Origin of the sequence: Cytobacillus sp. NJ13 (assembly GCA_030348385.1) — a bacterium.
Taxonomy (GTDB): Bacteria; Bacillota; Bacilli; order Bacillales; family Cytobacillaceae; genus Cytobacillus.
Genome location: JAUCFP010000006.1, coordinates 2,248,382 through 2,350,000, shown reverse-complemented (window position 1 = coordinate 2,350,000; position 101,619 = coordinate 2,248,382). Strand labels below are relative to the sequence as shown.

At 40.9% G+C, this 101,619-nt stretch carries 102 protein-coding genes, 17 tRNA genes, 2 rRNA genes and 2 riboswitches (2 of these 123 only partly in view); of the genes, 87 read left to right on the top strand and 34 right to left on the bottom strand.

Annotated elements, in window-relative coordinates; genetic code table 11:
• The 19 genes from QUF73_11515 to ltrA all read left to right on the top strand — a co-directional run.
• Positions 1 to 1,599 (top strand): 23S ribosomal RNA (locus tag QUF73_11515); it begins 1,337 nt to the left of the window's first position.
• Positions 1,600 to 1,726: 127 nt separating this feature from the next.
• Positions 1,727 to 1,843: ribosomal RNA gene (gene rrf, locus QUF73_11510) — 5S ribosomal RNA — on the top strand.
• Positions 1,844 to 1,863: 20 nt separating this feature from the next.
• Positions 1,864 to 1,938: transfer RNA gene (locus QUF73_11505), tRNA-Asn, on the top strand.
• 3 nt (positions 1,939 to 1,941) lie between these two features.
• Positions 1,942 to 2,032 (top strand) — tRNA-Ser (locus QUF73_11500).
• 15 nt (positions 2,033 to 2,047) lie between these two features.
• Positions 2,048 to 2,122, top strand: a tRNA-Glu gene (locus QUF73_11495).
• Positions 2,123 to 2,126: 4 nt separating this feature from the next.
• Positions 2,127 to 2,202: transfer RNA gene (locus tag QUF73_11490), tRNA-Val, on the top strand.
• A 9-nt stretch (positions 2,203 to 2,211) separates the two neighbouring features.
• Positions 2,212 to 2,285: transfer RNA gene (locus tag QUF73_11485), tRNA-Met, on the top strand.
• A 3-nt stretch (positions 2,286 to 2,288) separates the two neighbouring features.
• Positions 2,289 to 2,365: transfer RNA gene (locus QUF73_11480), tRNA-Asp, on the top strand.
• A 170-nt stretch (positions 2,366 to 2,535) separates the two neighbouring features.
• Positions 2,536 to 2,608, top strand: a tRNA-Phe gene (locus QUF73_11475).
• Between the two features lie 18 nt (positions 2,609 to 2,626).
• A tRNA-Thr gene (locus QUF73_11470) sits at positions 2,627 to 2,702 on the top strand.
• 17 nt (positions 2,703 to 2,719) lie between these two features.
• A tRNA-Tyr gene (locus tag QUF73_11465) sits at positions 2,720 to 2,803 on the top strand.
• A gap of 7 nt (positions 2,804 to 2,810) precedes the next feature.
• Positions 2,811 to 2,884 (top strand) — tRNA-Trp (locus QUF73_11460).
• Positions 2,885 to 2,895: 11 nt separating this feature from the next.
• Positions 2,896 to 2,971, top strand: a tRNA-His gene (locus tag QUF73_11455).
• A 58-nt stretch (positions 2,972 to 3,029) separates the two neighbouring features.
• Positions 3,030 to 3,104 (top strand) — tRNA-Gln (locus QUF73_11450).
• A 4-nt stretch (positions 3,105 to 3,108) separates the two neighbouring features.
• Positions 3,109 to 3,183: transfer RNA gene (locus tag QUF73_11445), tRNA-Gly, on the top strand.
• 18 nt (positions 3,184 to 3,201) lie between these two features.
• Positions 3,202 to 3,275 (top strand) — tRNA-Cys (locus tag QUF73_11440).
• A 27-nt stretch (positions 3,276 to 3,302) separates the two neighbouring features.
• A tRNA-Leu gene (locus tag QUF73_11435) sits at positions 3,303 to 3,391 on the top strand.
• 24 nt (positions 3,392 to 3,415) lie between these two features.
• Positions 3,416 to 3,496, top strand: a tRNA-Leu gene (locus QUF73_11430).
• Between the two features lie 592 nt (positions 3,497 to 4,088).
• Positions 4,089 to 5,348 carry a group II intron reverse transcriptase/maturase gene (gene ltrA, locus QUF73_11425; protein ID MDM5226833.1) on the top strand — a complete coding sequence of 420 codons (1,260 nt, stop codon included), beginning with the start codon at positions 4,089 to 4,091 and terminating at the stop codon, positions 5,346 to 5,348.
• A 541-nt stretch (positions 5,349 to 5,889) separates the two neighbouring features.
• Here ltrA and QUF73_11420 read toward each other — a convergent pair.
• The gene (locus QUF73_11420; GenBank protein ID MDM5226832.1) at positions 5,890 to 6,795 is read right to left on the bottom strand and encodes a nuclease-related domain-containing protein; all 906 of its coding nucleotides are present in this window, start codon (positions 6,793 to 6,795) and stop codon (positions 5,890 to 5,892) included.
• 489 nt (positions 6,796 to 7,284) lie between these two features.
• Here QUF73_11420 and QUF73_11415 point away from each other — a divergent pair, with 489 nt between their 5' ends.
• The 10 genes from QUF73_11415 (at position 7,285) to QUF73_11370 (ending at position 17,486) form a co-directional block, all read left to right on the top strand.
• On the top strand, positions 7,285 to 8,226 hold the full coding sequence (locus QUF73_11415; protein MDM5226831.1) for a sugar ABC transporter permease: 942 nt from the start codon (positions 7,285 to 7,287) through the stop codon (positions 8,224 to 8,226).
• Positions 8,226 to 9,053 (top strand): carbohydrate ABC transporter permease, encoded by an 828-nt coding sequence (locus tag QUF73_11410; protein ID MDM5226830.1) that lies wholly within the window; start codon positions 8,226 to 8,228, stop codon positions 9,051 to 9,053. The genes QUF73_11415 and QUF73_11410 overlap by 1 nt, the downstream gene beginning before the upstream one ends.
• A 69-nt stretch (positions 9,054 to 9,122) precedes the next feature.
• Entirely contained in the window at positions 9,123 to 10,409 is a 1,287-nt protein-coding gene (locus QUF73_11405) for an ABC transporter substrate-binding protein (GenBank protein ID MDM5226829.1), read from the top strand.
• 147 nt (positions 10,410 to 10,556) lie between these two features.
• Positions 10,557 to 12,356 carry a sensor histidine kinase gene (locus QUF73_11400; GenBank protein MDM5226828.1) on the top strand — a complete coding sequence of 600 codons (1,800 nt, stop codon included), beginning with the start codon at positions 10,557 to 10,559 and terminating at the stop codon, positions 12,354 to 12,356.
• Position 12,357: 1 nt separating this feature from the next.
• The gene (locus tag QUF73_11395) at positions 12,358 to 13,086 is read left to right on the top strand and encodes a response regulator (protein MDM5226827.1); all 729 of its coding nucleotides are present in this window, start codon (positions 12,358 to 12,360) and stop codon (positions 13,084 to 13,086) included.
• Positions 13,087 to 13,102: 16 nt separating this feature from the next.
• On the top strand, positions 13,103 to 13,843 hold the full coding sequence (locus QUF73_11390) for a ThuA domain-containing protein (protein ID MDM5226826.1): 741 nt from the start codon (positions 13,103 to 13,105) through the stop codon (positions 13,841 to 13,843).
• A 1-nt stretch (position 13,844) separates the two neighbouring features.
• Positions 13,845 to 14,873, top strand: a complete 1,029-nt coding sequence (locus QUF73_11385) for a Gfo/Idh/MocA family oxidoreductase (GenBank protein MDM5226825.1) — start codon at positions 13,845 to 13,847, stop codon at positions 14,871 to 14,873.
• A gap of 9 nt (positions 14,874 to 14,882) precedes the next feature.
• The gene (locus tag QUF73_11380; protein ID MDM5226824.1) at positions 14,883 to 15,920 is read left to right on the top strand and encodes a Gfo/Idh/MocA family oxidoreductase; all 1,038 of its coding nucleotides are present in this window, start codon (positions 14,883 to 14,885) and stop codon (positions 15,918 to 15,920) included.
• 18 nt (positions 15,921 to 15,938) lie between these two features.
• Positions 15,939 to 16,907 carry a sugar phosphate isomerase/epimerase gene (locus QUF73_11375; GenBank protein MDM5226823.1) on the top strand — a complete coding sequence of 323 codons (969 nt, stop codon included), beginning with the start codon at positions 15,939 to 15,941 and terminating at the stop codon, positions 16,905 to 16,907.
• Between the two features lie 505 nt (positions 16,908 to 17,412).
• Positions 17,413 to 17,486, top strand: a tRNA-Gly gene (locus QUF73_11370).
• A gap of 122 nt (positions 17,487 to 17,608) precedes the next feature.
• Here QUF73_11370 and QUF73_11365 read toward each other — a convergent pair.
• On the bottom strand, positions 17,609 to 18,277 hold the full coding sequence (locus QUF73_11365; GenBank protein MDM5226822.1) for a phenylalanine--tRNA ligase beta subunit-related protein: 669 nt from the start codon (positions 18,275 to 18,277) through the stop codon (positions 17,609 to 17,611).
• A 108-nt stretch (positions 18,278 to 18,385) separates the two neighbouring features.
• Here QUF73_11365 and queG point away from each other — a divergent pair, with 108 nt between their 5' ends.
• From queG to QUF73_11340, 5 genes are all read left to right on the top strand, one after another.
• Positions 18,386 to 19,519 carry a tRNA epoxyqueuosine(34) reductase QueG gene (queG, locus tag QUF73_11360; GenBank protein ID MDM5226821.1) on the top strand — a complete coding sequence of 378 codons (1,134 nt, stop codon included), beginning with the start codon at positions 18,386 to 18,388 and terminating at the stop codon, positions 19,517 to 19,519.
• A 133-nt stretch (positions 19,520 to 19,652) separates the two neighbouring features.
• Positions 19,653 to 20,531, top strand: coding sequence for an amidase domain-containing protein (locus QUF73_11355; protein MDM5226820.1), 879 nt, complete (start codon positions 19,653 to 19,655; stop codon positions 20,529 to 20,531).
• Positions 20,532 to 20,593: 62 nt separating this feature from the next.
• The gene (gene trmL, locus QUF73_11350) at positions 20,594 to 21,067 is read left to right on the top strand and encodes a tRNA (uridine(34)/cytosine(34)/5-carboxymethylaminomethyluridine(34)-2'-O)-methyltransferase TrmL (protein ID MDM5226819.1); all 474 of its coding nucleotides are present in this window, start codon (positions 20,594 to 20,596) and stop codon (positions 21,065 to 21,067) included.
• A 98-nt stretch (positions 21,068 to 21,165) separates the two neighbouring features.
• Positions 21,166 to 21,915, top strand: a complete 750-nt coding sequence (nfsA, locus tag QUF73_11345; protein MDM5226818.1) for an oxygen-insensitive NADPH nitroreductase — start codon at positions 21,166 to 21,168, stop codon at positions 21,913 to 21,915.
• A 416-nt stretch (positions 21,916 to 22,331) separates the two neighbouring features.
• Positions 22,332 to 24,227, top strand: coding sequence for a PrkA family serine protein kinase (locus tag QUF73_11340; protein MDM5226817.1), 1,896 nt, complete (start codon positions 22,332 to 22,334; stop codon positions 24,225 to 24,227).
• 235 nt (positions 24,228 to 24,462) lie between these two features.
• Here the strand turns inward: QUF73_11340 and QUF73_11335 are convergent, their stop codons facing one another.
• On the bottom strand, positions 24,463 to 24,600 hold the full coding sequence (locus QUF73_11335) for a hypothetical protein (protein ID MDM5226816.1): 138 nt from the start codon (positions 24,598 to 24,600) through the stop codon (positions 24,463 to 24,465).
• 116 nt (positions 24,601 to 24,716) lie between these two features.
• Here QUF73_11335 and QUF73_11330 point away from each other — a divergent pair, with 116 nt between their 5' ends.
• Together QUF73_11330 and yhbH are read left to right on the top strand one after the other, a co-directional pair.
• Entirely contained in the window at positions 24,717 to 24,902 is a 186-nt protein-coding gene (locus QUF73_11330) for a hypothetical protein (GenBank protein ID MDM5226815.1), read from the top strand.
• Positions 24,903 to 25,206: 304 nt separating this feature from the next.
• Positions 25,207 to 26,379, top strand: coding sequence for a sporulation protein YhbH (yhbH, locus tag QUF73_11325; protein MDM5226814.1), 1,173 nt, complete (start codon positions 25,207 to 25,209; stop codon positions 26,377 to 26,379).
• 58 nt (positions 26,380 to 26,437) lie between these two features.
• Here the strand turns inward: yhbH and QUF73_11320 are convergent, their stop codons facing one another.
• Positions 26,438 to 27,052, bottom strand: coding sequence for a general stress protein (locus QUF73_11320; GenBank protein ID MDM5226813.1), 615 nt, complete (start codon positions 27,050 to 27,052; stop codon positions 26,438 to 26,440).
• Between the two features lie 208 nt (positions 27,053 to 27,260).
• Between QUF73_11320 and QUF73_11315 the strand changes: the two genes are divergently transcribed.
• On the top strand, positions 27,261 to 27,899 hold the full coding sequence (locus QUF73_11315; GenBank protein ID MDM5226812.1) for a CoA pyrophosphatase: 639 nt from the start codon (positions 27,261 to 27,263) through the stop codon (positions 27,897 to 27,899).
• 76 nt (positions 27,900 to 27,975) lie between these two features.
• A riboswitch (SAM riboswitch) is annotated at positions 27,976 to 28,077 on the top strand.
• A gap of 111 nt (positions 28,078 to 28,188) precedes the next feature.
• A complete protein-coding gene (locus tag QUF73_11310; protein MDM5226811.1) occupies positions 28,189 to 29,406 on the top strand; it encodes a homoserine dehydrogenase in 1,218 nt (405 codons plus the stop codon).
• A gap of 291 nt (positions 29,407 to 29,697) precedes the next feature.
• Here QUF73_11310 and QUF73_11305 read toward each other — a convergent pair whose 3' ends face one another.
• Positions 29,698 to 29,892 (bottom strand): hypothetical protein, encoded by a 195-nt coding sequence (locus QUF73_11305; protein ID MDM5226810.1) that lies wholly within the window; start codon positions 29,890 to 29,892, stop codon positions 29,698 to 29,700.
• A gap of 187 nt (positions 29,893 to 30,079) precedes the next feature.
• Between QUF73_11305 and QUF73_11300 the strand changes: the two genes are divergently transcribed.
• On the top strand, positions 30,080 to 30,592 hold the full coding sequence (locus QUF73_11300; GenBank protein ID MDM5226809.1) for a cation:proton antiporter: 513 nt from the start codon (positions 30,080 to 30,082) through the stop codon (positions 30,590 to 30,592).
• Here the strand turns inward: QUF73_11300 and QUF73_11295 are convergent.
• The gene (locus tag QUF73_11295; GenBank protein MDM5226808.1) at positions 30,486 to 31,091 is read right to left on the bottom strand and encodes a DNA-3-methyladenine glycosylase; all 606 of its coding nucleotides are present in this window, start codon (positions 31,089 to 31,091) and stop codon (positions 30,486 to 30,488) included. The genes QUF73_11300 and QUF73_11295 overlap by 107 nt on opposite strands.
• Positions 31,092 to 31,223: 132 nt before the next feature.
• Between QUF73_11295 and proC the strand changes: the two genes are divergently transcribed.
• Both proC and QUF73_11285 read left to right on the top strand, forming a co-directional pair.
• A complete protein-coding gene (gene proC / locus QUF73_11290) occupies positions 31,224 to 32,039 on the top strand; it encodes a pyrroline-5-carboxylate reductase (protein MDM5226807.1) in 816 nt (271 codons plus the stop codon).
• A 219-nt stretch (positions 32,040 to 32,258) separates the two neighbouring features.
• Entirely contained in the window at positions 32,259 to 33,647 is a 1,389-nt protein-coding gene (locus tag QUF73_11285) for an L-cystine transporter (protein MDM5226806.1), read from the top strand.
• A gap of 53 nt (positions 33,648 to 33,700) precedes the next feature.
• Here the strand turns inward: QUF73_11285 and QUF73_11280 are convergent, their stop codons facing one another.
• Both QUF73_11280 and QUF73_11275 read right to left on the bottom strand, forming a co-directional pair.
• On the bottom strand, positions 33,701 to 34,282 hold the full coding sequence (locus tag QUF73_11280) for a YitT family protein (protein MDM5226805.1): 582 nt from the start codon (positions 34,280 to 34,282) through the stop codon (positions 33,701 to 33,703).
• Between the two features lie 135 nt (positions 34,283 to 34,417).
• Positions 34,418 to 35,719 carry an NCS2 family permease gene (locus QUF73_11275; GenBank protein ID MDM5226804.1) on the bottom strand — a complete coding sequence of 434 codons (1,302 nt, stop codon included), beginning with the start codon at positions 35,717 to 35,719 and terminating at the stop codon, positions 34,418 to 34,420.
• Between the two features lie 279 nt (positions 35,720 to 35,998).
• On the opposite strand from QUF73_11275, the gene QUF73_11270 reads away from it, so the two are divergent.
• Both QUF73_11270 and QUF73_11265 read left to right on the top strand, forming a co-directional pair.
• Positions 35,999 to 37,669 carry a M20 family metallopeptidase gene (locus QUF73_11270; protein ID MDM5226803.1) on the top strand — a complete coding sequence of 557 codons (1,671 nt, stop codon included), beginning with the start codon at positions 35,999 to 36,001 and terminating at the stop codon, positions 37,667 to 37,669.
• Positions 37,670 to 37,752: 83 nt separating this feature from the next.
• On the top strand, positions 37,753 to 38,400 hold the full coding sequence (locus QUF73_11265) for an HAD-IA family hydrolase (GenBank protein MDM5226802.1): 648 nt from the start codon (positions 37,753 to 37,755) through the stop codon (positions 38,398 to 38,400).
• Positions 38,401 to 38,453: 53 nt separating this feature from the next.
• Here the strand turns inward: QUF73_11265 and QUF73_11260 are convergent, their stop codons facing one another.
• The 4 genes from QUF73_11260 to QUF73_11245 form a co-directional block, all read right to left on the bottom strand.
• Complete coding sequence (locus QUF73_11260) at positions 38,454 to 39,452, bottom strand: inorganic phosphate transporter (protein MDM5226801.1); 999 nt, start codon at positions 39,450 to 39,452, stop codon at positions 38,454 to 38,456.
• A 12-nt stretch (positions 39,453 to 39,464) separates the two neighbouring features.
• Positions 39,465 to 40,082 carry a DUF47 domain-containing protein gene (locus QUF73_11255; GenBank protein ID MDM5226800.1) on the bottom strand — a complete coding sequence of 206 codons (618 nt, stop codon included), beginning with the start codon at positions 40,080 to 40,082 and terminating at the stop codon, positions 39,465 to 39,467.
• 193 nt (positions 40,083 to 40,275) lie between these two features.
• Entirely contained in the window at positions 40,276 to 40,914 is a 639-nt protein-coding gene (locus tag QUF73_11250; protein MDM5226799.1) for a FusB/FusC family EF-G-binding protein, read from the bottom strand.
• Positions 40,915 to 41,054: 140 nt separating this feature from the next.
• Positions 41,055 to 41,318 carry a CD3324 family protein gene (locus QUF73_11245; GenBank protein ID MDM5226798.1) on the bottom strand — a complete coding sequence of 88 codons (264 nt, stop codon included), beginning with the start codon at positions 41,316 to 41,318 and terminating at the stop codon, positions 41,055 to 41,057.
• Between the two features lie 383 nt (positions 41,319 to 41,701).
• Between QUF73_11245 and helD the strand changes: the two genes are divergently transcribed.
• The 3 genes from helD (at position 41,702) to QUF73_11230 (ending at position 45,565) form a co-directional block, all read left to right on the top strand.
• Positions 41,702 to 43,969, top strand: coding sequence for an RNA polymerase recycling motor HelD (helD, locus tag QUF73_11240; GenBank protein ID MDM5226797.1), 2,268 nt, complete (start codon positions 41,702 to 41,704; stop codon positions 43,967 to 43,969).
• Positions 43,970 to 44,266: 297 nt separating this feature from the next.
• Positions 44,267 to 45,094 (top strand): aldo/keto reductase, encoded by an 828-nt coding sequence (locus QUF73_11235; GenBank protein ID MDM5226796.1) that lies wholly within the window; start codon positions 44,267 to 44,269, stop codon positions 45,092 to 45,094.
• 210 nt (positions 45,095 to 45,304) lie between these two features.
• Positions 45,305 to 45,565, top strand: a complete 261-nt coding sequence (locus QUF73_11230; GenBank protein MDM5226795.1) for a GlsB/YeaQ/YmgE family stress response membrane protein — start codon at positions 45,305 to 45,307, stop codon at positions 45,563 to 45,565.
• Positions 45,566 to 45,679: 114 nt separating this feature from the next.
• On the opposite strand, the gene QUF73_11225 is transcribed toward QUF73_11230, so the two are convergent.
• Entirely contained in the window at positions 45,680 to 46,600 is a 921-nt protein-coding gene (locus tag QUF73_11225) for an RluA family pseudouridine synthase (protein ID MDM5226794.1), read from the bottom strand.
• 343 nt (positions 46,601 to 46,943) lie between these two features.
• Between QUF73_11225 and QUF73_11220 the strand changes: the two genes are divergently transcribed.
• Positions 46,944 to 47,342 carry a YhcU family protein gene (locus QUF73_11220; protein ID MDM5226793.1) on the top strand — a complete coding sequence of 133 codons (399 nt, stop codon included), beginning with the start codon at positions 46,944 to 46,946 and terminating at the stop codon, positions 47,340 to 47,342.
• Positions 47,343 to 47,372: 30 nt separating this feature from the next.
• Here QUF73_11220 and QUF73_11215 read toward each other — a convergent pair whose 3' ends face one another.
• Both QUF73_11215 and QUF73_11210 read right to left on the bottom strand, forming a co-directional pair.
• Complete coding sequence (locus QUF73_11215; GenBank protein MDM5226792.1) at positions 47,373 to 47,843, bottom strand: thioredoxin family protein; 471 nt, start codon at positions 47,841 to 47,843, stop codon at positions 47,373 to 47,375.
• Positions 47,843 to 48,283, bottom strand: a complete 441-nt coding sequence (locus QUF73_11210; GenBank protein MDM5226791.1) for a disulfide oxidoreductase — start codon at positions 48,281 to 48,283, stop codon at positions 47,843 to 47,845. Before QUF73_11210 ends, QUF73_11215 begins: the two co-directional genes overlap by 1 nt.
• A 362-nt stretch (positions 48,284 to 48,645) precedes the next feature.
• Here QUF73_11210 and QUF73_11205 point away from each other — a divergent pair, with 362 nt between their 5' ends.
• From QUF73_11205 to QUF73_11185, 5 genes are all read left to right on the top strand, one after another.
• Positions 48,646 to 50,148, top strand: coding sequence for a GNAT family N-acetyltransferase (locus QUF73_11205; GenBank protein MDM5226790.1), 1,503 nt, complete (start codon positions 48,646 to 48,648; stop codon positions 50,146 to 50,148).
• 166 nt (positions 50,149 to 50,314) lie between these two features.
• Positions 50,315 to 52,060 (top strand): phospho-sugar mutase, encoded by a 1,746-nt coding sequence (locus tag QUF73_11200; protein ID MDM5226789.1) that lies wholly within the window; start codon positions 50,315 to 50,317, stop codon positions 52,058 to 52,060.
• Between the two features lie 216 nt (positions 52,061 to 52,276).
• Positions 52,277 to 53,407, top strand: coding sequence for a GAF domain-containing sensor histidine kinase (locus tag QUF73_11195; protein ID MDM5226788.1), 1,131 nt, complete (start codon positions 52,277 to 52,279; stop codon positions 53,405 to 53,407).
• Positions 53,408 to 54,055 (top strand): response regulator transcription factor, encoded by a 648-nt coding sequence (locus tag QUF73_11190; GenBank protein MDM5226787.1) that lies wholly within the window; start codon positions 53,408 to 53,410, stop codon positions 54,053 to 54,055.
• Between the two features lie 139 nt (positions 54,056 to 54,194).
• Positions 54,195 to 54,731, top strand: a complete 537-nt coding sequence (locus tag QUF73_11185) for an NADPH-dependent FMN reductase (protein MDM5226786.1) — start codon at positions 54,195 to 54,197, stop codon at positions 54,729 to 54,731.
• A 60-nt stretch (positions 54,732 to 54,791) separates the two neighbouring features.
• On the opposite strand, the gene QUF73_11180 is transcribed toward QUF73_11185, so the two are convergent.
• Positions 54,792 to 55,046 (bottom strand): YhdB family protein, encoded by a 255-nt coding sequence (locus tag QUF73_11180; protein ID MDM5226785.1) that lies wholly within the window; start codon positions 55,044 to 55,046, stop codon positions 54,792 to 54,794.
• Between the two features lie 205 nt (positions 55,047 to 55,251).
• On the opposite strand from QUF73_11180, the gene QUF73_11175 reads away from it, so the two are divergent.
• The 15 genes from QUF73_11175 to QUF73_11105 all read left to right on the top strand — a co-directional run bounded on the left by QUF73_11175 (position 55,252) and on the right by QUF73_11105 (position 65,970).
• Positions 55,252 to 55,569: a DUF3889 domain-containing protein gene (locus tag QUF73_11175; protein ID MDM5226784.1), complete on the top strand. Its 318-nt coding sequence runs from the start codon at positions 55,252 to 55,254 to the stop codon at positions 55,567 to 55,569.
• Positions 55,570 to 55,695: 126 nt separating this feature from the next.
• The gene (locus QUF73_11170; GenBank protein MDM5226783.1) at positions 55,696 to 56,391 is read left to right on the top strand and encodes a response regulator transcription factor; all 696 of its coding nucleotides are present in this window, start codon (positions 55,696 to 55,698) and stop codon (positions 56,389 to 56,391) included.
• Positions 56,388 to 57,740, top strand: coding sequence for a HAMP domain-containing histidine kinase (locus QUF73_11165; protein MDM5226782.1), 1,353 nt, complete (start codon positions 56,388 to 56,390; stop codon positions 57,738 to 57,740). The genes QUF73_11170 and QUF73_11165 overlap by 4 nt, the downstream gene beginning before the upstream one ends.
• A 70-nt stretch (positions 57,741 to 57,810) precedes the next feature.
• Positions 57,811 to 58,503, top strand: a complete 693-nt coding sequence (locus QUF73_11160; protein MDM5226781.1) for a PepSY domain-containing protein — start codon at positions 57,811 to 57,813, stop codon at positions 58,501 to 58,503.
• A 95-nt stretch (positions 58,504 to 58,598) separates the two neighbouring features.
• Positions 58,599 to 59,153: a PepSY domain-containing protein gene (locus QUF73_11155; GenBank protein ID MDM5226780.1), complete on the top strand. Its 555-nt coding sequence runs from the start codon at positions 58,599 to 58,601 to the stop codon at positions 59,151 to 59,153.
• A 128-nt stretch (positions 59,154 to 59,281) separates the two neighbouring features.
• The gene (locus QUF73_11150) at positions 59,282 to 60,694 is read left to right on the top strand and encodes a SpoVR family protein (GenBank protein MDM5226779.1); all 1,413 of its coding nucleotides are present in this window, start codon (positions 59,282 to 59,284) and stop codon (positions 60,692 to 60,694) included.
• Positions 60,695 to 61,081: 387 nt separating this feature from the next.
• Positions 61,082 to 61,207: a hypothetical protein gene (locus QUF73_11145; protein ID MDM5226778.1), complete on the top strand. Its 126-nt coding sequence runs from the start codon at positions 61,082 to 61,084 to the stop codon at positions 61,205 to 61,207.
• A gap of 221 nt (positions 61,208 to 61,428) precedes the next feature.
• Entirely contained in the window at positions 61,429 to 61,689 is a 261-nt protein-coding gene (locus tag QUF73_11140) for a metal-sensitive transcriptional regulator (GenBank protein ID MDM5226777.1), read from the top strand.
• Between the two features lie 68 nt (positions 61,690 to 61,757).
• Positions 61,758 to 62,117 carry a rhodanese-like domain-containing protein gene (locus QUF73_11135; protein MDM5226776.1) on the top strand — a complete coding sequence of 120 codons (360 nt, stop codon included), beginning with the start codon at positions 61,758 to 61,760 and terminating at the stop codon, positions 62,115 to 62,117.
• 15 nt (positions 62,118 to 62,132) lie between these two features.
• Positions 62,133 to 62,429: a rhodanese-like domain-containing protein gene (locus QUF73_11130; GenBank protein ID MDM5226775.1), complete on the top strand. Its 297-nt coding sequence runs from the start codon at positions 62,133 to 62,135 to the stop codon at positions 62,427 to 62,429.
• A gap of 168 nt (positions 62,430 to 62,597) precedes the next feature.
• Complete coding sequence (locus QUF73_11125) at positions 62,598 to 63,074, top strand: DsrE/DsrF/DrsH-like family protein (GenBank protein MDM5226774.1); 477 nt, start codon at positions 62,598 to 62,600, stop codon at positions 63,072 to 63,074.
• 30 nt (positions 63,075 to 63,104) lie between these two features.
• Positions 63,105 to 63,683, top strand: coding sequence for a sulfurtransferase TusA family protein (locus QUF73_11120; protein ID MDM5226773.1), 579 nt, complete (start codon positions 63,105 to 63,107; stop codon positions 63,681 to 63,683).
• A 41-nt stretch (positions 63,684 to 63,724) separates the two neighbouring features.
• Positions 63,725 to 64,846, top strand: coding sequence for an MBL fold metallo-hydrolase (locus QUF73_11115; protein MDM5226772.1), 1,122 nt, complete (start codon positions 63,725 to 63,727; stop codon positions 64,844 to 64,846).
• A 57-nt stretch (positions 64,847 to 64,903) separates the two neighbouring features.
• Positions 64,904 to 65,131 carry a sulfurtransferase TusA family protein gene (locus QUF73_11110; GenBank protein MDM5226771.1) on the top strand — a complete coding sequence of 76 codons (228 nt, stop codon included), beginning with the start codon at positions 64,904 to 64,906 and terminating at the stop codon, positions 65,129 to 65,131.
• A gap of 62 nt (positions 65,132 to 65,193) precedes the next feature.
• The gene (locus QUF73_11105; GenBank protein MDM5226770.1) at positions 65,194 to 65,970 is read left to right on the top strand and encodes a sulfite exporter TauE/SafE family protein; all 777 of its coding nucleotides are present in this window, start codon (positions 65,194 to 65,196) and stop codon (positions 65,968 to 65,970) included.
• Positions 65,971 to 66,014: 44 nt separating this feature from the next.
• Here the strand turns inward: QUF73_11105 and QUF73_11100 are convergent, their stop codons facing one another.
• Entirely contained in the window at positions 66,015 to 66,908 is an 894-nt protein-coding gene (locus QUF73_11100) for a YitT family protein (GenBank protein MDM5226769.1), read from the bottom strand.
• A gap of 362 nt (positions 66,909 to 67,270) precedes the next feature.
• On the opposite strand from QUF73_11100, the gene QUF73_11095 reads away from it, so the two are divergent.
• A complete protein-coding gene (locus tag QUF73_11095) occupies positions 67,271 to 68,173 on the top strand; it encodes a YihY/virulence factor BrkB family protein (protein MDM5226768.1) in 903 nt (300 codons plus the stop codon).
• A 31-nt stretch (positions 68,174 to 68,204) separates the two neighbouring features.
• Here QUF73_11095 and QUF73_11090 read toward each other — a convergent pair whose 3' ends face one another.
• Complete coding sequence (locus tag QUF73_11090; protein ID MDM5226767.1) at positions 68,205 to 68,519, bottom strand: DUF948 domain-containing protein; 315 nt, start codon at positions 68,517 to 68,519, stop codon at positions 68,205 to 68,207.
• Between the two features lie 305 nt (positions 68,520 to 68,824).
• Positions 68,825 to 68,926: riboswitch (purine riboswitch) on the top strand.
• Positions 68,927 to 69,017: 91 nt separating this feature from the next.
• Between QUF73_11090 and QUF73_11085 the strand changes: the two genes are divergently transcribed.
• Positions 69,018 to 70,313, top strand: a complete 1,296-nt coding sequence (locus QUF73_11085; protein ID MDM5226766.1) for an NCS2 family permease — start codon at positions 69,018 to 69,020, stop codon at positions 70,311 to 70,313.
• A gap of 209 nt (positions 70,314 to 70,522) precedes the next feature.
• Positions 70,523 to 71,446 carry a cation diffusion facilitator family transporter gene (locus tag QUF73_11080; GenBank protein MDM5226765.1) on the top strand — a complete coding sequence of 308 codons (924 nt, stop codon included), beginning with the start codon at positions 70,523 to 70,525 and terminating at the stop codon, positions 71,444 to 71,446.
• Between the two features lie 244 nt (positions 71,447 to 71,690).
• Here the strand turns inward: QUF73_11080 and QUF73_11075 are convergent, their stop codons facing one another.
• Positions 71,691 to 72,008 carry a metalloregulator ArsR/SmtB family transcription factor gene (locus QUF73_11075; GenBank protein ID MDM5226764.1) on the bottom strand — a complete coding sequence of 106 codons (318 nt, stop codon included), beginning with the start codon at positions 72,006 to 72,008 and terminating at the stop codon, positions 71,691 to 71,693.
• An 80-nt stretch (positions 72,009 to 72,088) separates the two neighbouring features.
• Complete coding sequence (locus QUF73_11070; GenBank protein MDM5226763.1) at positions 72,089 to 72,727, bottom strand: hypothetical protein; 639 nt, start codon at positions 72,725 to 72,727, stop codon at positions 72,089 to 72,091.
• Positions 72,728 to 72,909: 182 nt separating this feature from the next.
• On the opposite strand from QUF73_11070, the gene QUF73_11065 reads away from it, so the two are divergent.
• A complete protein-coding gene (locus tag QUF73_11065; protein ID MDM5226762.1) occupies positions 72,910 to 73,611 on the top strand; it encodes a response regulator transcription factor in 702 nt (233 codons plus the stop codon).
• Positions 73,601 to 75,022 (top strand): HAMP domain-containing sensor histidine kinase, encoded by a 1,422-nt coding sequence (locus tag QUF73_11060; GenBank protein MDM5226761.1) that lies wholly within the window; start codon positions 73,601 to 73,603, stop codon positions 75,020 to 75,022. Before QUF73_11065 ends, QUF73_11060 begins: the two co-directional genes overlap by 11 nt.
• Before the next feature lie 47 nt (positions 75,023 to 75,069).
• Here QUF73_11060 and QUF73_11055 read toward each other — a convergent pair whose 3' ends face one another.
• The 5 genes from QUF73_11055 to QUF73_11035 all read right to left on the bottom strand — a co-directional run bounded on the left by QUF73_11055 (position 75,070) and on the right by QUF73_11035 (position 80,635).
• Positions 75,070 to 76,425 (bottom strand): hemolysin family protein, encoded by a 1,356-nt coding sequence (locus tag QUF73_11055; protein MDM5226760.1) that lies wholly within the window; start codon positions 76,423 to 76,425, stop codon positions 75,070 to 75,072.
• 64 nt (positions 76,426 to 76,489) lie between these two features.
• On the bottom strand, positions 76,490 to 76,891 hold the full coding sequence (locus QUF73_11050; GenBank protein ID MDM5226759.1) for a MerR family transcriptional regulator: 402 nt from the start codon (positions 76,889 to 76,891) through the stop codon (positions 76,490 to 76,492).
• Positions 76,892 to 77,247: 356 nt separating this feature from the next.
• On the bottom strand, positions 77,248 to 78,540 hold the full coding sequence (locus tag QUF73_11045; protein ID MDM5226758.1) for a hemolysin family protein: 1,293 nt from the start codon (positions 78,538 to 78,540) through the stop codon (positions 77,248 to 77,250).
• Between the two features lie 281 nt (positions 78,541 to 78,821).
• On the bottom strand, positions 78,822 to 79,364 hold the full coding sequence (locus QUF73_11040) for a GNAT family protein (GenBank protein ID MDM5226757.1): 543 nt from the start codon (positions 79,362 to 79,364) through the stop codon (positions 78,822 to 78,824).
• A 131-nt stretch (positions 79,365 to 79,495) separates the two neighbouring features.
• Positions 79,496 to 80,635: a histidine kinase N-terminal domain-containing protein gene (locus QUF73_11035; protein ID MDM5226756.1), complete on the bottom strand. Its 1,140-nt coding sequence runs from the start codon at positions 80,633 to 80,635 to the stop codon at positions 79,496 to 79,498.
• Positions 80,636 to 80,905: 270 nt separating this feature from the next.
• Here QUF73_11035 and QUF73_11030 point away from each other — a divergent pair, with 270 nt between their 5' ends.
• The gene (locus QUF73_11030; protein ID MDM5226755.1) at positions 80,906 to 81,373 is read left to right on the top strand and encodes a helix-turn-helix domain-containing protein; all 468 of its coding nucleotides are present in this window, start codon (positions 80,906 to 80,908) and stop codon (positions 81,371 to 81,373) included.
• A gap of 56 nt (positions 81,374 to 81,429) precedes the next feature.
• On the opposite strand, the gene QUF73_11025 is transcribed toward QUF73_11030, so the two are convergent.
• Positions 81,430 to 81,966, bottom strand: coding sequence for a universal stress protein (locus QUF73_11025; protein MDM5226754.1), 537 nt, complete (start codon positions 81,964 to 81,966; stop codon positions 81,430 to 81,432).
• A 521-nt stretch (positions 81,967 to 82,487) separates the two neighbouring features.
• Here QUF73_11025 and QUF73_11020 point away from each other — a divergent pair.
• On the top strand, positions 82,488 to 84,560 hold the full coding sequence (locus tag QUF73_11020) for a penicillin-binding protein 1A (protein MDM5226753.1): 2,073 nt from the start codon (positions 82,488 to 82,490) through the stop codon (positions 84,558 to 84,560).
• A 201-nt stretch (positions 84,561 to 84,761) separates the two neighbouring features.
• On the opposite strand, the gene QUF73_11015 is transcribed toward QUF73_11020, so the two are convergent.
• Positions 84,762 to 85,085, bottom strand: a complete 324-nt coding sequence (locus QUF73_11015) for an HPr family phosphocarrier protein (GenBank protein MDM5226752.1) — start codon at positions 85,083 to 85,085, stop codon at positions 84,762 to 84,764.
• Between the two features lie 263 nt (positions 85,086 to 85,348).
• On the opposite strand from QUF73_11015, the gene QUF73_11010 reads away from it, so the two are divergent.
• The 10 genes from QUF73_11010 to fumC all read left to right on the top strand — a co-directional run bounded on the left by QUF73_11010 (position 85,349) and on the right by fumC (position 95,613).
• The gene (locus QUF73_11010; GenBank protein ID MDM5226751.1) at positions 85,349 to 86,635 is read left to right on the top strand and encodes an MFS transporter; all 1,287 of its coding nucleotides are present in this window, start codon (positions 85,349 to 85,351) and stop codon (positions 86,633 to 86,635) included.
• Between the two features lie 123 nt (positions 86,636 to 86,758).
• Entirely contained in the window at positions 86,759 to 87,349 is a 591-nt protein-coding gene (gene sigY, locus QUF73_11005; protein MDM5226750.1) for an RNA polymerase sigma factor SigY, read from the top strand.
• Complete coding sequence (locus QUF73_11000) at positions 87,303 to 87,653, top strand: YxlC family protein (protein ID MDM5226749.1); 351 nt, start codon at positions 87,303 to 87,305, stop codon at positions 87,651 to 87,653. The genes sigY and QUF73_11000 overlap by 47 nt, the downstream gene beginning before the upstream one ends.
• A complete protein-coding gene (locus QUF73_10995; protein ID MDM5226748.1) occupies positions 87,650 to 87,850 on the top strand; it encodes a sigma-Y antisigma factor component in 201 nt (66 codons plus the stop codon). Before QUF73_11000 ends, QUF73_10995 begins: the two co-directional genes overlap by 4 nt.
• Positions 87,851 to 87,865: 15 nt before the next feature.
• Positions 87,866 to 88,069: a hypothetical protein gene (locus QUF73_10990; GenBank protein ID MDM5226747.1), complete on the top strand. Its 204-nt coding sequence runs from the start codon at positions 87,866 to 87,868 to the stop codon at positions 88,067 to 88,069.
• A complete protein-coding gene (locus tag QUF73_10985; protein ID MDM5226746.1) occupies positions 88,050 to 88,367 on the top strand; it encodes a YbjQ family protein in 318 nt (105 codons plus the stop codon). Before QUF73_10990 ends, QUF73_10985 begins: the two co-directional genes overlap by 20 nt.
• Before the next feature lie 242 nt (positions 88,368 to 88,609).
• Positions 88,610 to 89,398: an alpha/beta hydrolase gene (locus QUF73_10980; GenBank protein ID MDM5226745.1), complete on the top strand. Its 789-nt coding sequence runs from the start codon at positions 88,610 to 88,612 to the stop codon at positions 89,396 to 89,398.
• 568 nt (positions 89,399 to 89,966) lie between these two features.
• Complete coding sequence (locus QUF73_10975; protein MDM5226744.1) at positions 89,967 to 91,724, top strand: ABC transporter transmembrane domain-containing protein; 1,758 nt, start codon at positions 89,967 to 89,969, stop codon at positions 91,722 to 91,724.
• Positions 91,721 to 93,733, top strand: coding sequence for an ABC transporter ATP-binding protein (locus tag QUF73_10970; GenBank protein MDM5226743.1), 2,013 nt, complete (start codon positions 91,721 to 91,723; stop codon positions 93,731 to 93,733). The genes QUF73_10975 and QUF73_10970 overlap by 4 nt, the downstream gene beginning before the upstream one ends.
• 497 nt (positions 93,734 to 94,230) lie before the next feature.
• Entirely contained in the window at positions 94,231 to 95,613 is a 1,383-nt protein-coding gene (gene fumC, locus QUF73_10965; GenBank protein MDM5226742.1) for a class II fumarate hydratase, read from the top strand.
• A gap of 66 nt (positions 95,614 to 95,679) precedes the next feature.
• On the opposite strand, the gene QUF73_10960 is transcribed toward fumC, so the two are convergent.
• The gene (locus QUF73_10960) at positions 95,680 to 95,898 is read right to left on the bottom strand and encodes an alpha/beta-type small acid-soluble spore protein (protein ID MDM5226741.1); all 219 of its coding nucleotides are present in this window, start codon (positions 95,896 to 95,898) and stop codon (positions 95,680 to 95,682) included.
• A gap of 296 nt (positions 95,899 to 96,194) precedes the next feature.
• Here QUF73_10960 and QUF73_10955 point away from each other — a divergent pair, with 296 nt between their 5' ends.
• On the top strand, positions 96,195 to 96,437 hold the full coding sequence (locus QUF73_10955) for a hypothetical protein (protein ID MDM5226740.1): 243 nt from the start codon (positions 96,195 to 96,197) through the stop codon (positions 96,435 to 96,437).
• Between the two features lie 169 nt (positions 96,438 to 96,606).
• Here the strand turns inward: QUF73_10955 and ugpC are convergent, their stop codons facing one another.
• Together ugpC and QUF73_10945 are read right to left on the bottom strand one after the other, a co-directional pair.
• The gene (gene ugpC, locus QUF73_10950) at positions 96,607 to 97,716 is read right to left on the bottom strand and encodes a sn-glycerol-3-phosphate ABC transporter ATP-binding protein UgpC (GenBank protein ID MDM5226739.1); all 1,110 of its coding nucleotides are present in this window, start codon (positions 97,714 to 97,716) and stop codon (positions 96,607 to 96,609) included.
• Between the two features lie 117 nt (positions 97,717 to 97,833).
• The gene (locus QUF73_10945; GenBank protein MDM5226738.1) at positions 97,834 to 98,724 is read right to left on the bottom strand and encodes a helix-turn-helix domain-containing protein; all 891 of its coding nucleotides are present in this window, start codon (positions 98,722 to 98,724) and stop codon (positions 97,834 to 97,836) included.
• Between the two features lie 129 nt (positions 98,725 to 98,853).
• On the opposite strand from QUF73_10945, the gene QUF73_10940 reads away from it, so the two are divergent.
• Complete coding sequence (locus QUF73_10940) at positions 98,854 to 99,114, top strand: metal-sensitive transcriptional regulator (GenBank protein MDM5226737.1); 261 nt, start codon at positions 98,854 to 98,856, stop codon at positions 99,112 to 99,114.
• Positions 99,115 to 99,162: 48 nt separating this feature from the next.
• Here the strand turns inward: QUF73_10940 and QUF73_10935 are convergent, their stop codons facing one another.
• Positions 99,163 to 99,348: a hypothetical protein gene (locus QUF73_10935; protein MDM5226736.1), complete on the bottom strand. Its 186-nt coding sequence runs from the start codon at positions 99,346 to 99,348 to the stop codon at positions 99,163 to 99,165.
• 89 nt (positions 99,349 to 99,437) lie between these two features.
• Entirely contained in the window at positions 99,438 to 99,644 is a 207-nt protein-coding gene (locus tag QUF73_10930) for a YheE family protein (protein ID MDM5226735.1), read from the bottom strand.
• A gap of 96 nt (positions 99,645 to 99,740) precedes the next feature.
• Here QUF73_10930 and QUF73_10925 point away from each other — a divergent pair, with 96 nt between their 5' ends.
• Complete coding sequence (locus QUF73_10925; GenBank protein ID MDM5226734.1) at positions 99,741 to 99,914, top strand: hypothetical protein; 174 nt, start codon at positions 99,741 to 99,743, stop codon at positions 99,912 to 99,914.
• 90 nt (positions 99,915 to 100,004) lie between these two features.
• On the opposite strand, the gene QUF73_10920 is transcribed toward QUF73_10925, so the two are convergent.
• The gene (locus tag QUF73_10920) at positions 100,005 to 101,174 is read right to left on the bottom strand and encodes a YheC/YheD family protein (GenBank protein MDM5226733.1); all 1,170 of its coding nucleotides are present in this window, start codon (positions 101,172 to 101,174) and stop codon (positions 100,005 to 100,007) included.
• On the bottom strand, positions 101,171 to 101,619 hold the end of the coding sequence (locus QUF73_10915; GenBank protein MDM5226732.1) for a YheC/YheD family protein. Its footprint extends 916 nt past the window's final position; the window shows 449 of its 1,365 coding nt (coding positions 917-1,365); its start codon lies beyond the right edge, outside the window; the stop codon is at positions 101,171 to 101,173. The genes QUF73_10920 and QUF73_10915 overlap by 4 nt, the downstream gene beginning before the upstream one ends.

Genomic DNA, 101,619 nt, shown 5'->3' with positions numbered 1-101,619 from the left:
TCCACCGAATGCCTAAGGTTTCCTGAGGAAGGCTCGTCCGCTCAGGGTTAGTCGGGACCTAAGCCGAGGCTGAAAAGCGTAGGCGATGGACAACAGGTTGATATTCCTGTACCACCTCTTTACCGTTTGAGCAATGGGGGGACGCAGGAGGATAGGGTAAGCGCGCTGCTGGATTAGCGCGTCCAAGCAGTTAGGCCGGTAACGAGGCAAATCCCGTTACCACACAGGCTGAGCTGTGACGGCGAGGGAAATTTAGTACCGAAGTTCCTGATTCCACACTGCCAAGAAAAGCCTCTAGCGAGGGAAAAGGTGCCCGTACCGCAAACCGACACAGGTAGGCGAGGAGAGAATCCTAAGGTGAGCGAGAGAACTCTCGTTAAGGAACTCGGCAAAATGACCCCGTAACTTCGGGAGAAGGGGTGCTCATTAGGGTGCATAGCCCTGATGAGCCGCAGTGAATAGGCCCAGGCGACTGTTTAGCAAAAACACAGGTCTCTGCGAAGCCGCAAGGCGAAGTATAGGGGCTGACGCCTGCCCGGTGCTGGAAGGTTAAGAGGAGAGGTTAGCGCAAGCGAAGCTTTGAATCGAAGCCCCAGTAAACGGCGGCCGTAACTATAACGGTCCTAAGGTAGCGAAATTCCTTGTCGGGTAAGTTCCGACCCGCACGAAAGGCGTAACGATCTGGGCACTGTCTCAACGAGAGACTCGGTGAAATTATAGTACCTGTGAAGATGCAGGTTACCCGCGACAGGACGGAAAGACCCCGTGGAGCTTTACTGTAGCCTGATATTGAATTTTGGTACAGCTTGTACAGGATAGGTAGGAGCCTGAGAAGCCGGAGCGCCAGCTTCGGTGGAGGCGTCGGTGGGATACTACCCTGGCTGTATTGAAATTCTAACCCGCGCCCCTGATCGGGGCGGGAGACAGTGTCAGGTGGGCAGTTTGACTGGGGCGGTCGCCTCCTAAAAAGTAACGGAGGCGCCCAAAGGTTCCCTCAGAATGGTTGGAAATCATTCGCAGAGTGTAAAGGCACAAGGGAGCTTGACTGCGAGACCTACAAGTCGAGCAGGGACGAAAGTCGGGCTTAGTGATCCGGTGGTTCCGCATGGAAGGGCCATCGCTCAACGGATAAAAGCTACCCCGGGGATAACAGGCTTATCTCCCCCAAGAGTCCACATCGACGGGGAGGTTTGGCACCTCGATGTCGGCTCATCGCATCCTGGGGCTGTAGTCGGTCCCAAGGGTTGGGCTGTTCGCCCATTAAAGCGGTACGCGAGCTGGGTTCAGAACGTCGTGAGACAGTTCGGTCCCTATCCGTCGTGGGCGCAGGAAATTTGAGAGGAGCTGTCCTTAGTACGAGAGGACCGGGATGGACGCACCGCTGGTGTACCAGTTGTCTTGCCAAAGGCATCGCTGGGTAGCTATGTGCGGAAGGGATAAGTGCTGAAAGCATCTAAGCATGAAGCCCCCCTCGAGATGAGATTTCCCATAGCGTCAAGCTAGTAAGATCCCTGAAAGATGATCAGGTTGATAGGTCAGAGGTGGAAGCGTGGCGACATGTGGAGCTGACTGATACTAATCGATCGAGGACTTAACCAAGTCATTGGTGAATACTCGGCAAACACTTCTTCATGCATTATCTAGTTTTGAGGGAACGAAAAAAAGTAAATTTCCTCTTGAAAAATGATAAAAAGACGGTATAATAATACTTGTCTTTGAAAAATAGTCTGGTGGCGATGGCGAGAAGGTCACACCCGTTCCCATACCGAACACGGAAGTTAAGCTTCTCAGCGCCAATGGTAGTTAGGGGCTGTCCCCTTGTGAGAGTAGGACGCTGCCGGGCTGTTTTACAAATATCATTATTCCGCAGTAGCTCAGTGGTAGAGCATTCGGCTGTTAACCGAACGGTCGTAGGTTCGAATCCTACCTGCGGAGCCAAATGGAGAGCTGTCCGAGTGGCCGAAGGAGCACGATTGGAAATCGTGTATACGCTAACCGCGTATCAAGGGTTCAAATCCCTTGCTCTCCGCCATTATAATTTCACATTGGCCCCTTGGTCAAGCGGTTAAGACACCGCCCTTTCACGGCGGTAACACGGGTTCGAATCCCGTAGGGGTCACCATTTTGGAGGATTAGCTCAGCTGGGAGAGCATCTGCCTTACAAGCAGAGGGTCGGCGGTTCGATCCCGTCATCCTCCACCATATTATTGCCGCGGGGTGGAGCAGTCCGGTAGCTCGTCGGGCTCATAACCCGAAGGTCGCAGGTTCAAATCCTGCCCCCGCAATCTGGTCCGGTAGTTCAGTTGGTTAGAATGCCTGCCTGTCACGCAGGAGGTCGCGGGTTCGAGTCCCGTCCGGACCGCCATTTTTACAAAGTTAATTATATGTGGCTCAGTAGCTCAGCCGGTAGAGGATTTTAAAAGAATGCAGCTGCGAAGCTTCAGCATCATCGAATAGCATGCTTTTAAAATCTGCGACAAAGAACGCAGAGCTTTGAAGCACATGTGTCTAGCTTTAGGATTAATAATTTTATATGGCTCAGTAGCTCAGTCGGTAGAGCAAAGGACTGAAAATCCTTGTGTCGGCGGTTCGATTCCGTCCTGAGCCACCTTTATTGAATTGATTGGCCGGTGTAGCTCAATTGGTAGAGCAACTGACTTGTAATCAGTAGGTTGGGGGTTCAAGTCCTCTCGCCGGCACCATTTTTTTATGTTAATATGGAGGGGTAGCGAAGTGGCTAAACGCGGCGGACTGTAAATCCGCTCCTTCGGGTTCGGCAGTTCGAATCTGCCCCCCTCCACCATTTATATAGGGGTATAGTTTAATGGTAAAACGAAGGTCTCCAAAACCTTTGATGTGGGTTCGATTCCTACTACCCCTGCCAATATAATAATGGCGGCTGTGGCGAAGTGGTTAACGCATCGGATTGTGGCTCCGACACTCGTGGGTTCGATTCCCATCAGTCGCCCCATAATTTTAAAGTAACAGTACGAGCATAACTCTCATATAAATGTAATATGAATGATCAATGGGCTATAGCCAAGCGGTAAGGCACCGGACTTTGACTCCGTCACTCGCAGGTTCGAATCCTGCTAGCCCAGCCATTTTGCGGAAGTAGTTCAGTGGTAGAACATCACCTTGCCAAGGTGGGGGTCGCGGGTTCGAATCCCGTCTTCCGCTCCAGAATAATCTTTAATTTATGGCGGCATAGCCAAGTGGTAAGGCAGAGGTCTGCAAAACCTTTACCACCGGTTCGAATCCGGTTGCCGCCTCCATAATCTAATCTTGATTCGCTGATATACGCCGGGGTGGCGGAACTGGCAGACGCACAGGACTTAAAATCCTGCGGTAGGTGACTACCGTACCGGTTCGATTCCGGTCCTCGGCACCACAAGATTTTACTACATTTTAATATGCCGGTGTGGCGGAATTGGCAGACGCGCACGACTCAAAATCGTGTTCCTCTGGAGTGCCGGTTCGACCCCGGCCACCGGTATCTGAAAAACAGTTTCCCTTTTGGGAAACTGTTTTTTTGTGTGCGCCCGGCATGGGTGCAGTCTATAGGGTGCAAGTCCCGAGCCATGAAGGCAGTAGTAGTGGTTAGCTTAACGCAAGGGTGTCCGCGGTGACGCGGAATCTGAAGGAAGCGAGCGGCAAACCTCCGGTCTGAGGAACACGAACTTCATATAAGGCTAGGTACCATTGGATGAGTTTGCACATCAAAACGAAATCCTTACTGCCGAAGGTGGTACAGAGTAAATGGAGCAGATAGATGGAGGGAAAGACTGTACTCTTACCCGGGGAGGTCTGATTGAAACGCCAAGTACACTTGGTAACCTATCTAATGATAGATAGCTGAACAATTAGAAGTCAGCAGAGGTCATAGTACCTTACCAACTCGAGACGGTAAGGGAAGGACTGAACAATTAGGAAGAACGAGAAACTAGGCATACAATTCCTGTGTAGAAGCAGACAATCCGAAAGGACTTACTTGAAGGAGGAAGTGGTGAATCCACAGGGGACTTCATGAGGGTGGAGCAGGAATAACATAATTAGATTTCTACGTTCACGTCGAAAGGAAATATCACATGTTAATGGATCTGATTCTGTCACGGGAAAACTTAATAGAAGCACTTAAACGTGTGGAGAAGAACAAAGGGAGTCACGGCATAGATGGAATGTCCGTAAAATCCCTACGAAGACATCTTTATGAGAACTGGGACACCCTTTGTGACTCTTTAAGGAAAGGTACCTATCAACCTAACCCAGTCCGTCGAGTCGAAATCCCGAAATCGAACGGTGGAGTAAGGTTACTAGGAATACCTACCGTGACAGACCGGTTCATCCAACAGGCCATCGCCCAAGTTCTAACCCCGCTTTTTGACCCAACCTTCTCAGAACATAGTTATGGATTTAGACCAAAAAGAAGAGCTCACGACGCTGTTCGTAAAGCAAGGGAATTTATTAGTGAAGGTTATAGATGGGTGATTGACATGGACTTGGAGAAATTCTTTGACAAAGTGAATCATGATAAATTGATGGGGATAATGGCAAGTAAAATCCAAGACCGATTGGTCTTGAAATTGATACGGAAATATCTCCAAGCAGGAATCATGATAAATGGTGTAGTCCATGATGCAGAAGAAGGGACACCACAAGGAGGTCCTCTGAGCCCTCTTCTTTCGAATATCCTTCTGGATAAGCTCGATAAAGAGCTAGAAAAGAGAGGTCACAAGTTTGTCCGCTACGCCGATGATTGTAATATTTACATGAAATCGAAGAAAGCTGGAGAACGAGTGATGAACTCGATTACATGCTTCATTGAGCAGAAATTAAAGCTTAAAGTAAATAGAGAAAAATCAGCGGTTGATCGCCCGTGGAAACGAAAGTTCCTTGGCTTTAGCTTTACGTTTAATAAGATACCGAAGGTTCGAATAGCAAATGAAAGTATCAAAAAGCTTAAAACTAAAATAAGGGGGTTAACCTCCCGTTCTAAACCAATTCCTATGGAAGTTAGAATCGAGAAACTAAATCAATATCTAACGGGATGGTGTGGATATTTTGCATTGGCTGATACACCAAGTAAATTTAAAGAATTCGATGAGTGGATTAGAAGAAGACTTCGTATGATTGAATGGAAACAATGGAAGAAACCGAGGACAAGAGTAAGAAAACTCAAAGGTCTAGGTGTCACTGACCAAAAGGCATACGAATGGGGAAACTCCAGAAAGAAATATTGGAGAATAGCCTCTAGTCCAATTCTACACAAAACCCTCGATAACTCCTATTGGAGTAATCGAGGGCTTAAAAGTCTATATCAAAGATATGAATTTCTACGTCAAACTTAATTGAACCGCCGTATACCGAACGGTACGTACGGTGGTGTGAGAGGTCGGGGGTTAGTCACCCCCTCCTACTCGATTCATTAAGGGATAGTTGAGTTTATTTTTGAAGTGAGATCACTTTCCTTGTAATAATGCTGCTAGTTAGGCTGTAAGAAGTAATTATATAGGGTTCTGAACGAATCAGAGGGTGGTTTCGAAATGGCTTCTGAATTATTCGGAACCTATTTTTAAATTGTTTAATTAAATTATCTCTATCAGGAACTAAATTAATATTCTTCTTGATGACCGGTAAATAAAATGGGAGGAGTGCGTGTCCTTAGCAATATGAGAAGAGAAAGGGAACAGAAGAGTACTAATCATGCCCGTTCTTAACAATATGAAAAGAGGAAGGGAACGAAAGAGTAGTAATCATGCCGTTCTTGGCAATATGAGAAGAGGAAGGGAACGAAAGACTAGTAATCGTGCCCTTCCCTAGCAAAATATGAGGAGTAAGGGAACAAAAGGGCTTTACCCCGCTGCAAGAACATAATGAATGATAAAAACATTATTTGTAATGTGTTGATCTCCCAGTATTAATAAGGTCGAAATTATTTACCAGGGCCCTCCTTATGGTTTTCTTTGAGTGGATTGTTTTGCACCATTCTTGGATACTGGCGGTAGTAATCTTTTGTTCTGGAAATAGTAACTTATATTCATCTACACTTCTAGTAACTGCATGTGTAATATCTTCTATAATTCCACATTTTGGACATATCATATTTAATTTATTTAAAGGAGCTAAAAAGGTTTTGCAAGATAAACATGATATCCCCTTCTCAAGCCCCTCATAGGTATACTCCGGCCTCCTGTCAAAGGAAGTTTTCTCCAAATGCAACGACATTAGTGTTTCCGCTAGTTTAAAATGTATTTTATTTGGAGGCTGAGATTTCATTTTTAATTTGTCCATAAAACGGTTAATTTGTGCTGGAAATATAGCAGGAAAATTTATTGTGGAATGATATAGATGAAATTCGGGGTTAATAAAAATGAGAAGAGCTTTTAGAGGGGATTTACAGCCAAGTTCTTGGAGAAGTCTTCTCAGGAGGGATTCACTTCGCTGCAGCTGAAGCAGAGGGTTTTTTACTTCATTATTGGATGCAGTGTACCATCTGTCTTGTTCAATATAATAGTCTCCATCATAATTCTTTACTTCAAAAATGTAGACGCAGTCACCAGTAATCAAAAGTGAATCTATCTGGAAAATGGTATTTCTGTACTCCAGCAATAAGTCATTAATGATAATCCACTCATCAGGCAATTCCCCAAGCCGCTCATCAAACAGCTTCTCTCCAGTTAATCCTTTTTCTAAATTAAGAAAATGGCTGTAATCTTTAGAATGAAGTCGCATTTTTCTATTTAAACACCGAAGCAAGTTTAATTCCTCTGTTTCATTACGAGGCTTTAATATCATATTTTACATCCTTTCATTAATACATCTTAATTCTATGCAATATTTCCCATCCGGACAAGTACTTATGCTAAGACCAATTAGGATAATGTTTCAGAGAGGAAGAGGCATATGGGAAAGGAAACAATCGAAAGCGACCTATTTAAGCTGCCTAAATAGGAGAAAAGACAGCTCAGCTTGATGGGATTCGCATTTGGCGAACCGGGTCTTATGAGATTGCTCTGAAAATCAATGGCCAGCTGACTAGTGTTAGAAATGACCCAGCAAGTAAACGAGGAAATCCTAACTTAATTGCCAAGTTGAATTCAGTGTTAGAAGAACTGGGAATATAGACATTGACTTAAACCCTCACCTGATTGGGGGTTTTCTATTTGGAAAAATAGAAGTCAAAATATTGCACTATTTTAGTCAATTAAGTCACCTATATATGCAAACGGTTTCAAATATAATGTAGGAAAGCGTTTGCAAGAGATGAGGGGGCGGTGAAAAGAATTGGAGACAAAGGTTGAGATTCAGGATCCAGCAGTGAAGGCAGAGATTAAAACAGTATCCAGGAAAAAAGCAAATCTGAAAAAAACCCTAACATACAGTGCTTTTGTAGGGCCGGCATTAATTTTTTTCCTGGTGATTCAGATCATTCCTTTCTTGATGGGGATTTATTATTCTTTTACGTCCTGGAATGGCGTCAGTTCTGTGGTTGAATGGGTCGGACTTGAAAATTATATAAAGATTTTTAAGAATGATCCTAAGTTTTTTGATTCCTTTATTTTTACTACCAAGTTTATGTTAGCTTCGGTTATTATTAGTAATTTACTAGGTTTTGGGCTTGCATTATTATTGAACGCAGCATTGAAGTCCAGGAATTTATTGCGGACTGTGTTTTTCATTCCTAATGTTATCGGGGGATTATTGCTTGGGTTCATCTGGCAGTTTATTTTTGTAAAAGGGTTTGCTGCTATTGGAAATCTAACGGATCTTTCCGTTTTTAAGCTGCCATGGCTTGGAGATGAGACAACGGCATTCTGGGGAATTGTGATTGTGTTTGCCTGGCAGATCAGCGGATATATGATGGTTATTTATATTGCAGCTCTGCAGGGGGTTGATCAGACATTGCTGGAGGCTGCCAGGATCGATGGGGCATCAAGCTGGACACTTCTGACGAAAATTATTATTCCGCTTATTTTGCCGGCGTTTACGATTTGTTTCTTTTTAACTATTTCAATGGCATTTAAGATTTTCGACCTGAATATTTCACTGACAGGCGGAGGTCCATTTAATTCAACACAATCTGTTGCGATTAATATCTATCAGGAAGCATTCCAGAATAACCGGTATGGTCTGGGTACCGCGAAATCCATTTTGTTCTTCCTTGTTGTAGCTATTTTTACAACGGTTCAGGTTATGATGACCAAGAAAAGGGAGGTTGAGGCCTAATGAATCCCAGATATACGAAGGTTACGTTTCTGCTCGAGATTATCGGAATCGTATTAGGAGTCATATTCCTCATACCTTTTTATTTCGTGATCATCAATTCTGTAAAAGGCTTTGCAGATATTTTGATTGATGCTGCAGCGTGGCCGCAGGAGTTTTTATTCTCCAATTACTTGAAGGTATGGGATATTATTAATTTTCCGCGGGCCTTCTGGAATTCGCTTATAATTACGGTGATCAGCAATATTGGACTTGTTGTCATTAGTTCCATGGCTGCCTGGAAGATGGTCCGCACCCCGGGGAAATTCAGCAAAATCCTGTTTGCGTTATTTGTATCAGCAATGGTTATTCCATTCCAGACGGTCATGATACCGCTGATGAAGCTGGGAGGCACGCTGAATCTGACAAACAGCATACCTGGTCTCATCATTATGTATTTTGGTTTTGGTGTACCATTATCGCTTTTCCTTTATCACGGATTTATTAAAACAGTTCCAATAGAGATAGAAGAATCGGCTCGAATTGATGGGTGCAGCCAGTTTGGGGTCTTTTGGAGAATTGTTTTTCCGCTTCTAAAGCCAATCACTGTAACGGTTGTTATTTTAAATACATTGTGGATCTGGAATGATTATCTGCTGCCGCTTCTTGTGCTTCAGGATGCAGAACTTAGGACGATTCCTTTGGCTACAAGCTCATTCTTTGCACAATATACAAAGCAGTGGGACATGGGACTGGCCGCCCTTGTAATGGGCATTACCCCGGTGGTTATTTTCTTCCTGTTTCTGCAGAGGCATATTATTAAAGGCATTGCACAAGGTTCTATTAAATAGTTATAGAGACTTTTCCAGCCAAATGGTCTGTTAAAGTTTATATAAAAAATTATTCAGGGGGGAAACAATATGAAACGCTTTGCTCTATTACTGCTGTCATTGGTTCTGATGGCGGGCATTATGGCGGGCTGTTCTTCTTCAAGCTCTTCAGGGGATGAAAAGCCTAAGGATGATTCAAAGAATGAGGATGAAGTGGTAACACTGAATTTGTTCCAGTTTAAAGTGGAGATTGCCGATCAGCTTCAGGAAATGATCGGCGAATTCGAAAAAGAGCATCCAAATATTAAAGTAAAGCTTGAATCAGTCGGAGGCGGAGCCGATTATGGTGCCGCATTAAAAGCAAAGTTTGCATCCGGCGAACAGCCTGACATTTTTAACAATGGCGGATTTAAGGAATTGGAGCTTTGGAAAGAGCATCTTGCAGATCTTTCAAATGAGCCTTGGGCAGAGCATGTGCTTCCAATTGGAAAAGTTCCTATGACCGATACAGACGGCAAACTTTATGGAATGCCTGTAAACCTTGAAGGCTACGGTTTCATCTATAATAAGGATTTATTTGAAGAAGCAGGCATTACTGAACCACCTAATACGATTTCTGAACTGAAGGATGCTGCTAAAAAACTAAAAGAAAAAGGAATTACCCCTTTCTCTGCCGGTTACGGAGAGTGGTGGGTCATTGGCCAGCATTTATTAAATATTCCATTTGCACAGCAGGAAGATCCGGTGGCATTTATTGAAGGTCTATACAGCGGATCTGAAAAGATTACTGGCAATGATAAATTTAAAGAATTCAAAGAAGTGCTTGATACTGAAATTAATTTCGGAAATGAAAATCCATTAACAACAGATTACAATACGCAAGTGACGCTATTTGCTTCCGGCAAAACAGCTATGCTTCAGCAGGGGAACTGGACAGAAAACATGATTCTTGAAATCAACCCTGAAATTAATATGGGATTCCTCCCGATTCCGCTGACTGATGATGAAGCTGAAGCAGACCGTTTACCGGTAGGCGTTCCGAACAACTGGGTTCTTAATAAAAATTCAGAGCATCTTGAAGAAGCAAAATTATTCCTTGACTGGATGGTTTCTTCTGAAACAGGAAAGCGTTATATCACAGAAGAGTTTGCGTTCATTCCTGCCTTTGATAATATAGAGCCAACCGGTTTAGGGCCACTTGGCCAGCATATTCTTGAGTATTCTAAGGAAGAGAAAACTGTTCCTTGGACATGGTTCAGATGGCCGGATGGTGCAAATAAAGAGTTTGCTGCAACAATCCAGGAATACGCTGCAGGAAAGATTGACTATGATACGCTCATTGAACGCTTCCAGGCATCCTGGGATAATTTGAAATAAATTTGGTTAAACAGGAAGCATGTCTGCGGAAGATATGCTTTCTGTTTTATATTTTAATAATATGCAAAACCCCATAGCAAAAAGGCATCCCCAAAAAGGGAAGTTCGCTTTATACTATTGTAAAAGACAAAGCAGCGGGGGATGTAAATGTTCAAAAAGAGCATTAGGAATAAACTGATTGTTCTATTGATGGTAGCCACGATCGTTCCATTTGGGGCGTCTATTGTCATCACTTATTACCATACAGCGGAATCATTGAAAGACCAGGCCATTAAGGAAAATAGCAACCTATTATATCAAGGAAAAGTGAACCTGGAGGGTTACATAAATGAGCTGGACGGATTAACACTTTCCCTTTACAATAATCCAGGTTTAATAAACTTTTTAAGAGATCCCCAAAAGGAAAATAATTATCAGGCAGTGGAAGCTGTAAGAAATGTGATTTCTACGATACTGTATGCAGAAGAAAATATCAAAAGAGTCAACATTGCTGTTGCAAAGGAAGATCGTCTTATAACAGCTTCCAGGCGCTCTACAGTTATTTTTTCAAAGAAGCTGACAAATGCCAATCAGGAATTTTACGAAAAAGCCAAAGAAAGTCCAAGCAACATGTATCTTGAGCCTATTCATAAGATAAAGGAGCCTGAGGACAAAAAGCCTAAAAATGTAATAACGCTTCACAGATCTTTAATCAATATTCCATCAGATGATGTATTGGCATATATCTCACTGGAATTCTCACCAGATCAAATAACAAATATCAGCCGTAATCTTTATTCGGAGGAAAATGAAGAATTCTATATAATATCTCCTGAAGGTGATTTGATCTACCGTTCAACTGATGAAACTGATGAAACTGATGAAGGTACTAAAACGCCTGATTGGATCAATTGGGTAATCAGTACAAATAAAAAAAATGGCACGGTTGAATGGAAGGAAGGTTCATTCAACGGTGTCATGATATTCGATAAGTTATCGCAAAATTCTGGCGGATGGTATCTTGTTAAGCGTGTCCCATATACCACTTTATATGAAAGTGCATTCAGCGTGGCGAAAATCAATATAATGTTTGGCGTAATCGGACTCATCCTGGTTATTCTCGCCACTCTATTTATCTCTGTTAGAATCACCTCACCAATCAGAATCCTGCTGAAATATATTGATCAGGTTGAAAAGGGGAACCTTAATGTCCGTTTTCAATCTATTGGAAATGATGAGATTGGTTATCTCGGTGATCGATTTAAACAAATGATAGATAAAATTAATGATTTGATCAATCGTGAATATAAGCTTCAGCTTGAAAACAAGACCAATCAGCTAAAGGTTCTGCAGTCCCAGGTCAATCCGCATTTTTTATACAACGCATTGCAATCGATTGGAACAGCGGCCTTAAAAAATCAGGGTCCGCAGATTTATTCGTCTGTTACCCGCCTTTCTAAAATCATGCGTTACAGCATGAATATGGAGGAGGATATGGTTCCTCTTCAAAGAGAGATTGAACATACCAGGGCCTATCTCCTGCTGCAAAAAGAGCGGTTTGGTGATCAGCTTCAGTTCAGATTTCAGCTTGATGAAGATGCATTTGGGTTTCAGGTGCCGAAAATGATCTTACAGCCCATAGTGGAAAATTACTTTAAGCATGGCTTTGATGCGCGGGAAAAAACTGGAGAGGTTAGTATAACCTGCAGACAGGATGAATTTTATCTGGATATTCTAATCGAGGATAATGGGACAGGCGTCTCTGAGAGCAGGCTGGAGGAAATTCGATTGCATTTGATGAATGACAGGATAGGACAAAAGGGTGAGTTAACGAATATCGGACTGAAGAATGTTTATACCCGGTTAAAACTCTATTATGGCAATCGGGCATACCTGCAGCTTAAGAATCTTGAGCGAGGAGGGCTGCTTGTTTCTATTAAACTTCCAAAAAGGATGGAAGGTGGATAAGATGAAAGCAATTATTGTGGATGATGAAAAACATGTGAGGGAAGGTTTGATGCTTCTGGCGGATTGGAGCCGCTTTGGAATTGACACAATCATGGAGGCGGCAGATGGAAATGAGGCCATAAAGCTGATTAAAGAGCATCGCCCGGAAATCATATTCACTGATATGAGCATGCCAAAGAGAGATGGCATAAGCCTTTTAAAATGGATTCATTCTTCGGATCTATCCAGCAAGACGATTGTCGTCAGCGGATATGATGATTTTGACTATATGAGGAATGCCATCTGTTATAAAAGCTTTGATTATATCTTGAAGCCTATTGATCCTGAAATATTGAATGAAACCCTGGAGAAAGCCATAAATGAATGGAAACAGCAAAGTCCTCCAGGGGGATGCCAGCAGGAGCATGACGGGGAGCTGAATGTGATTCAGCAAATAGAAAAGTTTTTGCTGGAAAGCTATAACAAGGATATTAACCTGCAGGATATTGCAGACAGATTTTATTTAAGCAGGGAGTACATTTCCAGAAAGTTTAAACAGGAATATCAGGCTACCATAACGGATTTTATTACGAATGTCCGAATGAACAAGGCAAAAGAGCTTTTGCAGAACCCTAAATTAAAAATCTATGAAATTGCTTTCCAGGTCGGATATCAGGATGAAAAGTATTTTAGCAAAGTATTTAAAAAGACAGAGGGGATTTCCCCAAATGAATATAGAAGTATGAACTAACAGAAGGAGGAAGATCATGATCAACGTGCTTGTCTGGAATGAGAATCGTCATGAACAAAAGGATGAAAAGGTAAGGTCTGTCTATCCCGATGGTATTCACGGTGCCATTGCAGATTTATTTAATGAAGAAGATTATAAAGTAAAGACAGCTACATTGGATGAGCCTGAGCATGGACTTAGTGATGCTGTTTTACAGGAAACAGACGTTTTGGTCTGGTGGGGACATCTCGCGCATGGGGAAGTTGAGGATGCAATCGTTGAAAAAGTAAAACAAAGAGTGCTGGAGGGAATGGGGCTGATTGTCCTGCATTCCGGACATTTCTCTAAGATTTTTAAAGCATTGATGGGAACATCCTGTGATCTAAAGTGGAGAGAAGCTGATGAAAAGGAACGGATTTGGATTGTAGATCCGAGTCATCCCATTGCAGAAGGACTTGGGGAATATATTGAACTTGAAAAAGAAGAAATGTATGGGGAACATTTTGATATCCCTGCACCGGATGAACTTGTAATGGTGAGCTGGTTTGAAGGCGGGGAAGTTTTCCGGAGCGGCTGTACATACAGGCGCGGAAAAGGGAAAATCTTTTATTTTCGCCCAGGACATGAAACGTATCCAACTTATTATCATAAGGATGTTCAGCAGGTTATTAAAAATGCTGTTAAGTGGGCAAAGCCAGCTGATCTTCCCGTACCGGTCTATGGAAATGCGAAGCCATTGGAGAGAATCAGAGTGAGTCAAGAAGGAGTGGAAAATTAAGATGAAACAACTCAAAATTGGGATTATTGGATGCGGAAGTATAGCTAAGCATCGGCATATGCCTGAATATCATGCAAGCAGCGGGGCTGTCATTGCAGCGGTATGTGATATTAATGAAGAGCGTGCAAATGCGTTTGCCGGCTTGTATGGGGCGAAGGTGTACACCGATTATAGAGAATTGTTGGCTAATCCGGATATAGATGCTGTGAGTGTCTGCACCCCGAACACCCTGCATGCCCCCATTTCAGCTGCAGCATTAGACGCAGGCAAGCATGTATTATGTGAAAAGCCAATGGCAACTTCTAAGGAAGAGGCAGAGGACATGATTGAAGCAGCCCTTAAAAATGGAAAGAAGTTAATGATTGCTCATAATCAGCGCTTTGTTCCATCTCATAAAAAAGCAAAGGAATTGATTGCAAAAGGTGAAGCGGGAAAAATCTATAGTTTCCGGACAGCCTTTGGCCACGGCGGACCAGAGGGATGGAGTGCAGATGGCAAAGAAAGCTGGTTCTTCAAAAAAGATCAGGCTTTTATTGGCGCCATGGGCGACCTTGGTGTACATAAGACCGACTTGCTGCGTTATCTGCTGGGAGAAGAGTTTGCTGAGGTAGGAGCATTTGTAGAGACAAGTGCCAAGATTGGTGCTGATGTCGATGATACAGCGGTATGCGTTTTGAAAACGGAAAGCGGTGTGATCGGTACATTGGCTGCAAGCTGGTCTTATGTCTCAAAAGAAGACAATTCCACCATTATTTATGGAGAAAAGGCAATTTTGAGATTAGAGGATGATCCGGTGCATTCTCTCGTTGTTCAGTATGCAAACGGTGAAACAGTGAAGTACGAACTCGGCGGGATCCAGACAAATGAAGAAGGAGGACAAAAGAATTCAGGCGTTATTGATCATTTTGTTGAAAGTATCTTAAATGAACAGGAGCCTGCGATTCCTGGTTCCGAGGGAATGAAGTCGCTCCAAGTGATACTTGCTGCGCTGCAGTCAAGCGAAACAAAGCAGATTGTCAGAATTAATTGAGGTGCAACAATGAAGAAACTTCGGATCGGAATTATCGGTGCTGGCGGAATAGCCCAGTCCAGGCATATTCCTGTTTTATTAAAATTATCGGATCGTGCTACCATAACAGCTATTTGCGATGTGAATGAAGATACTGCACAACTGGCTGCAAAGAAGTTTGGAATTAGAAGCGTTTTTACAGATTATAAAGAAGTATTCAATGAAACTGATGCCGTAGTTATTTGTACACCGAATAAGTTTCATGCTGAGATTACGGCTGCTGCGATGGATGCTGGGCTGCATGTGTTGTGTGAGAAGCCGATGGCCATGACAGCAGAAGAATGCAGGAAAATGATAGAGGCCAGAGACAGGTCGGGAAAGGTTTTGGCCATTGCCTACCACTACCGGTTTATGAAAGAGGCTCAGGCTGCCAAAAAACTCATTTCAGAAGATGAAATTGGCCTTCCATTTGCAGCCAGGACACGAGCGATGAGAAGAAGAAAGGTGCCGGGATGGGGTGTTTTCACCAATAAGGAACTTCAGGGCGGAGGAAGTTTGATTGATTATGGGTGCCACTTGCTTGACCTCTCGCTTTGGCTTCTGGGAAACCCGGAGGAAACCGAGGTTTCCGGTACAGCTTATAATACATTGAGCAGAATGCCTGAGCAGGTGAATCTATGGGGAAGTTTTGACCATCAAACCTTTAATGTCGATGATCATGTGACTGCTTACATAAAATTTGTGAATGGCGCATCCCTGCTTTTTGAAACCTCATGGTCGGCCAATATCGAACGGGATGATGAAAGACTCAGCCTTTCAGGGAAGGATGGAGGAATAGATTTATTCCCATTCAGTTTGAACCAATCCAAACATGGAATGCTGCTTAATACACGCTCAGAATGGCTGCCAGGGGAGGATGACTATGCTTTGGCACAGGCACGGAACTTTATTGCCAGCTGTTTGGGGTGTGAAGAATTTATAGTTAAAGCGGAAGAAGCACTGCAGACAACCAGAATTATTGATGCGATTTATAAAAGCAGTGAAATGGGCAGAAGAGAAATTTTTTAGAAGACAGGAGGGAATTTGATGAAGCTCGGCGTATTTACCGTTTTATTTGCTGAGAAAAATTTTGAAGAAATGCTTGATCATGTGAAAGCTGCAGGGCTTAAGGCTGTTGAAATCGGAACGGGAGCATATCCCGGAAACGCTCACTGCAGCCTGCACGAGCTTTTAGAAAGTAAAGAACTCCGGGATGATTACCTGAACAAAGTTTTATCAAGAGGGCTTGAAATCAGCGCATTCAGCTGCCATGGCAATCCGATTTCACCTGATATAGCATTTGCAGAGGAATCGGACCGCGTTTTATATGACACGATTAAGTTAGCCAGCTTAATGAATGTTCCGGTTGTTAACTGTTTCTCCGGCACTGCAGGTGAAGGGGAAGGGGCCAAGCATCCGAATTGGCCGGTTGCGCCATGGCCGAATGAGTATGGAGAAGTGCTGAAATGGCAATGGGAGGAGAAACTCATTCCTTACTGGAAGAAAGCCGGACAATTTGCAAAAGACCATAATGTGAAAATTGGTCTTGAACTCCATGGCGGATTCCTTGTCCACACTCCTTATACACTTCTAAAATTAAGGGAAGAAACTTGTGACGCCATTGGAGCCAATCTGGATCCAAGCCATTTATGGTGGCAGGGAATCGACCCTGTAGCAGCAATAAAGATTCTGGGAAAAGAAAATGCCATTCATCATTTTCATGCAAAAGATACTTATATTGATCAGGAAAATGTTAATATGTACGGTTTAACGGATATGCAGCCGTATGGCAATGTCCAGACCAGGGCGTGGACCTTCAGGTCAGTAGGCTGCGGACATAGCCTGCAGGAATGGTCTGATATGATGAGCGCTTTGCGTACATTTGGGTATGATTACATTGTCAGCATTGAACACGAAGATCCGCTTATGTCTATAGAAGAAGGATTTAAAAGGGCAGTCAGGAACCTTAAATCGATCTTAATCGAAGAGCAGCCTTCAGAAATGTGGTGGGTGTAAACATATTTAGCAGGGGAGGATTTTAATCCTTTCCTGCGTTTTCGACAAATTTCTCAAAAAGGGTTGACCATTCTGGCTGAATTTAGTACTATTAAGTAGTTGATTCGACACATTGTTTATTTTGCTGTTGATAAAAATCGACATAGGATTTAGTCATAATTTCATTAATGATTGAGTATATATTCACAAATGCGGGTGTAGTTTAGTGGTAAAACCTCAGCCACGAGCCAACACATCTATGAATCAGCTCCGAGTTGCCTCGACGCATAGGCTTCCTTGAATAATCTTTTAGAGGAAGAGGCATGCAAGAACCGGAAAAAAGTCAGTAGTCAGTAACTTTATTCAAATGCGGGTGTAGTTTAGTGGTAAAACCTCAGCCACGAGCCAACACATCCATGAATCAGCTCCGAGTTGCCTCGACGCATAGGCTTCCTTGAATAATCTTTTAGAGGAAGAGGCATGCAAGAACGGGGAAAAAGTCAGTAGTCAGTAACTTTATTCAAATGCGGGTGTAGTTTAGTGGTAAAACCTCAGCCTTCCAAGCTGATGATGAGGGTTCGATTCCCTTCACCCGCTCCATACATAGCCAACGCAGTGTTTCGTTCAAAAAGAACGGGGTATTGCGTTTTTTCATTTTCTTGGCTATTATGCAAAAAATCGGGCGGCATCCGCAGATTCCACTCGATTTTTTATAAACTTGTTTAACATCCAATTACCTTAAAGTTTCCTTCTCCTCCATGAACTTGAGTGTACATGTTCATTAATGACTCAACCATTTTTTCAGCCTTTTCCATTTCCAGAGAAGGGCGCAGATAAACAATTTGAACGGCATTTTTAGTCTGTTCCGTCACCGCTGTCCTTTCAGAGTCGACAAACGGACTGCCAAATGGCCCTGCCGCATCTTCACTAATAATTAAATTGGCAAGCGAATTGGGTCTTCCGTTTAAACCGTTATATTCTTCGCCTCCTTTGCCTAACCTGATAGTCAGATTGCCTAAAAGCTTATCGGCGTCATACACGCCAATCGGTATTTGATATTCCAGGGAAAAGAAATTGTTAATATCTATGGAGCTGTTGACCGGCTGCAGATAATTTTGTTTTTTAATTCTTCTGTATAGTGCTTCTGCAGAGTGGCGGTAGCGATTTGGATCCTTGCCTGCTGTTTTGAAAATCCGTCTCCATTCTCTGATCCCATCAAATTCTGTAACACTTTTGTTCTCTAAATCAAAATAAATAGATTCCTGAAATAATTGGAGTCTGCCCTTTACCATTTGAGGAGATTGCCCGACTTCGATATTTTTATATGTAATGAATCCAATTTTAAATTGGGGAAATAACCTGCACAACTCTGGATCAATCATAATTTCCAAGCTTTCCACCTCCAAAATTACTTTAAAATAGTTTATCATAATAAGCGGTGATTCAATAAATTAAAGACTTTCATATAAATATAATTTTCCATGAAAGGAGGTTATAAAATGAATTTTGCGCTTTTTCAGCAGGAAGTGATTGAATACAGCAAAACAATTGGCATAGATAAAATCGGTTTTACAGAAGCCAGTACTTTTGATGAGATGAAAAATAGACTGATTCGCCAGCAGGAACTTCAATATCAATCAGGATTTGAAGAGCCGGATATTGAGAAGAGGGTGAATCCCGGCCTGCTAATGGACAAGCCCAGGTCCATTATCTCAATTGCTGTTGCTTATCCTTCCAAAATGAAGGTCAGAGTTGTCAGCAAAAGAGGTGAAAGAAGAGGGATTTTCTGCCGCGCTTCATGGGGGAAAGACTATCATCATATCCTGAGGGAGCGTCTTCAGAAGCTTGAAGAATTCATTCAGTCAAGAATTCCTGAGGCGATATGCAAATCCATGGTGGATACAGGTGAGCTGGTCGATCGGGCCGTAGCACAGCGTGCCGGAATTGGCTGGAGCGGAAAAAACTGTTCCATCATCACACCGGAATTCGGATCGTATGTCTATCTCGGAGAAATGATAACGAATCTGCCTTTTGAGCCGGATAAACCAATGGAAGACAGATGCGGAAGCTGCAATAAATGTGTTGACGTCTGTCCGACTGGAGCTTTAATTCAGGGAGGTCAGCTTGATGCACAGAAATGCATAGCGTTTTTGACACAGACAAAAGGCTTTCTTGCAGAGCCGTATAGAGAAAAACTTGGGAACAGACTTTATGGATGCGATACCTGTCAAACCGTATGCCCCGAAAATAAAGGCAAGGATTTTCATCTGCACGAAGAAATGGAGCCGGATCCTGAAGTGGCAAAGCCTCTTTTAAGGCCGCTTCTATTTATCAGCAACCGTGAATTTAAAGAAAAGTATGGCCCGGTTTCAGGCTCCTGGAGAGGGAAAAAGCCGATCCAGCGAAATGCCATTATCGCCTTGGCTCATTACAAAGACGAAACAGCTGTAAAAGATCTGATTAAAGTCATGACAGAAGATCCTAGGCCGGTGATCCGTGGAACGGCTGCCTGGGCACTGGGGAAAATTGGCGGTGAGGAATCGCTGGCTGCCCTGGGACAGGCTTTGCAGCAGGAAAAAGACGGAGAGGTCATTTCTGAGATTGAAAAAGGTTTAAGTTTTATTGAACAATGATGAGGGCGAAATCTCCCTCTTTTTTTTATGGACACATAGAGAAAATCAGCTGACTTACTGTTATTTTGCACGAAAATTAAGCAAAGTCCTCTGCTTCCTCTCATATGTATTGAATAGGAGAGGAGTGAGATGCGTGAGGGACCAGCTTCAGGAGCTGTTAAAAAAAAGAGTGCAGCAGTGCGTTTCCCATTCAAGAAGTTCAATTCATACCTGCCCTAAGATTGAAAAGAAGAAAGAATCTCTTTCCGACCGGTCCGGTGAGATTGTTAAAGCCCAGGCAACCGGAAAAGTGATCACGGTTGGCAGGGAAAAGGATGATGTGAAGCAGGTTGAATACAGAGTTCATTTTAAATATTTAATTAAGCAAAAAGGTGTATTCTATATGGAAGAAGAAATTGAAGAGCGCACAGCCGACTTTTATAAAGGAGTGTTTGTCGAGGATCGGGAGAAAAACCCTTTTAAAGAAATTCAAAAAGATGAAGCGTCTCCAGACCGTGAATATAGAGAGGATGAAAGGCTTGAGTATGAGTATGACCGCATGAAGGCAGTGCAGTATGCAGAAAAATGGTGGAACAGCTATAATCCGGCATATAAAAAATTTGAAGTGGATTGCACGAATTATATTTCCCAGTGTCTTCATGTAGGCGGCGGTCCGATGAGAGGGTTTCCTAACCGCGGAAAAGGATGGTGGATGAGAAGCGGGGATTGGAGCTACAGCTGGACAGTAGCGAATTCATTGCGGTGGTATCTGCCGAGTTCGAATTCGGGGTTAAGGGCGGAGGAAGTATCCAGTCCGGATCAGCTCTTAATTGGAGATGTTATTTGCTATGATTTTCAGGGAGACGGGCGATTTGACCATACAACAATCGTGACGGGAAAAGATGCCTCCGGAATGCCCCTGGTCAATGCCCATACTTATAACAGCCGAATGCGCTATTGGGCTTATGAAGATTCAACAGCCTATACACCCAATATTAAATATAAATTTTTGACTATAGCGGATGACCAGTAATTTGTATGGTGATTTCAAAGTGATATAATAACACATGCAGATTTAATTTAGAGGTGAAAAAAGTGGGATTGCATGTAGTATTATATCAGCCGGAAATTCCGGCCAACACTGGTAATATAGCACGTACTTGCGCGGCTACTGATACGACATTGCATCTGATCCGGCCGCTCGGCTTCTCGACGGAAGATAAAATGCTGAAGCGTGCAGGCTTGGATTATTGGCAATTTGTTAATATTGTTTATCATGAATCATTGGACGATTTCTTTAATAGCAGTGAAGGCGGTGAATATTTCTACTTAACGAAGTATGGCGTCAGGCCGTATGACGCTTTCGATTACAGCAATGTGGGGAAGGATTATTATTTTATTTTCGGCAAAGAAACGACGGGCCTTCCGAAGGATGTTATTGAAAGCAGCAAAGAGCGCGCATTAAGGGTTCCAATGAACGATAAAGTCCGTTCGCTTAACTTATCCAACACTGCAGCCATTCTTGTTTATGAAGCACTGCGGCAGCAGGATTACTTGCATTTAAAATAGGAAACAGAAGGCCTGATATTTTTTCGGGCCTTTTCCTTTGGAGAAAACTTTCCTTTCTGGGTAAAATGAAAAAGTACATATGGAAAGGATGAGATGTGATGAATGAAGTTACCAATTTGCTGATAGACCATCGCTCGGTGCGCCACTTTGAGGACAAGCCTCTTTCCAGCGAGCAGATAGAAACGATTGTACTTTCTGCTCAAGCCGCGTCCACCTCAAGTTTTGTTCAAGCGTATTCAATAATCGGTCTTACCGATAAAGTGAAGAAAGCGAAACTTGCTGAATTTGCAGGCAATCAGAATTATGTAGCAGAAAATGGCCATTTTTTCGTATTTTGTGCTGATTTGCATCGTCATGAAGTCATGGGACAAATGGAAAATATCAATGTAATTCCTTCCATTGAAAGCACAGAGAAATTTATGGTGGCTGTCATTGATGCAGCATTGGCTGCCCAGAATGCTGCGGTTGCTGCTGAATCGCTGGGATTGGGAATCTGCTATATTGGCGGAATAAGAAACAATCTGGAAGGAGTAGCTGAGCTTTTAAAAACACCGGATCGTGTGATTCCTTTGTTTGGACTGGCTGTTGGCTATCCTTCCAAAAAGAACGATAAAAAGCCGAGGCTGCCTCTTCAGCACATATACCATGAAAATGAATATAAGCAGGATGAAACTGCCTACCGCAAAGAGCTGGAAGTGTATAATAACATCATTTCCGAGTACTATGATGAGCGTACGGGCGGAAAGCGGAATGACACGTGGACTGGTCAAATCGCCGGCATGCTCGAAAAGCAGACAAGAATGTATATGAAGGATTTTGTACAGAAGAAAAAGATGGATTTAAGGTAGGGGTATATTAAGACACCAAGAGTCTGTGCTTCAAATAAGAAAAAAGCTGCTGAAGTGATCAGCAGCTTATTTTTTGCTTACGCCTGGCTTGTCATCATAACCAGCAGTGAAAATAGCAGCAAGGAAAGCAACCATTACACCGATAATAATAATTGTACCCATGTATATGTAATCCTCCTTTAGCGGTATCTCAATAGGCAAGCATGTAAATATAAGCTTATTATAGCCCAAAAATGAATAACTGTGAATGAAAAGTATGGAGTTTTTTTTACAGTCAGATTGCGCAGCAAAGTGTTCCTTATAATTTATCCCCGTAAAAAGTACAAACCAAACTCTCAATAGTTTACGCATGTTCGATTGCCGGGGCGCATAGAGTATATTAATCGTCTCTGATAATGCGACAGGGGGAGGTCCTTATGGATATTCTAAAAAAAATTGAGATGTACAGACACGAGGAAGAAAAGCTTAAATGGGAAGGGACTTTTGGAGAGTATTTAGAGATTATTAAAGAGAAGCCATGGGTTGCCCAGTCAGCACATTCACGGGTATATAATATGATTAAAGATGCCGGTGTCGAAGAAGTGAAGGGGCAAAAACGATATCAATTTTTCAGCAATCAGCTCTTTGGCTTAGAAGAAGCATTGGAAAGGCTGGTAGAAGAGTATTTTCATCCTGCTGCCAAACGCCTCGATGTCCGCAAAAGGATTCTTTTATTAATGGGGCCGGTCAGCGGCGGTAAATCAACATTAGTGACAATGCTAAAGAGAGGTTTAGAGCAATATTCTCACGCTGATAGGGGAGCGGTCTATGCTATTAAGGGCTGCCCAATGCATGAAGATCCGCTTCATTTAATCCCGCATCACCTCCGCAAGGACTTTTATGATGAATATGGAATAAGAATTGAAGGAAACCTATCGCCATTGAATAGTATGCGTCTCGAACAGGAGTATGGAGGCCGGATAGAAGATGTTCTAATTGAAAGAACCATTTTCTCAGAAGACCGCAGGGTGGGGATTGGAACTTTCAGCCCATCAGATCCAAAATCACAGGATATTGCCGATCTGACTGGAAGCATTGACTTTTCAACCATTGCTGAATATGGTTCAGAATCAGATCCTCGTGCCTATCGTTTCGATGGGGAACTAAATAAAGCAAACCGCGGTATGATGGAATTCCAGGAAATGCTGAAGTGCGACGAGAAATTTTTATGGCATTTATTGTCCCTGACTCAGGAAGGCAACTTTAAAGCTGGACGCTTCGCCTTGATTTCGGCAGATGAGCTAATTGTCGCTCACACAAATGAAACAGAGTATCGTTCATTCATTTCCAATAAAAAGAATGAAGCTCTGCATTCCAGGATTATCGTTATGCCAATCCCATATAATTTAAAGGTTTCAGAGGAAGAGAAGATTTATGATAAAATGATCCGTGAAAGCGATGTTTCCAACGTGCACATTGCACCGCATACCTTGAGGGTTGCAGCGATGTTTACGATTTTAACCCGCATGAAAGATCCGAAAAAAGGCGATATAGATTTAGTTAAGAAAATGCGTTTGTATGATGGAGAGAGCGTTGAAGGCTATAACAGAGCTGATGTAGAAGAATTGAAAAAAGAGCATTCAGATGAAGGCATGAGCGGTATTGACCCGCGCTATGTCATCAACAGGATCTCTTCTACAATCATCCGCAAAAATATCACTAGCATCAATGCGCTGGATGTATTGCGGTCGCTTAAAGAAGGATTGGATCAGCACCCATCCATTACTCCAGAACTGAAGGAAAGATACCTGAACTTTATTTCTCTTGCCCGCAAAGAGTATGATGATATTGCGAAGAAAGAAGTACAAAAGGCATTTGTTTACTCTTATGAAGAATCTGCGAAAACGCTTATGGAAAATTATCTTGATAATGTTGAAGCATACTGCAATAAAGCGAAGCTGCGCGACCCATTAACGGGTGAGGAAATCAGTCCGGATGAAAAGCTGATGCGCTCAATCGAAGAACAGATCGGCATCTCTGAGAATGCGAAGAAAGCATTCAGGGAGGAAATCCTCATCCGCATCTCAGCTTACGCAAGAAAAGGCAAGCGCTTTGACTATAATTCACATGACCGTCTGCGTGAAGCTATCCAGAAGAAGCTTTTTGCTGACCTGAAAGATGTCGTGAAGATCACAACATCTTCAAAAACGCCTGATGAGCAGCAGCTGAAGAAGGTGAATGAGGTTGTTGCAAGATTAATTGACGAACATGGCTATAACTCAACATCAGCAAACGAACTGCTCCGCTATGTGGGAAGCTTGCTGAATCGGTAAAAAGAAGGGCCTGGCAGAGTTGCTGCCAGGCTTATTTTTGCGGATGAATAAAAGAGCTGAATGAGGAGTGGTGCGAATAAGTGGAGTACAGCAGAGCGTAATAAAGAATGAGAGAGGCGTAGATAACACGGTTTGCAGCGTAAAAAATGAAACTGGGCAGCGCAAATAATTATCAAAAATGATAGATTCCAGGAAAAATACCCCAATTGAAAAAGAGGCTCCGAAAGCCTCTTTTTCAATTTTTAGCTATTTTTAGTGCAGGTTTTTTCTTTTTTTTCTGGCATTCCGGACAAATTGGCTTGTTTTCAATATAAACGGTCCGCTCATACAATGATAATTCACCACACCAGCTGCAGCAAAGGATTTCGCTCATAAAAATCCCCCCTTCAGTATAATCCTATTTTCGCTTGGTCATATTTATGCAGCAGAATCTGCCTAAAAGTTTAGATAAGCCCAATTAGGGGTATAAATACAGCAGAGGTGATATTCATGAAAAAGAAAGAATTAGATAAGGATTATACACCGAGAAACAGCTCAATGGCAGAGAATATTGAAGAAATGGAAAATCTGGGCAAGCAAATGGAAAATTTGCGGACCAATAAAGAATTAAAAGAGGATTATGATAAATATCCCGATCCCATTCAGAATAAAAACAAGGACAAGAACCTTCGCTAATCGCGGAGGTTTATTTTTGTTTAATAAGGCAAATCTCCATATTAAAAAATGGGCTTGTCCAAAAGATGATGCCAATGCCCTATTGTCAAAATTATTTGTAAATTATTTTGTCTTCTCGCATATGATAGAGTAATAAACATTTCTTTGTATTGGTGCATTAATAACAAATTTGCTGCCGGGAAATGAGTCTATGAAAAGAAGGCAGACTGCTGAATTGGGGATGTTTCATCTTTTTTTGACACTCGAGATATTGTATGTTGGAAAGCTGTAATATGTGAAATTTAATTTAAAAGGAGGGGTTAACATGACGAATGTCAATAACCATCAGTTTGTGATTTCCCAAGAAGATTGGTCCCTCCATCGCAAAGGCTATGATGACCAGCAGCGTCATCAGGATAAAGTCCAGGAAGCAATCCGCAACAATTTGCCTGATTTGATAACGGAAGAAAATATTGTTATGTCGAATGGGCGGGAAGTAGTGAAAATTCCGATTCGCTCATTGGATGAATACAAAATCCGTTATAACTATGATAAAAACAAACATGTCGGCCAAGGCGATGGAGATAGCCAGATTGGAGATGTAGTGGCACGTGACGGATCCGGCAGCCAGAAAGGACCCGGAAAGGGGCAAGGGGCAGGCGACCAGGCAGGCGAGGATTATTTTGAAGCAGAAGTATCACTGATGGAAATTGAAGAAGCTTTATTTAAACAATTGGAATTGCCTAATTTAAAAAGAAAAGAGCAGGATGAAAACCTGGTAGAGGACATTGAATTTAATGATATCAGGAAGACTGGATTAATGGGCAATATTGATAAGAAACGCACCATGATGTCGGCATTTAAGCGCAATGCAATGAGTGGAAAAGCAGCGTTCCATCCAATTTATAAGGAAGATTTGAAATTTAAGACCTGGAATGAAATTGTAAAGCCTGATTCAAAGGCTGTTGTACTTGCGATGATGGATACGAGCGGCTCGATGGGGATCTGGGAAAAGTATATGGCCAGAAGCTTTTTCTTCTGGATGACGCGGTTCCTGAGAACCAAATATGAGAAAGTCGAGATTGAATTTATTGCCCATCATACTGAAGCAAAGGTGGTCTCAGAAGAGGACTTTTTCTCAAAAGGAGAAAGCGGGGGAACCATTTGTTCATCTGCCTACCGTAAAGCACTTGAACTGATTGAAGTTAAATACGACCCGCGAAAATATAATATTTACCCTTTCCACTTCTCAGACGGTGATAACCTGACATCTGACAACGCCCGCTGTGTAAAGCTGGTGGAAGACCTGATGAAGGTGTCCAATATGTTCGGATATGGTGAAGTAAACCAGTATAACCGCCACTCGACCCTGATGTCAGCCTATAAAAATATTAAAAATGAGGATTTCCGCTATTATATTCTTAAGCAAAAAGCAGATGTATTCCATGCCATGAAGAGTTTCTTCAAACAGGAGGAGGATAAGAAGAAGTATGCTTAAGAGAGGGGAACCTCTCTTTTTTATTCCAAAAAAAAGACCCCATACGGGGGTCCTTCTGCTATTTGAGCCTTTCCTTCGTAAGTCGATCATCCCAGTTTAATTCAGCACTGGTTTTCACATCTGCAGACTTGGGTGAAACGTGGACACGATTGATTTCCTGATTATCGGCAGCACATGAGTTACCGGATTTATCTGCCAGTGTTTTGATATCTGCTTCATGGACAACTTCCCGGGCTGAAGCGCTTTCGAGGTACCCTCCTGAGTCTTCAGCAGTGATCCTCTGATTGTCCTCCTGGGAAGTGGGATAGTTCCCATAGTAGTCCGCTATTAAGACATATTTCCCATCAAATACCATGCTTGCATATTTATCCAGGTCATGTTCATCAAACCGTGTACCCTCTTTTTTATCAGGATCCATTCCAGAACTTGTGGCTGGATCTTCTCCCATAAAAAGGGCTTTCACTGAATCAAGAAAGCGCTGATTGCCGAGCTCCTGGGATCCGACTATTCGAAAGTTCACTCCATGATTGTCTGCAAAGCTTTCAAGGTTCGCTCCATCTTTTGAAACAATCACCAGGTTGTCTTTCTGATACCCGTTTGACTCTGCCCCTTCAATAGCATCTTTTAGATCTTCCTGTGTATCATACCCGCCTACTAATATATTTTTCTTCATATTTTCACTCCTAATGTCATATTATATTTTCTATTTTCCCTGAATTGCAGGCGGAGAAACTATCTTTTTCTATTGAAGGGCTGGCAGTCACCAAAGGACTGGCCTGAATCATAACATGGTACAAGCCGTATGAATTAATAAAACACAGTAAATACAGTATGATAAAGATAATAGCCGATAAATTGGAATCGCTGCTGGAGGTGGGTATATGGAGATTGAGAAACTGGCTAAAAGGTTAGGTAACAGGACCCCAGTTATTTTAGGGAGTGAGCGATTTTTGAAATTCGCTATTTTGCTTCCGCTTGTTGAGATAAATAATGAGGTACATGTCCTTTTTGAAGTGCGTTCACTTAAAATGAGAAGGCAGCCTGGGGAGGTCTGTTTCCCGGGCGGGAGGATAGATCCTGAAGATAGGGATGAAGAGCATACTGCAATCCGTGAGACTTCAGAGGAACTCGGCGTGAGTGAAGACAGCATCACAGATGTGTCCCCGCTGGATTACATGATTTCCTTCGGACAAATTATTTACCCTTATGCAGGCATTATCCATAATCCTGACCAGATCGTGCCAAACCCTGATGAAGTAGAAGAAGTTTTTACCGTGCCTCTTTCCTTTCTAAAAAAAGTAAAGCCGGAAACGTATCACGTGAATTTTAAAGTGGAGCCCGAAGAAAATTTTCCTTTTGACTTGATTGCCGGGGGGGAAAATTACAATTGGCAGACAAGGAAAGTAGAAGAAGTATTTTACTATTTTGAGGATAAGGTTATTTGGGGGCTGACTGCCAGAATTCTTAAGCATTTTCTTGAAATTATTACTGAAGATATCGATGAAAGTGAAAGAGTTTGAAGAAAATAATTTTCAAAAAAGGTTGACGCAGTCCTTATAAATGTTTATGATTCATATAAATTGAATACTTAGAAACTTCTTATCAAGAGAGGCGGAGGGACTGACCCTACGAAGCCTCGGCAACCAGCATTTATGCACGGTGCCAAATTCAGAGGAATACATTTTCCGAAGATAAGAAGGCGGAATGAACGGAATGTAAATTCAAACCCCTTCTTGTCTGTAATGGACGGAAGGGGTTTTTTGTTTTTATAGGTATCTGCACTTTAAATATTAACCAGGGGGAATGAAAATGTCAGCGATTACGATTGGGCTATTGGGGTTTGGAACAGTTGGAAAAGGAGTGTATGAAACGATCAGCAAACATCAGGGAAGGCTACAGGCGATATTCGGAAAAGAAGTGAAGGTCTCTGCCATCCTTGTCAAAAATGTGAGTAAGCATTCTTTGCCTGATGATGAGGTGCTTTTAACTGATGACTTTCAAGATATTATTGAGCTTCCTAAGCTTGATGTCGTAATTGATGCCATTGTTGGCAGGGAACCAGGCTATATGTATTTGCGCCAGGCAATATCGAGAGGATGCCATGTCATTACAGCAAATAAGGAGATGTTTGCATTCCATGGAAGTGAGCTTGCGAGGCTCGCAAAAGAAAATAATGTATCATTAGGATTTGAAGCAACAGTCGGAGGCGGAATCCCTATAATTCAGACTATCAAGCAGCTGCTGAATGCCAACAAAATTGAACGGATCGAAGGAATATTAAATGGCACATCCAATTTTATTTTGACAAGTATGCGCGAGGAGAGCCTATCATTTGAAGAAGCACTGAAAATAGCTCAGGAAAAAGGATATGCAGAAGCCGATCCAAAAAATGATATCGAAGGATATGACGCTTTTTACAAAGCGGTTGTTCTGAGCGAGCTGGTATTCGGGAAAGCACCGGCGCAGGATACATCTGTTAGAGAAGGCATTACTGACATTACAATTGAACAAATTCGTATAGCTGATTCCCTGGGACTGAAATTTAAACATGTAGCATCGATTCAGAGGGAAAAAGATGCTATCCGCTGTACTGTAAAACCGGTCCTGACAGGGGAGGCACATCCCTTGTACAGAGTAGAAGGAGTGCAAAATGCAGTTTCGATTGATGCGGATATAGTCGGGAATATCAGCCTGCAGGGTCCTGGAGCCGGCATGTTTCCGACAGCTAGCGCAATTATTGAAGATTTGATTCATGTAGGCAGAGCCGATATTCCTTCAGTCTTTGAGGAAGGCAAGTCGGAAGGGACTGTTCTTGACGAGCCAGTTTGGATCATTTGGGGTGATGCTGATAAAGGGGGATTGCCTGAGGGATGTGAAATAATCAGCAAAGTGTCAAAAGATGTCATCATCTTTAAGGCATCATTGGAAGCTGTGTCATTATTAGAAACATCAGATTTGAAGGCTTATCAGGTGATTGGAGACTATGCTCCGGCTGCAAAGGAAAATAAACAGGTACAGACGGTGTAACCTGAAAACATAATGAAAAAACAGGAGGGGCAAGCTTAAGAGCTGCCCCTCCCGAAGTATGTTTAGAGATGGTGGATGTTATCGCAGTCTAACGGGCAGTAAGCCTCCCTCTTCAAGACTCAGAGGAATCGAAAGAGGATAAGTGGGAGTCCAACTGCCCGTAGAGGCCCGACAGCAGAACAAAGACTAAAAACGCCACGTCCTGTGGCAACGTCTTTGTAACCCACGTCCTGTGGGCCTCAACTTATAATCAGTGGGGGTATAAAGCCCCCCAATGATTGAAGTTTCACTTTATGCCTGCTGGTTCTTTAACAAAGGATTATTTAATCCAGAATAAAGGTCTTTTACATGGACCGTTACAATCTTAGCGCCAATCTGGACATGGACCATATTATCAAAAACAGCTGTTACCAGGCCGTTTAATGAAACATTCGCACCAATATTGAGATCTTTGCCGGGAGTTTTAACATTTTTCTTGTCTGCCATCGTAACACCATCCCATTCCGTTTTATTGAAACTTATACATAGAATATTGCCTTTTTATAGTAAAATAAACGCTTTAATAAAAAAAGTCCAGTAATATAGCCTGTTTTTTTATCGACAAATTTTATTGCTGCCAGGTACCTGTCGAATGTTCTCTATATAAATATTAATTATTCATCTCCGAAATTAAATTCAACCGAGAAAAACCTGTGGAGGATTTGCAGAATTTCTGGGGCTATCAGAGATTGGCGCATCTCTTGCTGGCATCATTCTTGCCGGAACGGAGGTAAAAGAAAAAACAGAGGAAGTTGTACTTCCCGTCAGGAATCTGTTTCTTCCATTTTTCTTCTTGAATTTCGGGCTTTCGCTTGAGTTTAAGGAAGAAATTCCTTCTCTGGGTCTTCTGGTTATTATTGTTATCTGGTCCATCATTCACAAGCTTGCTGCAGGGTATTTTGGAGGACAATGGTATGGCCTATCGAAACAGGAAGCTCTAAAGGCGGGATTATCATTATCATCAAGGGGAGAATTCTCTGTAATTATTGCTGGATTAGCAACGGAAAACCTCTTGTTCTTGAAGAGTTTTTCCGGTCTTTTTACTTCCTGCTCCTTGAAACAAAGGGATTTTCAGCAATCCAAAATCTCCATGGATAATTTCGTGCTTCACCGGAATTATCAATTCCGATTCGTTTTCCGCGTGTGACTTTCCCAGGAGGAATTCCTTTAGCAATCATAAGAGGGGGGCTTGTAAAATGCCGGCCATAATCATCTATTGAAATATCGAGAGCTTTGGTTAATTTACCAGGCCCATTAGTGAGGTTCTTCAGATCATCCATTTTTCGTCTTTTCTTCATTAAATCAAGCCCGTCTACAGGTTCAATTCCCCTGATCAATACAGCTTCCGGCTTTTCCTTTGGACCGCTCACAACATTAACCAAACAATGGGTATGCATTACATACGTGTAGACAAATCCGGGTTCATTGAACATGATTTCGGTCCGCTTTGTTCTCCTGTTCCCAAAGCTGTGAGCTGCCCTGTCTTCAGGGCCGATATATGCTTCTGTCTCAACGATATAGCCTGAGGCGATTCCCTCTTCAGTTTCTTTGATCAATAAGCAGCCCAGCAGTGCTTCCGCCAATAGTAGTGTCGGCTGCTGAAAAAAGCCTTCTGGCAGAGGGGCATATGGTTTCATTTCTTTCATGATCAATCTCTCCAAACAGTATTTTATTAGTGTTGCAGCATCGTGTCTTATGTTTTTACCCTTTGCTATTTTTTCATAACCATACGTGCAGTATAATAGCAAAAGGAAATACTATACAGGATGTGGGCTTTGATGAATAAAAATATCGGTTTTATCGGATGTGGAAAAATGGCTCAGGCCATAATTGGAGGAATGCTCAAATCCAATCTGGTAAATCCAAGCCAGATTATTGCTTCAGCGAGAACAGAGAAGACGCTTGAGGATGTAAAAAGCAGGTGGAATATACAAATACGCCTTTCCAATATTGAAGCAGCGGAAGAAGCGGATATACTTTTTTTGGCTATTAAGCCTGATGCACATGGGGCAGTTATTGATGAAATTAAAGATAGCATTCGTTCCCATGCAATAATCATAACCATTGCGGCCGGCATCAGCCTATCCTTTCTGGAACAGTCATTTGGCCGGAAAATCAAAGCGGTTAGAACCATGCCTAATACGCCTTCATTAGTAGGAGAAGGAATGAGCGTCCTTTCCGCAAATGAATCAGTATCTCCAGGTGATATGGAAGAAGTGGCCAAAATATTCTCATGTATTGGAAGAGCAGCTGTTATGGAAGAAAAGATGATGGACGCCATTCCTGCTATCAGCGGTTCTTCTCCAGCTTATGCCTATATATTCATTGAAGCATTGGCAGATGGCGGTGTAAAAGCAGGATTGCCCCGTGACCAGTCTTATCAGCTCGCAGCCCAGGCTGTTTTGGGGGCAGCCAAGATGGTGCTGGAAACGGGTCTGCATCCAGCGGAATTAAAGGATGAGGTCTGTACTCCAGGAGGGGCAACGATTGAAGCAGTTGCCGAACTGGAGAGAAAAGGTTTCCGTGCAGCGGTGATGAGTGCAATGGATCAATGTTTTGAAAAAACAAAGGCTCTTTCAGGGAAAAATAATTAAATATGATTTATTAACCTTAAACCCGGCAGTTATACAGCTGCCGGGTTACCTAATGCTTCTGAAATTTGGGCACAAATCAAATGGGAAAACACTGAACATTTCACGGCAAAATGGAATATATAATAAGAAAATTTAAATTTTAATTCCGACTTGACTCATAGGAATACATGTATTATAGTTAGTCATTATGAAAACATCTATTGGGGAGGATTCAGTCCGATGAGTACAGGACTTTTAGTTTTAAATATTGGTATTATGCTTCTGCTTATAGGCGTATTATTCTTTATGCAAAAGAAGCATATCTCATTCTCAAAGCGTGTGTTTACAGCGCTTGGATTAGGGATTTTGTTTGGCTTCGCACTTCAGCTGATTTACGGACCGGGTGCTGAGATCATTGCCAAATCTGCAGACTGGTTCAATTTAGTAGGCGGGGGTTATGTCAAATTCCTGCAAATGATTGTAATGCCGCTTGTCTTCATTTCTATATTAGGTGCATTTACTAAGCTAAAATTAACAAATAATATTGGAAAAATCAGTGTGCTTATTCTTGGGCTGCTTGTAGGCACAACTGCAGTTGCTGCCGCTGTCGGAATTGCAACAGCTGTCGGCTTTGACTTGGAGGCAGTCCAAATCAGCGGAGGTGATGCAGAGACAGCCCGCGGGGAACAGCTTGAAGAAACCTATCAGGGCATTGAAGGGAGAACTTTCCCACAGCAGATGCTGGATCTTCTTCCGGCCAACCCATTCCTTGATTTTACAGGGGCAAGACCAACATCCACTATTTCAGTTGTTATCTTTGCAGCCTTTTTAGGAATTGCTTACCTGGGTGTCAGACGGAAATCACCAGAACAGGCTGACCTTTTTGCGAAAATTGTGGATGCCTTCTATGCAATTATCATGCGTGTTGTTACATTAATCTTACGCTTAACACCATACGGAGTTTTGGCGATTATGACGAAAACAGTGGCCATGAGCGATTTCGACTCCATTTTAAATTTAGGGAAATTTGTTATTGCTTCTTATGTGGCACTTGCCATTATGTTCCTGATTCATCTGCTGCTTTTAACATTGAGCGGTTTAAATCCAATCACATATATGAAAAAAGCATTTCCTGTATTAACATTTGCCTTTACATCTAGAACAAGTGCCGGTGCATTGCCATTGAACATTAAAACGCAAAAGTCGCTGGGTGTTCCTGAAGGAATTGCCAACTTTGCAGGGTCATTTGGACTTTCCATCGGCCAAAATGGATGTGCTGGAATTTATCCGGCAATGCTGGCGGTAATGATTGCTCCGACTGTGGGCATTAACCCGCTGTCACCAGGATTTATTTTTACCGTCATTCTAATTGTAGCGATCAGCTCCTTTGGTGTGGCAGGGGTCGGCGGCGGTGCGACGTTCGCAGCGATCCTGGTATTATCTGCCCTTGACCTGCCAGTTGCACTGGCTGGCTTGCTGATCTCAATTGAACCGCTGATAGACATGGGACGTACAGCTGTTAACGTCAGCGGATCCATGACCTCCGGTATCTTAACGAGCCGAATCACCGGTGAAATTGATGGAAATCTTTATAGCGACATGAATGAAAAAATAGAAGCAGAAGCATAAGCATAAGCATAAGCATAAGCAAAGCGACGGGTGCCGGGCACCTGTCGCTTTTTTCAATCAACGATATTCTGCTCTTTTCTTATAACTGTTAACGATGTCATGGCGCCAACAAATATGATGGTGATAAACGAGTACAGGAACTTTTCAATACCGACAATTTTTAATCCGCTTAAAATAACCAATCCATCAATTGCGAATATCAAAGCGCCGATGTTAATAGGGAGGAGCTTTGTCATCAGCTGAGCCAGAAGGTCTGTACCCCCTGTGCTGGTTTCATAACGGAGCATGAGGCCGATTCCAAAGCCGACCAGGCATCCGCCTAAAATCGAGCTGGGCAAAATGGAAAGTTCAAAATGACCTCGCATAGCAGAAAGCAAATCAATAATGAAGGAAGAAATCAGAAGGCCATGCAGACTATAGAAAAAATATTTCTTCTCATAAAACCAGGCAAGTACATATAATGGAATGCTTAAGACAATCATACTCAATCCAGTGGGAAGCTCGTAATAATAATGGAGGATTAGCCCTATGCCAATAATGCCCCCATCAAGCAAATGGTGAGGGACAAGGAAGCCGTTAATGCCTATGCCTAATAATAAACTTCCTATTAAAGTTGCAAACAGCTTTTCATACATCAGCTATCACCCTAACTTGTCCAATTCTATACTTATAGAATATGAATGGGCAGGCATTAAATAGAAGCGTTAGAAAACAAAAAAGCTTGTCCGATTTGGACAAGCTTTTGTTGTAAGGCACTTCCGCTTTTCTATTTAGTGCGGCAGGAAAGCAAGCTGATAAAAGAATAACACTGCAAATAAATAAACCAGCGGATGAACTTCTCTCCATTTGCCTTTTACCACTTTCATAAGCGGATAAGCGATGAATCCAAGCGCAATTCCTGTTGCAATACTGGATGTCAGCGGCATGCTTAAGATAATCAGGAATGCAGGGAATGCTTCATCAAGTTCATTCCACTTAATATGTGAAATGCTGCCCATCATCAGGCTTCCAACGATGATCAGGGCTGGTGCAGTAATGGCAGCAAGACCTGATACGGCACTGACAAGCGGTCCGAAGAAAGCTGAAAGCAGGAACAAACCTGCAACCGTCAAGGTTGTTAATCCTGTTCTTCCGCCCGCTGACACACCTGTGGAAGATTCAATATAAGCTGAAGTCGGGCTTGTGCCAAACATGGCACCGATAGAAGTAGCGATGGAATCTGACAAAAGCGCCTCACGAGCTCTAGGCATCGTTTTGCCCTTCATTAATCCGGCCTGCTGGGCAACGCCGATCATCGTTCCTGTCGTATCAAAAATCGTTACAAGCAGGAAGGAGAAAACAACGGCGTATAAACTATGCTGGATAACATCTCCAATTGCATCAAATGGATTTAAAATGATGATTCCATCCGGAAGCGAAGGCAGTGATACAAATCCTTGATCAAAAGAGAGCTGGCCAGTAAAGAAGGCAATCAGGGCTGTGATTATCATTCCGAAAAATAAAGCCCCATTAATCCCGAGCGTCATGAGAATTAATGTTACAGCAAGACCGATCAGAGCAAGAATGGATTGTGGAGAATGCAAATCCCCTAGTGCAACAAGATTTGTTGGGTGGCTTGTGATCAGCCCGGTTAACCGCAAGCCGATAAATGCAATAAATAAGCCGATTCCGGCAGTAATTCCGTGCTTTAAATTATCCGGTATCGCAATGATCAGTTTTTCCCGGAAAGGTGTAAGCGACAATATAATGAAGATAATACCTGCAATAAATACTGCTGAGAATGCAGTCATGTAATCAATATTTCCATGTGTGCCGACAACGGAGTAGGCAAAATAGGCGTTCAGGCCCATTCCCGGTGCGATGGCAATCGGATAATTGGCAAACAGCGCCATCCAAAGAGTACCTGCAACGGTTGCGATAATGGTTGCGGAAAAGACTTGCTCAAAAGGTACACCTGCATCAGATAATATGACAGGGTTAACGACCACAATATAAACCATAGTTAAGAAAGTGGTGATGCCTGCCAGAACCTCGGTCTTTACGTTTGTTTGATTTTCTTTTAATTTGAACATATAAAGTCCCCCATAAACTAAAACTTCTTTCAGGTTGTATGTGTTATCAAAAAATACGAACGTTAAGAAAGCACAAATAATATAATATTCGTTTTTGGTATAGATTTCAAGACCTTAATGTTATTATTCTATATATTGGCGGTTTCATCCTTATATAAAGAAAAAAGCTTCGATAGGAAACTTGCTTTCCGCGAAACAGCCATTATATAAAAATGTGTTGATTATCAATGGAGTATGCTTATACACTATTGTCAAATGATAACGAAATGGGGTTGGCCTATGTTTGCAAATCTTAAAACTATGAACTTGAGTCAGCAGGCCGAATATTTTACAAAGGCCCTTGTGCAGATGAAGAGCTACAACCATTCGGATGGAGAAAGGCATAAAGCTGACTTTTTAAAAGAAATAATACACTCGTACCCATGTTTTAATGATAATGATAATTTAGTATGGACCCAGGAAATACCTGGTGATGAATTGGGCCGCAAGAATGTGTTTGCCTTCCTCAAGGGGCGCTCCAGAAGCAAAAAGACCATTATATATCTGGCGCATTTAGACACGGTCGGCACAGAGGATTTTGGGCCGATTCAGGGACTGGCCCATGATCCGGCTAAGCTCCAGGAGTTTTTTGTACAATATGGCGCAGATCCGGAAGTGCAGGAAGACGCCCGGTCTGATGAGTGGCTTTTTGGCAGAGGGGCATTGGATATGCAGAGCGGAATAGCTGTCCATCTGTCCAATCTCCTGTATTTCTCAGAAAATCGCGACGAATTGGACGGCAATTTGCTTGTCATGTTCAATGCTGATGAAGAGGGAGAGCATAAAGGAAGCAGAGCCGCCCTATCCGAATTGCTAAGGCTGAAAGAAAAAATGGGCCTGGAATATTTGACTGCAATAAATAATGATTTTATCTCGCCATTGTATGATGGGGACACCACAAAGTATATATACACCGGTACAGCAGGAAAAATCTTGCCGTGTTTCTCCATTTTCGGAAGGGAGGCTCATGCAGGTGAAAGTCTTGCGGGGATTGATCCAACATTAATTGCTGCAGAGCTGACGGCCCGTATAAGCCAGAATTTTCAGCTGACTGAGAAGCTTGAAGGAGAGCTGGTGCTTCCGCCAAGCTGTTTATATATGAGAGATGATAAAAAACGCTATGACGTTCAGACGGCAGTCGGCTGCCGAGTTTACTTCAATTACTTTTTCTATGAAAAACCATTGAAGCAGCTTTCGAAAGAACTTGGGATGATTGCCGAAGATGCAGCCATCTCAGTAGAGGACCGGCTGAAAAGTGCCTTTAAAGATTTTCGGACTGTCAATAAGCTGCCGGAAAGACAGCTGGACTGGGGTACAGAAGTGACGGCATTAGAGGATTTTCTTGTTTATCTTGAAGAAAAGGGCATAGATACAGTGAGTGTTATGGAAGAAGCAAGAAAGCAAAGCTCGCTCAAAGAAACAGATGCCAGAATGATTGCTTTTGATATTGTAGAAGCTTTACACCAATCAGACCCTGAAAAGAAACCGAGAGTGGTTTTATTTTATGGAACACCTTTTCTTCCTGCCAACACGGTTGATGTGAATACAGAAAGAGGGATCTTTTTGAAGAATTGCCTGGAGGAAGTGCTGGCTGAAGAGGCTGAGAAGACAGGTGAGGTATTCAAGGTCCGCAAATATTTCCCCTACTTATCTGATGGAAGCTTCCTATCTTTTGACGGCTCTGATGAGGATATACAATCTCTTAAAAAGAACTTTCCTGCTATAAAAAGCCTTTTTCCAATTCCATTAAAGGCAATGAGAGATTTAAATATTCCTGTCATTAACCTCGGAGTTTATGGGAAGGCTGGCCATAAGTGGACTGAGCGGGTCTATAAACCATATACTTTTGAAGTTTTGCCTGAGATTATCCGCAAGCTTACAAGAAGAATTCTTCAAAAGCCGGGTAGCTAACTCCCGGCTTGCTACAAAAATAGTAACTTTAATATAACAGTAGCGTCTAATGTAAGGAGAAAGAATTCAGGAGGCGGTTGCAGATGATAAAGGCTGTAATTTTTGATTTTGATGGAACCATTGTAGACACAGAGTCTTTATGGTATGAGGTCTTTAAACAAACTCTGTCAGAAGATTATGGATTTGAGCTTGGGCTGGAGGATTTTGCGAAGGGCATTGGCACCACAGATGACATTCTATTTAATTATATTGACAGTATATTAGGTATTCAAATTAATCGTGAATCTGTTCAGGAGAAAACAGAAAAAGCATTCCAGAGTCAGAGGGATATTTTAATTCTGAGGGAAGGGATTCAGGATCTAATAGAAAAATGCATTGAAAAAGGCCTTAAGCTTGGAGTCGCATCCAGTTCCGGCAGTGATTGGGTTAAGCATTATTTAAACCACTTTGGAATTGAGGGACATTTTCAAACTATCAAAACAAAAGAAGATGTTGAAAAAGTAAAGCCTGACCCGGCTCTTTACATAAAAGCACTTGAAGAAATGGGTGTCGAGCCGGAAGAAAGTCTGGCCATTGAAGATTCGGTAAATGGATCAATCGCAGCTGTTCAGGCAGGAATGCACTGTGCGGCTGTTCCTAATGATGTGACGCACTTTCTTTCCTTCCATGAAAAGGTTTTGCGGTATAAGGCTTTTTCTGAAATACCTATTGATGAACTGATAATGGGGTAAGGCAAGGGTTAAAAAAAGGGAGCGGGCTCAGCCTGCTCCTTTTGAAATTATTATTAAAATATGGCATTTAATATTAAATAGACAATGCCAGCTAAAGTTGCCGATATTGGCAAGGTGATTACCCATGTAATAAGCATTCTCTGTGCTGTACCCCATTTTACTCCTTTTAGCCTGTGGGCAGAACCTACACCCAGGATGGAAGAGGAGATAACATGAGTAGTACTAACAGGCAAATGGATATACGTTGCACCGAAGATGATCATAGCGCCTGTTAAGTCTGCTGCCACTCCATTTATAGGACGGATTTTCATGATTTTTCCGCCGACTGTTTTAATGATTTTCCAGCCGCCGACAGAAGTTCCGAGACCCATGGCTAATGCACAGGAGAACTGTACCCAGAAAGGGATATCAGTAGTTGTAACATAATTGTTTGCAATCAGAGCCATTGTAATGATCCCCATTGCCTTCTGTGCGTCATTTGTTCCATGTGTATAGGATTGCAGAGCAGCAGTGAAAATTTGGATCAGCCTGAAGTTCCGGTTAGTTTTAGTCAGGTTGTTGTGTTTAAAAACAATCTTGAAAATGCTGTAAACAATAAAACCTACTGCAAATGCAATTAACGGCGAAAAGATAAGTGCCTGAAGGATTTTTAAAAATCCCTGATAATTTAGAGCTGAAAATCCTGCTGCCGCAATCGCGGCACCGGCTATCGACCCTATGATCGCATGAGAAGAGCTGCTTGGGATGCCATAATACCAGGTCAGCAGGTTCCAGAATATCGCAGCGATTAAAGCGGCTAGGATGACAAGAGAACCATTCTGCAAGGTAAAAGGGTCCACAATATCTTTGGTAATGGTTTTAGCCACTCCAGTAAATGTCATGGCACCAACAAAGTTCATGACGGCTGCCAATATGATGGCGTGCCTTGGTTTAAGCGCCTTGGTTGAGACTGAGGTTGCTATTGCGTTTGCTGTATCGTGAAAACCATTGATAAAGTCAAATGCCAGGGCCCCAATGACAATTAAGATTGTTATAATAAATATTGCATCCATTGTAATCGCCCCTTAAGCATTTTTCATAATGATGGTTTCAAGCGTATTGGCGACATTCTGGCAGCTGTCTGCAATTTCTTCCAGCGTTTCATAAATTTCTTTATACTGAATGATTCGAATAGGATCTTTTTCTGTGGCAAAAAGATGCTTGATTGACTGACGGCGGACTCCATCACATTTGGATTCGTAATCTTTAATTTTGATTGCATGCTCTCTGATCTGCAGTAATTTCTTAGTTGAAAGAAGCACCACGGATTTTTCAATTTCAATTGCACAATTCTTAATCGCATCCACGAACTTAAGCATAAATTCATCAGCCTGTGTCATGGAATACATTTCAAATAAATCAGCACATTCTTCAAAGCCATCCAGCACATCATCCATGCTCATAGCGAGGTGGAGGATGTCTTCTCTTTCAATCGGCGTAATAAAAGCGTTATTTAGTTCTTTAATGACTTCATGAACATAGGAATCGCCCTTTGTTTCATAATCCTTCATTGTTTTTGAAAAGGTTTTTAAATCACTGACATTGTTAATCTTATAGTCGGCAAAGTAAATTGCACTATCTTTTAAATTCACGGAAATATTGCTTAACAATGTGTTAAACTTGTCCTTCTTCTTAAAAACCATTTTTTTACCCCCAATTATTTTAGGAAAAATTGAATCAAACGTAATTATTTTATACGAAATCGACAAAATATGATAGTTTTTTTTATTACAGTAATATTCCCCAGTTTGATGAGAATAAACGAAGAGACTCTTTATAACTGAAAGAAAGACACCACCAAACTCGGCGGTGCCTTAATTATGGGGGGATGACCATCTATCCTTTCAGCCTTCCAATAAAATCATGCAGTTTTTGCAGTGAATTCAAATTTTCATTGCATTTCTGGCTGTCCTGGCAAATGTAATTTCCTTTTTTTGTATAAGTGCCCAACTGAGTACCCTTGGTTTCAGTTAAGAACATGCCTGTTTCTTCAAATTTGCTGCAGATGGCACAGATTCCTTTTTTGCTCAGCGGTTTAAATGTTCCATATATGCCAGTCAGTCTGCCATCCAGCAGGCTGATCATATACTTCCTGTTTGTACCTTTGTCGTCCCATCCCAAGTAGCTGATTTCCCTGAAATCGATATCTTCAAGTGCTGGTATCTTTAATTTTTTTGCTTTAGGGAACAGCTTTTTGATGGATTGTTCCGTCAAAGATGCAAACGGTATTACATATTCCTTTATTTGTGCCAAGAAGGCATCAGCCTGGTCTCTTTCTTTTATATCAATGATTGGTGAAAGAAGCTGCTTTTGTTCCTCGCTGAGTTCTTCAAAAAGACCTAAAACTTTTTCGCTAGAAAGAGATTTCAGTGTATTCAGCACTCCTGTATCATTGACAGTTGCATGGCCATTAATAAGCACTTGCGTCTGATATTTAATAAAATTATATTGATCATTTCGGATGAAAGGTTCCAATATATTCACTCCTATACCTTCAGCACCTTTATATATCACCTTCACTTTAAAATAATTACATAAAAATGTAAATGTATAAAATAATTAGGAAATGAACACGGCATATGAAAAAGCACTGAACAAGGTCCAGTGCGAAGATTTCACTTTTTATAAACTATTTTTTTGATTGTTTCGACTGAAAGAAAATATTCTTCCGCCAATTGGCTAATTGTTTTGCCGTTTTGGAAGGCACGTTTAATAGAACAGTTCCTTTCATCCAGAGCTTTTCTCGCTCCAGAGCGTGATCCCCATTTTTCGTAGTCCTTTTCAGGCTTGGGGATATAAATAGCCTCACCCTGAACGTATTTTTGAATTTCTGCTATCAAATTCTCCGGTAAAACGGCATTCGCTTTTACATAACTCATTTCTGCCAGCTCCTTATTGATTTTTGACAATAAAAAATGAATAAGGTGCAAAGCCGATATCAGAAATGGTTTTAGTTGAATGGGCGATAATAATTTAGTCCATTACCGCCTCATGCAAAGTATCGCCACCAATATCAGGCTTTGCATGAGACGCCGCATTATCAGGCATTGCAACTGCAATGGCCACTTTCATCACCTCCTAAAGAGTGTTTTTCTATATTATAAATTACCATGATTGCCAATGCATGTAACACCCTAATTTGAATTTGTCTTTATCATCCCTTGATTCTTGCAGATTTTTCTGATAATATATTTTTCTGCCCACGCGTACGCTCATATGTATTTCTCCATTGCGGCTGAAAAACAATTGAAAGGAGAAACATATGCCATCTGAATTTGAACACCCCGATTTTCAGCAGGAGACTCAACGGCTGGAGTTTACGAAACGTTATATTGATGTCGTGATTAAAACTTCAGAATCGAGCAAAGATAAGTTTCAGGAGAATATGAAAGAAGCTTTCGAAGACGTTGATTGGCTCGAATCCAGTTTAAGTTACTCTTCTTTACTGACAAATGCCCGTTTTTTTGAGATGTCCAAAGAAGAATTAAATCAATTGAAAAAAGCCCGTAAAAAGCCTTATTTTGCCAGAATTGATTTCTTAAGGGAAGATTTAAACGAAAAAGAGATTTTATACATAGGCAAAACATCATTGTATTCAAGGGAGAATCAGGAGCAGATTATTGTTGACTGGCGTTCTCCGATAGCCAATTTATACTATGAAGGCAGGCTGGGTGAGGTTCAATACCATTCCTATGAAGAAAGCTTTACGGGCCATCTGTCATTGAAACGGCAATATATGATTGAAGACGGGATTCTGGAAGAAATCCGGGATATAGATCTCACGACTACTGATGAATTGCTTCAGGAATCACTGTCTAAAAGCTCAAGCAACCGCCTCACTGAAATAATTTCAACCATTCAGGAAGAACAGAACAAAATAATCCGTGCTGATTTGAATAAGCCCATCATTGTTCAGGGGGCAGCAGGCAGTGGCAAGACAACGATTGCCCTGCACAGGATAAGTTATTTCATTTATCAGTACAAAGAAAATTTTGCCCCTGAACAGCTTATGATTCTGGCACCGAGCAGGCTATTCATTGACTATATTTCAGAAGCTCTTCCAGAGCTTGGTGTAGAAAGAGTCCGCCAGACTACCTTCCAGGAATATGTGCTGGCATGTCTTGGTGAGGATCTTAAAATGGCTGATGACAGTAAACTGGTGAACTTGCTTGAGGACCATGGCAGTGAAGAAGCAAACCTTGCAGCCTGGGCATCATCCATTAAAGGATCGCCTGTTTTTCAGATAATCCTCACCAATTACCTAAAAGAAATATATAATAGCTTCTGCCCCAGTGATGATTTTATGGTAGATAAATTCAGGCTGTTCAGCCATAAGAAATTCTTTCAGCTTTTTTTGGAGGATTACAATTATCTGCCTCTTTATCGAAGGCTCGAAAAATTAAAAGCTGTGCTTCAAAACGATCTTGCTAAGAAAAAGAAAAATATCATAAAGAAAATTGAAACATATTATGACGAGAGAATCGAAAGGGCCCTTAACAGAGGGAAAGACCCGGAAAAAAGAAGACAGTATGTTTCAGATGCGCTTGATAAAAAAGCAGCCAGGCTGGAAGAATTAAAGAAAAGCTTCAGAACTGCTGTGCCAAAATACATGAAGCAATTTCCGAAAAAAAACCTGATCCGTTATTATAAAGACCTATTTGAAGACTCCATCCGTCTTTCAAGATTGTCAGGCGGGAAATTGCCTGTAAAGGATGCAGATTTACTATGTGAATACTGCAGGAAATTGTTCAGGAAAAAAGTTTATGAAAGAGAAGACTTAGCTTTAATGCTTTACTTGCAGGAAAGCCTTTTTGGCATCCCTAAAGAGCTGAAGGCAAAAAATATCGTCATTGATGAAGCACAGGATTACAGTTTCATGGAGCTCTTCTCTTTAAAAAAGTCACTTGATACGGATATGTTCACATTAGTTGGGGATCTTGCACAGGGAATTCATTCCTACAGGGGACTAACAAGCTGGCAGGAGGTTCTTGACTTTATTTTTCCGCGTGCAACATATACAGAGCTTCAAAAAAGCTATCGTACCACCGTGGAAATCATGGAAAAGGCGAATGAATTGCTCAAGCTCCTCCCCTATTCATTCCCTGAAGTCGAACCGGTTGTCCGCCATGGAAAAAGTCCTGAATTTATCAAGAGAGAGAATGGCCACAGGCTTGTACAGCAGCTTGAGGAACAGGTAATTTCATTGAAAGAAGAAAATTATAAAACGTTTGCGGTGATCGGTAAAACGATGAAAGACTGCCTGCTCATTCATGACCTTTTTGAAGAGCATGCCAAACTCCCTTTTAAACTGCTGCAGGAGCAGGAAAGCATACCAAAGGATGAAATCGTCATCGTACCCTCATACTTGGCAAAGGGCCTCGAATTTGATGCGGTCATGATTGTATCACTTGAAGAAGAATTTTCCAGAGAGTATGAATTGGATATTAAGCTTCTTTATGTCGCCATGACACGGCCTCTGCACCGATTATATTTCTATGGACTGGAAAAAAACAATTTTATTATAGGATAAAACTTTTAGCAGCCGATTTTTCAGGCTGCTTTTTTTTGCCTAAAAGCATTCCGAACTTCAAAAAAATAATTTTAATGTCCGTTGTTTAGGACATTTTTTCACCGGGAAAATCAATCTTACATAAGGAGGGATGGCGAAAAATCCGCGATATCACAATTCCGGCATTTGCCGTTTATATAGATGGGCGATTGCATCCCTCGGGCAATCGCTTTTGTTTTGAAAGTGTAAATAGCAGGTCTCCTTTTCATGCAAATGATAAAATGAAGTAGAAAACATGGAAGGAGATGATTTACTCATATGAAGGATATCAGCAGCACTTTAACCTTGCATAATGGAGTTGAAATGCCCCAATTTGGGCTGGGAGTATATAAAGTAGAAGTGGGCCGGCAGGTTGAAGACACCGTGAAAAATGCAATAAACATAGGATACAGGCTAATTGATACGGCTGCCTTTTATGAAAATGAAGAGGGTGTTGGAAGGGCAATTAAAGAAAGCAGTGTTCCCAGGGAAGAGCTTTTCATAACGACAAAGGTGTGGAATACGGACCAGGGATATGAGCAAACATTAGATGCCTTTGATAAGAGTTTAAAGAAGCTGGATTTAGAGTACATCGATTTGTATCTAATCCATTGGCCAGTTAAGGAGAAATACCTGGAAACCTGGCGGGCGCTTGAAAAGCTTTACAGGGATGGAAAGGTAAGAGCCATCGGCGTGAGCAATTTTCAAATTCATCATTTAAAGGACATAATGGAAAACTCAGCTGAAAAGCCTGCAGTCAATCAGGTTGAGCTTCATCCTCTTCTATCCCAGGAAGAATTGAAGGCATTTTGTGATGATCACAATATAAAAGTGGAGGCATGGTCTCCTATCGCCAGGGGCAGAGTGCTGGAGCACCCTGCCATAAAAGAAATTGCCGAAAGTCACGGCAAATCATCAGCCCAAGTTATATTAAGATGGCATCTCCAAAACGGTATTATCGTAATCCCCAAATCAGTTAAAGAAGAAAGATTAAGGGAAAATGCAAATATTTTTGATTTTGAATTAACTGAAGAAGAAATGAGACAAATAAATACATTAAATAAAAATCAGCGATTTGGGGCCGATCCGGACAAATTTGATTTTTAATAAAGCTATTCAAAAAGCATCCTAAGGGGTGTTTTTTGTTTTTATAAAATTTTTCCAGAAGAATAGTTTTTTATTTTTTGGTTTTAGATAGTGAATCCTGGGTAATTTAATTGTACAAGCAGATAAGATCACCAAAAGCTGCGCAGCTACTGAATGAAATTCTTAATCTGAACAGAAACTAAATTAAATCAAAACGAGGAGTGATTTTCAATGTTAAGCTTTTTATGGGCATTAATTATAGGTGGTATCATTGGTTGGTTAGCAGGTATGATTGTGGGAAGAGATATTCCAGGAGGAATTATTGGTAACATCATCGCTGGTTTCATTGGTGCATGGTTAGGGGGATTAATTCTTGGTGATTGGGGTCCTGTCGTAGCCGACTTTGCTATTATTCCTGCTTTAATTGGTGCTATCGTGCTTGTATTCATCGTAGGCTTCATCATGAAGGCTATGCGCAAATCTCATGATTAATAAAATCATTTGAAAGAAGTCCCATATGGGGCTTCTTTTTTTGCGCTGAAAGCCTCTGCTTCTTTGTTTTAGTGAAATAAAAGCTGCCTCTGAAAGGGCAGCTCTAAATCGTTATTAAAAGGAATACGGATCGATTCCCTTAAAAATCTCAGGTTCATCTAAAAAAGGCGCATGACAGACTATGGTTTCCTCTAAGAATGGGTGTGGAATCTCAAGTTTTACGGCGTGCAGTGCCTGCCGTTGAAAAGCAGGTTTCCCGCCATATAAAATATCCCCTGCAAGAGGATGACCGATATGGCTGAGATGAACACGAATCTGATGTGTTCTGCCTGTATCCAGACGGCATTTAATAAGTGAAAGATTTAGCTTAGGAAAGTACTCAATTAGTTCATAGTTCGTGACAGCAGGCTGGCCGCTGGGGGATACTCTTCTTCTGGTTGGATGATGCCTGTCCCGCCCAATTTGTTCGCTGATGGTTCCTTTGATCTCCGGAATCCTGCCATGAACCAATGCTAAATATGTGCGTTTAATTGTTCTTACTTCCAGTTCTTTATCCAGGATTGCTCCTGACAATGCATGTTTCGCAAACAAAATGGCACCGGTTGTATCCCGATCCAGGCGATGTATATGTTTTATGCTTCTGCATTCGCCCTGCATCTGCATATGAAAGGCTGCAGCGTTTGCTAAAGTATTAGTTTGCTCTGGAGAATTAGGATGCGTGTCCATGCCTGCAGGCTTATTCAAAACAAGTAAATGATCATCTTCAAAGAGTACTTCGATGTCATAATAAGAGGGTATAAGGCCCAAATCTTCCTCCTTGAAGAAATGGAATTTTAATTTATCCCCTGCATGCAGAGGCTTTGTCCAATTGGCTGGATCATCATTGGTTAATACCTGCTTGTTCATCCTCATGTTGTGTGTCTGCTTTTTTGGTGCTCCCCATAATATCCGGACTATATATTCGACGGAATATCCTTCCCAGCTAACCGGCACCTCTATTTCACACCATTCGCCAAACCTTTGTATTTTTACCATAAATTGCTCCTTATCCTGATTGAATAATCGTGACTTTTATACATATAAATTAATTACAATAATATATTAGCCTTTAAAAACAGCTGATAAAAGGAATAGGTATTCACAAAATATTATCGTAATATTCAAAATCACCTTTTATTTTGCTGAAAATGAAGTTAATATAGAACTTTAGAACCAATTATAAAGCATTATGCCTGTGCCATCTATTTCCTCAGGAGGGATAAATGTAAACAAATTCCTACTCCATGGGTATAATTACCACCCTAAAGGGCTTTCAGAATATGATATTCTTATGTATATATTACGAACTGATTACAAGGATTACAAAGGTGGGTTATCAGTGAAAGTTGTATTTGCATCAACTCCTGATCAGGAACAAAAAATTCAAGAATTAATTAGAAAATTCTATTCAAATGTGTTACCTCTTTATTTCACAGATGATGACATAAGAGAATTTGAACAGCAGAAGATTTTACATACTTCTACACGGCACTTTGAATACTTCGGAACATTAAAGGAGGCTTACCAGGTTATAGCAGGACTGCAGACGCTAATGGCTATTCTGGAATCCCGGCAGATGAATGACAAATATGAAATGATTTTCGTCAAAAATGTTCAAATACTTCAAGAATTCGGTTTGTCATTCCCATTCGACTACAGTCATTTTTGCGGAGAAAGGATGCCGCGGAATAATCTGTTCAGTGTCTACGCCAAAGCCGCAAATGAAATGCTCGTATAAAAAAACGCCTGCAGCCGCAGGCGTTTTTGGTTATTTCGAATTCTCATTAAACCATTGTTCAAAGACTTCTTTTTCCTGGTAACCAGTAATTCTGTTAACCTCTTTGCCGTCTTTAAATTGAACAATTGTTGGAGTCTCCTTAATTCCGTAATTGTCCCAGCCGTCTTCAAATTCAAGCAGGTTGAATTGAACCAGATCAATTCCCATATCTTCTGTAAGCGGAGACACAATAGGAGTTGTCCTCTGACAATGAGGGCATGTCGGGCTATAAAAATACACAGTTGCATCTTCATTTTCATTTAACTTTTTGTCCAATTCTTCAGGAAGAATCAGATTTTGATAATTTGGGTCTTCAAGCTGTTTGACTGTTTCAGGATGAAGTGAATCCTTTTCATATGGATTATTCCCAGAAACTTTTTCTTCATTTTGCATTTTAGTTAAGATTCCAACCGCCGCGAATAACGCAACGATAATTGCAAGAAAAATAATGACCTTTTTCATTATTCTGCTACCTCCTTGGTTTTCTTCCAGACAAGATAACTGCAAATAAAAATAATTATAAAAGCTGTCAATGCTAAAAACGGAATCGTGATGAATCCAAGCCAATTAATATATTGCCCTGTACAGGGAACTCTCCCGCATGATGCTGCATGGTCAGCCATAAATGAAATTTTCTGAATGGAGTAGTGGTAGATAGAAATTCCTGCTCCAACTGCAGATAACACCATCGTATAAAGGCTGATGCGATAATCTTTCTTAACAACAGCCAAGCCTAATATGACAGCAAATGGGTACATGATAATCCTTTGATACCAGCAAAGCTCGCAAGGCTCATATTGCCTGATTTCCGAAAAATAAAGGCTGCCGAACATGGCCAGAATCGATGCTGCCCAGGCAATAAACAGCAAATTCTCCCGCCGGTCTGTTTGTCTTTTCTCCATAATAATCTCCTTATTAAAATGTACTCTAAAATTATAAAGCTATTGGACATCCCTTGTAAATTAACATGTTCAAAGGAACATCAGAAATAGTGAATTTGTAATATTGAAATGGTATTAGCAAGGAACAGGGGATATTCAATCACCTTTATAGAAATATATATGAAGGAAAAGACGCAAGATAAGAAAAAGAGGGTAATTGGCTAAGAAAATTCAGAGGGTGTTATGAATGCAGTAAAAAAGGGAAAAGACCTGTATATCACTGGAGAGGCTGAACTTTCTTATCAGCTCCCAGGATAATTATAATTTCCAAAAGGAGTGCACCACCATTGACAAAGCTTGATTTAAAGAAGTTTGAGAAAAAAATGATTATCAGAAATACACGGCATTCAGATATAGATCATATCATCGCCCTGCAGGAGCTCTGTTTCCCCGGCATGATACCATGGAAGAAGGATCAGCTTGAAAGCCATCTGGATATTTTCCCCGAAGGCCAGTTTGTTGCAGAATATGATGGGGAAATCATTGGTTCGTGCTCAAGCCTTATTATTAATTTTGATGAATATGATGATCGTCATTCCTGGGATGATGTAACAGATAAAGGATACATAACAAACCATAATCCGGAAGGCTATAACCTTTATGGAATAGAAGTAATGGTTCATCCGGATTACCGCAGAATGAAAATTGGCCACCGCCTTTATGAGGAGAGAAAAGAGCTTGTCAGATCTTTAAACTTAAAAAGTATCATCATAGGGGGGCGAATTCCAAATTATCATAAATACGCCAAAGAAATGAACCCGCGTGAGTATGTGAACGAGGTCTCACTTCATAAAATCTATGACCCGGTTTTATCCTTTCAGCTCCTAAATGGCTTTATCCTGATGAGGATTAACCCGAACTATTTGCCTGATGATGTGCAGTCTAATAAATATGCAACGCTGATGGAATGGAATAATGTTGATTACAGGCCAATGACCAAGCGCTTTTACAAAACAAGTTACCCGGTCCGTATATGCGTGGTGCAATATTTAATGCGGCAGATTAAATCCTTCGATGAATTTGCCCATCAGGTGGAATATTTTACAGATGTTGCTTCTGATTCCGGTTCTGACTTTGCAGTATTTCCCGAGTTATTTACCGCTCAGCTAATGTCCTTTCTGGACGAACGGTCACCGAGCCTTGCGGTCAGGAAGCTGACGGAATACACTGAGCAATATATCGAGTTGTTTACGGATTTGGCAGTCAGGTATAATATCAATATAATTGGCGGCTCTCATTTTGTTAAAGAAGATGATGATGAGATTTATAATATCGCTTATCTTTTCCGCCGCGATGGAACGATTGAAAAGCAGTATAAGCTCCACATTACGCCAAATGAGCGCAAATGGTGGGGGATCAGCCGCGGGGACGAAGTAAAAGTATTTGATACGGATTGCGGAAAAATAGCCATCCAAATTTGCTATGACATCGAATTTCCTGAGCTGGCTAGAATTGCGACTGATAAAGGTGCAAAAATTATATTTACACCTTTCTGTACTGAAGATCGCCAAGGATATTTGCGGGTACGCTATTGTGCTCAGGCGCGCGCTGTTGAAAATCAGATATACACGGTTATTTCAGGAACGGTGGGCAATCTTCCGCAAACTGAGAATATGGATATTCAATATGCACAGTCTGCCATATTTGCACCATCTGATTTTGAGTTTGCAAGGGATGGCATTGTGGGAGAGACCAATCCAAATATTGAAATGGTCCTGATCGGTGATGTTGATCTGGAAATTCTCCGCCGGCAAAGACAGGATGGCACGGTGCGCCAGCTAAAAGACCGCAGGCATGATATTTACAGCATTAAATATAAGAAGTAATATATAGTTGCAGATTGAGCGCCTTTCAACTGGCGCTCAATGCTTTTCAGCGGAAGCATACATAATCTTAGGGTGAATTTTGTCAAAATAACTCGGATGTTTTTAAGAGGAATATCCGCCTGGAACACGAAAAGGATATGAAGAAGCTTTTTTAGGAGGTCATACAATGGAATGGAAGACAGCGGCAGATCGATGGGTAAACCATGAGAATTTGGACAGTGAATTACTGGAACAGCTAAAACGTCTGCAGGGAAATGAAAAGCTCCTTGAAGAAGCGTTTTATAAGGGGCTGGAATTTGGAACAGGCGGTATGCGCGGGGAAATAGGACCGGGAACAAACCGCATGAATATATATACAGTCCGCAAGGCATCTGCGGGGCTTGCCGCATACATAGAAGAAAAAGGATTGGATGCAAAGAACAGAGGGGTGGCAATTGCATATGATTCACGCCACATGTCCCCGGAATTTGCAATGGAAGCGGCTAAAACACTTGCCAGCAGGGGCATTCAGACATATGTATTTGACGAACTCCGCCCAACACCTGAACTTTCATTCGCAGTACGTTACCTGCATGCGTATGCAGGGATAGTCGTGACAGCAAGCCATAATCCTCCGGAATACAATGGCTATAAGGTGTATGGATCGGACGGTGCTCAGCTGACTCCTGCTGAAGCTGATATTGTTATCCGCAAAGTAAATGAAATAGAAAACGAATTGATTATTGAAGTGATGGACGAGGACAGTTTAAAGGAAAAAGGCCTAATCACAATGATTGGAACTACAGTTGATCAGGCCTATCAGAAGCAGCTCCTTACCATTTCGGAGAACCCTGATGCGGCAAATGAAACGGATGTTCATGTAGTTTTTACACCTCTGCACGGTACAGCCAACAAGCCAGTTAGAGAGGCTTTGGCCGCTTTGGGCTATGAACATGTGCATGTAGTGAAGGAACAGGAGCTCCCTGATCCTGAGTTTTCAACAGTAAAGAGTCCTAATCCAGAGGAAAAAATTGCATTTGAGCTGGCCATGAGAGATGGAAGAGAAACAAATGCAGATATATTAATTGCTACAGACCCAGACGCTGATCGTCTTGGCATCGCTGCAAAAAACAAAGATGGTGACTATGTTCTTTTGACAGGAAATCAGACAGGTGCGCTGCTGCTTCACTACATACTTTCTCAGAAGAAAGAGAAGAATACACTGCCTGACAATGGCATCATGTTAAAAACGATCGTTACATCTGAATTTGGACGCAGGGTTGCATCATCTTTTGGCGTAGAAACCATCGATGTTTTAACAGGCTTTAAGTTTATTGCAGAAAAAATCAAGGAATACGAGGAGACTGGTGAATACAGCTTCCTGTTTGGGTATGAGGAAAGCTATGGCTATCTTATCGGCGACTTTGCAAGGGATAAAGATGCTATCCAAGCGGCATTGCTTGCTGCGGAAATGGCTGCTTTTTATAAAAAGAGAGACATGTCCCTTTATGATGCATTGCTCAGCTTATTTGACGAATATGGTTATTTCCTTGAAGGGTTAAAATCAATGACTCTAAAAGGAATTGAAGGAGCAGAAAAAATCCAGCAGACCCTGGCATCCTTCCGTGCCAATCCAATAAAGGACCTTCAAGGAATGAAGGTCCAGGCTGTTGAAGACTACTTAACAGGAATCAGAACTGAAGCAGATGGAATGGAGAAAGTAATTGAACTGCCGAAGTCTAATGTTATTAAGTATTTCTTCGAAGATGGGACCTGGATCTGCCTAAGGCCATCTGGCACAGAACCGAAAATTAAATTCTACTTTGGAATCAGTGCCTCTTCATTAGCCAGCAGCAAGGAAAAACTGGAATCTGTCCAAAAAGAATTTATGCAGATCGTAGAAGAAAGAATGGGCAGTTCAGTAAAAAAATAGCGTTAAACATCCAGAATGTTATTAGCCAGAAAGCAAGGGCATGAAACTTACCAGCTATCCATTTGCATAATAGATGCACCGAAGAGGCCTGCTCTTCGGTGTTTTTTCTGTCTACAACTTTAGTCGCAGGCCGCTTCCTCCCAAATGCCAAGGAAGAAAGGGAATAAAAGTTATATAATAAAAGTACATATTATGAAAGTTCCAAGGGGGATAAGGGTGTTAGGGGAAAAAAGGCAATCTGAAATCAGAATTTTAAAAGAAATAGCAGAAATATTGAATGAAGGAACGGAAATTGATTCCCTTCTAAAGGAGGTTCTGCAGAAATTGCTTCATATTACCGGTCTTGAAACGGGATGGGTATTTCTAATCGATAGCCAAGGGGAGTTTCGCCTGGCAGCAGAAGAGAAACTGCCCCCTGCCCTTTCCGCGGATAACTGCAGACCGATGTGCAAGGGAGACTGCTGGTGTCTTGACCGCTATAATGACGGCAGATTAAATAAAGCTTCGAACATTATTGAATGCAAAAGGATAGAAGATGCCATTGCCGAGCAAAGAAAGGATACCAAGGGGCTTACCCATCATGCCTCCGTACCGCTGAGAGCAGGGGAAGAAAAGTTCGGGATACTTAATATTGGCTCACCTGATAAAACCCATTTTTCACCTGAAGAATTGGCTTTACTGGAATCAGTGGCTTTTCAAATCGGAACGGCTATAAAACGAATCAAGCTGACACAGCTGGAACAGGAGACGGCTCTTGCTGCGGAAAGAAACAGGCTGGCAAGGGACCTGCATGATTCAGTCAACCAGCTTTTGTTCTCCTTAAGCTTAACGGCGAGAGGAGGGGCTGAAATGACTGATAATCCTGAAATTAAAGAGACCTTTTCCTACATGCAGGATCTCGCACAGGAAGCTTTAAGCGAGATGAGGGCACTTATCTGGCAGCTGAAACCCCGCGGGCTGGAAAATGGGATTGTATGTGCTATGCAGACCTACAGCCAAATGCTTGGGCTGACGCTCAATTCAAGAGTAAAAGGTGTGATCTGTCTGCCCGGAAAAGTTGAAGAGACACTTTGGAGAATTGGCCAGGAAGCACTGGCAAATTGCAAAAAACACTCTGGTGGATCAACAGCAGATTTAGCACTGACAGTGGATGAAAAAACAGTTGCAATGGTGATTTCCGATTGCGGCAGAGGGTTTCATTATCGTGAAAACGATATCCCTTCACTCGGCCTCAAAAGCATGAAGAAAAGGACGGAAGCACTGAACGGTTCATTTAAATTAAAAACAGAGCCAAACAAAGGAACGAATATTGAAATTATCATTCCTTTGGAAAAGGGAGGGAAATAGATGGCCATCAAGGTTTTAATAGCGGACGATCATCATGTTGTAAGAAGGGGTCTTGTATTTTTTCTCAAAACACAGTCGGAAATAGAAATCATCGGAGAAGCAAAAAATGGCCGTGAAGCTGTTGAGATGATGCAAACGAACCAGCCTGATGTGGTATTAATGGACTTGGATATGCCTGTTATGAATGGTATTGAAGCCACAAGGCAAATTAAAGCGAGCTGCCCTGAAGTGAAGATCATGATACTCACAAGTTTTTCAGATCAGGATCATGTGATTCCGGCAATTGAGGCGGGGGCCTCAGGATATCAACTGAAGGACATTGAGCCGGATATTCTTGTTCAGGCAATTATCCAGCTGATGAAAGGGGAAAACCAGCTGCATCCAAAAGCGACCTCCCATCTGCTCACACATTTAACGAATAAAAACAGTACTGAAAGACAGCCGCTGGAAGAACTGACAAAGAGAGAGCTGGAGGTTCTGCGGGAGATTGCAAAAGGGAAAAGCAATAAAGAAATTGCTTCATCCCTTTATATAACAGAGAAAACAGTCAAAACCCATGTTTCCAACCTGCTGTCCAAATTGGATCTCGCAGACAGGACACAGGCAGCACTTTATGCAGTGCGTCATGGTATTGCAGAGGAAGACTAAAAAACTCATCCAAAAGTTGCAGAAGATATTTACTGAATTAGACCTAAGATAAGCATTATAAAACTCAGCCATACTGACGATGTTTATAAACGCATGTTTCTATATACTAAAGAATATAGGACTAAAAGGAGAGTTTATGATGAAGCTTACAATTATTAATGGAAGCCCGCGATTGAAGGGAAGAACGGGAATAGCCTCTCGTTATATTGCAAGGAAATATAATGCTGAACTGATCGATTTAAGTCTTGGAGAAATTCCTTTATATAATGGAACAGAAGATCAATATCAGCTGCCTGCCGTTAAAAAGCTGCGTCAGCAAATTGCAGACTCTGATGGGGTCATTCTTGCTTCCCCTGAGTACCACAGTGCCATGAGCGGAGCTCTAAAAAATGCGCTGGATTTTCTCGGAAGTGAGCAATTTGCCCATAAGCCAGTTGGCTTACTGGTTGTGGCAGGAGGCGGAAAAGGCGGCATCAATGCCCTGAATAATTTAAGAATTGCCGGCAGAGGTGTATATGCCAATGTCATTCCTAAACAGCTGGTCCTGGATCCGCATTGTTTTGATTATGAAAATGATGGCCTTTATGAGGAACCTGCCCAGCTTGTTGAGGGGTTAATGAAAGAACTTCAGGTATATATGAAGGCATATGGTCAAATTAAGCAGGAATTAAAATAATAAAAATAAAAAAACACGGACCAAAAAATCCGTGTTTTTATTATTGGTGGAATTCTTTTATTAGGTTAGTTCATAAAATACAGTGTTTGGCAGCTGTTTTTCCGATAATTCATTGGCATGGTCAATATATCTCAGCAGTGAATATAAATGTTTCTCAATGACAGAATAGTCTTTTTCGAAGTTGTAGGCATGAAGAAAATGTTCGATCTTCTTCGAAAGAAATTGATCATCTGTTCTGACCATCAGTATCAGCAGGTTATCCCATTCTGACCGGTGCGTATAATATAGCGCCCGGTCATAATCCACTTTATTCATTTGTCCTCTCCTCCTCTTTCAGGAGTTGATTATAGTTTATGATGATGCTGAATTTTATTTCGAAGTAAATCTTGGACTTGTTGAATTACAAGGGTTTTCATCATTTACCTGTATATTGGCCACATCCATTTATAAGACAATTCCATACATAAAATTGAAGACTGAGCCAAAAATATAATTAACGACACATGCTTTGGAGGATATCATGAAAAAGTATTTATCGATGTTTATGCTGGTTTGTTTATTAGCCGGGGGAGGCTCATTGGCAGGAGCTGTCCAAAAACCGGATTATGAAAAGTATGGGAGAATTGCCATCGCAGTTGTTAAGGAAGACTATCCTGGGGAAGAAGTAGTGGATTATCAGTATGGAGGAAGGAAAAAAGTGACCGAAACAGATGTGACAGACACCTTCACTTTTTCTGTAAAGGAAGATGGGAAACCTGTAACCGTGCTGGTTAGTGTCACACATAACCTTAAGGATAACAAAGCGGTTAGCCTATCTGTAGAGAGAAAAACACAGTAAGCTCCTTCGGGGGCTTTTTTCATTGTATTTGGCAAACAAACTCCTTATTTAAAATAATGATAAAAAAATATTTTTCTGATAATCTTGGATTATGAATATTACCGTCAAATATGGGGAGTGAGTTTTTTGAAGGAATCAATTCTTGTTGCGGAGGATGAAGCTAAAATTGCGAGGCTTCTGGAAATTGAACTTGAATTCGAGGGCTATCAAGTGACAAAAGCAATGGATGGTTATCAGGCAATGGAGTTATACCGGACTGGAAGCTGGGACTTAATTATTCTGGATATCATGCTTCCTGGGTTTAGCGGAATAGAAATACTGCGAAGAATTCGCAGCAAGGATAAACAGACCCCCATTTTGCTCCTGACAGCTAAAAGCTCAGTGGAAGATAAAGTTTCTGGTTTAGACTTGGGTGCGAATGATTACATAACAAAACCTTTTCAAATTGAAGAGCTGCTTGCCAGGATACGAGCTGCACTAAGAATAAAGTCAGCAGGTACAGAGGAACCTGCAGTTCATGACTGTCTGGAAGTGTCGGATTTAAAGCTCAATGAAAAAACAAGAGAAGTCAGCCGGGGAGTTCAGCACATTGAACTCACCCCAAGAGAATTTGATTTACTTGTTTATTTAATGACAAATAAAAGGCAGGTCCTGAACAGGGAACAGATTTTGGACGCCGTTTGGGGATATGACTTTTTGGGGGACACAAATGTTGTTGATGTCTATATCAGGTATTTGCGCAAGAAAATAGACTTGCCTGAGATGCCTTCTCTTATCCATACAATCCGCGGAGTAGGTTATGTATTAAAGGAGACGAAATGAATCTTAGGAAGAAAATATATTTGTATACAACCGTTCTCTTTGCAGTACTGCTGCTTATAATGAATTTCACTGTTTATACGGTATTCAGCAAATTGGTATATGAAAATGAGCGGGCCGCCATTTCAAATGAAATGGCTAATATTACAAAGATTGCGCAAAGTTCAATCGGGAATGTTCCAGAAGCTGAACTGCTTAGGGCCCTTGTTCCTTCAAGTGGAATGGTGAGACTGGTACACCCGGATAAAAAGGCAAAAACAGTCGCATCTCCAGACGAAAAGGCACTCAGAGAAATTCCTGCAGAGTTTATCAGCAATGAAGAGATAAAAACATTGGAAAAAGGTAAGAAAGTCTATATGTTTGCATCTGCACCTGTCATTCTGCCGGATGGTGAAATAGGAAGCTTTCAGCTGACCAGAAGCATGGAAAGTGCAGAGAAAATATTAAAGACTCTTCGTTTCGTTCTTGGGATTGTCACAGTTCTGGCAATGATTCCAGTTTTAATTTCCAGCGCATTCCTTAGTAAGTTTATTACAAGGCCTGTTGCCACAATGACAGCCACCATGAAAGAAATTAGAAAAAGCGGCCAATTCAAGCGTCTTGAACTGGAGGGGAAATCCCAGGATGAGCTGCATCAAATGGGTGAAACCTTCAACCATATGATAGACCTTCTTGAATCCAACTATGAAAAGCAAAAACTTTTTATATCAAATGCTTCCCACGAATTAAAAACCCCATTAACTGTTATTGAGAGTTATTCAAGCCTGCTTAAGAGAAGGGGATTGAAAGAACCTGAATTATTTAATGAATCAATAGAAGCCATTCATTCAGAGGCATTAAGAATGAAGGAAATGACAGAACAGCTTCTTTTGCTTGCACGGCATGATGACCAGTGGATGCTCGATTTGAAATTGATAGATCTTAACAGTTTTTTAACCCAAGTCATTCGGACTTATGGAGATGCTTTTAAAAGGACTATACAGTTGGAATTCGGTTTGGCTGAAAATACCTTTATTCAAACGGATGAAAATAAATTAAAGCAGCTCCTGTTTATTTTTCTGGATAATGCCAGGAAATACAGTAATGATGTCATAAGGGTTACTGCTCGGACAGAGAAAAGTGAAGTTTATATACGGATTGAAGATCGCGGCATGGGTATTCCCCAGAAGGATCTGCCAAGAGTGTTTGACCGATTTTACCGGGTAGATGAGGCAAGAAACAGGAAAACAGGAGGATCGGGACTGGGACTGTCCCTTGCTAAAGAAATCGCTGATGCTCTTGGGGTTGAAATCAGACTCGAAAGTACTGAAGGATTAGGAACTGCAGCATCTATAAGCATCAAAATAACTTAACCATTCTCATCATTTTCTCATTTTATTATCAGATAATAGAGAAATAAGCTAAATGGAGAGGTGTATGGAAATGAAGCAAAAACCTATAATAATTTTAGCTTCGGGGCTTCTGCTGGCTGCGCTCCTTGTATTTGCTGTAATACAATTCACAAATGTCTCCGCTTCAGAATCAATTACTGAAAGTGAAGCCAGGGAAATAATAAAAGACCGATATCAGGGAGAAATTCTGAATTTGAAAAAAGTGAACAGCACTTATTTGATTGAAATGAAAAGAGGCGAAGGGCTCTATCAAATAAAGCTGAGTGAAAACAAAGGAGAAATTCTTTCTTTTGAAAAAAAAGAACGGATTTCTAATGGTGAACAGAAGCAGCTTGATGAAGAAAAAATAAAGGAAATTATTCAGGCAGAAGAAACTGGTGAATTACTCTCCCTGAAAAAAGTGACTCAAAAAGAAAAGTCAGCCTTCGAGGCAATCGTTCAGAAAGATGAAGAGAAGATTAAGATTACTGTTGATGCTCTTAATGGTGAAATTTTATCCCGTGTTGCTGAGGAAACTAAGGTCCCTGTCAAAAATCTAACCGAAGAGGAAGCTGTCCAAATTGCTCTAAAAAATGAACCTGGGGAAGTGGATGATATCAGCTTTGGAGAAACAGACAAGGGATCTTATTATCTTGTTGAGATAGAAAAGGATGATGGAAGAGAGGCAGCTGTCGAGATCCATGCTATTACTGGAAAAGTGTTGTCGGTTACCTGGGATGATTAATACCTTTCTCATCAAATTTTAATTTTCTTATCCTTTTTCTCTCATTTTCACCGGTTATATTGAACATGTAGAAAAGAAAAAGGAGGAAAAATAAAATGAACAAAAAATTTGCAGTTATTTCTTTGGCAGGAGCTGTATTGCTGGGTGGTGCTGTTGCAGCAGGTGCAGCAGATACGAGTGGACAAGGAAGCACTGGGAGTAAAAAAGAAGCTGTACAGGATTTGATTACTGTTGAAGAAGCGAAGAAGATTGCTCTTTCTGAAGCAGAGGGAAGAGTAGAGAGCATTGAATTGGAAAGAGCAAATGGCAAACAGTATTATGACATTGATATTGAAAACGGGAAAGAAGATTTCGATATTAAAATTCACGCCTTAGATGGTGAAGTCATTTCAATTAATAAAGATCGAGACGACGATGATGATGACAATGATCAGTCCGAAAAAGAGGTAAATGGGGAAAATATAATTTCCGAACAAAAGGCTATTGAAATAGCTGAAAAAGAAGTAAATGGAACGCTAAAAGAAATTGAAATAGATGAAGACAATGAACAGATCCTATATGAAGTTGAACTGAAAACAAATAAAGGCGAAGCAGATGTTGATATTGATGCTGAAACAGGAAAAATATTAAAAGTTGAATTGGATGACTAATGCCATATGGTAAGCGGGGCGAAATGCTCCGCTTTTTGCTGTAATCCGTTTCAAGCTTATGAAGAGACTACTCATCAATCCTCTTGTTGGTTCATAGATTATGGTAAGGACTAAAAGGGGGAGTGGCAATGCGAGAAGAAGAAAATAAGTCATTGGAATATGCCATTCAGGAAATTACTGAAATTGCAAATGGGTTTGGCTTGGACTATTACCCAATGAGGTATGAAATCTGTCCTGCAGAAATCATTTATACATTCGGCGCTTATGGCATGCCGACCAGGTTTTCGCATTGGAGCTTTGGAAAACAGTTTCATAAGATGAAGCTGCATTATGATTTAGGATTATCAAAAATTTATGAGCTTGTAATCAACTCGGATCCTTGCTACGCATTTCTGCTGGATTCCAATACCCTTATTCAAAACAAATTAATTGTGGCGCATGTTTTAGCACACTGCGATTTCTTTAAAAATAATGTCCGTTTTCAAAACACTAAGAGGGACATGGTAGAGAGCATGGCTGCCACCGCCGAAAGAATCAGGCAATATGAAATTGAGTTTGGGAAGAAGGAAGTGGAAACTTTTCTTGATGCGGTGCTGGCAATTGAAGAACATATTGATCCCTCTCTTATGAGACCGAAGCTAGCCTGGAGTACGGAAGATGAATATGAAAGCAGCGGTGATACGGCATCGCCTAGCCCTTATGATGATTTATGGGATTTGGATGAAAGGAACAAAAAACATGAGCCAAAGAAGAAGAAAAAGAAATTCCCTCCAAAACCCGAAAAAGATTTATTGCTATTTATTGAGAGCTACAGCAGGGAGCTAACCGACTGGCAGCGGGATATATTAACTATGATGCGGGAAGAAATGCTCTATTTTTGGCCGCAGCTCGAAACAAAAATCATGAACGAGGGCTGGGCTTCCTATTGGCATCAGCGTATTTTAAGGGAAATGGATTTGACATCAGCAGAAGCGCTGGAATTTGCCAAACTGAATGCAGGAGTGGTTCAGCCGTCCAGAACTGGAATCAATCCATATTATCTGGGACTGAAAATTTTCGAAGATATTGAAGAGCGGTATAATAATCCGACGGAAGGAATGAAAAGGCGTGGTGTGGTGCCTGGTTCAGGCCGGGAGAAAATGTTTGAGGTCCGTGAGATCGAGTCGGATATCTCTTTCTTAAGAAATTATTTAACAAAAGACCTTGTCATGAGAGAAGATATGTATCTGTTCCAAAAACAGGGAAAGGATTATAAAATTGTTGATAAACAGTGGGAGCATGTCCGCGATCAGCTTGTCAGCATGCGAGTAAATGGAGGATTCCCATATTTGACGGTTAATGACGGCGATTATATGAAGAATGGAGAGCTATACCTTAAGCACTGGTTTGAAGGAGTGGAGCTTGATCTTAGATATCTTGAAAAAGTACTCCCGTATGTATACCAGCTTTGGGGCAGAGGAATCCATATGGAAACCATCGTTGAAGGCAAAAATATGCTTTTCACTTATGATGGGAAGAGCATTCACCGGAAGTATTTATAGAAATGACGGACGAACCACATCAGATGTGGTTCGTTTTTTTTATTTTAAGTTAAAGAAAAGAAACAGGTTATTAGGAAATAGGCAATGATACAAACTAAATACTTTCTTCCTGAAGAATATTAAAGTAATATTAACGAGTACAGGCGGGGGTATTGGGAATAGGTTATTTGATGACTTCCCAGTGACTCAAAAATGGCTTGAATTCATTTTTAAACTGAAGAAAGGATGATTATCTTGAAAATTACAGATTCGGCTCGTGACCTCTTAAAACAAGTGTTTCAGGAGAAAAACGCTGGCGGCATAAGAGTTTACTTTGCAGGCTTTGGCTGAGGAGGCCCACAGATTGGACTGGCTCTGGATGAGCCGGAAGCAGAAGATTTAACCGAAATGATCAATGAAATCCTGGTTGCTTTTGACCCGGAAATCAAGCCGCATACAGAAAGCATGGTTCTTGACCATGACAAGGAAAATGAAAGGCTAGTCTTATTAGGCAGCGAAAGTGACTGCTGTTAAGACAGTGAGTAAAAACACCCGGATGGGTGTTTTTTCAATTATAAAGAAAATAAAGTTGACTAAATACCTTATGGGGTATATTATATGAATTGTAATTGAATTATTAAATGCAGAGGAGATTATTATGCTGCTGATTTATTTACCTTGCTGCTAGTTAGTTTCCAATTGATAGGCTTCTGAATGCCAGATTGTCATTGCACGAAATAAATGGGGTGAAAATATTGGTATTTGATGAAAAATCCAAAAATCGAATCAAAAGAGCTGAGGGACAGCTTAGGGGTATTGTAAAAATGATGGAAGACGAAAAGGATTGCAAATCTGTCATTACTCAATTAACAGCTTCCCGTTCTGCGATTGATAAAGCAATCGCAGTTATTGTCAGTTCAAATCTTGAGCAGTGTATTATTGAAAATGCTGAAAATGGCACAGCAAATTCAGGCATTATTGAAGAGGCAGTCAATTTGCTTGTTAAAAGCAGATAAGAGGCAGTTGACTTTATTAAGGTTTAATACCCCGTATGGTAAATTGAAAATAAATTGGAGGTAATCAAATGACCATCTTAAATGGAGTTATTATAGCTCTGCTTATTATCTTTTTGGTTCGAAAGCTGCTTCCAGTTAAAGGTGTCAGGCAGTTGACACCTTCTCAGCTGCAAACTGAACTAAAAGACAAAAACAAACAATACATTGATGTGAGAACACCTGCAGAGTTTAAACGATTCCATGTTCCGGGATTTGTAAATATGCCTCTTCATCAGCTTCATCAGAAAATGGGCCAGCTATCAAAGGATAAAGAAGTAGTTATCATTTGCCAAAGTGGAATGAGAAGCAGCAAGGCGAGCAAAATCCTGAAGAAAGAAGGCTTTAAAAATATTACAAATATCCGAGGTGGGCTAAGCGCCTGGAAATAAAGGAGGATACTTCAAATGAAAACAATGACTGCTAAAGATGTTGAACGAAAGTTAGCTGCTGGCGAACACTTGAATTTGATTGATGTCCGTGAAGCGGATGAGGTTAAGGAAGGAAAGATTCCGTCAGCTATTCATATTCCACTTGGGTTAATTGAATTTCGTATGCATGAATTAGATAAAAACAAGGAATATATAATGGTCTGCCGGTCTGGTAATCGCAGTGGGTTAGCTGCTCGCTTTCTTGAAGGCAAGAGTTTTTATGTGATCAATATGATTGGCGGCATGATGAACTGGGAAGGGCCAATAGAATAAAATTAGATTTTCGAAACGGCAAAGAAAAGGGTATTGACAGAAAATCAAACATACTCTAATATATACCCTATGAGGTATATCAAGCCTCGTTAGGTATTACTGTTAATAAGAACAAATAAATTTTTTTGATTATAATTATACCCAATAGGGTAAAGGGAGGATAAAAGATTGGATAGGAAAAAAACAACAATTGTTCTATTCAGCGGAGATTATGACAAGGTGATGGCAGCTTATATCATTGCGAATGGTGCAGCTGCTTATGACCATGAGGTAACAATCTTTCACACTTTTTGGGGACTGAATGCTCTAAGGAAAGATGAGCCTATCCAAGTGAAAAAATCATTTATGGAAAAAATGTTTGGAAAAATGATGCCAAGAGGTCCTGAAAAAATGGGTCTTTCAAAAATGAATATGGCTGGCATGGGTCCAAAAATGATTAAAGACATTATGAAAAAGCACAACACGATGCCAGTAAAAGATTTGATTGAAATGGCAAAAGAACAGGATATTAAGCTGGTAGCCTGTCAGATGACAGTTGATCTTCTAGGCTTTAAACCAGATGAAATTATTGATGGTGTTGATTATGCTGGTGTAGCAGCGTACCTGGCAGATGCAGAAGATGGAAATGTAAACTTATTCATCTAAACCAAATTGTTAAAATAGGGGGATATCTAAATGACAACATTAAAAGCAAACTTTACGGTAGATGCAAAAGGTCTTGCTTGCCCAATGCCAATTGTAAGAACAAAAAAAGCAATTAATAATTTAAACCCTGGTGAAGTACTTGAGGTGCTTGCAACGGATAAAGGTTCAAAGGCAGATATTCAGGCTTGGTCAAAAAGTTCAGGACATCATTATCTTGGGACAATTGAAGAAGGGGATGTGCTAAAGCACTATATTCGCAAAGCAAGTGAAAATGAAGAGCGCGAAGCAGTAAATTTTGAGACTATTGCTTCTAACGAAGATCTGCAAAAAGAACTTGAATCAAATTCAGAGATTGTCGTTCTTGATGTAAGGGAACCGGCTGAATATGCATTTGGACATATTCCAAACGCTGTTTCCATTCCTTTTGGCGAACTTGAAGAACGAATTGGCGAGCTGAATAAAGATAAAAAGATTTATGTAGTATGCCGTACAGGCAGCCGCAGTGATATGGCTTCACAGGCATTAACCGAAAAAGGCTTCTCCAACATAATTAATGTAGTGCCGGGAATGTCTGGTTGGAATGGGCCCACAGAAACTAAAGTGAACTAAAAAAATTTTAAAAAGAAATATACATTAGGGGGTATAGAACGATGAAAGCAATGACTGCTAAAGAAGTAACAAAAAAAGTTATTCAAAAAGAAGAGCTATTTATACTGGATGTGCGTAATGAAAGTGACTTTAATGATTGGAAGATTGAAGGAAAAAACTTTGAATACATGAATGTTCCCTACTTCGATCTTCTTGATGGAGTAGAGTCAATTCTGGATAAAATTCCAGCTGATAAAGAACTTTTAATCGTTTGTGCAAAAGAAGGATCTTCTGTCATGATTGCAGAAATGCTTGAGGAAGCTGGACGAGAGGCTTCTTACCTGAAGGGCGGAATGAAAGCATGGAGCGAACACCTTGAGCCTGTTAAAGCAGGAGACTTGAAGGACGGGGGCGAATTGTACCAATTTGTCCGCATTGGTAAAGGCTGTCTATCATATATGGTTATTTCTAATGGGGAAGCTGCGATTGTCGATGCAACAAGAATGACTGAGGTATTCATTGACTTTGCTGCTGAAAAGAATGCTGTAATCAAGCATGTTTTTGATACACACCTCCATGCTGACCATATCTCAGGGGGAAGAAAAATTGCTGAAAAAACTGGTGCTTCATACTGGCTTCCTCCTAAGGATGCTGAAGAAGTAACATTTGATTACAAAAGTCTTGACGATGGAAACGAAGTAATGATTGGTTCTGCTAAGATCAGCATTCAAGCTGTTTATTCACCAGGCCATACAAAAGGATCAACATCATTTGTGGTAGATGATCAATACCTTCTATCAGGCGATATTCTATTCATCGATTCAATTGGCCGACCGGATCTTGCAGGAAAAGCCGGTGACTGGGCTGGCGATTTAAGGGAGACACTTTATAAGCGCTATAAAGAGCTATCAAGTCAATTAGTTGTTATGCCTGCACACTTCATGATCATTGATGAGTTAAATGAAGATGGCAGTGTTTCTGAGAAACTTGGCACATTATTTGCTGAGAATCATGGATTAAATATTGATGACGAAGGAGAGTTCAGAAAATTAGTTTCTGAAAATCTTCCTCCTCAGCCAAATGCTTATCAGGAAATCCGTGAAACAAATATGGGGAAAATCAGCCCGGATGAAGAAAAACAAAGAGAGATGGAAATCGGCCCTAACCGCTGTGCTGTAAGATAATTACCTGAATTCAAAAACTTTAGCTTAGATAATTTGAAAAAATGGAGGAATGAAAACATGAACGCAGCAAAAGTACTGGATGCAAAAGGCTTAGCTTGTCCAATGCCAATCGTAAAAACAAAGAAAGCAATAGGGGAAATCGAATCAGGCCAGGTGCTTGAAGTTCATACAACCGACAAAGGCGCAGTCAAAGACTTGGCTGCCTGGACAGAGTCAACAGGACATGAGCTTTTAAAACATGAGGATGACAACGGAATTTTAAAGTTCTGGATAAAAAAAGGCTAATCTATTGAAAGGTAAAAGGGGGGTCTCCTCCCTTTTATTGCTAAAAAGGAGGAGATAGCCACATGGATTTAACCTACTTAATCGTTATATTTTTAATTGGTTTTATCGGGTCTTACATTTCCGGCATGGTAGGAATTGGCGGCTCAATCATTAAATACCCTATGCTTTTATACATCCCGCCATTATTTGGATTAGCTGCTTTTTCTGCTCACGAAGTATCCGGAATCAGTGCAGTACAGGTGTTTTTTGCAACAATCGGGGGTGTCTGGGCTTACAGAAAAGGCGGGTACCTGAATAAAACACTTATTATTTATATGGGTTCAGCAATACTAATCGGAAGTTTAATCGGAAGCTATGGTTCAAGGTTTATGACTGAAGGCGGCATCAATCTTGTATATGGTGTATTGGCTTTAATTGCCGCAGTCATGATGTTCGTGCCGAAAAAAGGCTTGGATGATATACCTTTGGATCAAGTAAAGTTCAATAAATGGCTTGCAGCCTTCTTTGCTTTGATTGTCGGCATTGGAGCTGGAATCGTAGGTGCAGCAGGTGCATTTTTACTGGTTCCTATTATGCTGGTTGTATTGAAGATCCCTACAAGGATGACGATTGCTACATCACTGGCCATTACATTTATTTCATCGATTGGATCTACAGCTGGTAAATTGGCAACCGGCCAGGTGGACTATATTCCTGCTGCCATAATGATCATTGCCAGCTTAATTGCTTCTCCATTAGGAGCTGCTGCAGGAAAAAGAGTAAATACAAAAATCCTCCAGGTCATTTTGGCAGTTTTAATTCTGGCAACATCAATCAAAATCTGGATGGATATTTTATAATTAAGAGGGAAGGGAGCAGCGGATGCTGTTCCTTTTAACATTTCTTAGTGAATGGCTTTCTTTTTAAATCTGCCGCCTCTGACTTCAGCAATATCAGCTACTGCTAAAAAAGCACTCGGATCTAATTCTTCGACAATTGATTTTAATTTTGCTTCTTCAAGTCTGGTTATAACACAAAAAATTACTTTTTTGTCATCCCCAGTGTATGCACCTTCCCCATTTAAGTAGGTGACGCCTCGTCCAAGCCGGGCCAGAATCGCTTCGCCTATCACCTTGTGCTGGTCGCTGATGATCCATGCGGATTTGGATTCATCCAGCCCGCTGATGACAACATCAATAGTCTTGAAAGCAATGAAATATGCAAGGATTGAGTACATGGCACGGTCCCAGCCAAAAACAAAGCCTGCAGTAGCAAAAATGAAGATATTGAAAAACATAATAATTTCCCCGACAGAGAACGGGAGCTTTTTATTTACCAGAATGGCCAGTATCTCTGTTCCATCTAAAGATCCTCCATATCTAATCACCATTCCGACTCCAACGCCAAGAACGATACCGCCAAATACAGTAGCTAACAGCAAGTCCTCTGTAAATACGGGAACCTCATGCAAGAGGAGGGTAGTGGCTGATAATACCGCAATGCCGAGCAATGTAGACAAAGCAAAGGTTTTCCCTATCTGTTTGTACCCTATGTAAAAAAATGGAATATTTAAGATAAAAATAAACCAGCCGAGTTTCCAGCCGGACATGTGAGAGAGGATAATGGAGATTCCTACTATTCCGCCATCCAGAATTTTATTGGGCACTAGGAATTCTTCGATTCCGACACCCATAAGTATGGCTCCAAGTATGATGAAGAAAATCCTTTTTGCAAGCTTGCCTTTAGTCAACCCTTTATGTACATTTGCTTCAACAGCAGTTTCAAGTGAAACGTTCATAAATGACCCCCATTTTAGTAAATTAATTTATGTATAACACACTGTCAGACTGAACGAGCATCTTTAATGAGCTAATAACATAATATGATAGCTTGTGCCATTTTAGCTCAAATTAATTATTCGACAAGTCTGATAAAGGCTATATCTAATTATAACATTTCTTATATTAAATAAGGGATATCGAGTTTCATAATGATAAGTTGTATGCCCTTATTAGGATAATTTCCGTTCTGGCGGAAAGGTATCTTTTTTATTTATCTATCAAAATGGAATGAATATTTTATTAAAATACGATTAGCTTAAAGGTCTTCGGGGAAATAAACACATACAAGCTATAAGCTGATTAAGGGAGGAGTAGTAAAATGCATAAGGTTATTCAATTTGGCAAGAAGCTCGGAAAGGAATTTAAGAAAGATCGGGCAACCGGGCTTGCAGCCGAACAAGCCTATTATTATATGCTCTCCATTTTTCCTTTGTTAATTCTGCTTATCTCTATTGTTCCATATCTTTCACTGGATCCCCAAAAAGCATTATCATACTTGCAGAGTGTAATGCCGTCAGATTCATTTAATGTTATTGAAGATAATGTAGTGGATATCATTACGAAGCCGAACGGCGGCCTGCTGACGTTCGGTATCATAGGTACTTTATGGTCCGCTTCTAATGGAATGCAGGCTTTCATAAGAGCCATGAATGACGCCTTTGATGTGGAGGAAACGAGGTCATTTATAAAATCAAGACTAATATCCATAGGTTTGACTCTTGGTTTGCTCGCAGCATTCATCATTGCTATGGTTCTTCCTGTGTTCGGAAAAGTCATCATGAACTTTGTTGAGAATTTTATTAACATACCTGATGGGATGCAGATACTGATCAATGTATTGAGATGGGTCATTGCTTTTGTGATCATGGTTACAGTCCTGGCTATTCTTTATAAGGTAGCACCGAATAAACATTTTCCTTTCAAGCAGGTCTTGCCAGGTGCAATAGCCGCAACAGTTATGTGGCAGCTTATATCTTTTGGCTTGTCCTTTTATGTAAGCAATTTTGGGAATTATTCCGCCACATACGGAAGCCTTGGCGGAGTCATTGTACTGATGCTATGGTTCTTTTTAACCGGACTTGCCCTTGTTATTGGCGGGGAAATAAGTGCCCTCTATCACAGAAATAATACATTTAAGCCGGGCAGCGGAAAGAAAGATGACAAAGAAAGTCCCAAGGTACAAACAGATGCAGAAGCATATCGTACACTTTCAATAAAATAGGACAAAATAAAACGAGGGCTCAGCCCTCGTTTTATTTAATTTGGTGGATAAAAGGTATTTTAATGTTCCACCATTTCTTAATTTTCTTTGGTGTTTCTTTTACTGCGGATATCGTATTGTTAAAGGTCTGTTTTTTATAATTGATATCTCTTTGAATTTCTTTCTGGGTTGCTGTCAGTTCGTCAACTCCATTTTTTAATTGATCGGCTTTTAGCTGCATAACAGTGCTTAGAGCTGTCAGTTTCTTAATTGCCGGTTTGGCATCCTTGTATGCTTTAAAAGCATAGATGCCCAGAAAGATCAGGGATACTGCAATAAGAATCAAGCTTGCATATACAATGAACATTTTGACCTGCCTCCTCATGCTGGATTTTAAGAAGTAAGAAAGTGAAAATTTTCGAACTGCGATTGCTGTCTAGCATAAGCAGCCTACCCCATCGAGGTGTCGGGGGTGACCAAGGCGATTACGCTTTTCTTAATGTTTACCCATTACAAAAAAAAATTAACATTAAACCCCTGTACCAACTTTAAGATAAAGGGGAATACTCAGAATAAATTAAAGAATTGACCTTCATATATGAGTTTGCTAGAATTGTTTTCATTATATTAATATATAATTTTATTGAGCGCAGGACATTGATCAAATGATGTGCTGCGGCAATAGATTTTACCTGTATATGTTCAGAGATAAGGTCTGAGCGTTTCTACCGGGCTGCCGTAAATAGCTTGACTACAGGGGATATAGCTTGTTCGAATCGGCATGCTATTTTCCTTCTGTTTTCTTATGGCAGCTTCGCAAATTGCGGAGCTTTTTTTATTAGTAACTAAATAAGGAGGGAATGGCATGTCATCTTTTTTCCGGTTTCGTGAAAGAGAAACAACTTACAAACAGGAAACCATCGCAGGTTTAACGACGTTTTTATCAATGGCATATATATTAATTGTAAATCCAATTATACTTAGCCAGGCTGGAATGGATAAAGGAGCTGTCTTTACGGCTACGGCGCTGTCTGCTATTATTGGCTCTTTATTAATTGGCTTGTTGTCCAATTATCCAATTGGGATTGCACCAAGCATGGGCCTCAATTCTTTCTTCACTTTTTCTGTCTGCATTGGGATGGGCATTCCATGGCAAACTGCTTTAACTGGTGTATTTGTATCAGGAATTTTATTTGTGATTTTAAGCTTATTAAAAATACGGGAAAAAATTATTAACATCATACCCAAGGATTTAAAGCATGCAATAGCAGGCGGCATTGGCTTTTTTATTGCTTTTATCGGATTGAAAAATGCGGGCTTGATTGTAGGTAATGATGCAACATTTGTTGCGATTGGCGATTTTAAATCCCCAGTCACGCTGCTGGCTGTTTTCTGTTTTATTTTAACAATCGTTTTAATGGTAAGGGGAGTCAAAGGTGCCATTTTCTATGGCATGGTCATTTCATCTGCTGCTGGAATGTTAATTGGCCTTATTGATAAACCGGAAAAAATTGTTGGGGCCATTCCAAGCCTTGAACCGACATTTGGTGAAGTTTTTCTGAATATTGATCAAATCTTTACGCCGGAAATGCTGGCAGTCATATTCACTTTCTTATTTGTTGCCTTTTTTGATACGGCTGGAGCCTTAATAGCCATTGCAAGCCAGTCAGGATTGATGAAGAATAATGAAATCCCTAATGCGGGAAAAGCGCTTCTGGCGGATTCAAGTGCTACTGTAGTCGGTTCTGTGCTTGGAACTTCTACAACTGCCTCCATGATTGAGTCCAGTTCAGGGATTGCGGCGGGAGGAAGGACAGGCTTTACTTCAGTAATCATCTCTGCATGCTTCGCTGTTGCATTATTCTTTTCTCCATTGCTCGGTGTAATTACGGCCGAAGTTACGTCTCCGGCACTTATCATTGTAGGAGCACTGATGGCTATGGAAGTGAAACATATAGATTGGGGAAAGCTGGAGATTGCCATTCCGGCATTTGTGACCATCTTAATGATGCCGCTGACTTTCAGTGTAGCAACTGGGATTGCTCTAGGCTTCATTTTATACCCAATCACAATGCTGGCATTGAAAAGGCCAAAAGAAATTCATCCAATCATGTATGGACTATGTATTGCATTTATGGGGTATTTTGTTTATCTTGCATAAGGAAAAGGGCTGCCTGTATATTCAGGCTGCCTTTTTGTGAATCCTAAAATTGCTGTGAAGAAATGGCTTTTCTGCTGGATATCATCATAAAATGTTTGACTCCACTCTTTTAGTCTAAATAAAAAGAATACAATAAAAAATCATTGAACAATAAGCCAATGTCATACATAATATATATGAACATATATTCATATAAAGGGGTGGAATGAATGGGGCACAGTCATAGTCACGGACATGGGCATTCACATGATCATCATCACACAGGCAATAAAAAGGCCTTAATGTGGGCATTTATTTTGATTGCTTCATTTATGATTGTAGAAGTAATTGGTGGAGTATGGACTAACAGCCTTGCGCTGCTATCGGATGCCGGACACATGCTGAGTGATGCAGCTGCGCTTGGCTTAAGTTTTCTGGCAATCAAAATAGGGGAAAAAAAGGCGACAAATTCAAAAACATTTGGCTACAAACGATTTGAAATTATTGCTGCTTCAATTAATGGAATCACACTGCTCTTGATTTCTCTCTATATTTTCTATGAAGCCTATCACCGCATTCTTGAGCCGCCGGCTGTTCAAAGTATGGGGATGCTGGTGATCTCATCGATCGGACTGCTCGTAAATATCGCAGCAGCATTTATATTAATGAGTGGGGATAAGGAACACAATTTAAATGTTAGGAGCGCTTTTCTGCATGTTCTTGGTGACTTGCTTGGTTCCGTTGGAGCTATAACAGCTGCGCTTCTAATTTATTTCTTCGGCTGGGGCATTGCGGACCCGATTGCAAGTGTAATGGTAGCAGTTCTTATCCTAATAAGCGGATGGAGGGTGGTAAAAGAGTCCTTTCATATTTTAATGGAAGGGACACCTTCCCACCTGAATCCTGAGGATATTAAAAGTGCGCTCCTTGGCCTTGCACATGTAAAGGATGTTCATGATCTTCATATTTGGACGATTACTTCTGGTTTCCCATCTCTTAGCTGCCATCTTGTGATTGAACATGACGGCGGCCACGATGCAGTCCTTCATGCGGCACAATCGGTACTGCATGATGAATATGGCATTGAGCATAGCACAATTCAAGTGGAAGGAGAAAGAAAAGGCTGCCCCGGCCATAATGAAAGCTGCAATTAATAGGGGCCAAAGGACAGCTTATTCATGAAATAAGAAAGTATTAATCTTTAACAACGATAACTGTCTAGCTCCAGCGCCTACCCCCTCGAGGTCATAAGCCAATCCTCCCAGCAAGGCAAAGGACGCCTTACCGTGAGGCTCGTCTTATGCTTGAGGCCCGCAGGATGCGGGTCATGCAGACGTTGCCACAGGACGTGGCGATCTTAGTCTGCGTTCCTTCGTGGGCAAGGCGCTTCCGCTTTTCTTATGAATGCTGGCTATGTTCGATTGCCTGGTTCAATAAACTAATGACGTGTTCATCATCATGGCTGTAGAAAAGAGTGGTTCCTTCACGGCGGAATTTTACCAGCCGCAGGTTTTTCAAAAAGCGAAGCTGGTGAGAAACCGTAGACTGAAGCAGTGATAGGTTTTCGGCAATCTCATTTACCGAATACTCTCCGTGAAATAATAAATGAAGAATTCTAAGCCTGGTTGGATCTGATAATGCTTTGAATGTTTGGGAAACCATGAATAAGGTTTCTTCATCCAGATCGGCTGGGTACGGCGTGTTTTCTTCTGTCATTTTGTTCACCTCTGCCTTTCATTATAATTCTGTTTTAAATAAAACGAAACCGCAGAGATGCCCTCTGCGGTTTTAACATATTATTTTGTCTTTCTGACTTCCTTGTGAATTTCATCAACCAGTTTTTTTATTTCTGCATGGATTTGTTCTTTTTCCAGGTTCAGTTCCTTTTTTATTTCAGGCATTGATTTTCCTTGTTCCTTCATTTGAATTATTTCGCCCAGATCCATATTTGCCGCCTTTGCGATGGCTGCACCGGAAATAAGGAAACGAAGAGGGACTCCTTTGTCAAGATACCTCTGCAGCACTTGGGGAGACTTGCCGGAATACTCGGAGACCTTTTGCAGAACAACTTGCTTATTAGTTTCAAGGAACTTATCCATGTGATGATGATGCTTCTTTATTTTCTCTAAATCCACTCCATACTGCTGTGCTGTTTTTTCCCAGGAAGAGTTATTTTTTTTATAAAATGCCAATACATCTGCAATCTGTTTATTTGAAAACTTTGCAATGTGGGCAGCTATGAAGATTTCCTTTTTGGTGAATCCTTGTTCCAGAAGGGATTTCATTTGGGATTCATCAATCATTCTGTGATGGTGTTCATGTTTTTGCTCTTGTTCCGGTGATTGTTCCTTTGGTGCTGTTTCGGCGTTAACGGATAAAGCGGCCCCCATTAAAATAATGCAAAAAGACAATACTAGTAGTAATTTTTTATTCATGCTGCACTGCACTCCTTTCAAAATTATAATTCGTATATAGCATTTCCCAAGATATAGCGAAAGCATGAATAAATTGGCTATCTTTTTCACGAAAACATTAAGGACAGAGATATTCATTGAAAAAAAACACTCATTTCGATTACATTAAGAAAAGAAGACTGTTCGGGGACGGTGATGGGAAAATGAAAATACTTGTTGTGGAAGATAATGAAAGTGTCTGTTCAATGCTGGAGATGTTCTTTATGAAAGAAGGGTATCAGGGTGTCTTTGTCCACGATGGGCAGCAGGGGTTTGAACATTTTAATAAAGAAAGATGGGACTTAATTATCGTCGATTGGATGCTTCCTATCATGGATGGAGTGACTCTCTGCCGTAAGATAAGGGAATTGAGCAAGGTCCCGATTATTATGCTGACGGCTAAAGATAGCGAGTCCGATCAGGTTCTGGGCCTTGAAATGGGTGCTGATGATTATGTGACCAAGCCATTCAGTCCGCTGACGCTAATGGCCAGGATCAAAGCGGTGACACGCAGGTTTCAGGCTGAAGCAGTATCAGTGGATGACCCCCACTATGTTGCCAGTGAATACTTCAAAATCAGCAGAGATTCCAGAGAGGCCTATTATAATGGGCAGCTTCTTAAGAATTTGACCCCAAAGGAATTTGACTTGCTGTATTATCTTGTAAAACATCCAAAACAGGTATTTACAAGAGAGCAGCTGCTTGATAGTGTATGGGGGTATCAGTTTTATGGAGATGAAAGAACGGTTGATGTACATATAAAAAGGCTCAGGAAAAAAATAGGCACGGATGAGCAGCCTTTTATCCATACAGTATGGGGCGTGGGCTATAAATTTGATGAAACGGCAGCTGAAAATGAAAGTTAAATATTTTTATCAGCTGCTGCTTAGCCATGTCAGCATCCTCATTCTGGCATTCCTGTTATTAAGCATTCTTTTCTCCCAGTTTGTTGAGAATTATATTTTTGAAAATAAAGTGGAAGAGCTCGATTCCTATGGGGAACAGATCCTGACTGATTTAACAGTCAGGTTAGAGGGTGATGAGCAATTTTTAACAGAATACAGCCAGCTGCTCGATGCAAGGAATATAAAATACATCCTCTTTGACCATAAAGGGAGGGTCTTGTATCCGGAGCTCAAATCAGATCCGATGATTCAGCTGACCAAATCTGAGTGGGCTGAAATTTCGAAAGGAAATAAAGTAACTGTAAAGCATGATATAGAACGCTTCGGCCAGGAGGTAACATTGGTTTCCATGCCTTATATGCAGGGGGGCAACCTGGTTGGAGGAGTTTTGCTTCTGTCACCTATAACTGGAGCGATGGAGGTTGTCAGCCAATTAAATCGATTTTTATTATATACCATTTTTATTTCACTCTCTGCGACCATTCTGTTAAGCCTGGTTCTGTCTAAAAATCTGATCAAGAGAATAATGGACCTCAGGAATGCTGCCTCTATGATTTCATCCGGGAACTATGATGTAAATGTGCCATACACCTATATGGATGAAATCGGTGAACTGGCTAAAGACTTTAACGATATGGCAGCCAGATTGAAGGAGTCTAATGAAGAAATTAAAAGACTGGAGAATAGAAGGAGGAAATTCATTGCGGATGTCTCGCACGAGCTGCGGACTCCTTTGACCACCATCAGTGGTTTGGCTGAAGGAATTAAAGGAGGAATGATCCTGGAGGCGGAAAAGGAAAAAGGGATGGTCCTGATTGACAGGGAAGCAAAGAGGCTTATTCGTCTGGTAAACGAAAATCTGGATTATGAAAAGATCCGGTCCAATCAGCTGCAGCTGAATAAAATGGATATTGATCTTATGGAAGCCTTTGAAATTGTTAAGGAACAGCTGGAAATTCAGGCAGGGGAAAAAGGCAACAGGATTTATCTTGAGGCTGAAGAAGGTGTTTCAGTTCATGCAGATTATGACCGGCTAATTCAAATTTTAGTTAATATTGTAAAGAACAGCATCCAATTCACCGATCAAGGTTCCATATTATTAAGGGGTAAAGAAGATCCTGATCAGACAGTGATCGAAATAGAGGACACGGGCATAGGCATCGATCCTCAAGAAATCGAGTCTATCTGGCTGCGTTTTTATAAAGCTGATTTATCCAGGACCAATCATTCCTTTGGTGAATTTGGCATTGGACTTTCCATTGTTAAACAGCTTGTTCAGCTGCACAGCGGAGAGATTGCTGTCAGCAGTGATAGAGGGGAAGGGACTAAATTTACGATTAGGTTTCCACGGAAAAAAGCATCTTTGCAATAAGGCAAAAAAAAGGAACAGCACTCTGATAGGCTGTTCCTTTTTTTCATTTATGACAATACCTCTGTTTCAGTAAAAGGCACTTCTTTTGCGGGTGCCGGCTCTTCAGTTTCTGGTACTGCTGTTACTTCAATATACTTAATATGGTGCTCTTCCATATCCAGAATTTTGAACAGGTATTTTTCATGTTCAATCATGTCGCCTTGTTTGGCTTCGTAGTTTTCAGTCAATATCCATCCGCCAATGGTATCGACATCTTCATCATTGATATCGGTACCCAGCAAGTCGTTAACTTCGCTGACAAGAACTTTGGAATCAATGATATATTGGCCTTCTTGCGTCTTTCTGACCATGGGCACTTCATCCATATCGAACTCATCGCGGATCTCACCAACAATCTCTTCAATGATATCTTCAACAGTGACTAACCCCGAGGTACCGCCGTATTCATCCATTAAGATGGCCATGTGAATGCGTTCTTTCTGCATTTTAAGCAGCAGCTCATGGATAGGTATGCTGTCAATGACCCTGATAATGGGACGAATGTAAGATTTAAGGGTGCTTGATGATAATTCCCTGTTCATAATGAGATCTGTCATGACTTCTTTAATGTTGACCATGCCAATGATATGATCCTTATCTCCATCTATAATGGGATATCGTGTAAATTTCTCTTCCTGAACGATTTGCAGGAAGTCTTCAAGTGTATCATCTTTTGAGAGAGAGACAATTTCTGTACGCGGAACCATTATTTCTTTCGCGATACGATTATCAAACTCAAAGATTTTATTTACATACTTAAACTCAGATTGGTTGATTTCGCCGCTTTCATAGCTTTCTGATAAAATAATGCGAAGTTCTTCTTCAGAATGTGCCAATTCGTGTTCAGAAGCAGGCTTTAATCCAAACATGCTGGTCAATAGGCGGGCAGAACCATTCAGCGCCCAGATAATCGGATACATAACCCGGTAAAACCAGATTAAAGGACGTGTTGTTAACAGTGTAACCGCTTCTGCCTTTTGTATCGCCAGAGTCTTTGGAGCCAATTCCCCCACAACCACGTGCAGGAAGGTGATAAAAGCAAAAGCTATGCTGAATGAGATAATATGCGAAATGGAAGACGGCAATCCGAAACTGTTGATCACTGGCCGCAGCAGGTGTTCAATTGTCGGTTCACCCAGCCAGCCAAGACCCAGTGCTGTAATGGTAATTCCCAGTTGGCAGGCTGAAAGGTATTCATCCAAATTCGAAATGACTTTCTTCGCAGCAATTGCATTTTTATTGCCTTCTTCAATTAGCTGATCAATCCTGGAACTTCGTATTTTAACAATGGCAAATTCCGATGTAACGAAAAAAGCCGTTAAAGCAATTAAAATGGCTATAAAAACCAAGTTTAATATGTCCAAATAAGTTCCCCTTATCCCGCCTAAACGGGCAGGGTGTCACCTCCTGATTTTGTGAAAAATGGGATCAGCTGGTTAAGTCGGAAAGGGAACGGAGCAATGCAGTGCTTTCAATAGTCAGCTTCTTGGAAAAGCCATCTTTCTGTTCATCATCCAGTGTATTAATAAGCGGCATGAGAACAGCTATTTCCTGATGAAGCTGTTTAATCTGCAATGTGACTGCGTTAATATGCTTTTCAACTTCCCCTGTCTGAATCTCCCTTTTCGTTTTCATTTCTAGTTTTCTCTTAATCTCTTCAAGCGGAAAATGCAGCAGTTTGCATTCCTCAATGAATCTTAAATCAGACAATACTTCTTCTGAGTATATGCGATAATTTGATTTTGAGCGTTTCGCTTTAATTAGGCCAATGCTAGTGTAGTAATCTATAGTTCTTTTAGAAACATTAGCAATATTGGCTAATTCGCCGATACGATAGTAAGCCCCATCATATCACCTCTGTTTTGAATACTTATATCTCATGAACATGTGCTTTTCCATCAAGAGATATAGTTAGAATCAATTATACGTTAGCACAAACCATACAGTCAAACGTAGTAGTTTGGAAAAAAGGGTTACATTTATTCTATGAAATTATGCTTTAAATATGAAGTAAAAAGATTCGGAAAAATTAATTTTTTTCAGAGGGCTCGGTGTGCGCCATTTTGACTTATGCCATCCGAAGGTAAGGCAGCTTCTGACAGGCAGAGGACTATTACAGCATAAGCAGCCCGAAGGCGAACAAAACCAGGAGCAAGAAAATCGCCCCCGGTCATTAAAAATGCAGGTCATATTTTGACAACTTCAATATAGGAAATATGGTGCCCTTCCATTTCCTTAATAATAAATCTGAATCCTTCTTCTTCGATAAAGTCTCCCTGAGTCACATCATACTTCTGCGTCATTATCCAGCCTCCGATGGTGTCTACATCATCATCGGATAATGATGTTCCCAGGAGGTCATTTGCTTCTGAAATCAGCAGCTTTGCATCCAGGATATAATGATTTTCTCCTGACTTTTGAACAAACGGAAGTTCGTCGGCATCAAATTCGTCTCGAATTTCACCTACAATTTCTTCGAGGATATCTTCAACTGTGACCACTCCAGCTGTTCCGCCGTATTCATCAAGGAGAATTGCCATATGGGACCGCTCTTTTTGCATTCTTAGGAGCAAATCGTGAATGGGAATGGTTTCAATCACCCTGATGACAGGTTTAATATATTGCCGTAAAGGGTGTTTGCCTTCACACTTTTTTCTAACGCAGTCAGTTAAGATTTCCTTTACATTAATAATCCCCAGAATATTATCTTTATCACCCGCCGTAACCGGATATCTGGTGTATCGCTCATTCAATATGAGATCCAGGATTTCTGCCAATGATGAATCTTCCGGCAGGGTAACAATCTCGGTTCGCGGAACCATTATCTCTTTAGCAATTCTATTGTCAAATTCAAAAATTCGATCCACATACTGGTATTCTGATGGATTGATTTCTCCGCTCTTTAAGCTTTCAGATAGGATAATCCGAAGCTCTTCCTCTGAATGGGCCATTTCACTTTCTGATACAGGCTTCAGTCCAAATAATCCTGTAATAATTCTTGCTGAACCATTTAATATCCAAATAAAAGGATACATGATCCTGTAAAATAAAATTAATGGTTTTGAAAAAGATAACGTTATTGCCTCTGCCTTTTGTATGGCAAAGGTTTTTGGCGCCAGCTCTCCAATGACCACATGGAGAAATGTCACAACAGAAAAAGCAATGACAAAAGAGAGGATATGAGTTAGGGAAGCCTGTAAGTTAATGCTTTCAAATACGGGATGAAGCAGCCTCTCAATAGTCGGTTCACCAAGCCAGCCGAGGCCCAGTGCTGTAATCGTAATTCCAAGCTGACAGGCGGATAAGTATTCATCCAGACTGCTGATAACTTGTTTTGCTGAACGGGCTTTAGCATTTCCCTCCATAATAAGCTGGTCAATTCGTGAAGTCCTTACTTTAACAATCGCAAATTCAGATGCAACAAAAAAAGCAGTTAATGCAATTAAGAAAAATAATAAGAATAGGTTAAGGGTGATCATATTAAATCCTTACACGATTATGTAAGGGGCCGGCACCTCCTTTATAATAAGTACTTTTCCCTTATTCATGATTTTTACAAATAAACCAGGAATAAAGGATTTCCTTAATAAGAAATTACCCTTAATTAGGAGGAAGGTAACCAGAAAAAATAAAAATTGAGGATTCAAGATATGCATGTTCCTGTCAGTAAAAAAAAGCCTGAGGCAGGCTTTTTCGAAAGATACACGTATAAATTTTGAAGATAGATAACTTTAGCTCGAGGCGCCTTCCGCTTTTCTTATCAATAATTCCATTCTCTTGCCAGAAGTCCATATACGGCAAGATCGTGATATCGATTATAAAGGTACTCGCCATCCCGGATGATTCCTTCCTGACGAAAACCGAGCCTTTCCGGTATTGCGCGGCTTTTTCCATTTCTGATCCCGCAGCGTATTTCGATTCTGTTCAGTTTTAAATCAAAGAAAGCATGATTAATCATGGCCTGCACACTTCGTGTCATAATTCCGCTTCCCTCAAAATCCTTAGCAAGATAATATCCAATGCTGGTTTGTCGGTTGTTCCAGTCGATCTGGTGAAAACCAATTGAGCCTGCAAGCTTTCCCTGATAACGGATACCTGCATTAAAGCCGTTGTTATCGGCAAACTGTTTAAGCCATACTGGAATAATAGAGTGATACTGTACTGGTGAAGCCATATTATCAACCCATGGAAGCCATTCTCTTAAATGACTGCGGTTTCTGTCCACCAGGTTGAAAAGCTCTTCTGAATGATGCAGCTGGAACAATTGCAATTCTATATCTTCATCTGCTTTTAAGGAAAACATGGGACAATCTCCTCCAATAATCTGTAAATATATTAATAATAATCTGAAATTAAATAAAAATATATATTTTTGGTTAAAATCATGTCAGCTTTTAAGCCTGGAATAGGAAAAAGCTGCTCCTCAATTGGGAGTCAGCCTTTGACTTTTGTCTGTTTTTCAGTTGGCAGGATTATGCTGAAAACGGTCCAATCCGACTCTGTATCACAGGTCAGCGTCCCTTGATGTTTTTCTATTATCTCCCTGCATACAAATAAACCCAGCCCTGTTCCAAGTGTTTTTGTTGTTACAAACGGTTCGAAAATGGAACTGACGAGATGCTCTGGAATTCTAGGCCCATTGTTAGCAATATCAAGCTTTATGTGTCCATCTGGAGTCCATTTGCTTTTAATATGAATGACAGGGTCGCTGCGGTACTGAGTAAGCACATCAATGGCATTGAAAATAATATTAATGAATACTTGACGTATTTCATCAGCATAGCCATTCAAATATATATTTTCGTTCATATCCTGAAGAATCTTAACCTTTCCATCCAGGATACTGGGATATAAAAATATCAGGACTTCATCTATTAATTCATTTAGAGAGAAAGTGATTTTCTCTTTTCCAATCAGTTCCTTTTTTGAGAGGAGCAAAAATTGAGAAATTCTAAAATTCAGCTGCTCCAGTTCATTTGATATGATGTCCAAATATTTCATGGAGGGATTTTCGGATTTTAACAGCTGGATAAATCCCTGTACAGATGTAAGCGGATTTCTGAACTCATGAATAAAGCTGGAAGTCATTTGGCCGAGCAGCGTCAATCTATCTTTATGGGTGGAATCGATAAATTGTGTCTTTTCCTTAATGATCTGATCTTTTGCATCCGTGTATCTGGATACAGCGTGGTATAAGAATTTATCGAAGCAATAACCGATTTTTTCGTACTGGCTCTGCAGTTCATGAAAATGTATTTCGGAACGATTCAATATATCGAGAAAAATCGTTCTTCCCAAGTTGACATTATAAACAAAGTCTCCAATATTAATTTCTGCTTTCACTCGCTGCTCAGCGACAGAGTAGGCAAGTTTCTGAATATAATCTTCAAGTTCATCGCCGTCTTTTATCAGAAATTGAATAATTAATTGGTACATGGCGTTGCCATTATCTTTGATTTTATCTTTAAAAGGATCATCCTTATTAATGAGGACTTTTTCATTCCATTCACTTAAAAGGTCTTCTTTTTCCGTTAGCAGAAGTTCCAATATGGCATTATTTGTTTCAATCGTCATTTTACCCTCCACTTTTTCACATTAAAACAGTTATCCCATAGATTTCGATAGATTACAGCAAAATCCTCTGTTAATTTAATGGAAAATAACAGTAATTTTACCCTATGGATTATGCCCATACTTGTGACAAAAAGCACAGTCATTATTTTGTGACAATTGGTATATTTAAATAACAAGGCATTTTTTTATTTGTAAAATTGTCACTATTTCTTTTATAATATAGAAACAGGTGTAAATTTACACCAACAACGAAAAGGGAATGAAGCTGCATTGACTAGAGATGAAATTATACTGAAAGTTTCAGATAAGATCCGTCTTATCCGTACAGAGGCAGGATACACACAGGATAAGATGGCAGAAATTATTGGTGTTTCAAAGAAGACCCTGGTTCAAATTGAGAAAGGGCGGGCAGAAGCAGGATGGTCGACTGTGGTGGCTGTATGTGCCTTATTCAGGGAAACGGAAACAGTCCGATTTCTGTTTGGAAACGAACCCCTTGAAGTTCTGGAGACTATTGCAAGAGAGGGAATCGATTATAGGAAGGAAAAGACTCTTGGCGGAAAGCTCTGGTGGCGGGAATTGAAGAGAAGCAGCGGTTTGATCCTTCAGCAGAATATCATCAGCCAGCATTACAGAATAATTGATCAGGACCATTTTAGAATTTACAGCAGTTTTGATGAAGTGTCTTCTAAAGAACGGTTTGAGGAGCTGGCTGCAGAGAATAAAGGCCTTCATTAATAATAGGTGTATACTATTAAATTTAAAAAAGCAGCCACCGGGCTGCTTTTCCTGTTTTAAGGGATTTGCGGACTTTCCTTATCTTTAGCTATAAGCACTGGGCAAGGTGCATTTTTGGCAATTTTTGAACTGGTGCTGCCAAGGAACATCTTTTTAATTCCGCCTTTGCCTGAGTTCCCCACTATAATTAAATCGGCATTTTCGGCAGCTGCATATTCACATATGCTGTCAGCGGGACTTCCTTCTATAACATCGAACTTTACATTAATGTTATACGGCTCAAGAATTTCCTTTGCATTGAAAAAAGTATTGTCAACACTATGTTTCACTCTTGCGTGAGTCGTGGCGGAGGATTCATCATGATATACCGGCAGGGGCGGTATTTGAATTCCTTCCAGCAGATAGCCATTTGTCCTTACAGGCTCTATTGCTTTCTCATTGCTTATGGGAACATTTTCAATTGTCTCCTCAAAGGCTTGTGCAATCAGAAGCTGGGATTCAGGATGCTGTTTAACCAATTCGATCGCCATATTTAAAGCCTGTCTGCTGCCATCTGTATCATCAAATCCAACTACAATTTTTTCAAAGAACATAATAGTTCACCCCTTCTTAAGGTAAGGAAACTTATTGTACATATACCCTTCACTGCAAGTAATCAATCATTGTAAATCAAATGGCTCCTGAAAAATTTGTTCATACCCACACAAAAAACGATATTGCTTCGTAGATTCTAGTATTAAAAAAAATGAGGCAAACTCATATGGAATGCTCAGGAGCAGTCCAGTTTCAGCGTCTGCAAAAATTCCATTCTTATCAAAAAAGCATTCGGTCTACGATTGCTTTTTTTCATTGATGCTGCGTTCGGGAGTTTTGTCACCATTTAATCAGGATAGTAAAATTCCGGGTCTTACAGACTAAAAAATAAAATTTACAAAAGATGATAAAAAATTTGAGTTTTTGGGTACATGTATATGTCTGGGAGAATTATAGTTTTTGGCTGGGAACAAAATACTATATGAAAACATATTCTTTGCAGGTATGCTGATATCGGTATAGTCTAGAGACGGCCGTTAAACCAGCAAAATGATATTCAGCAAGAGATATTGGAGGAAATATGAAAAAGAGAACTTCAGTTATTAAAAAGTTTCAGTCAACTTGGAAAAAGCTGCACCTGACACAGGTATCCATATTGCTTGCATCTACATTAGTCTTGGCTTTCTTAAGCTTCGTTTATTTTTCATACAAGGATGCGGATATAAGTGCGCTTGAAGCGGGACTTGCACAATCTACTGTCATTTATGACGCTGATGAGGAAGTAGCCAGCAAGATCTCTGCAAACAAAAATGAAGGGATTTCAATTGATCAAATTCCTGATCATATGAAGAATGCAGTTATTGCCATTGAAGACCACCGTTTTTATGAACATGGAGGAATCGATTTAAAAGGAATAGGCAGAGCCTTTTTTACAAACCTGAAGGCAGGCGGAATTGTTGAGGGGGGCAGTACGCTTACCCAGCAGCTTACTAAAAACGCCTTATTGTCTGCAGAAAAAACATATAAAAGGAAGCTGGAAGAATTCTTCCTTGCGCTTGAGATAGAAAAGGAATACAGCAAAGACGAAATTCTTCAGATGTATTTAAATCAGGTTTATTTTGGAGAAGGCGCCTGGGGCATAAAGCGTGCAGCGATGAAATACTATGCAAAGGATGTTGAGGATCTCTCAATTAGCGAAGCAGCACTGCTTGCAGGGCTGGTTAAAGCACCTTCTGCGATCAATCCTTACCAAAATGAAGAAAAAGCAATTGAAAGAAGAAACCTCGTGCTCGATCGCATGAAGGAACACAGCTTAATTTCAGAAAAAGAATGGGAAAATGCTAAAAATGAAAAGCTTGTTTTTGAAGACGGCGGGGGAGATCCCCTTAAAGGGAAATACCCTTACTATGTAGATGTTGTTCTTGAAGAAGCTATTAATAAGTATAATATTTCCCTTGACGATCTTCTTAGTAACGGTTATCAAATTTATACTGAGCTTGATCAGGATATGCAGAGCAATGTAGAAGAAACTTACAAAAATGATCAATTATTCCCTAAAGGTACAGGAGATCAGCCGGTGCAAAGCGGAGCCATACTTCTGGATCCCCACAATGGCGGAATCCGTGCCCTTGCAGGCGGAAGAGGTGAACACACCCTTCTGGGACATAACCGCGCTGTCCATAAAGTAGGCCAGCCTGGATCGACAATGAAGCCGATTGTACCATACACAGCTGCTCTGGAATCGGGATGGGAAATCACCGATGAACTTAAGGATGAAAGAATGACATTTGGCAAAGATTATGAGCCGAATAACTATAATGGCCAGTTCCGGGGAAATGTGCCGATGTATGAAGCGGTCAAGGACTCATTGAATGTTCCTGCAGTATGGCTTTTGGATGAGATTGGTGTGGAAAAAGGGGTGGATGCCGCGAAGAGGTTTGGCATACCTGAAGATGCTATTAATCAAAATCTGGCACTCGCACTCGGGGGGACAAATGAAGGAGTTTCACCGCTAACCATGGCACAGGCATATGCTGTGTTTGCAAATGGCGGAGAGAGGCCGGAAGCCCACTCCATTACAAAAATAGTTGATAAAGATGGAGAGACAGTAGCAGAATGGAAAGGTGAAAACACAAGAGTCATTTCAAAGGATGTTGCAGATAAAGTGACAACCATGCTTCTTGGGGTAGTTCAGCACGGTACAGGGAAGGCTGCCCAAATACCCGGCAGAGAAGTTGCGGGGAAGACAGGAAGTACACAAATGACCATTGAAGGCATAGATGGCGTTAAAGACCAATGGTTTGTCGGCTATACACCACAGCTGGTAGGTGCTGTGTGGGTTGGCCACGATAAGACAGATGCAAAAAACTATCTTACAACCTCCAGCAGTGAAGGCACTGCTCCGATATTCCGGGAAATCATGTCAGAAGCTCTGGAAAATCAGGAAGCAGAATCATTTAATGTCCCTCAAATTGCTGGCATGATGGAACAGAGACAAAGGGAGCAGCAAAGAAAAGCATGGGAAGAAAACATAAAGAAAGAAACTGAGAAGATAAAAGAAAAAATTGATAAAGAAAAAGAAATATGGAAAGAGAAATGGAATAAAGGGAAAGAAAAAGGCAAAGAGAAAGATAAAGAAAAGAAGAATGATTAATAATATTCATTTAATGAGTACAGTGATGAGCTGTACTCTTTTTTTTATATTCGATCAAAATAAAAAGGCCTGAACAGGCCTTTTTGATTTATTAGAATAACCAGCTGATTATCGCGCCAATTACCACAATCGCTCCAACTACCATAAAAATTGTACGTATCATCCATCTTCACTCCAATCACTTTGCAATAAAATAGTCATTTATAGCTGAAATGTTTCAGCTGAGTTGATTAAGCGTTTTTCTGACATGTGAAGCACTGAAACATGGTTGCTGCACATGTCTTTGATGTGCTCCAGATGGTTCTGAACTTCATTTCCTTCAACAATGATCTTTAGGGTCGTTTGCGGCTTCACCGTTAATAGGAAAGACACTAATTTAGACAGGTTTGAGGCATCCACTGCTTTGTGTTTGCTGTAGAGGTATGTAGTGCCTTCAAACTGTTTTGCTCCCTGATAAATTTCAAGCATTTTCTTCATTGTGAACCTATTTTGGACTAAAACATTAGTAGAAATAATTTCTTTCATTTTAAATATCTCCTTTTGAAAAAGTATTTTATATATTAATCGATTAATGATGTGGTAGTACTAAGGATTTACCCAGGGGATCGCAAACGTAAACCATTCTGAATCAAAGTGTGAATAATTACCTTTTTTACCTCATCAATTATATTTAGGGGTTGAGGCACCATCAGTCTCCAGAAGGAGATAAAAACCATCAAAAGCCGCTTAATCAATTGTGTGTCTATAATTAAACTAGTGATATAAACAGGGGAACTGAGGTAAAACGGATGAAAAAATTCAAAGAAATCTTTCAAAATGCCAATTATGTGAAATTGTTTTTCGCCAACTTTACTTCTCAGATGGGCAGCTCGATTGGCTTAACTGCATTCATGTTTTATTTGCTTGATCGTTTCTCGGCACAGCCTTTTTATGCTACATTAACTGAATTGATGTTCTCTGTTCCGACCCTGGCGGTATTTTTTTTAGTTGGAGTGTTTGCGGATAGGATGGATCGCCAGAAAATTGCTTATTATTGTGACTGGATCAGCTCATTATTATCAATTGTACTTTTGCTGACTGTTATCATCGGCTGGATGCCGCTGGTATTTGCAGTATTGTTCCTGAGGAGCGCAATCCAGAAATTCTTCTTTCCCGCTGAGCATGCAATGATCCAAGGAATATTGAAAAGCGAAGATTATACCACTGCCGCAGGCCTTAACCAGGTTGTGATGAGTCTTTTCATGCTGTTCGGAAATGGCCTTGGCATTTTTGTTTACTGGACAGTGGGAGTATACGGCGCAATTATGACTGATGCACTTACTTTTATCATCAGTGCATTATTAATCAGATCCTGCCGTATCCCCGAAGAAGTTCGCCTGCCAAATGGCGGCCATAAGCTGAAAGACTTAAATATCGCGCTTGTCTTTAAGGACTTTAATCATGGAATGAAATATATTCTCCATCACAAGTTATTATCTGCCTTGCTTGTTGGTTTCTTCGTTTTCGGAGTGGTAAACGGCGGATTTTCAGTAATGCCTATTTTTATGCTGAAATACAAGCTGGAGCCGCACGCCTATGAGGAATATTCAGTCCTGCTCGGCATAACCTTTGGGATTGGCGTTCTGATTGGCAGCTTTGCTGCCTCTTTGCTTACTCAAAAATTCAAACTTTATCAGCTGATCATTGGCGGATTATTATTATCCGGAAGCTTCATCATTGCTGCCTCTTTTGCAGAAAACACGTTCATTTTCCTTTCTTTATTATTTGCTGCAGCATTTGGCCTTCCTTTAGTGAACATTGCCATTGGCGGCTGGATGCCAAGCATTGTTGATCCGAAAATGATGGGAAGGGTACAGGGATGGATTAGTCCGCTGATGATGCTTTCTCAATCATTAACACTCGGATTCATTGCTGTCAGCTTTCCTGGACTCCTTAAAGTAGAAATGCTTTATTGGATGGTAGGGGGCTGTTTAGCACTTGTGGGTGTTTTTTACAGCCTTGTCCTTCCAGGATTAACGAAAAAGTCAGAAAAAGGCAGTGAAGCACATTCTTTGGAGCGAACTGGTGCAGTATAATGTAATAAAAGACTAAAAGTCCCTATTATAGGGGCTTTTTATGTATAAAAAAATTTTAAAATAAATTATGAACGTTTTCATCTCTTGAGCGTCTAATGAGTGAAATAAACAGTTAACAATGGGATGATAGGGAAGAGAGGAAAGAAGCTGATGGAGGAGAAAGACCTTATAATAAGCGCCAAACGAGGAGATCAGCTCGCTTTTGCCATGCTTTTTAAAAATAACTATCCCTTTCTGGTTAAATACTTAATCAAAATCACCATGAATCCTGATGCAGCTGAAGAGCTTGCTCAGGAAACTATGGCCAAATGTGTTGAAAAAATCGGCCTGTTTAATGGCAAATCAAAATTTTCCTCCTGGCTGATAACTATTGCGACGAATTTGTATATTGATCAGAAGCGAAAGTCGAAAAGAGAGAGGAACTGGAAAGTAGAGGAAGAAATATCCAGACGCATGAAGTGGCATCTTGAAAGCCGAAATGAAGAATGGAATGATGCTTTATCGGCATTGGGAAAACTAAAAGACGAGATGAGGATACCTATCGTACTTAAACATTATTATGGCTATTCATATGAGGAAATAGGAGAAATGATGAAGATATCTTCTGGCACTGTCAAATCCAGAGTGCACAATGGAATCATGTCTGTAAGAGAGGAGTTGAAGCTTCATGGCGAACAGGAAAGTACTGCAGCTCGAACACGATCATCAAGATGAGAATTTTCTGGCTGCGGTAAAGAAGATAGAAGACGGATTGGAATCGCTGGAAGAAAATGTCCCGGTTTATACACCTGATCTGCAATTTTTTGAACACTTAGTTGCAGAGCAAAAACAGTCGATGAAAAGGAAATTGATCAGGGACTTAGCTATCTTCACTGTTGCAGCACTCCTCATTGTAACTTCTTTATTATTCATGCTGTATCAGGTTCCAGCTGTATTTTTTATTCTGCAGGGAATTGTTACTGTTTTTATTATGGCTTATAGTACAGTCAGCTTTGTTAAGCAGGTGAATGGCACATGAGCAGCGAAGAAATTTCCCTTCCTTTACTGATTGTCGTGGGGGTCATCCTAATTGCACAGAGTACCTTCCTATTCCTGGATGCAAGAAAGCATGGCCACAATTATTGGCTATGGGGAATTATCGGTTTAATTCAGGCGCCAATGCCGACGCTGTTTTACTTGATTTTCGTCAGAAAGATTTGGCAGAAAAAAGACTAATTGAGGGATGGAAGGATGAAAAAGTTAAAACAGATGCTGCTGCTTACAGCCACTGGCGGCCAGCTGCTTGGAATCGCGATGCTGTTCATTAATATTAAGGCAGCGATTATGTTTTATATTTTATATGCTTTAATGATTTTCGCGATATTTATTGTGCTGATAGCTGAGAGAAAAAAAGAAAAAGAGGAGGAGGAACAAAATGATTATCGTGACTACTGATGCGATACCAGGGAAAGAGATTAAAGAAATTAAAGGTTTTGTAAGAGGAAGTACAGTACAGACAAAACATATAGGTAAAGATATCCTTGCAGGATTGAAAACAATTGTTGGCGGAGAAATTGGCGAATATACGGAAATGATGGATGAAGCAAGACAGAAGGCAATAGGCAGAATGGTTGAAGATGCTAGGGAAAAAGGGGCCAACGCAATTATTGGAATGCGGCTGCAGACATCAGCTGTTATGCAGAATGCTGCAGAGATCATTGCATACGGAACCGCAGCTATAATTGAAGAATAACAGGAGAAAAGCCAGCTGACACTTTAGCTGGTTTTTTTATTTTGATAGATATGACTGGTTTTTTTTTGTGATAAATAGGGAAAGATTTGCAGGTAAATATTTGGCAGAAAATACTTGAAAAGAAACTAGTGATTTTTTTGTGATTTTAAAAGCAATTTACACTGAAATCCTTTACAATAGAGTGAAACTTCTTTAAAAAACAACACTATGAAAATGACACTTGAATGTGGATTGGAGTTTATATGCTATATTACCGTACGTATGTGAAAGATGAATCATTGCCATGGGTTACCTTTGTTCATGGTGCAGGGGGCAGCTCTGCAATTTGGTTTAAACAAATGAGAGAGTACAAAAAGCATTTCAATGTTCTGCTGGTAGATTTGCGCGGACATGGTCAATCTGGAAGAGGTACCTGGGAAGAAGGAGATCATTTTTCAGAAGTATCTCAGGAAATAGTTGAGGTGCTCGATCATCTCCATATTACAGAGTCCCACTTTGTTGGAATCTCGCTGGGGACAATAGTGATTCAGACAATTGCGCAGGATCATCCGGAAAGAGTGGCTTCCATGATTTTAGGCGGAGCCATTACAGAATTGAACTGGCGTACAAGATTTTTGATAGCCATCGCCAATTTGACTAAGTATATGCTGCCATATATGCTTCTTTATCAGCTTTTTGCCTGGATCATCATGCCAAAAAGAAATCATCTTGAATCAAGACATGCCTTTGTAAAGCAGGCAGCAAAAATGTGCCAAAAAGAATTCATCAACTGGCTGTCCTTAACAAAGTCAGTCAATCCGTACCTTGGAAAAATCCAGACAACCATATCCCACATCCCTACCCTTTTCATCATGGGGCAGGAAGACCACTTGTTTATTAAGTCTGTAAAAAGCATTGCCCAAAAAGCAAAAACAGCTACAGTCAAAGTCATTACAGGTGCAGGGCATGTATGCAACATTGATAAACCTGATGCCTTTAACCAGATAACTATCGATTTCATCAGAAGGCAAAAAAGAAGATTGGCTTCATAAAGGATCCCAGAGGATCCTTTTTTAAATGATCTGATGACAGAAAATTTTAAAGAATAGGAAAAAGGTGGATTGACTTTTGGGGTGAGCGGTGATAATCTTACCAATATGGAAAAAAATGAAAAGGAGGGTTACAAAATGATCTTAATTCATCATCATCTAAAAACAACTCAAAAAAGAAAATCTGTAACCTCTCCTTTAAAGTATATAAAAATGTAAACAGGATCTGCCTGTACATTTTGTAGGAGCACAGGTTACGTTTTGTGACGTGTGCTCCTTTGTCTATTAAGACATATCGCATGCCGCGGTATGTCTTTTTTTGTCCGATTATACAGAAGTTCCAATAGGAATTGCAGGTATATCCTGTTTCCATATATTTACGCTTTTATTTAGCGGCTGTTTTCGGCAGCAATACAAAAAAGGGAGGATAATTTTATGAATGTTTTAAGGATGAAAAGAAAAACAATTTTGCCGGAAGATCTTGATGGAGGATAGTTATGGATTTGCTGCTGTTTAAGTATGAAAGCTCTTGATTAAAACTTGAGCTTCATGCGGGAAAGGGGAGAGACCGTTGTTTTCAATTTTAGGAAAATTAAGCTGGTTCTTTAAAGAAAACTGGAAAAGGTACACAATTGCCATTACTCTGCTGATCATTGTCGGAATCCTTGATGTAATGCCTCCAAGGCTTGTAGGAATGGCAATTGATGATATCCATCTGGGTGAAATGAGCAGTGCTAAAATAATGGAATACCTTGGTTTATTGGCAATCATCACAATCGTGTCCTATGCAATAACTTATATCTGGATGTATCAGCTCTTCGGAGGGGCATTTTTGGTAGAAAGGAAACTGCGTTCACAGTTTATGGGACACCTATTGAAAATGACCCCAACATTTTTTGAGAAAAACCGGACCGGTGATTTAATGGCCAGGGCTACAAATGATTTAAAAGCTATTTCGGTTACAGCCGGATTCGGAATATTGACACTGGTTGATTCCAGCGTATTTATGCTGACGATATTATTTACAATGGGATTTCTGGTTAGCTGGAAACTAACCTTTGCAGCAATATTGCCACTGCCTATCATGGCTTATCTGATAAAAATTTACGGGAAGAAGATTCATACACGGTTTATGAGTGCACAGGATGCCTTCGGGGAACTCAATGACCGAGTTCTTGAATCAGTTTCAGGAGTTCGGGTGGTGCGGGCTTATGTGCAGGAAAGAGCGGATCAGCAGCGCTTCCATGAGCTCACTGAAGATGTTTATAACAAAAACATTGAAGTGGCCAAAATTGATTCTCTTTTTGAGCCAACCATAAAAGTGATTGTGGGCTTAAGCTATCTTATAGGACTGGGATACGGTGCTTATCTTGTTTTCCATCAAACCATCACTCTGGGCCAGCTCGTGTCATTTAATGTGTATTTGGGCATGCTGATTTGGCCGATGTTTGCTATTGGAGAATTAATTAATGTTATGCAAAGGGGAAATGCCTCCCTTGATCGGGTACAGGAAACATTGTCCGCTAAGCAGGATATTAAGAATCCTGAAAACCCGTCTATCGTTGAAACTCCTGCCAGTGTTACCTTTAAGGATGTTCATTTCCAATATCCTTCCTCAAAAACAGCCAACCTCAAAGGGATTAAGCTGCATATCGAACGCGGGGAAACGCTGGGGATTGTAGGGAAAACAGGAAGCGGGAAGACCACTTTTATAAAGCAGCTATTAAGAGAATATCCATCAGGCACCGGGAAGCTTGCAATTGCAGATGTTCCGATCGAAGAACAGGAGCTTGAAAGAACGAGGGGATGGATCGGTTATGTTCCACAGGATCATGTTCTTTTCTCCAGAACTGTTCGGGAAAACATCCTTTTTGGAAAAGAGGAAGCGGCTGAAGAAGATATGCAAAAAGCAATTGATTTGGCAGCTTTCCGCAAAGACCTTGAACTGCTGCCTGAAGGGCTTGAAACACTGGTCGGTGAAAAGGGAGTGGCCTTATCAGGAGGACAAAAACAGCGGATTTCTATTGCACGTGCACTAGTGAAGGATCCGGAAATTCTGATCCTTGATGACTCACTTTCAGCCATTGATGCCAAAACGGAAAAAAAGATCATCGAAAATATCCGGGCTGAGCGCAAGGGTAAAACTACAATTATTACAACACACAGGATGTCAGCTGTCCAGCACGCCGGGCATATTATTGTCCTTGATGAAGGCAGAATTGCAGAAGAAGGCACTCATGAGGACTTAATGGCTGCAGACGGGTGGTACAAGGAACAGTTTTTGAGGCAGCAAACTCAAGTCTCTGAGGAAGAGGAGGTGCTTTCTTGACCACGGGGAAACGTTTAATCCGGTATGCACTTCAATATAAAAAAACGATTATTGCGGCACTGCTGATGCTTACGATAGCTGTAGCGGCAGATCTGGCCGGGCCATTCATAGCTAAGAAAATGATTGATGACCATATCCTAGGCATTGAATCTGTTTGGTATCAGACAGAAGGCGGAGAAAATGCTGTTGAATATGATGGACATTTTTACAAAAAAGAGCAAAACCTTGATCAGGATGAGCAGAAAATAGACCAGGCCCGCATCCTGCAGGCAGGAAGCCAATTCATCTTTATCAGCGATGACATTGCTTTTGATGGAGAGCGAACCTTTAAAGACGGCAAACTGCTTATTGAAAAAAGCGGCCAGACTGAAACATATGCTGGTAAGGAATTGACTGGTGAAGAATTGATGCTTTTTTATTCACCTGAGATTCCTAAGATCGTTCAGCTTTTGGCCTTTTACTTTGGATTGCTGGTTATCGCTGCATTTTTTCAGTACGGCCAGCGGTTTTTTCTGCAAAAATCGGCAAATAGAATCATTCAGCAAATGAGAGAGGATGTATTCGGACAGATTCAAAGACTGCCAATCAGTTATTTTGACAATCTGCCGGCAGGCAAGGTGGTTGCCCGTATAACTAATGATACAGAAGCCATTCGAGAGCTTTATGTGACAGTACTGGCAACCTTTTTTACAAGTGCCATATATATTTCAGGTATTTATATCGCTTTATTTATATTAGATGCCAAGCTTGCTGCAATCTGTTTAATCCTGCTCCCTATTTTATATGTATGGGCGATTGTGTACCGTAAGTATGCATCGAAATACAACCATGTAATCCGTTCCAGGGTGAGTGATATCAATGGCATGGTTAACGAATCTATTCAGGGAATGAACATCATCCAGGCGTTTGGCCGCGAAAAAGATACACAAAAGGATTTCGAAAGGCTGAATACAGAGCATTTTACTTTCCAGAATAAACTTTTGAGCCTGAATTCCCTGACCTCACATAATTTAGTAGGGGTGCTGAGAAACGCGGTCTTTGTTTCCTTTATCTGGTATTTTGGGGGAGAATCGCTAAATGCATCATCTGTCATTTCACTCGGGATGCTTTATGCATTTGTAGATTATATTAACCGCCTGTTTCAGCCGGTGCAGGGCATTGTTAATCAATTGGCCAATCTGGAGCAGGCACTTGTTGCCGGTGAAAGAGTCTTCAAATTGCTTGATGAAAAGGGCATTGATATTAGTGATAATAAAATATCCCGCTATAAAGGGGATGTTACTTTCGATCATGTGCACTTTGGCTATAAAGAGAAGGAATATGTGCTGAAGGATCTGAATTTTGAAGCAATGCATGGAGAGACAGTTGCGCTGGTAGGCCATACCGGTTCAGGGAAAAGTTCAATCATGAATCTTCTCTTCCGCTTTTATGATTGCCAGGAAGGCAAGATTATGATCGATGGAATGGATATAAATCAGATTCCAAGGCAGGAGCTCCGCAAACATATGGGCATCGTCCTGCAGGATCCTTTTTTGTTCACAGGGACTATTGCTTCCAATGTCAGTCTTGATGACCCTGAAATAACGCGTGACAAAGTAGAGAAGGCTCTGAAGGACGTCGGAGCAGATAAGATTTTTCAGCATCTTGAAAAAGGTTTCGATGAGCCGGTTATCGAGAAGGGAAGCACGCTCTCCAGCGGGCAGAGGCAGCTCATTTCCTTTGCGCGTGCCCTTGCTTTTGACCCGGCCATCCTGATACTCGATGAAGCAACATCAAGCATTGATACTGAGACAGAATTGATTATCCAGGAAGCCATGGATGTGCTGAAAAAAGGGAGAACCACTTTTATTATCGCCCATCGGCTGTCGACAATCCGAAATGCTGATCAAATCCTCGTTCTGGATAGAGGCAAAATAGTTGAAAAAGGAAACCATGATGAATTAATGGAGCAAAAGGGTAAATATTATCAAATGTATCAGCTCCAGCAAGGATCAACACTTGCAGGATAGCAAGAAAGCGCCGGACGGCGCTTTCTTTTTAGGTTTTCGAGGTTTTTTAACATAGATATGATGAGCATATCCGCGAAAATTTCGATTTTTCCGCGGAAAAATTAATGTATCCGCGAAATTTCGATATAACTGCGGAAAATCAAATTTAACCGCGAATCACAATCCCAAGCAATTAACATAGACATTTTGTTGTTCAATTAAATTTCACTTTTCGGACACAAAATAGTACCGGGCAAAGAATTTATGATCAGTCATTTCATGGTATTTTGATATTATCAAACATATCTGGAGGAGATCAAATGGAGGAATTTTCTATTACTTTGGTGATTGCAAGTATTATGGTGCTTGGATACTTCATAGGATATACAATTGTGAAAGCATAGCTGCCGGCTTTACCGCCCGGCAGTTTTTTTTGTTTCAATTTTTATCATTAAATTTTAAAAATAAGGGAAAAGAATAAATATGAATCATAGTGATCATTTAAGGAGGTATGAAATTTGGCTGATTTCAGAATTGAAAAGGATACACTTGGCGAAGTGAAGGTGCCTGCGGATAAATATTGGGGGGCCCAGACACAGCGGAGCAAGGATAATTTCAAAATTGGCATTGAAAAAATGCCGATGGAAGTGATTTATGCTTTTGCTAAGGTAAAGCGTTCAGCTGCAGTGGTCAACAATAAACTTGGGAAACTGTCTGATGACAAAAAGGATGCCATTACAAGGGCCTGTGATGAAGTTCTTGATCATAAGTTCGACAGTCATTTTCCGCTGGCTGTCTGGCAGACAGGGAGTGGCACACAATCAAATATGAATGTAAATGAGGTTGTCGCGAAAAAGGCAAATGAATTGCTGGACGAGAAGGGTTTGCAAGAAATTAAAGTTCATCCGAACGATGATGTCAATATGTCTCAAAGCTCGAATGATACATTTCCGACTGCCATGCATATCGCAGCCTATACCGGGGTGGAGAAAAAACTGCTTCCATCATTGAAGGAATTAATAAAGACGGTCAAATTGAAGGAGGAGACCTTTAAAACAATCGTGAAAATAGGCAGGACCCATTTACAGGATGCAACTCCCCTTACATTGGGCCAGGAGATCAGCGGCTGGCGTGCCATGCTTGAAAAGAATGAAAAAATGCTGACGGATGCAAAGCAATATCTGCTTGACTTAGCCATTGGCGGTACAGCAGTCGGTACAGGCATTAATGCAGATAAGTCATTTGGATCTGAAATGGCAAACGAAATATCCAGACTTACAGGCTATTCCTTCCGATCTTCTGAAAATAAATTTCAGGCCCTGACCAGCCATAATGAAATTGTCCATGTTCATGGCACATTGAAGGGGCTGGCGGCAGATTTAATGAAAATTGCCAATGATGTCCGCTGGCTCGCAAGCGGGCCGCGCAGCGGAATTGGGGAATTATCGATACCTGCAAATGAACCTGGCAGTTCAATCATGCCAGGCAAAGTAAATCCGACACAGAGTGAAGCTCTTACGATGGTGGTTTGCCAGGTCTTTGGAAATGATGCCTCAATTGGATTCGCTGCCAGTCAGGGGAATTTTGAATTGAATGTGTTCAAGCCTGTTATTATCTATAATCTTCTTCAAAGCATCAGAATCCTTGCAGATGGAATGGCCTCTTTCAATGAAAATTGCATGAAGGGACTGGAAGCTAACAAAGAAGTGATTAATGACCATGTTGAGAGGTCACTAATGCTAGTAACAGCACTTAATCCGCATATTGGCTATGAAAAAGCAGCGGAAATAGCAAAACTCGCATTCAGGGAGAATACAACATTGAAAGAAGCAGCATTAAAAACAGGCTATATTACTGAAGAACAATATGAGAATTGGGTTGTACCCGAAAAAATGATCTAACATTAAATGGCCCTCCTTTCAGAAAGGAAGGCCAAGCCATATTTATTCAATTGTTATATTGCGTTATTAGAAAGAACCGCCGCCAAGCTGTTGTTCAGCCATTTGTACAAGGCGTTTTGTGATTTCTCCCCCAACTGATCCGTTAGCGCGAGAAGTTGTTTCTGCACCAAGGTTTACACCAAATTCAGTAGCGATTTCGTACTTCATTTGATCAAGTGCTTGTGCTACTCCTGGTACTAGTAATTGGTTTGAGGAATTGCTTCTGCTAGATGATTGATTGTTCATGTGATTTCCTCCTCGAAATATAAGTGTTGGTTTTTTGGTTGGGTTAGCTGGAATTGCACCAGCGCAAGGATTTTATCCTGCTCCACTGCCTGGCGTAACCCATCGTTTTTTAGTGCGGGTGCTTGATGCCGCTGTGTGTACTCTCTATTATGTTTGATTTATAAGAGTTTATTCTTTTTGAAAATCGGGAATTTTTTCCTGAAAGGACTTCCTGATTAGGAGTTTTACATAACGAAGCTTAAACAAACAAACCATATTAAATATCTGCTAAGTTAACGAAAGTGAGAGGATTTAAAATGGCGATATGCCCTGTCTGCAACGGGTTTGAGAAACTGGAAGCAACCTGCAGCTCCTGTGGAAGCAGTATGGAGGACAGAGGAAGAGTAATGGATTTTTACGATGATTACAGTGCCTATATGCCAATCGACCAGATGAAAATGGAAGATGGCTATCCCCAGGACTATCAAAGGGAAGAATGTCCCCATTTGCTCAAATGTCCATCATGCGGTCAGGATTCTGTAAAGTTTATCAAAGAGTAGAATGGAAATATAGGAAATCTGAAGCGCCTTCGGAACAAGCCAATACCGCTTGTTCCTGCGAAGATTATTCAAGGGTGCCATTCCTTAGTGCTCACCCCCGACACCTCGACGGTGTAGGCGCTGGAGCTGGACAGTATAAAAAAACCCCGTCATCGACGGGGCTTCAATATTATTCTTTTTCAGAACGGATTCTTCTTTCATTGTCAGCATCAAAGAAATGTGCTTTGTTCATATCGAAAGCCAGCTCAAGGTTTTGGCCAGGTTTAATATCTGTGCGGGAATCTACGCGTGCCACAAAATCCTGGCCTTCGATGCTTGAGTAAATCATTGTTTCAGCACCAGTCAGTTCGGAAACATCAATGCGGGCATTAATTTTTGATCCGGCAGAAGCATCAATAAATACTGGCTCATCGTGAATGTCTTCTGGGCGAATGCCAAGGACAATGTCTTTGCCTGTATACCCTTGTTCGCGAAGAACTTTCATTTTACCCTCTGGGACAGCAATCTGGGTTTTGCCAATGACAAATTTGCCGTCTTCAAGCTTTCCGTTAAAGAAGTTCATGGCAGGTGAACCAATAAATCCGCCTACAAATACGTTTTCAGGCTTCTCATAAACTTCTTTCGGTGCGCCTACCTGCTGAATCACTCCATCTTTCATAACAACCAGGCGGGTAGCCATTGTCATGGCCTCTGTCTGATCATGGGTTACATAGATGGTTGTAGTTTGAAGACGCTGATGAAGTTTGGCAATTTCTGCACGCATTTGAACACGAAGCTTTGCATCAAGATTTGATAAAGGTTCGTCCATCAGGAATACCTTTGCATCGCGGACAATCGCACGGCCCAAGGCGACACGCTGTCGCTGACCGCCTGACAATGCTTTCGGTTTGCGGTCAAGATAAGGCTCCAGACCAAGAATTTTAGCAGCTTCCTTTACACGGCGGTCGATTTCATCTTTTGGAAATTTACGAAGCTTAAGGCCGAAAGCCATGTTATCGTACACAGACATATGCGGATAAAGTGCATAGTTCTGGAAAACCATTGCAATATCACGATCTTTTGGAGGGACATCGTTGACACGCTTTTCGTCGATATAGAAGTCGCCTTTTGAAATTTCCTCAAGGCCAGCAATCATACGGAGAGTTGTGGATTTACCGCAGCCGGAAGGACCGACAAATACGATAAATTCTTTATCCTTTATATGAAGGTTAAAATCTTCTACTGCCGTTACTTTATTGTCATAAATTTTATAAATATTATCGAGTTTTAATTCTGCCATAAGGGTAACCTCCCAATATTCTTTATTTAATAACAGTTTAATGGATATGCGGGTTTTCCCATATGGCCAAACTGCACAAAAAATCTGAAAGCGTTTTTATGCAAAGTGCTCAAATCATTACTGTTCAACCAGCAAACAAGCTAAATAAACCGTCAGCGCACTGTTGAAATCTTTTAATTGAATGCCCGTTTTTTCTGTGAACCTATCCAGTCTGTATTGCAGAGTATTGCGGTGGACATACAATTTTTTTGCAGTTAATGAAACGTTGGAGCTGTTTTGTAAAAAAACCTTTATGGTGTGCAGGAGTTCTGGGTCTTCTTCCAGTAAAGAAAGGCGTGAAAGCAGGCTCATTTTTAAATTTTCGTCCAGACTCCCGGTGACAAGGGAGGGAAATAGCGTTTCGAATTTCAGCACCCTTTCGGCTGGAAGCAAAGAAGAGGCTTGCTCAAAAAAACGCTGTTCTTCTTTAAAATAATTGCGTAAATATGCCTCCAGCCTATTCGGAATGCCAATGTAAAAGGATGTTTTTACAAAAAAATCACTTTCAAAAGCGTTGGAAATAGCAAGGAATTCTTCTTCGGCAAGAGGGTCGTTAGCTTCCTCAACAATGACGCCTCTAGCTGGCCCGTTCCATAAGATCATAATGTCCTTTTCAAAAAAACCTTTAAAAGCAGCTTCCATATCCTCGCGTATCCATTCGCCCTCAGACATCTTAAATTGAACAAGCCTGTACGGAACATCTTTTGCTAATGATGGAAGTTCCCCATTTGAAAAAAGGTATAGAAACCAGGCTTGGGCAGGGGGGGCATGGTGAATGGAGCAGTCATGGAATTCAAATAAAGTTTTTAAGACCATCAGACTGTCTGCAGATACCTCTTGAGATGGGATGCCAAGCCATTGGCCCGAATCCTCATGATGAAGCCAGTACATATCAAAATAAAAGCTAAAATCAGGTCTTTCATTTTCAAGCAGAGAGCCCGGATATTGGTCATGTAATTTTTTAAACATATCATTACCCTTTAGTTTGATAAATTTTTGTGTTTCTTATATTATAGCAGTTATAATTTAATTGAAAAAATTAACTTATTCTGTGAATGTTTCTATAAAGGTGAAATGAAAGTGTAAGGGGTGAGACTCATGGAATATACACCGGAAATGAAAAATCGCTTGAAGAGGCTGGAAGGCCAGGTGCGGGGTGTTATCCGAATGATGGAAGAAGAAAAGCACTGCAAGGATGTTGTAACACAATTATCTGCTGTCCGTTCTGCAGTTGACCGTGCAATGGGATATATTGTAGCTAAAAATTTGGAAACATGTATTCGGGAAGCTAATGACGAAGGCAAAAATGCAGAGAATGCAATCCAGGAAGCAGTGAATATGATTGTGAAAAGCAGATGATCAGAAAAGCGGAAGGCGCCTGGATTCAGGTGCCTTCCGCTTTTATTATTATTCTGCCTCAGATGGAGGTTCTTCCTCATGCAGTTCCCTAGCCTGTTCGATATTAACATCATCACCGCGTCCATGAACGGAGCCTCCAGAAAGACCTTCGTTTATGATTCTGTCTATATCCATATAAGCTTTGTCCCTGCCTTCATTGTTCACATCCTCTGAAACCTTGTGTTTCTTATCCATGTTTGAATCGCTCCTTTATATGAAATATCCTGGCGGGGTTATTTTTCCAAAAGAGCTTTAGGGTCATGCATGAATCCTCTAATTATTTCTCATTCATACACATGAAATAACATTAATTCATGAATTTGGGACTTTAATTCTTCCTCCTGGGCAGCAGGGTCTCCGGATGTCCATTGAATTTTACCGTCAGGATGATAAATGCCAGTCATTTTTTGCTTTTTAAAGTAAAAAGAAAATGTCCATCCCGGCAAATGTTTATTTTCATATAAAGGTTTGAATTGAAAGTGTGTCAGCATTAGGGCTCCTCCAGATGTTGTAATATCCCGTTTAATGTTCCTGAAAAGGGGAATGGAATAGATGTAGAAACATTTTAACATTAAAAGGAGGCAAAGATGATGAAAAGAAACAATAAATTTATGATGTCAGCCATGGCACTTGGAGCAGCTTATTTAATGAGAAACCCTGAGGCACGCCAAAAGCTTAAAGACCAGTTTAAATCATTCTCCGGAAGTGCCTCTAAAAAAGATAAAGTGAAGACAGCGAAAAGCCCTGTAACGACTTATTAATCCTTTTGCGGTTTTGGACCTGGCACTTGTAAAAAATCGCATTAAAATAGCCGTGCACGCTATGGGTGTACGGCTATTTTTATTGATCTGCTAGAACCCCGCCAGCGAGAAAAATAAGCGGGTAAGTTCTTCAATTCTATTTTCTTCTATCCAAACTTCATCAAAACTCATCGGTTTGGAATTTATTTCATAAATCACATAAGTGCCCTGGTCAGTTAATCCTGCATCAATAGAGTATTCCCCATAAAAACCTTTCTTCTTCTCAAGGAGCTTTCCTGCCTCCGCTGCTGCTGTATGAATAAACGCATCATGTTCTTTCGTACGGACACTTTCATATGGAATCATTATCCCGCCATTGGGTATATGTGTTGTAATATCCTGTTCATTTGACTGCCTGATGCCAATCCCTGTAACAGAATATTTGCCTTCGCTGAAATGGGCCAGAATTCTAAAATCAAATCGCTTGCCTTCCTTTCTGGCAGGGCTGATCGCTTTCTGTGCCAAATAAGATTTATTCGTCAGGAGAATATCCCATTGGTTCCAGAAATTATCATAATCAGTGTAACTGAATGAATCGTGCAGACCCTTCAATCGTATTCCCTTTCCCAGCTGGCTTAAATGGTATATCCCTTTGCCTTTGGAGCCGTTTGCTGGCTTTAAGTAGACATTATTATATTTGCGGATAAAATCCTTAAGCTCTTTTGGACCGGAGACAAGAATGGTTTCAGGAATATACTCCTGCAAGGGCGAATAGTCCATTAATAGCTGGAAAACTTCGAATTTATCGAGAAATTCCGGGTTGAAAAATGGAATATTATGCTCCTTAAAAAAACGGCTCGCTTTATGAAAGGCTTCTGTTTTTTCAAGTTTCCGGAAAGGCACCCTGTTGTAGACAAGATGAGGAAGAGGGCATCTTGCCTCAATCCATTTATCCTGCTGGGGAAAATAAATATAGCCGTTCACGGAATTCTCCTTCAGGTCTTCTGCCGTAAATACAAAGGAAACGCCATTTTGCTGAAGTATGTTTTTCTGCAGTGCCTTAAATAAGGGGCCATTGCCGGCGATAGACTGGTCCTTTCCTTTTCCGGTCAAAATACCTATCACCGGTCCTGCATTATCGTTTTGCATTGTCAATGAAAAGGAAGTCGAATTTAGTTCCGCCTGCGGGCTTATGGTGCTTAAAGGATGCGGATCCCTTCCCAGGGTACAGCTGGTGCTGCTGAACCATTTCCTGCTGGCCCAGTCATAATAAATCTTCATCTGAATATTTCCTGAGATTTCATAATGGATGCTTCGGCAAGGAAGACTGCAAATGAAAGCGAAAGCTTGCGGGTAAGAAAATCGAACTCACGGAGCTGAGGGTGTTTAAATATAGATCTGCCAGGCTTGGAGTTTGCTTCGAAAAGCCACACATGGCCATTTCGGTCCAATCCAAAGTCAAAGCCGATTTCACCGATAATTCCTTCCATGTTCCGTTCTAGAGCCTTGCTGATTTTTAGTGCCGCCTCACCCAACTTTTCCACTGCTGCTGCTTTTTCAGCATCCGATTCAAATACTTCTTCCAGGGTTTTGATTTCACCGCCGCTTTTAACATGGGTTGTAACACTGCCAGGTCCCGCCATTTTTGCAGCTGCAGCTGTTACTTTCCATTCCCCATTCTCATCTTTATTCGTATGAATCCTGAAATCAATCGTCCTCTGTTCAT

Coding starts and splice junctions, on each gene's coding strand:
- QUF73_11015 (MDM5226752.1), bottom strand. CDS start 85,085: ATGAAAGAAATTATTTCTACTAATGTTTTAGTCCAAAATAGGTTCACA.
- QUF73_11410 (MDM5226830.1), top strand. CDS start 8,226: ATGAATCCCAGATATACGAAGGTTACGTTTCTGCTCGAGATTATCGGA.
- QUF73_11070 (MDM5226763.1), bottom strand. CDS start 72,727: ATGAATAAAAAATTACTACTAGTATTGTCTTTTTGCATTATTTTAATG.
- QUF73_10940 (MDM5226737.1), top strand. CDS start 98,854: ATGGAATATACACCGGAAATGAAAAATCGCTTGAAGAGGCTGGAAGGC.
- QUF73_11085 (MDM5226766.1), top strand. CDS start 69,018: ATGTCATCTTTTTTCCGGTTTCGTGAAAGAGAAACAACTTACAAACAG.
- QUF73_11305 (MDM5226810.1), bottom strand. CDS start 29,892: ATGGCAGACAAGAAAAATGTTAAAACTCCCGGCAAAGATCTCAATATT.
- QUF73_11145 (MDM5226778.1), top strand. CDS start 61,082: ATGATCAATGAAATCCTGGTTGCTTTTGACCCGGAAATCAAGCCGCAT.
- QUF73_10930 (MDM5226735.1), bottom strand. CDS start 99,644: ATGCTGACACACTTTCAATTCAAACCTTTATATGAAAATAAACATTTG.
- QUF73_11115 (MDM5226772.1), top strand. CDS start 63,725: ATGAAAGCAATGACTGCTAAAGAAGTAACAAAAAAAGTTATTCAAAAA.
- proC (MDM5226807.1), top strand. CDS start 31,224: ATGAATAAAAATATCGGTTTTATCGGATGTGGAAAAATGGCTCAGGCC.
- QUF73_11295 (MDM5226808.1), bottom strand. CDS start 31,091: ATGAAAGAAATGAAACCATATGCCCCTCTGCCAGAAGGCTTTTTTCAG.
- ltrA (MDM5226833.1), top strand. CDS start 4,089: ATGTTAATGGATCTGATTCTGTCACGGGAAAACTTAATAGAAGCACTT.
- QUF73_11200 (MDM5226789.1), top strand. CDS start 50,315: ATGGAATGGAAGACAGCGGCAGATCGATGGGTAAACCATGAGAATTTG.
- QUF73_11120 (MDM5226773.1), top strand. CDS start 63,105: ATGACAACATTAAAAGCAAACTTTACGGTAGATGCAAAAGGTCTTGCT.
- nfsA (MDM5226818.1), top strand. CDS start 21,166: ATGAATGAAGTTACCAATTTGCTGATAGACCATCGCTCGGTGCGCCAC.
- QUF73_11270 (MDM5226803.1), top strand. CDS start 35,999: ATGTTTGCAAATCTTAAAACTATGAACTTGAGTCAGCAGGCCGAATAT.
- QUF73_11335 (MDM5226816.1), bottom strand. CDS start 24,600: ATGAGCGAAATCCTTTGCTGCAGCTGGTGTGGTGAATTATCATTGTAT.
- QUF73_11185 (MDM5226786.1), top strand. CDS start 54,195: ATGAAGCTTACAATTATTAATGGAAGCCCGCGATTGAAGGGAAGAACG.
- QUF73_11060 (MDM5226761.1), top strand. CDS start 73,601: ATGAAAGTTAAATATTTTTATCAGCTGCTGCTTAGCCATGTCAGCATC.
- QUF73_11090 (MDM5226767.1), bottom strand. CDS start 68,519: ATGTTCATTGTATATGCAAGCTTGATTCTTATTGCAGTATCCCTGATC.
- QUF73_11375 (MDM5226823.1), top strand. CDS start 15,939: ATGAAGCTCGGCGTATTTACCGTTTTATTTGCTGAGAAAAATTTTGAA.
- QUF73_11130 (MDM5226775.1), top strand. CDS start 62,133: ATGAAAACAATGACTGCTAAAGATGTTGAACGAAAGTTAGCTGCTGGC.
- QUF73_10925 (MDM5226734.1), top strand. CDS start 99,741: ATGATGAAAAGAAACAATAAATTTATGATGTCAGCCATGGCACTTGGA.
- yhbH (MDM5226814.1), top strand. CDS start 25,207: ATGACGAATGTCAATAACCATCAGTTTGTGATTTCCCAAGAAGATTGG.
- QUF73_11340 (MDM5226817.1), top strand. CDS start 22,332: ATGGATATTCTAAAAAAAATTGAGATGTACAGACACGAGGAAGAAAAG.
- QUF73_11205 (MDM5226790.1), top strand. CDS start 48,646: ATGATTATCAGAAATACACGGCATTCAGATATAGATCATATCATCGCC.
- QUF73_11000 (MDM5226749.1), top strand. CDS start 87,303: ATGGCGAACAGGAAAGTACTGCAGCTCGAACACGATCATCAAGATGAG.
- sigY (MDM5226750.1), top strand. CDS start 86,759: ATGATAGGGAAGAGAGGAAAGAAGCTGATGGAGGAGAAAGACCTTATA.
- QUF73_11025 (MDM5226754.1), bottom strand. CDS start 81,966: ATGTTCTTTGAAAAAATTGTAGTTGGATTTGATGATACAGATGGCAGC.
- QUF73_11190 (MDM5226787.1), top strand. CDS start 53,408: ATGGCCATCAAGGTTTTAATAGCGGACGATCATCATGTTGTAAGAAGG.
- QUF73_10985 (MDM5226746.1), top strand. CDS start 88,050: ATGATTATCGTGACTACTGATGCGATACCAGGGAAAGAGATTAAAGAA.
- QUF73_11045 (MDM5226758.1), bottom strand. CDS start 78,540: ATGATCACCCTTAACCTATTCTTATTATTTTTCTTAATTGCATTAACT.
- QUF73_11395 (MDM5226827.1), top strand. CDS start 12,358: ATGAAAGCAATTATTGTGGATGATGAAAAACATGTGAGGGAAGGTTTG.
- QUF73_11215 (MDM5226792.1), bottom strand. CDS start 47,843: ATGAAAAAGGTCATTATTTTTCTTGCAATTATCGTTGCGTTATTCGCG.
- QUF73_11320 (MDM5226813.1), bottom strand. CDS start 27,052: ATGAAGAAAAATATATTAGTAGGCGGGTATGATACACAGGAAGATCTA.
- QUF73_11385 (MDM5226825.1), top strand. CDS start 13,845: ATGAAACAACTCAAAATTGGGATTATTGGATGCGGAAGTATAGCTAAG.
- QUF73_11235 (MDM5226796.1), top strand. CDS start 44,267: ATGAAGGATATCAGCAGCACTTTAACCTTGCATAATGGAGTTGAAATG.
- QUF73_11390 (MDM5226826.1), top strand. CDS start 13,103: ATGATCAACGTGCTTGTCTGGAATGAGAATCGTCATGAACAAAAGGAT.
- QUF73_11105 (MDM5226770.1), top strand. CDS start 65,194: ATGGATTTAACCTACTTAATCGTTATATTTTTAATTGGTTTTATCGGG.
- queG (MDM5226821.1), top strand. CDS start 18,386: ATGAATTTTGCGCTTTTTCAGCAGGAAGTGATTGAATACAGCAAAACA.
- QUF73_11225 (MDM5226794.1), bottom strand. CDS start 46,600: ATGGTAAAAATACAAAGGTTTGGCGAATGGTGTGAAATAGAGGTGCCG.
- QUF73_11315 (MDM5226812.1), top strand. CDS start 27,261: ATGGAGATTGAGAAACTGGCTAAAAGGTTAGGTAACAGGACCCCAGTT.
- QUF73_11310 (MDM5226811.1), top strand. CDS start 28,189: ATGTCAGCGATTACGATTGGGCTATTGGGGTTTGGAACAGTTGGAAAA.
- QUF73_11420 (MDM5226832.1), bottom strand. CDS start 6,795: ATGATATTAAAGCCTCGTAATGAAACAGAGGAATTAAACTTGCTTCGG.
- QUF73_11405 (MDM5226829.1), top strand. CDS start 9,123: ATGAAACGCTTTGCTCTATTACTGCTGTCATTGGTTCTGATGGCGGGC.
- QUF73_11040 (MDM5226757.1), bottom strand. CDS start 79,364: ATGTTTTCCTTAAAAGCAGATGAAGATATAGAATTGCAATTGTTCCAG.
- QUF73_11155 (MDM5226780.1), top strand. CDS start 58,599: ATGAACAAAAAATTTGCAGTTATTTCTTTGGCAGGAGCTGTATTGCTG.
- QUF73_10960 (MDM5226741.1), bottom strand. CDS start 95,898: ATGAACAATCAATCATCTAGCAGAAGCAATTCCTCAAACCAATTACTA.
- QUF73_11065 (MDM5226762.1), top strand. CDS start 72,910: ATGAAAATACTTGTTGTGGAAGATAATGAAAGTGTCTGTTCAATGCTG.
- QUF73_10945 (MDM5226738.1), bottom strand. CDS start 98,724: ATGTTTAAAAAATTACATGACCAATATCCGGGCTCTCTGCTTGAAAAT.
- QUF73_11100 (MDM5226769.1), bottom strand. CDS start 66,908: ATGAACGTTTCACTTGAAACTGCTGTTGAAGCAAATGTACATAAAGGG.
- QUF73_11260 (MDM5226801.1), bottom strand. CDS start 39,452: ATGGATGCAATATTTATTATAACAATCTTAATTGTCATTGGGGCCCTG.
- QUF73_10980 (MDM5226745.1), top strand. CDS start 88,610: ATGCTATATTACCGTACGTATGTGAAAGATGAATCATTGCCATGGGTT.
- QUF73_11135 (MDM5226776.1), top strand. CDS start 61,758: ATGACCATCTTAAATGGAGTTATTATAGCTCTGCTTATTATCTTTTTG.
- QUF73_11230 (MDM5226795.1), top strand. CDS start 45,305: ATGTTAAGCTTTTTATGGGCATTAATTATAGGTGGTATCATTGGTTGG.
- QUF73_11020 (MDM5226753.1), top strand. CDS start 82,488: ATGAAAAAGAGAACTTCAGTTATTAAAAAGTTTCAGTCAACTTGGAAA.
- QUF73_11035 (MDM5226756.1), bottom strand. CDS start 80,635: ATGACGATTGAAACAAATAATGCCATATTGGAACTTCTGCTAACGGAA.
- QUF73_11210 (MDM5226791.1), bottom strand. CDS start 48,283: ATGGAGAAAAGACAAACAGACCGGCGGGAGAATTTGCTGTTTATTGCC.
- QUF73_11330 (MDM5226815.1), top strand. CDS start 24,717: ATGAAAAAGAAAGAATTAGATAAGGATTATACACCGAGAAACAGCTCA.
- QUF73_11280 (MDM5226805.1), bottom strand. CDS start 34,282: ATGTATGAAAAGCTGTTTGCAACTTTAATAGGAAGTTTATTATTAGGC.
- QUF73_11255 (MDM5226800.1), bottom strand. CDS start 40,082: ATGGTTTTTAAGAAGAAGGACAAGTTTAACACATTGTTAAGCAATATT.
- QUF73_11165 (MDM5226782.1), top strand. CDS start 56,388: ATGAATCTTAGGAAGAAAATATATTTGTATACAACCGTTCTCTTTGCA.
- QUF73_11245 (MDM5226798.1), bottom strand. CDS start 41,318: ATGAGTTATGTAAAAGCGAATGCCGTTTTACCGGAGAATTTGATAGCA.
- QUF73_11400 (MDM5226828.1), top strand. CDS start 10,557: ATGTTCAAAAAGAGCATTAGGAATAAACTGATTGTTCTATTGATGGTA.
- QUF73_11095 (MDM5226768.1), top strand. CDS start 67,271: ATGCATAAGGTTATTCAATTTGGCAAGAAGCTCGGAAAGGAATTTAAG.
- QUF73_11075 (MDM5226764.1), bottom strand. CDS start 72,008: ATGACAGAAGAAAACACGCCGTACCCAGCCGATCTGGATGAAGAAACC.
- QUF73_11380 (MDM5226824.1), top strand. CDS start 14,883: ATGAAGAAACTTCGGATCGGAATTATCGGTGCTGGCGGAATAGCCCAG.
- helD (MDM5226797.1), top strand. CDS start 41,702: ATGCCATCTGAATTTGAACACCCCGATTTTCAGCAGGAGACTCAACGG.
- QUF73_11010 (MDM5226751.1), top strand. CDS start 85,349: ATGAAAAAATTCAAAGAAATCTTTCAAAATGCCAATTATGTGAAATTG.
- QUF73_11275 (MDM5226804.1), bottom strand. CDS start 35,719: ATGTTCAAATTAAAAGAAAATCAAACAAACGTAAAGACCGAGGTTCTG.
- QUF73_10990 (MDM5226747.1), top strand. CDS start 87,866: ATGAAAAAGTTAAAACAGATGCTGCTGCTTACAGCCACTGGCGGCCAG.
- QUF73_11265 (MDM5226802.1), top strand. CDS start 37,753: ATGATAAAGGCTGTAATTTTTGATTTTGATGGAACCATTGTAGACACA.
- QUF73_10955 (MDM5226740.1), top strand. CDS start 96,195: ATGGCGATATGCCCTGTCTGCAACGGGTTTGAGAAACTGGAAGCAACC.
- QUF73_11110 (MDM5226771.1), top strand. CDS start 64,904: ATGAACGCAGCAAAAGTACTGGATGCAAAAGGCTTAGCTTGTCCAATG.
- QUF73_11150 (MDM5226779.1), top strand. CDS start 59,282: ATGCGAGAAGAAGAAAATAAGTCATTGGAATATGCCATTCAGGAAATT.
- QUF73_10935 (MDM5226736.1), bottom strand. CDS start 99,348: ATGGATAAGAAACACAAGGTTTCAGAGGATGTGAACAATGAAGGCAGG.
- QUF73_11160 (MDM5226781.1), top strand. CDS start 57,811: ATGAAGCAAAAACCTATAATAATTTTAGCTTCGGGGCTTCTGCTGGCT.
- QUF73_10920 (MDM5226733.1), bottom strand. CDS start 101,174: ATGAAGATTTATTATGACTGGGCCAGCAGGAAATGGTTCAGCAGCACC.
- QUF73_11285 (MDM5226806.1), top strand. CDS start 32,259: ATGAGTACAGGACTTTTAGTTTTAAATATTGGTATTATGCTTCTGCTT.
- QUF73_10995 (MDM5226748.1), top strand. CDS start 87,650: ATGAGCAGCGAAGAAATTTCCCTTCCTTTACTGATTGTCGTGGGGGTC.
- ugpC (MDM5226739.1), bottom strand. CDS start 97,716: ATGGCAGAATTAAAACTCGATAATATTTATAAAATTTATGACAATAAA.
- QUF73_11080 (MDM5226765.1), top strand. CDS start 70,523: ATGGGGCACAGTCATAGTCACGGACATGGGCATTCACATGATCATCAT.
- QUF73_11175 (MDM5226784.1), top strand. CDS start 55,252: ATGAAAAAGTATTTATCGATGTTTATGCTGGTTTGTTTATTAGCCGGG.
- QUF73_11180 (MDM5226785.1), bottom strand. CDS start 55,046: ATGAATAAAGTGGATTATGACCGGGCGCTATATTATACGCACCGGTCA.